General features: G+C 58.4%; 106 protein-coding genes, 7 tRNA genes and 1 riboswitch (1 of these 114 running past the window's edge). Of the genes, 65 read left to right on the top strand and 48 right to left on the bottom strand.

The window, feature by feature from the left end; genetic code table 11:
* Both gap and ACN0RV_RS04175 read right to left on the bottom strand, forming a co-directional pair.
* A partial coding sequence (gap, locus tag ACN0RV_RS04170; RefSeq protein ID WP_417345855.1) for a type I glyceraldehyde-3-phosphate dehydrogenase occupies positions 1-1002 on the bottom strand: 1002 nt, incomplete at its 3' end.
* A 235-nt stretch (positions 1003-1237) separates the two neighbouring features.
* Positions 1238-2026, bottom strand: coding sequence for a DUF2989 domain-containing protein (locus ACN0RV_RS04175; protein ID WP_417345857.1), 789 nt, complete (start codon positions 2024-2026; stop codon positions 1238-1240).
* A gap of 222 nt (positions 2027-2248) precedes the next feature.
* Between ACN0RV_RS04175 and ACN0RV_RS04180 the strand changes: the two genes are divergently transcribed.
* On the top strand, positions 2249-3676 hold the full coding sequence (locus tag ACN0RV_RS04180; RefSeq protein WP_417345859.1) for a glyceraldehyde-3-phosphate dehydrogenase: 1428 nt from the start codon (positions 2249-2251) through the stop codon (positions 3674-3676).
* A gap of 73 nt (positions 3677-3749) precedes the next feature.
* Here the strand turns inward: ACN0RV_RS04180 and ACN0RV_RS04185 are convergent, their stop codons facing one another.
* The 5 genes from ACN0RV_RS04185 to ACN0RV_RS04205 all read right to left on the bottom strand — a co-directional run bounded on the left by ACN0RV_RS04185 (position 3750) and on the right by ACN0RV_RS04205 (position 5832).
* Positions 3750-4079 carry a TusE/DsrC/DsvC family sulfur relay protein gene (locus ACN0RV_RS04185; RefSeq protein WP_417346282.1) on the bottom strand — a complete coding sequence of 110 codons (330 nt, stop codon included), beginning with the start codon at positions 4077-4079 and terminating at the stop codon, positions 3750-3752.
* A gap of 2 nt (positions 4080-4081) precedes the next feature.
* Positions 4082-4369 carry a sulfurtransferase complex subunit TusB gene (gene tusB, locus ACN0RV_RS04190; protein ID WP_417345861.1) on the bottom strand — a complete coding sequence of 96 codons (288 nt, stop codon included), beginning with the start codon at positions 4367-4369 and terminating at the stop codon, positions 4082-4084.
* Positions 4366-4722 (bottom strand): sulfurtransferase complex subunit TusC, encoded by a 357-nt coding sequence (tusC, locus tag ACN0RV_RS04195; protein ID WP_417345863.1) that lies wholly within the window; start codon positions 4720-4722, stop codon positions 4366-4368. The genes tusB and tusC overlap by 4 nt, the downstream gene beginning before the upstream one ends.
* A complete protein-coding gene (tusD, locus tag ACN0RV_RS04200; protein WP_417345865.1) occupies positions 4722-5111 on the bottom strand; it encodes a sulfurtransferase complex subunit TusD in 390 nt (129 codons plus the stop codon). Before tusD ends, tusC begins: the two co-directional genes overlap by 1 nt.
* A gap of 64 nt (positions 5112-5175) precedes the next feature.
* The gene (locus ACN0RV_RS04205; RefSeq protein ID WP_417345866.1) at positions 5176-5832 is read right to left on the bottom strand and encodes a Bax inhibitor-1/YccA family protein; all 657 of its coding nucleotides are present in this window, start codon (positions 5830-5832) and stop codon (positions 5176-5178) included.
* A gap of 406 nt (positions 5833-6238) precedes the next feature.
* Between ACN0RV_RS04205 and ACN0RV_RS04210 the strand changes: the two genes are divergently transcribed.
* The 6 genes from ACN0RV_RS04210 to ACN0RV_RS04235 all read left to right on the top strand — a co-directional run bounded on the left by ACN0RV_RS04210 (position 6239) and on the right by ACN0RV_RS04235 (position 10614).
* On the top strand, positions 6239-6619 hold the full coding sequence (locus ACN0RV_RS04210) for a DUF4440 domain-containing protein (protein WP_417345868.1): 381 nt from the start codon (positions 6239-6241) through the stop codon (positions 6617-6619).
* Positions 6620-6623: 4 nt separating this feature from the next.
* Positions 6624-6782 carry a hypothetical protein gene (locus ACN0RV_RS04215; RefSeq protein WP_417345870.1) on the top strand — a complete coding sequence of 53 codons (159 nt, stop codon included), beginning with the start codon at positions 6624-6626 and terminating at the stop codon, positions 6780-6782.
* Positions 6783-6806: 24 nt separating this feature from the next.
* Complete coding sequence (locus tag ACN0RV_RS04220; protein ID WP_417345871.1) at positions 6807-7094, top strand: GNAT family N-acetyltransferase; 288 nt, start codon at positions 6807-6809, stop codon at positions 7092-7094.
* Positions 7095-7187: 93 nt separating this feature from the next.
* Positions 7188-7278: transfer RNA gene (locus ACN0RV_RS04225), tRNA-Ser, on the top strand.
* Positions 7279-7710: 432 nt separating this feature from the next.
* On the top strand, positions 7711-9798 hold the full coding sequence (gene fusA, locus ACN0RV_RS04230; protein WP_417345873.1) for an elongation factor G: 2088 nt from the start codon (positions 7711-7713) through the stop codon (positions 9796-9798).
* A 138-nt stretch (positions 9799-9936) separates the two neighbouring features.
* Positions 9937-10614: a nitroreductase family protein gene (locus ACN0RV_RS04235; protein WP_417345875.1), complete on the top strand. Its 678-nt coding sequence runs from the start codon at positions 9937-9939 to the stop codon at positions 10612-10614.
* Here ACN0RV_RS04235 and ACN0RV_RS04240 read toward each other — a convergent pair whose 3' ends face one another.
* Together ACN0RV_RS04240 and ACN0RV_RS04245 are read right to left on the bottom strand one after the other, a co-directional pair.
* Complete coding sequence (locus tag ACN0RV_RS04240; protein WP_417345877.1) at positions 10615-11532, bottom strand: LysR family transcriptional regulator; 918 nt, start codon at positions 11530-11532, stop codon at positions 10615-10617.
* 146 nt (positions 11533-11678) lie between these two features.
* Positions 11679-12893: an OmpP1/FadL family transporter gene (locus tag ACN0RV_RS04245; protein ID WP_417345879.1), complete on the bottom strand. Its 1215-nt coding sequence runs from the start codon at positions 12891-12893 to the stop codon at positions 11679-11681.
* A gap of 659 nt (positions 12894-13552) precedes the next feature.
* Here ACN0RV_RS04245 and ACN0RV_RS04250 point away from each other — a divergent pair.
* From ACN0RV_RS04250 to ACN0RV_RS04310, 13 genes are all read left to right on the top strand, one after another.
* Positions 13553-15073: a reductive dehalogenase gene (locus tag ACN0RV_RS04250; protein ID WP_417345881.1), complete on the top strand. Its 1521-nt coding sequence runs from the start codon at positions 13553-13555 to the stop codon at positions 15071-15073.
* A gap of 10 nt (positions 15074-15083) precedes the next feature.
* Positions 15084-15362: a hypothetical protein gene (locus ACN0RV_RS04255; RefSeq protein WP_417345883.1), complete on the top strand. Its 279-nt coding sequence runs from the start codon at positions 15084-15086 to the stop codon at positions 15360-15362.
* A gap of 64 nt (positions 15363-15426) precedes the next feature.
* Positions 15427-16650: an FMN-binding protein gene (locus ACN0RV_RS04260; protein WP_417345884.1), complete on the top strand. Its 1224-nt coding sequence runs from the start codon at positions 15427-15429 to the stop codon at positions 16648-16650.
* Positions 16651-16652: 2 nt separating this feature from the next.
* Positions 16653-16826: a hypothetical protein gene (locus ACN0RV_RS04265; RefSeq protein ID WP_417345886.1), complete on the top strand. Its 174-nt coding sequence runs from the start codon at positions 16653-16655 to the stop codon at positions 16824-16826.
* Entirely contained in the window at positions 16823-17446 is a 624-nt protein-coding gene (locus ACN0RV_RS04270) for a hypothetical protein (protein ID WP_417345888.1), read from the top strand. Before ACN0RV_RS04265 ends, ACN0RV_RS04270 begins: the two co-directional genes overlap by 4 nt.
* Positions 17430-18176, top strand: a complete 747-nt coding sequence (locus tag ACN0RV_RS04275; protein ID WP_417345890.1) for a LuxR C-terminal-related transcriptional regulator — start codon at positions 17430-17432, stop codon at positions 18174-18176. The genes ACN0RV_RS04270 and ACN0RV_RS04275 overlap by 17 nt, the downstream gene beginning before the upstream one ends.
* Positions 18177-18243: 67 nt before the next feature.
* On the top strand, positions 18244-19899 hold the full coding sequence (locus tag ACN0RV_RS04280; protein ID WP_417345892.1) for an isovaleryl-CoA dehydrogenase: 1656 nt from the start codon (positions 18244-18246) through the stop codon (positions 19897-19899).
* Positions 19900-20085: 186 nt separating this feature from the next.
* Positions 20086-21993, top strand: a complete 1908-nt coding sequence (locus ACN0RV_RS04285; RefSeq protein WP_417345894.1) for a methyl-accepting chemotaxis protein — start codon at positions 20086-20088, stop codon at positions 21991-21993.
* Between the two features lie 225 nt (positions 21994-22218).
* Positions 22219-23919 (top strand): hypothetical protein, encoded by a 1701-nt coding sequence (locus ACN0RV_RS04290; protein ID WP_417345896.1) that lies wholly within the window; start codon positions 22219-22221, stop codon positions 23917-23919.
* Between the two features lie 152 nt (positions 23920-24071).
* On the top strand, positions 24072-24446 hold the full coding sequence (locus ACN0RV_RS04295) for a hypothetical protein (RefSeq protein ID WP_417345897.1): 375 nt from the start codon (positions 24072-24074) through the stop codon (positions 24444-24446).
* A gap of 59 nt (positions 24447-24505) precedes the next feature.
* Positions 24506-25462: a LysR family transcriptional regulator gene (locus ACN0RV_RS04300; protein WP_417345899.1), complete on the top strand. Its 957-nt coding sequence runs from the start codon at positions 24506-24508 to the stop codon at positions 25460-25462.
* A gap of 80 nt (positions 25463-25542) precedes the next feature.
* Positions 25543-26154, top strand: a complete 612-nt coding sequence (locus tag ACN0RV_RS04305) for a LysE family translocator (protein WP_417345901.1) — start codon at positions 25543-25545, stop codon at positions 26152-26154.
* Between the two features lie 124 nt (positions 26155-26278).
* Positions 26279-26368, top strand: a complete 90-nt coding sequence (locus ACN0RV_RS04310) for a YnhF family membrane protein (RefSeq protein WP_136853662.1) — start codon at positions 26279-26281, stop codon at positions 26366-26368.
* A 60-nt stretch (positions 26369-26428) separates the two neighbouring features.
* Here ACN0RV_RS04310 and ACN0RV_RS04315 read toward each other — a convergent pair whose 3' ends face one another.
* From ACN0RV_RS04315 to ACN0RV_RS04335, 5 genes are all read right to left on the bottom strand, one after another.
* Complete coding sequence (locus ACN0RV_RS04315) at positions 26429-26971, bottom strand: PIN domain-containing protein (protein WP_417345904.1); 543 nt, start codon at positions 26969-26971, stop codon at positions 26429-26431.
* A 193-nt stretch (positions 26972-27164) separates the two neighbouring features.
* A complete protein-coding gene (locus ACN0RV_RS04320; RefSeq protein ID WP_417345906.1) occupies positions 27165-28331 on the bottom strand; it encodes a glutathionylspermidine synthase family protein in 1167 nt (388 codons plus the stop codon).
* Positions 28331-28993, bottom strand: coding sequence for a DUF1190 domain-containing protein (locus ACN0RV_RS04325; protein WP_417345908.1), 663 nt, complete (start codon positions 28991-28993; stop codon positions 28331-28333). The genes ACN0RV_RS04320 and ACN0RV_RS04325 overlap by 1 nt, the downstream gene beginning before the upstream one ends.
* Positions 28994-29002: 9 nt before the next feature.
* Positions 29003-29419 (bottom strand): DUF350 domain-containing protein, encoded by a 417-nt coding sequence (locus ACN0RV_RS04330; protein WP_417345910.1) that lies wholly within the window; start codon positions 29417-29419, stop codon positions 29003-29005.
* Positions 29420-29473: 54 nt separating this feature from the next.
* A complete protein-coding gene (locus tag ACN0RV_RS04335) occupies positions 29474-29953 on the bottom strand; it encodes a DUF2919 domain-containing protein (RefSeq protein WP_417345912.1) in 480 nt (159 codons plus the stop codon).
* A gap of 142 nt (positions 29954-30095) precedes the next feature.
* On the opposite strand from ACN0RV_RS04335, the gene ACN0RV_RS04340 reads away from it, so the two are divergent.
* Entirely contained in the window at positions 30096-30476 is a 381-nt protein-coding gene (locus ACN0RV_RS04340) for a hypothetical protein (protein ID WP_417345914.1), read from the top strand.
* Between the two features lie 38 nt (positions 30477-30514).
* Here ACN0RV_RS04340 and nth read toward each other — a convergent pair whose 3' ends face one another.
* The 7 genes from nth to rsxA are packed head-to-tail and all read right to left on the bottom strand — an operon-like array spanning position 30515 to position 37278.
* Positions 30515-31156, bottom strand: coding sequence for an endonuclease III (nth, locus tag ACN0RV_RS04345; RefSeq protein ID WP_417345916.1), 642 nt, complete (start codon positions 31154-31156; stop codon positions 30515-30517).
* Positions 31157-31201: 45 nt separating this feature from the next.
* The gene (locus ACN0RV_RS04350) at positions 31202-31894 is read right to left on the bottom strand and encodes an electron transport complex subunit E (protein WP_028110570.1); all 693 of its coding nucleotides are present in this window, start codon (positions 31892-31894) and stop codon (positions 31202-31204) included.
* The gene (rsxG, locus tag ACN0RV_RS04355) at positions 31891-32523 is read right to left on the bottom strand and encodes an electron transport complex subunit RsxG (protein ID WP_417345918.1); all 633 of its coding nucleotides are present in this window, start codon (positions 32521-32523) and stop codon (positions 31891-31893) included. Before rsxG ends, ACN0RV_RS04350 begins: the two co-directional genes overlap by 4 nt.
* Positions 32523-33578: an electron transport complex subunit RsxD gene (gene rsxD / locus ACN0RV_RS04360; protein WP_417345920.1), complete on the bottom strand. Its 1056-nt coding sequence runs from the start codon at positions 33576-33578 to the stop codon at positions 32523-32525. Before rsxD ends, rsxG begins: the two co-directional genes overlap by 1 nt.
* A 3-nt stretch (positions 33579-33581) precedes the next feature.
* Positions 33582-36137, bottom strand: a complete 2556-nt coding sequence (gene rsxC / locus ACN0RV_RS04365) for an electron transport complex subunit RsxC (protein WP_417345921.1) — start codon at positions 36135-36137, stop codon at positions 33582-33584.
* A gap of 7 nt (positions 36138-36144) precedes the next feature.
* Complete coding sequence (gene rsxB / locus ACN0RV_RS04370) at positions 36145-36696, bottom strand: electron transport complex subunit RsxB (protein WP_417345923.1); 552 nt, start codon at positions 36694-36696, stop codon at positions 36145-36147.
* Positions 36697-36699: 3 nt separating this feature from the next.
* The gene (gene rsxA, locus ACN0RV_RS04375; RefSeq protein WP_028110565.1) at positions 36700-37278 is read right to left on the bottom strand and encodes an electron transport complex subunit RsxA; all 579 of its coding nucleotides are present in this window, start codon (positions 37276-37278) and stop codon (positions 36700-36702) included.
* Between the two features lie 534 nt (positions 37279-37812).
* On the opposite strand from rsxA, the gene ACN0RV_RS04380 reads away from it, so the two are divergent.
* Entirely contained in the window at positions 37813-38712 is a 900-nt protein-coding gene (locus ACN0RV_RS04380; RefSeq protein ID WP_417345925.1) for a DMT family transporter, read from the top strand.
* A gap of 41 nt (positions 38713-38753) precedes the next feature.
* Here the strand turns inward: ACN0RV_RS04380 and ACN0RV_RS04385 are convergent, their stop codons facing one another.
* The gene (locus tag ACN0RV_RS04385) at positions 38754-41702 is read right to left on the bottom strand and encodes an EAL domain-containing protein (protein ID WP_417345927.1); all 2949 of its coding nucleotides are present in this window, start codon (positions 41700-41702) and stop codon (positions 38754-38756) included.
* A gap of 300 nt (positions 41703-42002) precedes the next feature.
* Here ACN0RV_RS04385 and amrA point away from each other — a divergent pair, with 300 nt between their 5' ends.
* The gene (gene amrA / locus ACN0RV_RS04390; RefSeq protein WP_417345931.1) at positions 42003-42575 is read left to right on the top strand and encodes an AmmeMemoRadiSam system protein A; all 573 of its coding nucleotides are present in this window, start codon (positions 42003-42005) and stop codon (positions 42573-42575) included.
* Here amrA and amrS read toward each other — a convergent pair.
* Positions 42567-43667 (bottom strand): AmmeMemoRadiSam system radical SAM enzyme, encoded by a 1101-nt coding sequence (amrS, locus tag ACN0RV_RS04395; protein ID WP_417345934.1) that lies wholly within the window; start codon positions 43665-43667, stop codon positions 42567-42569. The genes amrA and amrS overlap by 9 nt on opposite strands.
* Before the next feature lie 65 nt (positions 43668-43732).
* Between amrS and amrB the strand changes: the two genes are divergently transcribed.
* From amrB to ACN0RV_RS04505, 22 genes are all read left to right on the top strand, one after another.
* Complete coding sequence (gene amrB / locus ACN0RV_RS04400; protein ID WP_417345936.1) at positions 43733-44515, top strand: AmmeMemoRadiSam system protein B; 783 nt, start codon at positions 43733-43735, stop codon at positions 44513-44515.
* Positions 44516-44782: 267 nt separating this feature from the next.
* Positions 44783-44859: transfer RNA gene (locus ACN0RV_RS04405), tRNA-Met, on the top strand.
* A 50-nt stretch (positions 44860-44909) separates the two neighbouring features.
* Positions 44910-44986: transfer RNA gene (locus ACN0RV_RS04410), tRNA-Met, on the top strand.
* Positions 44987-45124: 138 nt separating this feature from the next.
* Positions 45125-45201: transfer RNA gene (locus ACN0RV_RS04415), tRNA-Met, on the top strand.
* A 147-nt stretch (positions 45202-45348) separates the two neighbouring features.
* Positions 45349-45424 (top strand) — tRNA-Asn (locus tag ACN0RV_RS04420).
* Between the two features lie 48 nt (positions 45425-45472).
* Positions 45473-45549: transfer RNA gene (locus ACN0RV_RS04425), tRNA-Met, on the top strand.
* 37 nt (positions 45550-45586) lie between these two features.
* Positions 45587-45662 (top strand) — tRNA-Asn (locus ACN0RV_RS04430).
* 449 nt (positions 45663-46111) lie between these two features.
* Complete coding sequence (locus ACN0RV_RS04435) at positions 46112-47068, top strand: AAA family ATPase (protein ID WP_417345938.1); 957 nt, start codon at positions 46112-46114, stop codon at positions 47066-47068.
* On the top strand, positions 47068-47988 hold the full coding sequence (locus tag ACN0RV_RS04440; RefSeq protein WP_417345940.1) for a DUF58 domain-containing protein: 921 nt from the start codon (positions 47068-47070) through the stop codon (positions 47986-47988). The genes ACN0RV_RS04435 and ACN0RV_RS04440 overlap by 1 nt, the downstream gene beginning before the upstream one ends.
* Positions 47970-48428, top strand: coding sequence for a DUF4381 domain-containing protein (locus tag ACN0RV_RS04445; RefSeq protein ID WP_417345942.1), 459 nt, complete (start codon positions 47970-47972; stop codon positions 48426-48428). Before ACN0RV_RS04440 ends, ACN0RV_RS04445 begins: the two co-directional genes overlap by 19 nt.
* Positions 48422-49402, top strand: coding sequence for a vWA domain-containing protein (locus ACN0RV_RS04450; protein WP_417345944.1), 981 nt, complete (start codon positions 48422-48424; stop codon positions 49400-49402). The genes ACN0RV_RS04445 and ACN0RV_RS04450 overlap by 7 nt, the downstream gene beginning before the upstream one ends.
* A complete protein-coding gene (locus ACN0RV_RS04455; RefSeq protein WP_417345946.1) occupies positions 49395-51269 on the top strand; it encodes a VWA domain-containing protein in 1875 nt (624 codons plus the stop codon). Before ACN0RV_RS04450 ends, ACN0RV_RS04455 begins: the two co-directional genes overlap by 8 nt.
* On the top strand, positions 51263-52882 hold the full coding sequence (locus ACN0RV_RS04460) for a BatD family protein (RefSeq protein WP_417345948.1): 1620 nt from the start codon (positions 51263-51265) through the stop codon (positions 52880-52882). Before ACN0RV_RS04455 ends, ACN0RV_RS04460 begins: the two co-directional genes overlap by 7 nt.
* 72 nt (positions 52883-52954) lie before the next feature.
* A complete protein-coding gene (locus tag ACN0RV_RS04465) occupies positions 52955-53521 on the top strand; it encodes a sigma-70 family RNA polymerase sigma factor (RefSeq protein ID WP_417345950.1) in 567 nt (188 codons plus the stop codon).
* Complete coding sequence (locus ACN0RV_RS04470; protein WP_417345951.1) at positions 53514-54212, top strand: DUF3379 family protein; 699 nt, start codon at positions 53514-53516, stop codon at positions 54210-54212. The genes ACN0RV_RS04465 and ACN0RV_RS04470 overlap by 8 nt, the downstream gene beginning before the upstream one ends.
* A 360-nt stretch (positions 54213-54572) precedes the next feature.
* Positions 54573-56012 carry a sodium/proline symporter PutP gene (gene putP / locus ACN0RV_RS04475; RefSeq protein ID WP_417345953.1) on the top strand — a complete coding sequence of 480 codons (1440 nt, stop codon included), beginning with the start codon at positions 54573-54575 and terminating at the stop codon, positions 56010-56012.
* A 344-nt stretch (positions 56013-56356) separates the two neighbouring features.
* Positions 56357-57730, top strand: a complete 1374-nt coding sequence (locus tag ACN0RV_RS04480; RefSeq protein WP_417345955.1) for an outer membrane protein transport protein — start codon at positions 56357-56359, stop codon at positions 57728-57730.
* A 155-nt stretch (positions 57731-57885) separates the two neighbouring features.
* Positions 57886-60414, top strand: coding sequence for an efflux RND transporter permease subunit (locus ACN0RV_RS04485; protein WP_417345957.1), 2529 nt, complete (start codon positions 57886-57888; stop codon positions 60412-60414).
* Positions 60415-60425: 11 nt separating this feature from the next.
* Positions 60426-61202 (top strand): outer membrane lipoprotein-sorting protein, encoded by a 777-nt coding sequence (locus ACN0RV_RS04490; RefSeq protein WP_417345958.1) that lies wholly within the window; start codon positions 60426-60428, stop codon positions 61200-61202.
* Between the two features lie 4 nt (positions 61203-61206).
* A complete protein-coding gene (locus ACN0RV_RS04495) occupies positions 61207-62490 on the top strand; it encodes a hypothetical protein (protein ID WP_417345960.1) in 1284 nt (427 codons plus the stop codon).
* 15 nt (positions 62491-62505) lie between these two features.
* The gene (locus ACN0RV_RS04500; RefSeq protein ID WP_417345962.1) at positions 62506-62727 is read left to right on the top strand and encodes a DUF2892 domain-containing protein; all 222 of its coding nucleotides are present in this window, start codon (positions 62506-62508) and stop codon (positions 62725-62727) included.
* A 5-nt stretch (positions 62728-62732) separates the two neighbouring features.
* Entirely contained in the window at positions 62733-63083 is a 351-nt protein-coding gene (locus ACN0RV_RS04505) for a rhodanese-like domain-containing protein (RefSeq protein ID WP_417345964.1), read from the top strand.
* A 44-nt stretch (positions 63084-63127) separates the two neighbouring features.
* On the opposite strand, the gene rssA is transcribed toward ACN0RV_RS04505, so the two are convergent.
* The 3 genes from rssA to ACN0RV_RS04520 all read right to left on the bottom strand — a co-directional run bounded on the left by rssA (position 63128) and on the right by ACN0RV_RS04520 (position 66240).
* Positions 63128-64069 carry a patatin-like phospholipase RssA gene (gene rssA, locus ACN0RV_RS04510; protein WP_417345966.1) on the bottom strand — a complete coding sequence of 314 codons (942 nt, stop codon included), beginning with the start codon at positions 64067-64069 and terminating at the stop codon, positions 63128-63130.
* 106 nt (positions 64070-64175) lie between these two features.
* Positions 64176-65312, bottom strand: coding sequence for a helix-turn-helix transcriptional regulator (locus tag ACN0RV_RS04515; RefSeq protein ID WP_417345968.1), 1137 nt, complete (start codon positions 65310-65312; stop codon positions 64176-64178).
* Positions 65299-66240 carry a helix-turn-helix transcriptional regulator gene (locus tag ACN0RV_RS04520; RefSeq protein WP_417345970.1) on the bottom strand — a complete coding sequence of 314 codons (942 nt, stop codon included), beginning with the start codon at positions 66238-66240 and terminating at the stop codon, positions 65299-65301. Before ACN0RV_RS04520 ends, ACN0RV_RS04515 begins: the two co-directional genes overlap by 14 nt.
* A gap of 374 nt (positions 66241-66614) precedes the next feature.
* On the opposite strand from ACN0RV_RS04520, the gene ACN0RV_RS04525 reads away from it, so the two are divergent.
* Positions 66615-68174 (top strand): SulP family inorganic anion transporter, encoded by a 1560-nt coding sequence (locus tag ACN0RV_RS04525; protein ID WP_417345972.1) that lies wholly within the window; start codon positions 66615-66617, stop codon positions 68172-68174.
* Between the two features lie 179 nt (positions 68175-68353).
* Positions 68354-69289 carry a pyrimidine-specific ribonucleoside hydrolase RihA gene (rihA, locus tag ACN0RV_RS04530; RefSeq protein WP_417345974.1) on the top strand — a complete coding sequence of 312 codons (936 nt, stop codon included), beginning with the start codon at positions 68354-68356 and terminating at the stop codon, positions 69287-69289.
* A gap of 80 nt (positions 69290-69369) precedes the next feature.
* On the opposite strand, the gene ACN0RV_RS04535 is transcribed toward rihA, so the two are convergent.
* From ACN0RV_RS04535 to ACN0RV_RS04545, 3 genes are all read right to left on the bottom strand, one after another.
* Positions 69370-70302, bottom strand: a complete 933-nt coding sequence (locus ACN0RV_RS04535; protein WP_417345976.1) for a DUF2167 domain-containing protein — start codon at positions 70300-70302, stop codon at positions 69370-69372.
* 184 nt (positions 70303-70486) lie between these two features.
* Positions 70487-71071: an MliC family protein gene (locus ACN0RV_RS04540; protein ID WP_417345978.1), complete on the bottom strand. Its 585-nt coding sequence runs from the start codon at positions 71069-71071 to the stop codon at positions 70487-70489.
* Positions 71072-71136: 65 nt separating this feature from the next.
* Positions 71137-71676 carry an outer membrane beta-barrel protein gene (locus ACN0RV_RS04545; protein ID WP_417345980.1) on the bottom strand — a complete coding sequence of 180 codons (540 nt, stop codon included), beginning with the start codon at positions 71674-71676 and terminating at the stop codon, positions 71137-71139.
* Positions 71677-71923: 247 nt separating this feature from the next.
* Here ACN0RV_RS04545 and ACN0RV_RS04550 point away from each other — a divergent pair, with 247 nt between their 5' ends.
* Positions 71924-72529, top strand: coding sequence for an outer membrane protein (locus tag ACN0RV_RS04550; protein ID WP_417345981.1), 606 nt, complete (start codon positions 71924-71926; stop codon positions 72527-72529).
* Here the strand turns inward: ACN0RV_RS04550 and ACN0RV_RS04555 are convergent.
* The 8 genes from ACN0RV_RS04555 to ACN0RV_RS04590 form a co-directional block, all read right to left on the bottom strand.
* Positions 72521-72868 (bottom strand): hypothetical protein, encoded by a 348-nt coding sequence (locus tag ACN0RV_RS04555; protein WP_417345983.1) that lies wholly within the window; start codon positions 72866-72868, stop codon positions 72521-72523. The two genes, ACN0RV_RS04550 and ACN0RV_RS04555, sit on opposite strands and share 9 nt — an antisense overlap.
* Before the next feature lie 145 nt (positions 72869-73013).
* The gene (locus ACN0RV_RS04560) at positions 73014-73775 is read right to left on the bottom strand and encodes an SDR family oxidoreductase (protein WP_417345985.1); all 762 of its coding nucleotides are present in this window, start codon (positions 73773-73775) and stop codon (positions 73014-73016) included.
* 3 nt (positions 73776-73778) lie between these two features.
* The gene (mmsB, locus tag ACN0RV_RS04565; protein ID WP_417345987.1) at positions 73779-74675 is read right to left on the bottom strand and encodes a 3-hydroxyisobutyrate dehydrogenase; all 897 of its coding nucleotides are present in this window, start codon (positions 74673-74675) and stop codon (positions 73779-73781) included.
* Positions 74676-74677: 2 nt separating this feature from the next.
* Positions 74678-75793, bottom strand: a complete 1116-nt coding sequence (locus ACN0RV_RS04570; protein WP_417345989.1) for an enoyl-CoA hydratase/isomerase family protein — start codon at positions 75791-75793, stop codon at positions 74678-74680.
* The gene (locus ACN0RV_RS04575) at positions 75793-76566 is read right to left on the bottom strand and encodes an enoyl-CoA hydratase (RefSeq protein WP_417345991.1); all 774 of its coding nucleotides are present in this window, start codon (positions 76564-76566) and stop codon (positions 75793-75795) included. The genes ACN0RV_RS04570 and ACN0RV_RS04575 overlap by 1 nt, the downstream gene beginning before the upstream one ends.
* Positions 76567-76590: 24 nt before the next feature.
* On the bottom strand, positions 76591-77748 hold the full coding sequence (locus tag ACN0RV_RS04580) for an acyl-CoA dehydrogenase family protein (RefSeq protein ID WP_417345993.1): 1158 nt from the start codon (positions 77746-77748) through the stop codon (positions 76591-76593).
* A 12-nt stretch (positions 77749-77760) separates the two neighbouring features.
* Positions 77761-79254, bottom strand: coding sequence for a CoA-acylating methylmalonate-semialdehyde dehydrogenase (locus ACN0RV_RS04585; protein WP_417345995.1), 1494 nt, complete (start codon positions 79252-79254; stop codon positions 77761-77763).
* A 90-nt stretch (positions 79255-79344) separates the two neighbouring features.
* Positions 79345-80529: a thiolase family protein gene (locus ACN0RV_RS04590; RefSeq protein WP_417345996.1), complete on the bottom strand. Its 1185-nt coding sequence runs from the start codon at positions 80527-80529 to the stop codon at positions 79345-79347.
* Between the two features lie 188 nt (positions 80530-80717).
* Between ACN0RV_RS04590 and ACN0RV_RS04595 the strand changes: the two genes are divergently transcribed.
* The 5 genes from ACN0RV_RS04595 to ACN0RV_RS04615 all read left to right on the top strand — a co-directional run bounded on the left by ACN0RV_RS04595 (position 80718) and on the right by ACN0RV_RS04615 (position 87814).
* Complete coding sequence (locus tag ACN0RV_RS04595; RefSeq protein ID WP_417345998.1) at positions 80718-82199, top strand: FMN-binding glutamate synthase family protein; 1482 nt, start codon at positions 80718-80720, stop codon at positions 82197-82199.
* A gap of 348 nt (positions 82200-82547) precedes the next feature.
* Entirely contained in the window at positions 82548-82874 is a 327-nt protein-coding gene (locus ACN0RV_RS04600) for a c-type cytochrome (protein WP_417346000.1), read from the top strand.
* A 29-nt stretch (positions 82875-82903) separates the two neighbouring features.
* Positions 82904-84481 (top strand): DUF3373 domain-containing protein, encoded by a 1578-nt coding sequence (locus tag ACN0RV_RS04605; protein ID WP_417346002.1) that lies wholly within the window; start codon positions 82904-82906, stop codon positions 84479-84481.
* 65 nt (positions 84482-84546) lie between these two features.
* Positions 84547-85923, top strand: coding sequence for a tetrathionate reductase family octaheme c-type cytochrome (locus tag ACN0RV_RS04610; protein ID WP_417346004.1), 1377 nt, complete (start codon positions 84547-84549; stop codon positions 85921-85923).
* A 184-nt stretch (positions 85924-86107) separates the two neighbouring features.
* Complete coding sequence (locus ACN0RV_RS04615) at positions 86108-87814, top strand: phospho-sugar mutase (RefSeq protein WP_417346005.1); 1707 nt, start codon at positions 86108-86110, stop codon at positions 87812-87814.
* A 108-nt stretch (positions 87815-87922) separates the two neighbouring features.
* Here ACN0RV_RS04615 and ACN0RV_RS04620 read toward each other — a convergent pair whose 3' ends face one another.
* Positions 87923-88810: a multiheme cytochrome-associated LysR family transcriptional regulator gene (locus tag ACN0RV_RS04620; RefSeq protein WP_417346007.1), complete on the bottom strand. Its 888-nt coding sequence runs from the start codon at positions 88808-88810 to the stop codon at positions 87923-87925.
* A gap of 151 nt (positions 88811-88961) precedes the next feature.
* Here ACN0RV_RS04620 and ACN0RV_RS04625 point away from each other — a divergent pair, with 151 nt between their 5' ends.
* Positions 88962-89510, top strand: coding sequence for an NADPH-dependent FMN reductase (locus ACN0RV_RS04625; RefSeq protein ID WP_417346009.1), 549 nt, complete (start codon positions 88962-88964; stop codon positions 89508-89510).
* Between the two features lie 34 nt (positions 89511-89544).
* On the opposite strand, the gene ACN0RV_RS04630 is transcribed toward ACN0RV_RS04625, so the two are convergent.
* Positions 89545-91095: a methyl-accepting chemotaxis protein gene (locus ACN0RV_RS04630; RefSeq protein ID WP_417346011.1), complete on the bottom strand. Its 1551-nt coding sequence runs from the start codon at positions 91093-91095 to the stop codon at positions 89545-89547.
* 142 nt (positions 91096-91237) lie between these two features.
* On the bottom strand, positions 91238-92161 hold the full coding sequence (gene metA, locus ACN0RV_RS04635) for a homoserine O-succinyltransferase MetA (protein WP_417346013.1): 924 nt from the start codon (positions 92159-92161) through the stop codon (positions 91238-91240).
* Between the two features lie 191 nt (positions 92162-92352).
* Between metA and ACN0RV_RS04640 the strand changes: the two genes are divergently transcribed.
* The gene (locus ACN0RV_RS04640) at positions 92353-93078 is read left to right on the top strand and encodes an SDR family NAD(P)-dependent oxidoreductase (protein ID WP_417346014.1); all 726 of its coding nucleotides are present in this window, start codon (positions 92353-92355) and stop codon (positions 93076-93078) included.
* 63 nt (positions 93079-93141) lie between these two features.
* On the opposite strand, the gene ompW is transcribed toward ACN0RV_RS04640, so the two are convergent.
* From ompW to ACN0RV_RS04665, 5 genes are all read right to left on the bottom strand, one after another.
* A complete protein-coding gene (gene ompW, locus ACN0RV_RS04645; protein ID WP_417346016.1) occupies positions 93142-93771 on the bottom strand; it encodes an outer membrane protein OmpW in 630 nt (209 codons plus the stop codon).
* Positions 93772-94027: 256 nt separating this feature from the next.
* Positions 94028-94417, bottom strand: coding sequence for a YbaY family lipoprotein (locus ACN0RV_RS04650; RefSeq protein WP_417346018.1), 390 nt, complete (start codon positions 94415-94417; stop codon positions 94028-94030).
* A 56-nt stretch (positions 94418-94473) separates the two neighbouring features.
* Entirely contained in the window at positions 94474-95835 is a 1362-nt protein-coding gene (locus tag ACN0RV_RS04655; protein ID WP_417346020.1) for an alanine/glycine:cation symporter family protein, read from the bottom strand.
* A gap of 98 nt (positions 95836-95933) precedes the next feature.
* Positions 95934-96041: riboswitch (glycine riboswitch) on the bottom strand.
* 167 nt (positions 96042-96208) lie between these two features.
* The gene (locus ACN0RV_RS04660) at positions 96209-97072 is read right to left on the bottom strand and encodes an acyl-CoA thioesterase domain-containing protein (protein WP_417346021.1); all 864 of its coding nucleotides are present in this window, start codon (positions 97070-97072) and stop codon (positions 96209-96211) included.
* Positions 97073-97130: 58 nt separating this feature from the next.
* The gene (locus ACN0RV_RS04665) at positions 97131-98027 is read right to left on the bottom strand and encodes an SDR family NAD(P)-dependent oxidoreductase (protein ID WP_417346023.1); all 897 of its coding nucleotides are present in this window, start codon (positions 98025-98027) and stop codon (positions 97131-97133) included.
* Positions 98028-98219: 192 nt separating this feature from the next.
* Here ACN0RV_RS04665 and ACN0RV_RS04670 point away from each other — a divergent pair, with 192 nt between their 5' ends.
* Both ACN0RV_RS04670 and ACN0RV_RS04675 read left to right on the top strand, forming a co-directional pair.
* Positions 98220-99095 (top strand): 1,4-dihydroxy-2-naphthoate polyprenyltransferase, encoded by an 876-nt coding sequence (locus ACN0RV_RS04670; protein WP_417346284.1) that lies wholly within the window; start codon positions 98220-98222, stop codon positions 99093-99095.
* A 149-nt stretch (positions 99096-99244) separates the two neighbouring features.
* The gene (locus tag ACN0RV_RS04675) at positions 99245-100933 is read left to right on the top strand and encodes an NAD-dependent malic enzyme (protein WP_417346025.1); all 1689 of its coding nucleotides are present in this window, start codon (positions 99245-99247) and stop codon (positions 100931-100933) included.
* 64 nt (positions 100934-100997) lie between these two features.
* On the opposite strand, the gene ACN0RV_RS04680 is transcribed toward ACN0RV_RS04675, so the two are convergent.
* Positions 100998-102947, bottom strand: coding sequence for a propionyl-CoA synthetase (locus ACN0RV_RS04680; RefSeq protein WP_417346027.1), 1950 nt, complete (start codon positions 102945-102947; stop codon positions 100998-101000).
* 132 nt (positions 102948-103079) lie between these two features.
* Between ACN0RV_RS04680 and ACN0RV_RS04685 the strand changes: the two genes are divergently transcribed.
* From ACN0RV_RS04685 to ACN0RV_RS04720, 8 genes are all read left to right on the top strand, one after another.
* Positions 103080-103487, top strand: a complete 408-nt coding sequence (locus tag ACN0RV_RS04685) for a MerR family transcriptional regulator (RefSeq protein WP_417346029.1) — start codon at positions 103080-103082, stop codon at positions 103485-103487.
* 85 nt (positions 103488-103572) lie between these two features.
* On the top strand, positions 103573-104742 hold the full coding sequence (locus tag ACN0RV_RS04690) for an isovaleryl-CoA dehydrogenase (protein WP_417346030.1): 1170 nt from the start codon (positions 103573-103575) through the stop codon (positions 104740-104742).
* A 48-nt stretch (positions 104743-104790) separates the two neighbouring features.
* Positions 104791-106398, top strand: coding sequence for a carboxyl transferase domain-containing protein (locus ACN0RV_RS04695; protein WP_417346032.1), 1608 nt, complete (start codon positions 104791-104793; stop codon positions 106396-106398).
* Between the two features lie 9 nt (positions 106399-106407).
* Positions 106408-107190 (top strand): enoyl-CoA hydratase-related protein, encoded by a 783-nt coding sequence (locus ACN0RV_RS04700; protein WP_417346034.1) that lies wholly within the window; start codon positions 106408-106410, stop codon positions 107188-107190.
* Positions 107190-109142, top strand: a complete 1953-nt coding sequence (locus tag ACN0RV_RS04705) for an acetyl/propionyl/methylcrotonyl-CoA carboxylase subunit alpha (RefSeq protein ID WP_417346036.1) — start codon at positions 107190-107192, stop codon at positions 109140-109142. Before ACN0RV_RS04700 ends, ACN0RV_RS04705 begins: the two co-directional genes overlap by 1 nt.
* Positions 109142-110047, top strand: coding sequence for a hydroxymethylglutaryl-CoA lyase (locus tag ACN0RV_RS04710; RefSeq protein WP_417346038.1), 906 nt, complete (start codon positions 109142-109144; stop codon positions 110045-110047). The genes ACN0RV_RS04705 and ACN0RV_RS04710 overlap by 1 nt, the downstream gene beginning before the upstream one ends.
* Positions 110044-111990, top strand: a complete 1947-nt coding sequence (locus tag ACN0RV_RS04715) for an acetoacetate--CoA ligase (RefSeq protein ID WP_417346040.1) — start codon at positions 110044-110046, stop codon at positions 111988-111990. The genes ACN0RV_RS04710 and ACN0RV_RS04715 overlap by 4 nt, the downstream gene beginning before the upstream one ends.
* Before the next feature lie 332 nt (positions 111991-112322).
* Positions 112323-113252 (top strand): LysR family transcriptional regulator, encoded by a 930-nt coding sequence (locus ACN0RV_RS04720; RefSeq protein ID WP_417346042.1) that lies wholly within the window; start codon positions 112323-112325, stop codon positions 113250-113252.
* A gap of 121 nt (positions 113253-113373) precedes the next feature.
* Here the strand turns inward: ACN0RV_RS04720 and ACN0RV_RS04725 are convergent, their stop codons facing one another.
* Entirely contained in the window at positions 113374-113952 is a 579-nt protein-coding gene (locus ACN0RV_RS04725) for a thymidine kinase (RefSeq protein ID WP_417346044.1), read from the bottom strand.
* 135 nt (positions 113953-114087) lie between these two features.
* Positions 114088-115343, bottom strand: partial view of a Na+/H+ antiporter NhaC family protein gene (locus ACN0RV_RS04730; RefSeq protein ID WP_417346046.1) — the 3' portion only. 328 nt of this gene lie beyond the right edge of the window; the window shows 1256 of its 1584 coding nt (coding positions 329-1584); its start codon lies beyond the right edge, outside the window — the gene reads right to left on this strand; the stop codon is at positions 114088-114090.

Genomic DNA, 115343 nt, shown 5'->3' on the forward strand with positions numbered 1-115343 from the left:
GGCGTTCATCAGGACAACGGCGTTGTCCAACATACGGTTGGAGAAGCCCCACTCGTTGTCGTACCAGGCCATTACTTTCACCAGGCGACCGTTCACTCGGGTTTGAGTGGCGTCGAAGGTGGAGGAGTAAGGGCTGTGGTTGAAGTCGATGGATACCAGAGGCTCATGGTTTACAGCCAGAACTTCGCTCATGGCACCAGACGCGCACGCTTTCTCGATGATGGCGTTCACTTCCTCGATGGTAGTGTCACGGCTGGCCACGAAGGACAGGTCAACCAGAGAAACGTTTACGGTAGGTACACGAACCGCACCGCCGTCGAACTTACCAGCCAGCTCAGGCACAACCAGGCCAACAGCGGCAGCAGCACCAGTCTTGGTGGGGATCATGTTGACGGCAGCAGCACGGGCGCGACGCAGGTCGGAGTGGTATACATCAGACAGACGCTGGTCGTTGGTGTAAGCGTGAACGGTGGTCATCAGGCCGGACTCGATACCCAACTCGTCGTTCAGCGGCTTAGCAAAAGGCGCCAAGCAGTTGGTGGTACAAGAAGCGTTAGAGATAACGGTCATGTCTGGGGTGATAACGTCGTGGTTAACACCGTAAACAACAGTTGCGTCTACTTCTTTACCTGGAGCGGAGATGATCACTTTCTTGGCGCCAGCTTCGATGTGCTTAGAAGCGGTCGGCTTGGTAGTGAAGATACCGGTACACTCGAACACTACGTCTACGTCCAGTTCTGCCCAAGGCAGCTTGGAGGGGTCGCGCTCGGAGAAGGTCAGAATTTTGTCACCGTTGATGGTGATGGCATCTTCGCTGTGTTCAACTTTTGCGTTGAAGCGACCGTGTACGGAATCGTACTTGGTCAGGTGAGCGTTGATGGATGCGTCACCCAGGTCGTTAATGGCAACGATTTGGATGGGGTAGTCTTTTTCGCTCTCATACAGTGCACGGACGACATTGCGGCCGATACGGCCATATCCATTGATGGCAACTTTGATCATAGCGATACCTGTCTCATAACTTTAATAACTGTGGTTAATTTACAACAATGAAGCCGGTGGTCAAGGGTGACGACGCAATAATTTGCTGTATTTGGGTAAATGTTACGACACATCAAGTTTTGACAGCTTAAAGCCTAGTACACAAAGGGCTAAACCGTGGTGAAGATCACGCTAATCCACGTGGCTCTGTGAGCAAGAAATCATCATTCGGCCTGAAAGGGCAAAAGAAATTTAATTACAGATTTAGACTCTCTGGCTTAAATTTTCCCTCTTCCAGCAGTTCGTCGATCTGCTCCGCTTTCTGGTCCAGCTTGCTCCTCTTCACTCCGGCTGAGTTGGCCAGCAGCCTCAGTCGCTGCTCGTTTACCAGCTTAGGTTGGTGGCGTGATATCAGCTTAGCAAACAGGTAGGCCTGGGCAGGCTGGTCCAGGTTCATGTACTCCTGAGACAACTCCAGGTAGGTATCGATGGCGGGGTAGGGCAACTCATTCAGAGTATCCAGCAGATAATCTACGGCTTTCTGAGGGTTAGTCCTGGAGTAGTAGGAGGCGGCGAACTGCTTCAGCTCCACGGTATCGAGCTCACCATTGCGCTCGGACTGCAGGAACTGGCCCAGGGCCTGGGTGTCGTTCAAGCGGGTCCAGCGGTAGAAGGTGATGTAGGGCGAGGTGTCGCCGCTGGTGCTATTTTGTAGTTTGGTCAGAGACTTCTGTGAAGAGATGTAGCTTTCGATACGAGCGGTTTCCCTCTCCTTGGCCACGATACGGTTCTCGATCATGGTGGCCTTCTCCATGCACTTAACGTAATTCTCCAGTGCAATGAGCTCGTTATACAGGGTATGCCTGTCTGAGTCCTTATGCTCGTAGCGGGTCCAAATCACCTGTGAACGCTCCTTGACACACCACCCGGTGAGGGCGACGTCGGCGCACATTTGAGGGTGGCTTTCGCAGACCTCCTGCAGGGTGAGCCGTGTGTCACAGGCGGTGAGGGGCAGCAGCAGCGCCGCTAAAGCAATTACTCGCATTGTGTAAACTTACCAAAAATTTTCTTAATAACAGCGGTAAACCGCCGATTTGTCTAATTAAATTACGGGTTTAGCTGGCTGGAATCAACCGGATGATCTTCTGTAGAATACCGCCAGCTGGCCAACGTAGCCACGTAATCTGTACCCATTTCATGGTCTTTTGACTTAGTCGACATTATAGGTCCTAAGCTGCAGATCATGCCTAGAAAGGATTTGTCCCAAATGACCGCTGACAAGCATCTGAAAAGCTGGCAAGAACGTTTTGAAATGGCGGAAGCGATGCAGCCCCTGATCGGCAAGCTGTACCGCAACCAGGGCATCGAAGTGCTGGTGTATGGCAAGAGCCTGCTCAACGCCTCCACCATCGACATCATCAAGATGCACCGCCTGGTTCGCAAGCACGAGGGCGACAAGCTGCGCCTGCGTGAAAGCTTCCCCTTCCTGGAAGCCCTGAGCAAGCTGGACGTTAAGTATGCTCGTGTCGACCTGGGCAAAATGGCCATCAACTACTGGCGCAACCACAGCGACGGTAGCGAGATCGAAGCCTATGTTGCCGAAGAGATGGCGCCAGCTTCCAACCAGGAAGTTGAGCAGCGCGACGTTGTGCTGTATGGCTTTGGCCGTATCGGCCGACTGCTGGCTCGCCTGATGATTGAACGCACCGGTGTAGCCAACAACATGCGTCTGCGTGCCATCGTGGTTCGTGGCGGTCGTGAGGGTGACCTGGAGAAGCGCGCCAGCCTGTTGCGTCGTGATTCCATTCATGGTCCTTTCAACGGTTCCATTGAAGTGGATGCCGAGAACAACGCCATCATCGCCAACGGTACCTACATCCAGGTGATCTACGCCAACAGCCCTGATCAGGTGGATTACACCGCTTACGGCATTGACAACGCCCTGGTGGTGGACAACACCGGCATCTGGAAGGATGAAGAGGGCCTGGGTCTGCACCTGAAGTCCAAGGGGACTGCCAAGGTGCTGCTGACCGCGCCTGCCAAGGGCGATATCAAGAACGTGGTGTATGGCGTAAACCAGGCGGACATCCTGGACGAAGACCTGATTGTGTCCGCAGCTTCCTGCACCACCAACGCCATCACCCCAGTGCTGAAGGCGATCAACGACGAGTACGGCATTCGCAACGGCCACGTTGAAACCGTTCACTCCTACACCAACGATCAGAACCTGATCGACAACTACCACAAGGGTGACCGTCGTGGTCGCAGTGCGCCGCTGAACATGGTGCTGACCACCACAGGTGCTGCCAAGGCCGTGGCCAAGGCTCTGCCTGAACTGAAGGGCAAGCTGACCGGCAACGCCATCCGCGTTCCTACTCCTAACGTGTCCATGGCCATCATGAACCTGAACCTGGCCAAGGAAACTGACCGCGACACTCTGAACGAGTACCTGCGTGAAGTTGCCCTGCACTCCAACCTGCAGAGCCAGGTGGACTTTACCGAGTCCACAGAGATTGTGTCTACCGACCTGGTGGGTTCTCGCTACGCCGGTGTGGTGGACTCTCAGGCCACCATCGTGGACGGTGACCGTGCGGTACTGTACGTATGGTACGACAACGAGTTCGGTTACAGCCGTCAGGTGATTCGCGTCATGAAGAAGATGCTGAACCTGACCACTCACGTTATCCCTGCCTAAGAGATAACCGAGATGAAAAAACCGGCGCATGGCGCCGGTTTTTTTGTGTCTGACAAGGTTGTTATTAATGAAGTCAGATGCAACGTGCGGGCTTGGGTAAGCCGGCGATCTTGGTGGCCTGTTTGGCCGGGCCTTTGGGGAACAGCTTGTAGAGGTACTTGGAGTTGCCCTTGTCCTCACCCAGCTTTTGTCCAATCGCTTTAACCAGCACCCGGATGGCGGGGCTGGTATTAAACTCCTCATAGAAGTCGCGCACAAAGTTAACCACTTCCCAGTGAGCGTCGGAGAGTTCGATCCCCTCCTGCTCGGCCAGAATCGGCGCCAGCTCCGGCTGCCACTGACTGGAATCGAGCAGGTAGCCCTGCTTGTCGGTGGCGATCTCCTGGCCATTAAAATTCAACATCATTACCACGCCTGTACTTTCTCAAACTCCAGCGTCAGCTGGACAAATCTATCGTAGTCGACCACTTCAATGGGGGCATTCACCCGTGACATCAAGCCCCGGGCTTCAAGATCTTCCTTGAGTGCATAGCAGGGATGACCAGATAACGGTTGTTGCCACTGAGGCAGTGTGGCAGCGATGACGGCGTCCTGCATCAGCAGAATACCGTCTCCCGGGGTCAGGGCGCGCAGCATCAGGCTGAGCCCATCGGAATCCGAGGGAGAGCGGGATTGGGTATGGAGTACGTTCAAAATGTCAGTACCTGTTCTGTCCGGTTCAATTCCTGGGCGAAATGCGTCTCATCGGCCACATCAACGGCCATCAGCAGATCATCGCGGCTCAAACCCCGTTCTGTCAGAGAGGCGGCGCAGACCCAGATCTCCTCCACGTCATAGAGGGGCAGAGCCTTGAAGGTGGCGATGTAGTCCCGGCCCTCAATGCTGCCAGGTGTCTGCCCCTTAAGCAGCTGATAGACCCCGTCGCCACAGAAGAAGAGTCGGGTCGGGATGTCGTAACTGGCACTGAGCAGTGCCAGGTCCAGCGCCTCACGCCCCCTGGGGGTGCCGTGTGGGGCCCGGGTAAATAGGATTCCTAGCTGTTTCATCAGAATTGCACCGTCCTGTCCACCTGCTGCATGGTAGTCACCAGCTCGCCCAGGCCCCCCAGAATAAAGGGTGAGGCCAGGTTGGCACTGTCCAGGCCGCCATCTTCGGCGGCTTCCGCATCGAGGATACCCCGACGCAGTCCGGCTGAGACGCAGCTGATCAGGGGCACCTTATGCTGCTGGTGAAGGGTATGCCAGCGTTGGGCGAGGTCCAGCTCATCACTGGCGGGCATCAGCATACGGCTGGCATTGAGGACGCCGTGCTGATAGAAGAACACCTGTTCCAGGGTGTGCCCCTGAGCCAACAAGGTTTCACAGAATTTCAGGGCAGACCAGGCGGACTGGCTGCCGTAGGGTTCGCCGTTAACGACGACTAGAAAAGAACTCATTTCGGATTCGTAACCAAAGAAAAAGGCCCCGACTTGGGGCCTTAGTGTATCTCAAACAGGGCGCTTAGTCGTCGCTCATCCCCAACAGGCTCAGCAGGCTGACGAAGATGTTGTACAGCGAGACGAACAGGGTCACAGTGGCGTTGATGTAGTTGCGCTCGCCGCCGTGGATGATGGCACTGGTCTGCATCAGGATGGCTCCGGAAGAGAACAGGATGAACAGGCAGCTCAGGGCCATGCTCAGCGCAGGAATCGCCAGGAAGATGTTGGCGATAAAGGCGGCGATGATCACCCAGAAGCCAGCCATCATCATGCCACCCAGGAAGGACATGTCCTTACCGGTGACCAGCACGTAAGCGGAGAGGCCAAAGAAGGTGAGGGCGGTGCCGCCCAGAGCCATCATGACGATGTCGCCCATGCCTGCGCCCAGATACATGCCCAGGATGGGGCCCAGGGTGTATCCCATGAAGCCGGTCAGGGCGAACACGGACACCAGGCCCATGGCGCTGTTGGCGGTGCGGCTAACCAGGAACAGCAGACCGTAGAAACCCACCAGGGTGATAATGATGCCTGGATGGGGCAATTGCAGTGCCATGGTGACACCGGCGACTGCAGCTGAGAAAGCCAGGGTCATGGCCAGCAGCATATAGGTGTTGCGTAGAACTTTGTTGACCTCGACGCCGGTGGAGCTGGCGACGGTTTCAAAACGTTGGGTCTGCATGTGGACTCCTTTATTGTGGCCCGTTTCTGACAGGTTAGAGCCACCGATTCCTGAAAAGTTTAACTCTACAAGCTGATGTGGGAACGGGGCAACGGTTTTTCAACCAATTTAGTAACAAAACCACAGCTGTGGCCGGTGTTTTCGGGGTGGTTTCGGAAAAACCGTTGCGCGACTTTGGCTTACTCGACCATTTCAGTCTCGTTGACGATTTATGACAAAACTTCTACCTTAGGCGGGTTAGCCTTCCTGAGTCGAAGGCGGCCGCTAGGCAAACAGGTCCGTCAGAGATCGCCAGGTGCCATGACACCTGAAACGTACGGTTTCATACCAAGTGCATGAAGTGTTCGGTCATTGGCTGAATTTTCTGAGATTGGTGTTTTACAGGTTAAGGATTAACTCACTCACTATGGATACTCTAAGCATTGCCCTGGAGCTTGAGCCCCACCTGATTGCCCTGGAAAAAAGGCTGTTTGTTCCCTCCACCCGGCGCAGCCGCGAACTGCTCGCCTTTCTGATTCACAAGGATTTTATCGAAGTGGGGGCGTCTGGCCGCGAGTTTGGTCTGGATGAAGTGCTTAAGCGCCTGCCGGAAGAGGAGGGGTTTGGTGTGGAAGCCCAGAGCTTCAGGGTCAGGCAGTTGGCCCCCAACCTATGCCAGGTGCTCTACAACGCTAAGTTGACCCGGGGCACCGTGGTCAGCCATTCACGCCGAAGCTCGTTGTGGACATTGGAGGATCATCGCTGGCAGATGATTCATCACCAGGGTACGCCCTGTCAGCCTTTTTAGCCTGATGACTGACCTGATTGTTCGTCCGTACCGGACAGAGGACGCTCGGGTTCTGACCGATATCTTCTACGACACCATTCACCACGTTGGTCCTGCTCATTACACCCAGGCACAGGTAAATGCCTGGACACCATTGCCGAAAGAGTATGGCCTTTGGCAGTAGAGGCTCGCCCAATGGCCTCCTGAGGTGGCGGAACTCGATGGCACTGTGGTGGGTTTCATCACCCTGACATCGTCAGGCCATATTGAGTGGACCTATATACACCGTAACCATCAACGCCGGGGCATCGCCTCCCGGCTGTACCTGCACCTGGAGCAGCAGGCTCGTCAACAAGAATTGCGCCGATTGACTGTGGATGCTTCCCGCTTTGCCCGCCCCTTTTTTGAGGCAAAGGGGTTTGTGGTTGTTCGGGAGAACCAAAGCGTTCGCCAAGGTGAAAAACTGCAGAATTGGCGTATGGAAAAGCGCCTTTAGGAAGTCAAACCATCTGTAGGGCAGATCTTTTGTCAATCCCGCTGGATTCAGGGGTTTACACCGGCCGATCCTTTCACTATTATTGCCGCCACTGGAGAGATGGCTGAGTGGTTGAAAGCACCGGTCTTGAAAACCGGCAAGGGTTAATAGCCCTTCTAGGGTTCAAATCCCTATCTCTCCGCCATATTTCGTTCAACCCGCCTTTGAGGCGGGTTTTTTCGTACAACTCGCACTCTGCGAGAGAGTCATGGTCTGAAGTCGCAGCAGCGAACTGACGATTTAGGATTGTCACAAGGGTGTGCGAGACTCAGTCAACGGCAGCAAAAGCGGAGCTCGGCTCCCTGTGATGCCGGGGAGAGGCAACTTGGCGTTGCTTACCCTGGTGAAGAGGCTAAAGATTCCGGTCCCGAATCCCCGTTGGCATTGATGAAGTGGGCTATAATTCGGTCGGCTAAGTCAGGCTTCCCAAACGACGTCGGACGTGAGTATTCCTACCAGCAGCTTGTGATAGGCGATAACTGGCGAAATCATTTCGCTAAGTGCGTATCTTTTGGTTGCAAAAGTGGTATACTCCCCCGCCGAAAAGTGACAACGATTGTTTTTTCAGAGTAAAGCAATGACTGATTTATCAAAATACAGAAATATCGGTATCTTCGCGCACGTTGATGCCGGTAAGACCACCAGTACCGAGCGTATCCTGAAGCTGACCGGTAAGATCCACAAGACCGGTGAAGTGCATGACGGCGCCGCCACCACTGACTTCATGGAGCAGGAAGCTGAGCGTGGTATTACCATTCAGTCTGCTGCTACTACCTGTTTCTGGAACGATCACCGCCTGAACATCATCGACACCCCTGGACACGTTGACTTCACCGTTGAAGTTTACCGTTCCCTGAAGGTTCTCGATGGTGGTGTTGGTGTATTCTGTGGTTCCGGTGGTGTTGAGCCCCAGTCTGAAACCAACTGGCGTTACGCTAACGAATCCGAAGTAGCCCGTCTGATCTTCGTGAACAAGCTGGACCGTATGGGTGCAGACTTCTACCGCGTAGTAGACCAGGTGAAGAACGTACTGGGTGCTCGTCCCCTGGTTATGACCCTGCCTATCGGTATCGAAGATGACTTCAAGGGTGTTGTAGACATCCTGAGCCAGAAGGCTTTCATCTGGGATGACTCCGGTCTGCCTGAGAACTACGAAGTAGTTGAGATCCCTGCCGAGCTGCAGGAGAAGGCTGCCGAGTACCGCGAAGAGCTGATGGAAACCGCTCTGGAGATGGACGAAGACCTGCTGATGGAGTACCTGGAAGAGGGTACTGAGCCTTCCATGGAGCAGATCAAAGCCTGCATCCGTAAGGGTACCCGTGACCTGGCGTTCTTCCCCACCTACTGTGGTTCCGCCTTCAAGAACAAAGGTATCCAGCTGGTACTGGACGCGGTAGTTGACTACCTGCCTGCTCCTACCGAAGTAGACGCTCAGCCTCTGACCGATCCAGAGACTGGTGAGCCTACCGGTGAAGTAGCCACCGTATCCGCTGACGAGCCTCTGCGTGCTCTGGCGTTTAAGATCATGGACGACCGTTTCGGCGCCCTGACCTTTGTCCGCATCTACTCCGGTGTTCTGGAAAAGGGTATGACCATCCTGAACTCCGCCACCGGCAAGACCGAGCGTATCGGTCGTATGGTAGAGATGCACGCCGACGAGCGTACTGAACTGACCCGCGCTCAAGCTGGTGACATCATCGCCGTAGTTGGCATGAAGAACGTGCAGACCGGTCACACCCTGTGTGATCCTAAGCACGAGTGCACCCTGGAGCCCATGATCTTCCCTGAGCCTGTAATCTCCATCGCTGTTGAGCCGAAGGATAAGGGTTCCGTTGAGAAGATGGGTATCGCCATCGGTAAGATGGTTGCTGAAGATCCATCCTTCCAGGTTGAGACCGACGAAGAGTCCGGTCAGACCATCCTGAAGGGTATGGGTGAACTGCACCTGGATATTAAAGTAGACATCCTGAAGCGTACCTACGGCGTTGAGCTGGAAGTTGGTCAGCCTCAGGTTGCTTACCGTGAGACCATCACTTCCGCCATTGAAGACAGCTACACTCACAAGAAGCAGTCTGGTGGTTCCGGTCAGTTCGGTAAGATCGACTACCGCATCAAGCCTGGCGAGCAGGGCTCCGGCTTCACCTTTGCCTCCACTGTTGTGGGCGGTAACGTGCCTAAGGAATTCTGGCCTGCCATTGAGAAGGGCTTCCGTGACATGATGGATACCGGTCCTCTGGCTGGCTTCCCTGTTCTGGACGTTGAAGTTGAGCTGTTCGACGGTGGCTTCCACGCGGTTGACTCCTCTGCAGTGGCCTTCGAAATCGCCGCTAAGGGCGCTTTCCGTCAGTCCATGCCTAAGTCCGGTCCTCAGCTGCTGGAACCCATCATGAAGGTGGACGTGTTCACTCCAGAAGATCACGTTGGTGATGTTATCGGTGACCTGAACCGTCGTCGCGGCATGATCAAGGACCAGGAAGCTGGTGCTACCGGCGTACGCATCAAGGCAGACGTACCTCTGTCCGAGATGTTCGGTTACATCGGTCACCTGCGTACCATGACTTCCGGTCGTGGCCAGTTCTCCATGGAGTTCAGCCACTACGCACCTTGTCCTGCTAACGTTGCCGAAGAGGTAATTGCAGAGACCAAGGCTAAGAACGCCAAGTAATTCTTGAGTTCTTCCCTAAAGCCCCGGCCCAGTGCCGGGGCTTTTGTTTTTCTGATACATAAACCTTGTGCACGAAACTTGTTCATTCCGATCCAGGTGTTAGCATTAGTCTATTGAGCTTTCACAAGGAGTGAGTGCATGCAGCCCCACGACCGTATTCCCCTCGATGACTTTGTCGAATATGACGCTGATGAGATGGTTCAGCGTTCCTCCGAGCATCTGGCACACCTGCGCAGACGCCACTCCATTCGCAGCTTTTCGAATCGTCCTGTTCCCCAGGAGGTGATTGAGAATTGTCTGCTGGCCGCCGGCAGTGCCCCCAGCGGCGCCAACCACCAGCCCTGGCACTTTGTGGCCATCAGATCTGACGAGGTCAAGAAGCAGATTCGAGAGCATGCAGAGCTTCAGGAGCGGGGGTTCTATGACGAGAAGCGAGCGGGGGAGGAGTGGCTCAAAGCTTTAAAACCTCTGGGCACAGATGCCAACAAACCCTATCTGGAGATCGCTCCCTGGCTGATTGCGGTATTCAGTAAGAAGAAGGGCGGGATGCACGACGATGGGGAGACCACCAACTACTATGTGCACGAGTCGGTGGGCATCGCCACCGGATTTCTGCTCAATGCGCTGCACAGCAGCGGCCTGGCGACCCTGACCCACACCCCCAAGCCGATGAGCTTCCTCTCCAAGGTGTGTGGTCGTGGTGACAATGAGCGCCCCTATATGCTGATTGTGGCGGGCTACCCGGCAGAGGGTGCCACCATCCCCCTTCATGCGACTCACAAGAAGTCTCTTGAGGAGATCTCCAGCTTCCTGTGATCAGACTTGGGCCGGGGCAGGCTTGCCCAGCAGTTGACTGTCCCTGGCCATCTCGATAAACAGCCTCAGACGCTGATTTTCAAAGGGGGTTCTGGGGTAGATGGCCCACAGGGGCCCCGGGGTCGCATGGCGGCCCTCAAACAGGCGCACCATCTCGCCGCTTTCCAGGTACTTCTCGCAGCAGAAATCCGGTAACCAGCAGATGCCGTGACCCAGCAGGGTCATCTGCAGGGCGGCTTCCGCCTCATCCAGCATCAAGTTGCTTTTCACCTGCAGGGTCTTTTGCTGCTCTCCATCCTGCCACAACCAGTCACCATCTTTGAAGTCGGTGTAGTTGAGTACCACCAGATCGTGGTTGGCCAACTCGGTGATGCTGTCAGGGACCCCTTTTCGCTCCAGGTAGTCGCGACTGGCGTAGAAGTCCCTCTGGGTCAGGGAGAGGGGCTCATTGATGAAGCTCTTGTCCTCCAGGGGCTTGGTGTTGAACATCAGATCCACATCGAACTTGGTGGCATCTGGCGGCGACCAGGTGGACTTGAGCTCCAGATCGATGCCTGGGTAGGTTTTGACGAACCGGGACAGCACCGGGCCGGCTATGACCCGGTTGAACAGGCCCAGGGCACTGACCCTTAGCCGGCCCACAGGCTCGCCGCTGGCACTCTTCATCTGCTCGGTGGCAGTTTGCCAGTGCTGCTCAATGTTGAGGCTGTGTTCCAGGAAGGCTTCCCCCTCCTGAGTCAGGGACAACTGACGGGTGGAGCGCTGGAACAGGGTGACGCCCAGGTGGGCTTCCAGCTGTTTCACCCGGCGGGTAACGCTGGGGCGGGGCAGGGACAGGGAGTCGGCGGCCCGGGCAAAGCTGCCCAGGCGGGCAATCTGGTTAACCAGGCGAATGTCATCGAGAGTCACTTGATGCATAGAGGGACAACCCAGAAGTAGTTGGCGAATGACACAAAGGGTATCAGTGGATGAAACGCTGCCCAAGGGTTGGCGGGGATTTCTCGGGCCTTTATTGCAGTTTCCCCCAGCATCCATTCGGTACTGGGGGAATCTGTCTCCTGGTATTAGAAGTGGTGTGCCAGTCCCAGGCTCAGGATATGTACATGGGCTTCTGAGTGACCGGATACTGTCTGGCTGAAGGGTTGACCAGCAATCGGGTCAAATCCTTCGATGGTCTGATTTACCTCGATGTCACCCAGATCCAGATACTGATAGCTGAGGTCCAACTGAGTGCTGGGGCTCAGGGTCCAGCTCAGGCCGGCGGCATAGGCGATCTGCCGGTCCACCGGTGGATCCAGCTTATGGTTGACCTTGGACACGGCGGACTCGTCGTAGGCGATGCCCGCTTTCAGGGTCAGCGCGGAGGAGACCTGATAGTGCACGCCCAGCGCACCGCTCCAGGCGTCCTGCCAGTTGCGGGGCACCAGGATGGTGGGACCATTGTCGTGTTCAATCAGGCTTCGGTCCATATCAGACCACTGGGCCCACTCGATGTCTGCCAGCAGGCTGAGAGCCGGTGTGAGTTGGTGTTGTACACTGAAGGTCACCAGGTCCGCCAGATTAAATTGCTGGGTGGCCTGATCGTGCACCGGGCCCATGGGAGTGGACATGGCGGTATCGCCCCGAAGCTGATGCTCGACGCCGGCTACATAGCGCAGTCCCAGGCTGGTGTGTTGCCAGGGGCGGTAGAGCAGGCCCAGGGCCCAGGCCAGCTCGGTGTCGTCCAGCGTTAGGGTTTCTTCGGCGCCGGGGAAGGGATCCAGGGTCAGCTCCCAACTCATGTAACTGACACCCAGGCTGGCCCCCACTGACCATTGATCATTGATGCGGTAGCCCAAGGAGGCTTGAGCGACGCCGATCATCACCTCCACCGATTCGATGAAGTTGGACCCGGCCCAGTTGTCACCAAAGTCAGTGGCTCCGCCGGCTGGTGAGGCCAGTGCCAGGCCAAATCCCCAGTCCTCACCCAAAGGCTGGCCATAGAACAGGGAACCGCCGCCGCTGAGCCCTACGCCATAGTCGGTGCTCTTGCGTCTCTGTTCGTAGTCCGGGTTGGTGCCGGTTGAGCCCTGGTCATGGAAGGTGAAGCTGTCCTCAATCAGCAGCAGTGTGCCCTGAACCTCTCGCTGCTGCAGATACGCCAGGCCAGCCGGGTTGTTGAAGGCGGCGCCGGCGCTGGTGTCGGTCGCTCGTCCGGCACCGGCGCTGCCAAGATAGGCTGATGCAGTGTCGTCACGCAGGATGCCACTGGCTTGTGCAGACAGTGAAGTGGTTGCCATTATCATTACCGCAATAGTGCTGCGCCGATAATTCATATATCCCCCTTATATATTTAAGGTTTAGTGTTTTTGTTGGTGTAATTATTTGCAGCGGACTATATCTCTGCCGGAATTAATAGTGGTATGACTTTTCAGCAATTTCGTGAGAGTGAACAAATTAATTTCAAATTGTTGATCTCACTATTTTTCGGCAGGTAAAACACTATTTCAGATCTGATAACTCTGTTTGCTCTTTCCTGGCGGGTTATCGGTTGCCGTATGCCATTTTAAGTGACCTCAATGGTCTGTGGTGCGGCTTTGCTCCCTTGTGCAAACTGTTGTTGGTATTGGGTTTTATAGCAAAGTGTTAGCCGTATCCCAGAATTGACAACTCATTGGCCTGGCAAGGGAGGCGAGCAGGAGTGACTAACCCCTTTTATTAAAAGGGTTTTTATCCATTTCACAGTGATACGATTATCAATAATGAAATACTGAGTTGTTTGATTTGGTCTATTTGAGCCGGATTGTCTTCACTATTATTAGCTTGAAGCTGACACGTCCGGAATAATTTTCTTAACTTTTTGTTGAGCAGGTTTATTTCGGCCTGGAATATGAGAAAAACCATGACTGAAAATAGAAACCAGGCAAATTCCCGGTCCTCTAAGGATCATGAGGGTTTGTTGGAAAACCCCGAACGACGCAAGTTATTTAAACGTGCCGCCATTGGTGGTGGTGCTGTACTCGCCGCGGGCCTGGGCGCCTATGGTGCCGGGCGCGCATCCATCGAAGGCAAGATAAACGATCAGTGGCCCATTCTGGCCGATGACTTTAAGCCCTTCCCGGGCGAAAGTCATATGTGGTCCTATGCCGGCAGTCCCTTCCTGATGATGCGTCATCCCGAGCGTAACGAGCAGTTCGGTCGACTGGTCAAGGGCAACCCCAACTACAACTTTCAGTTGCAGGTGCCGCGCTTCGAACAGAAGGGGCATGATAACTCCCGCCCAGGCTTTACCCAATTGGATCGTGCTTTAGGGCATGCTGGCTGGTGCCCTCCCCACAAGTGGGACTTGCGCCTGGGGGCCATGGGGGTGCCGGACACCACCTGGTTCTCCTGGGATCAGTCGGATATGGAGCATGAGCAGTATGAGTTCGCCTCCAAGCAGCAGGCGGCCAATGCCATTCGCAGTGCCGCCCGTGTGTTTGGCGCCGCCCGCTGTGGTATTGCCAAGCGGGATAAGCGTTGGGATTACGATCCCATCTACCACGCCGGCCCCACAGTGGATATGTTTGCCGAGATGGAGCGCCGCGGTGTCAGCAAGATCACCGACCCACAAGAGATGGCCAAGGCGTTGATGGGGGCCCTGGAGGAGTTCAAACCGGTCGAGAAGCAGCTCTCCTGGGAGAAAGACTTCCCGTTCACCCCTAAGACGGTGATCGTGATGGCGGTGCCCATGGATTACGACAACCTGGCGACCGCACCCACCTATACCTCCGGTGCAACCGTCGGCGATGGTTACACCAAGATGGCCACTCTGGCATCTCAGATGGCCAAGTTTATCCGTGGACTGGGTTATCACGCGGTTGCGTCAGGCAACGATCTGGGTAACTCCGTCGCTTACGGCATCGCCGCGGGCATGGGTGAGGGCGCTCGTAACGGCCAGTTGATCGTGCCTGGCTACGGCCCCCGAATCCGCCTGTGCAAGGTATACACCGACTTCGAGTTTGTTGACTACGACCAGCCGCGCACCTGGGGCATCGAGGACTTCTGTAAAACCTGTAAGAAGTGCGCCGAAGCCTGCCCCTCCAAGGCTCTGCCCATGGATGAGGACACCACCTTTACCTTTGTGGGTGAGCACTCGGAACAGCCCGGATACAACTGGAACAACCATGAGGGGATCAAGAAGTTCCACGTCGATTCCAAACGTTGCTTCGATTACTGGATGGAGAGCGACGGCGACTGTGCCGCCTGTAATGCGGCCTGTACCTTCAATGAGCCGGACTTCTGGCATCACTGGATGATCGTGGCAGCCAACCCCTTCGTGCCCTCCACCCTCCATGGGGTGATGTCAGAGATGCACCCCGCCTTCGGCTATGGCGCCACTCAGGACCCCACCAAGGTGGCCAAGTTCTGGAACACAGGTGAAGGGATGAGGGTGAACCCCACCAACCGTAACGTATTTGGCGCCGTTGGCCGCTCATAAGGAGGAGATCATGGAATTAATTGAATTTTTCATCATGGGGATCCTGTTCACCCTGGGTGTGCAGGGGATGGCTTATCTGTCGGTTAAGGCGCAGCTGCCGGTTACCGCCTGGATTGGGATGATCACCGGAGGCCTGATGTTCCTGTTTGGCATTGGTTGGGCAGGCAGCTCCTTCATTGAGAATGTCCCTCAGTCCGGCGCCCTGGGCCTGGCGGCCTTCTGTATGCCCGGACTGTTGCTGATGGCCTTCATCTGGCGCAAATACGCCCCCAAGGGCGCCCGCCTGTAAGCCTCAGCCAGTCAATGGCCGTGCCGATCATCCTCCGGCACGGCCCCATTTCTCAGAGCGTATTATGAGTAAGAGACAACAGATTCCCTCCTCCCTGATAAGCCTGGCTGCCTGGTTGAGCCTGGCCCTGGCGTTCGTGGTGGGCCAACTTGGCAATCAGCCCGACTACCCGGCACTTCTGGCCAAGAGCTTTCCCGGTGCCCAGTTGGTGGAGCAGGCGGACAACAACGGCGGCCCGGTCGTACTCGAGTGGGTCAACCGTCAACAGGATCAACCCCAGGTGGTGATCCTTGGAGAGGGGCAGGGCTACGGCGGCCCACTGCAGGTGGCGGTGACCGCCAGCCGCACCGAGGAGGGGGCCCGGGTTCACGGTGTCCACCTGATCGATCACCGGGAGACCCCACCCTATGTAGAGCGGCTGGTAAAGAAGCAGTTCTTCCGCCAATTCGCCGGTGCCAGCGTCACCGATGACTTTCTGCTCGACACGGATATCGATTCCTTTTCCGGCGCCACAGTCACTGCCCGGGGCATCAGTCAGGCGCTGCGAGGATCCCTGCATCTGGGCGCGGTAAAACATCTGGGGCTGGAACCCAGCTGGACTCTGGATCCTTGGGTCTTCGGATGGGAGGAAGCGGGCATGCTGCTGCTGGCTCTGGGGGCCGTGGCGGTCAGCGTCGGTGGGCGAAGCAAGCCGATGAGCTGGCTGAAAACGGCGCTTCCCCTGGTTTCCCTGCTGTTTGTGGGGTTCTACACCAACGCCTCCATCAGCATCGGCAGCCTGGGCAGCATACTGCTTGGCTACCTGCCCAGCATCAAGCAGCACCCCATCTGGTGGATTCTGATGGGCACCATAGTGCTGGGTGTGGTGTTTATGGGTCGAAACCTCTACTGCAACAAGCTGTGTCCCTATGCCGCGGTGCAATCGCTGCTGCATAAGATCACCGGCATCAATATGAAGGCGCCCAGGTGGCTGAACAAGCATGGTCGCGGTCTGGTTCTGGGGATGATCTGGGCCTCGTTGATGCTGATCTTCCTGTCGCGCCATCCTTCCATGGGGGCTTATGAGCCTTTCTCGATGATGTTTGCCCTCGAGGGGGTTGGCTTGCAGTGGTACATCCTGCCTCTCTCGCTGTTCGGTACCTGCTTTGTGCCGGATTTCTGGTGTCGCTACTTCTGCCCCGTGGGTCTGACCATCAATGAGTCGGTGAAACTGCGACGCAAGTGGGTCAATCGATTGAGCCAGCGTCGACAAGCGGGTCAATCCATCGTCGTGCAAACCAAGGAGTAACCATGTCCAGAGTGAAATCCCGGGGTGACGCTCACCCCATCACCCAGCTGCTCAGCGTGATCACTTTGGCGCTGGTGCTGCTGTTCTTTGTGGGGTCGGCCGATTCCATTGTCGCCGATGGCGTACTGAGCCGTTTTGCACAGCAGCTTGGTTGGGCTGAAGGGGGCGTGCAATGAGATACGGACCCGAGCGTTGGCTTGCCTGCAACCACTGTGGTGGTGCCCTGAGGTTTCGTGCGCTTCCCCAGGTGGATGCCCGGTTGGCCCAGCTGTGGAGTGACGGTTATGTGGACAGCCCCTCGGTACCGGAACAGCCTTTGGTGGTGGCCTGTGGTCACTGCCAGGCGGCGGTATGGCTGCCTGAGCTGGCAGACGCACCGTGCTGTGAAGGGGGGGATTACCGGGCCCTGACCGAGGCGGAGTTGTGGACCCAGGCAGAGGCCTATGGAGAGGAGCCTTCCGAGCATCAGTTGCATGTGAGGCTGAGGCTCTGGCAGCTGGCCAATCACCGCCATCGCGGCGGCGAGTCACAGGTGACCTGGAGTGAGCGTGAGCGAGGTAATCTGGAAAGGATCCTGGGGTTGCTGGACCTCTCTTCGGCCACCGAGGTGATGACGGCGGTTGAGGTGTCCAGGCAACTGGGGCTGTTCAATCAGGCGTTGGGGCTGCTGGTCCAGCTGGAGGCTGAGTTGCCTTCGGCCCTGGTGACAGAAGTTGAGCAGCGAATCAAGGCCCGGGACTCCAGAGTGTTTTGCTTTAAAGCCAATGGGGAGGCCAGGCATGATCGCTGCCGCTAAACAGCTTCAGGAGCCGGGCTGCGATCATCAGGGGCTGCAGCAGATGCTGGCCGCCCTTAATGAGCAGCTGGGATTGGCGGGAATATGGTATTGCTATGACATCGCTCATCCGGGGAAGTGGCGCAAAAGGGTCAAAAGCAGTGACCAGATGATACGCAGCTTCGTTCGTCGTCGCCGGCTGTTTGCCAGCAGCGGCACCGCGGCTGAGCTGTGGCAGCAGCAGATGACTCACTATCAAGGTCTGAGTCATGTTCTCGAAGGGATCTGGAATCAGCAGGTTTACTTCTGGCCCATGCGAGAGTTGCCGCATGCGATGAATCGCCGTCTGACCAAGGCTGGTGTGGAGGCGCTGGTGACCTTTACCGTCGATTGCCCGCTTTCCCCCGAATTTCGTGGGCGCTTCACCCTGTTGTTACCGGACAGCCAGTCTGTGGCTCAGATCATCGCCACCGCTGAGGTGGTACAGCGACAACTGCGGGAGCTGCAGGTCAAGATTGCCCTGGAATTCGGTAAGTCCATCAACCCTCTGGTGGATTACAACATCGTCAATCCGTTGTCGGCCTACATTCTTGGCTTGTTGGCCCAGGGGCAGGACAGGGAGCAGGTTTCCGCCCAGCTCAGGTTGACTCTGCGCGGAGTGGACTACCACGTCAGCGTGCTCAAAGAGCTGTTGGAGGCCAGGAACATTGCTCAGCTGGTGTATCGTGCGGGGCAGTGCCAACTGATTTGATTTGCTTTACCCAACGGAGTCTAAACGCTAGTTTAAATGTTCAGCAATTGAGCAGGGAGAGCCGTTGATGAACCATCCTACAGACCCGAGCACCGCAACCCATGAGGTGTTTAACCAGCCGCCCGCGCTGGAGAATTACAACCTGTTTGATGCTGATATCCCGCTTCAGGAACTGCTTGCCAGGGAAGGGGGCAGTTGGGGTGAGGAGCGGGTTCGTCACCTCGGTGCCACCCTGGGACAGAGTGAGTGGATTGCCCGGGGATTTCAGGCAAACGAGCAGATACCCAGATTCCACAGCCACGATCGCTTTGGTCATCGCATTGACCTGGTGGAGTTTCACCCCGCCTATCATGAGCTGATGGCATTGGCGGTGGACTCAGGATTGCCCACACTGCCCTGGACGCACCCTCAGCCTGGCGCCCACGTGACACGCATGGCACTGAGCTACCTCTACAGTCAGGTGGAGGCGGGCTCAGGCTGTCCCCTGACCATGACCTTTGCGGCGGTTCCCCCCTTACAAAAGCTCAGCCCCAAAGCCGGCCAGTGGCTGCAAAGACTGCTTCATGGTCGCTATGACCCGGCCAACGCTCCCATAGAGCAGAAGCACGGGGTCACCATAGGGATGGCGATGACCGAAAAGCAGGGTGGCACGGATGTGCGGGCCAACACCAGCCGTGCCGATGAGGTTGATGGCGAACTCTATCGCCTCACCGGCCACAAATGGTTCTGCTCGGCGCCCATGTGCGATGCCTTCCTGGTGCTGGCCCAGGCCCAAGGCGGGCTCACCTGTTTCCTGATGCCCAGGTGGTGTCCTGATGGCAGTAAAAATGCGCTGCAGATACAGCGCCTGAAAGAGAAGATGGGCAATCGTTCCAATGCCTCCTCCGAGATAGAGTTTCGCGATGCCCTGGCCTGGCGTCTGGGAGAGGAGGGACGTGGGGTGGCCACCATCATCGAGATGGTGGCATTGACCCGCTACGACTGCATGATTGGTTCCACGGCACTGATGCGCCAGGCGGTGGCCCAGGTGACTCACCACATTGCTCATCGCAGCGTTCTTGGCAAGCGCCTGATCGATCAACCCCTGATGCAGAATGTGGTGGCAGATCTCTGCCTGGAGGTGGAGGGCGCCCTGGCGATGACCGGTCGGGTGGCCCGGGCCCTGGACAACCAGGACAGTGAAGCACAGCGGCTGTTGGTGCGCATCACCACCGCCGTGGGTAAATACTGGATCTGCAAGAGGGCCACCAGCCAGATAGGGGAGGCCCAGGAGTGCCTGGGTGGCGTTGGTTATGTGGAGGAGAGCATTCTTCCCCGGCTCTACCGGGAAGCACCGGTCAACTCCATCTGGGAGGGCAGTGGCAATGTGCAGTGTCTGGACCTGATGCGGGCCATCTCAAAGACGCCAGCGGTGGCCGAGGTCTTCATGGAGGAGCTGGGGCAGGCCCGTGGGGGGCATCGTCTCTACGATGCTTATCTGGATAGGCTCGGGACCCTGGTGACGGATCTCGGGGATATGGAGTACCGCGGCCGCGCGGTGATGGAGCGTCTGGCCCTTGGGTTCCAGGCTGCCCAGCTGATTCGCGCCGGTAATGAAACTGTGGTGGATGCTTTTTGTCGCAGTCGGCTGGAGCAGAGCCACGGTTACTGTTTTGGCAATCTGCCCAGTGGCATCGATTGTCGGGCCATCATTGAGCGGGCCATACCCATATCCGAATACTAGGATAAGGAATTAGACTGCTGGCTGCCTAACCCTGGGATAAACATCACAGCAAAGCAATCTCGGATGAATTCACTGCATATGATGCATCGGTCTAACTGGCTGATAAACAAGGATTGAGCTACACTCCCGCTCCCTTTTTTTGGGGTTCAGATGAACCTCGTTGATGCAAAGAGCAAGAGTGTAAATGTGAAATCTTTGGGCTTTAAGCGTTCCATCATCCTGTCGGTTGTATTGTTGGTAACCCTGAGTCTGGTGGCCGCCAACTGGCTCTCCTACCTCAACTTGAAAGCAAGCGTAATTGACAGTGTCAATAAGCAATCCATGGCCACGGTTCACTATGAAGCCCTGAATATTGAGACCTGGTTTGCCAGTAAAAGGGACACCATCTCTGCCATGGCAAAACACTATCAAGCGGGGCATAGCCCCGAGCAGTACGTTTCTGATGTTCACAAGATGCGCAGCGCCAGCGGTATAGATCAGGTGGTGATCGGGCTGGAAGATGGCCGGGCGTTTTCCACCATCCAGGGAGGGTTCTGGAGCGAGGGAATCGCCAATACAGCCTCATATGACCCTCGCCAGCGGGCTTGGTATTCGCAGGCTAGGGCGTCCGGCGTCCTGGACATTACCGACCCCTATGTGGGTGCTACCAGTGGTAAGCTCCTGGTCGGTGTGGTGAAGAGTGTGGCCGATGGCGTGATTCTGGGTGATATTGAGCTGAGTGTTCTTCAGAGAACCGTGAAAAGAGTTGATTTCCCCGGAGCCGTTACTGCCATCATGGATGAGCATGGCAAGGCATTGGCATCCAACTCGCCAATGCTGACTGAGGGCACCTATTTCCGTGATGTGGGGATGGGTGCGGTGCATGAGGCCATGTTAGCCAAAGAGGAAAACAGCACCGCTTATACCCTTGATGGCGTAGAGAAACTGGCTTTTACCAAATCGATCTCACTGGTTAATGGCAAGAGGTGGTATCTGTTTGTTGGCGTGAATAAGTCGGTGGCTTACGCGTCACTGGACAAGGCGCTGTGGGATGCGCTGATCCTCTCTGCAGTCTTGCTGGCCATTGGTGTTGGCCTGGCTGTGGCCGTTCTCCATGTGCTGTTTCGGCCGATTCTCTCTCTGAACGAGATGGTCACCGATCTGGCCCAGGGCAATGGCGATCTGACTCGCAGGCTGCCAATCACCGGCAACGACAACCTGGCGCAAATCGCCGATGGCATTAATCGCTTCATCGGTAATCTGCAAACCATGATGCTGGAGGTGTCCGCAGCCTCGGATCACATCAGCCGCTCGGTTGAGTTGGTGCAAGCCCAGGCGGAGTCCAACAACGGGGTGCTCAAAACACATACCACAGAGACCGAGCAGATTGTGGCGGCCATTGAGGAGATGAGTGCCACCGCCAACGATGTGGCTCGTAATGCCGCCGAGGCATCGCGTTTCACCACCGAAACCAATGCTAAGGTTCACGACTCCAAGGCGATCGTTACCTCAGCCACCGAAACCGTCTCTCGGTTGGTCAGCGATGTGGACACCACTTCCGACAATATTACCAGCATCGGTAAGGACACCGACGACATTACCTCGGTGCTGAAGGTCATAGGGGAGATCGCTGACCAGACAAATCTGCTCGCCCTCAATGCCGCCATTGAGGCGGCTCGTGCCGGAGAGCAGGGCCGTGGCTTTGCGGTGGTGGCCGACGAAGTGCGCGCCCTGGCCGCCCGGACTCAAAGCAGTACCGCAGAGATTGAAGGTACCCTTGGTAAGTTACAACAAGGCACAGGGGCCGCCATCGAGGCGATGGGCGTGACCAAGAGCAGCTGTGAACAGACCGCTGCAGGCGCCAATGAGGTGTCCAGTGATCTGGATGACATCGTCCAATCGGTGGCTAAGATCAATGATCTCAATACCCATATTGCTACCGCTGCCGAAGAACAGAGCTCGGTGGCGACGGAGATCAGCCGAAACATCTCCACCATTCGGGAGATCGTGGGAGAGCTGTCTGCCAACGGTCATGCAACGGAGGCTGAGACCACCAATTTGTCAGCGGCTAACAGCCAGTTGAAGTCCATCGTCGGTCAATTCAAACTGCGCTAAATCCACTTTCCCGGAGTCAACAGGGCCGCTTGTGCGGCCCTTTTTTATGGGTTCAAGAGGCCGATGCCCCCTGGGATGCCGGATTTGTTCTGGAATACCCAATCTTTGGGGGCCACCGAGATCAAGGAGCCGTATCTAATTGGTGACAACAGGTTAAGGTGTTGTTTTAATTGATACCCACAAGCTGGCTTGCCAGCCTTTATTCGAACAGCAAGGAAGATGATGATGAAAAAACTGGGTTTGTCCGTAATCGCCGCAGCGGTGATCGCAGGAGGGGTCTACATCAATCAGACCCAAACCAGTGGCACAGGCATGCTGGAGCAGGTTCCTGCCGACACGGTTTTTTTCGCGGCACAGGTGACGCCCTTTCCATTGCGGGCCCAGCTGGAGCAGTACTCGGCTCCGGTGATGAGTGAGCAGGAGCTGGCGATGATGAAGCAGGAGCTGGAGGAGATGACTCAACCTTCAGCCCGTTTCCTGATGACCTGGTTTATCCATTATGCAGAGGCTTTGACCAGTCCGGACCGGTTCATCGAGGATTACGGCCTGGCGGATGAGGTGACGGGTTATACCTATTCGCTGGGAATGATCCCCGTGCTGAAGTCCAGCCTGGCCCATCCCGACAAGCTGTTTGCCACCCTGGATCGTTTTGAGCAGCAAAGTGGCCAGACCCATGAGATGCGTACCCTAGGTGAGCAACAGGCTCGGGTCTATCCTCTGGATCTGGATGATACCGGCGAGGTGATCGAGCTGTGGGTGGCTTACCATCAGGGCGAGGCGACTCTGACCCTGGGCGCCCCTTTTCTCGGGGAGGAGCAGATCAAACAGGCCCTGGGCGTGACCCTGCCAGCCAACTCCCTGGCGGACAGTGGCGAGGTGGCCCAACTCAAGACGCGCAATAGCTTCTCCAGTGACAACCTGGGCTTCATCAACCATAAGCAACTGGTGACCGGACTGTTCAGCCAGGATGGTAATGAGTTTGCTCGTCAGATGACCAAGCTTATCGACAACCCCTCGGAGGTGGTGTCATTCCGCAACCCGGAATGTCTGAGTGAGTGGTCGGCCATTGCCGAGAATTGGCCCCGTACCTCCTTTGAAAATGACTATCGTCTGGAGAGCGGCAAACTGGTTGTGGAAGGGCAGATGGTGGTCGAATCCTACAATGGCGTGATTGTCGATGCTCTGACAAAGATGCGGGGTTTCCTGCCTGATCTCGGCAAAGGCATCGAAGGCCCGTTGCTCAGCGCGGCCCTGGGCATCAACGCGGATAACCTGCAGTCGAGCCTGACGACCATCCGCAATCAGTGGCTGGAGCAGGAGTACCAGTGTCAGGCCCTGGGCGAGATCCAGGACGAGCTGAAGATGATGCCGCCGGAAACTCTGGGCCTGTTTGCCGGATTCACCGATGGGGTGCAGGGCATGAGCCTGAGCATCTTTGACTACGCCCTGGATCAGCAGGGACTCAGCAGCGAGATGATTAAGCGTGTGGATATGCTGATGAGCTTCTCCGCTAAGGACCCTGGCAAGATTGTCGCTACCGGTGCGGCCGCTTTCCCTCCTTTGGCCGAAATCAAGGTTGCGCCGGGAGAGAAGAAGCAGATGGACCAGGTGATGGGGCAGCCATTGCCTCAGACCATGACCGTCGAACAGGCAGGTGAGCACCTGTTGATCTACTCCGGCGCTAAATCAGAAGCCGCGGCCCAAAAGCTGGGCACTCAGCCAGCGAATCCCAACGGCCTGTTCTCCATGGTGTTGGACTACCGGCGCGCCCTTGAGCCCATGATGCAGCTACTCAGTGCCATTGAGCCAGAAGCGGCCGCAGAACTGGCGACCTACAGCGACATGGATGCGCGCCTGATGATGGAGATGGATGTGGACAGCCGTGGGCTGGTGCTGAGTTACGATCAGAAACCGACACAGCGTTAGTTCCAGCCTCAGGCTCTGTGGCCTGATGTCTATAAAGTCGACATCAGGCCATAAATTTTTCCACTTTTCTGTCGAAAAACCATAGGTAAGATCGGGGGAACTGATGGCCACAGCCCACTGTGGTCTCTCCTTCGGAAAATGTGGAGCCAATGATGACCAGTAAACAATTTCTCACCTTTCACAGCACTGTCTACGGCTTCTTTGCCCTGGCGCTACTGCTGATTCCCCTCCAGCTTTGGCCGCTGTATGGGCTGGAGATCGCCGACGGCGATGCCCTGTTTCTGTCGCAACACAACAGCATCTTTCTTGGCGGCCTCGCGGCGTTGACCTGGTTGTTGCGGGATCTGACCCAGCCCGACACCCTTAAGCGGGTGCTGACCGGTATCTTGATCACCAACCTGTTCGGAGTCGCCATCACCCTGTATGCCTGTGTCTTGGGTGTGTTTTCCGGTTTCGGTTGGAGCGATCCCGCATTTTTCACCTTACTGGCTTTGATGAGCCTAACGCAGTTAAAGAGGCTGGATTAGCCCCGTCACCTACCTGGTGGTTTGTCGTTGAAGGTTTTTGGGGTATATAGGGGGTTTGGATGTCGGTATCGGACCCTTTCATGCGCCATAATCTCAACCAGCTCAGGGTGCTTAGTGCGCTGCTTCATACCCCTAATCTGACCCGGGTGGGAGAGGCGTTGCACATGACCCAGTCGGCGGTCAGCAAGACCCTGGCCCAGCTTCGCGACGACTTTCAGGACCCCTTGCTGATTCGTGATGGCCAGCGTTATCTGCTGACCCCAAGGGCTGACGAACTGAAGCAGGTTCTTCCCGAGATGATGAAGCAGCTGGAGGGGCTCTATCAGCCACCCGCATTCGACCCAGCCCAGTGTCAGCGCACTTTTGTGTTTGCCTCCTCCGATTACGTTGCCCAGTTCATCTACCCCCTGATTGCCGCCGAGGTGGCTCGTCAGGCCCCCGGTGTGACCTTGAAGTACCGGTTGTGGCAGCGAGAACAGGTGCATCAGCTGGCGGACCTGCCCATTGACCTGGTCTCTACCATTCTGGAGGAGGATGAAGTGCCCGAGAGCCTGTGCCATTGGCCCGGCGGGGAAGATGGGCTGGCGGTGGTATTGCGCCAGGATCACCCTCTGGCGACAGGGGAACTCAACCTCCACAGCTACCTGGCCAGTCGCCACCTGTTGGTGAGCGGGGGAGGGGATAAGGACACCCCGGTGGACCGCCATCTGGCAACCCTGGGCCATCGGCGGCAGATCTGGGCTGAAGTGCCCTTCTTTCAGGCGGCGGTGGGCATTCTGTGTCACTCAGACGCCCTGTTGACCACCCCGCTTCACATCGGGGTTCAGCTTGCCGAAAACGCCCCTCTGACCATTCGCCGCCTGCCCTTCATCCTGGCCAAGCAGGGCTACCGCATGTTGTGGCACCACAGGCTTGATCATGATCCGGCACATCGCTGGTTTCGAGAGCTTGCCCAGCCGCTGCTCGAAGGGCATCTGCGCAGCTATGTGGCCAAAGGGCATGAGCATTTGGAATGACTGTGATGACTAGATATCTCTTTGTGGCATCTTCCCGGGGGATTATGCTGGAGACATTGAAGTACAGATAGGAAAGAGCAATGAGTTTTACCACCTGGCTGCCCTTGGCCACCATCTGCATACTGGGCGCCATCAGCCCCGGGCCAAGCCTGGCCCTGGTGATCAACAACACCGTGCAAAGGGGCACGGCGACAGGCCTGAATACCGCCATTGGTCATGGCCTGGGTGTGGCCCTGTATGCGCTGATCACCGCCATGGGGCTGGGGCTGATGATCAGCCAGACGCCCTGGTTGTTTCAGGGGCTGCAGTATGCCGGCGCCGCCTTCCTGCTCTATATGGCGTTTAACATCCTGAGGGCCAAGCCTGCTGCTGACACCGATGAGCCCAAGCCCCATAAAAGCCGGTTTGTTGGCTTTGGCGGTGGTTTTATGGTGGCCTTCCTCAACCCCAAGCTGGCGATCTTCTTCCTGGCCCTGTTCAGCCAGTTTGTTCGCGAAGACCTGACTATTGGGAATCAGCTGGTGATGATGGCCACCGCCGGCGGCATCGATGCCCTGTGGTATGCCGCCGTCGCCTTGGGGATCGGCCGCACTGGCCTGCTGGGTTGGCTTAAATCCAACGCCCTTTGGGTGGATCTGGCCAGCGCCCTGATTTTCATCGCCCTGGCCACAGCCGTGGTGCTGCGAAGCTGAAGATTTTTTCGATTAAAGTGAACAAGATTATCAGTGTGATCCAGATAACAGATGTGATTGAGCTCACTTGAGTCACCCATCACAGGGCGTAAGCTGGTGTCAACCGTTGTTGAGCTAAGGAGTGATGTTGATGGACACTAACCTGAAATTCGCGCTGGGCGCCGTTGTCGGCTCTCTGGGCATGATCGTGGTGCTGGCTTCCTTTATCTTCTAAGGAAGGCCAAAGCCGAACAAAGCCGCCTCTAGGGCGGCTTTGTTGTGTCTGGCGTAGGACTCAGTTGTATTGAATGCTATCGCCGGAGAGACGAATAATTTTGTCGGCAATCAGCTGCTGGAACTGGTTCTGAATGGCGACATCGTTCCCCTGAATCTTCATATGGGCGGCAATATGGTTCTTCAGAGTAGCTATGGTTTTCGGCCGCTTGTTCTTGGGGATTGAGATCAGCAGTTGCAGCATCTTGTCTGGATTAAGCGGGGCAGTGCTTACGCGGACCTGGTTGCATTGGCGTCCATTGCTGCGGATATGGACAACCAGAGGGGTAAAGCCGTTGTCATTACTGATCACGTCAAAGGCGATATCCGGTGACTCCAGTGCATCAAACTTGCCCAGATAATAGCTCAGGTGAAAATCCAGATTATTGGATTGAATCTCTTGTACCTGGACAAGCGTCAGTTCTATGGGGGAGTGATACCGCTGGGTACCCAGGTCCACTTTGGGCTGTTTGGCGCCAACAAGCAGCACCACCTTGTCGTAGGCGCCGAGATCAACTTTATCCAGGCTGCCGATATTCTCATAATCGATGAATGCCCACTTCATGCTCACCTCCCTGTGGCCCATAGTCTCTAGCCAGTAAGCATGGTACAAAGCTGGTAATTCAACAAAGTCCGCCTGATCGGCAAGGCTATTGAATTCCTTTCAGCCTATTGCGTCCTAAGGTTTGATTGGAATGGCTCAGTCAGAGCGATTAATGACAAAAAAGCCCCTGAGAGTGGCTCCCAGGGGCTGTTATTCAGGGCAGGATGATGTGGGGCACGAAGCGGGAGAGGTCCTGGGTGATCAGGCTCGAATCCTCCCGAACCGAGATGCCGGCGGCTTCATCTCCCACCAGCCAGGAGCCGATCAGGGCGTAGTCTTCGCCAAAGCGGGCGAGGGGATGGAACGCCTGGTAGATGACCCCCTCCTCACCATAAGGCCCGTCACTGTCTGCCACCGCCTGGCCTCCCTCGAGAATGCGCACATTGGCCCCCTCTCGGGAGTAGATGGGTTTCTCCACCAACTTGCTCTCACCGGCCAGGTGCAGCTCATCTGCGAAGTAGGCGGGCAGCAGGTTGGGGTGGTTGGGGAACAGCTTCCACAGCATCGGCAGCAGCGCCTTGTTGGAGAGCACCGATTTCCAGCTGGGCTCCAGCCAGCGGGTCTGACTCTTGTCCAGGTGCTGGCCGAACTCTTCTCTGAGCATAAACTCCCATGGGTAGAGCTTGAAGGCGGCATGCATGGGGCGATCCTGACCATCCACGAAGCCGCCCTGGGGAGTCAGGCCGATCTCCTCGATAAAGGTGAAGCAGGCGTTAAAACCCGCCTCTTCGGCGCAGTCCTGCAGGTACTGCACTGTGCCTCTGTCCTCGTCTGTGTCCTGACAGCAGGCGAAGTGCAGCGGCACCGGCGGCCAGCTCTTCTTTAGCTGGGCGAAGCGCTCAATCAACTTATCCTGGATGCTGTTGTACTGGTCACTGCCGATGGGCAGGGTGCCATCCTTGAGGCGGTCCTCCAGCCACAGCCACTGGAAAAAGGCGGACTCATACAGGCTGGTGGGGGTGTCGGCGTTGTTCTCCAGCATCTTGGCCGGACCGGTGCCGTCGTAGGCCAGATCCATACGGGCATAGAGAGAGGGATCCTTCAGGCGCCAGGAGCGAGCGATCATCTCCCAGTGCTCCCTGGGAATGGCGAATCTGGTCAGCAGCTCCTCGCTGGCCATCACCTTGTCCACCACCTCCAGGCACATCTGGTTGAGCTCTGTGGTCGGGTCTTCCAGATCCCGCTCTATCTGCTCCAGGGTAAAGGCGTAGTAGCGACTTTCATCCCAGTAGGGTTCGCCATACATGGTATGAAAATTAAAGCCATAGCTTTGGGCCTGGCTCTGCCAGTGGGCCCTGGGGGTTATGAGTTCACGACGCATCAGCCGCCCCAGCCCCTTGAACTGCTTTTGGTGCTGCGGGCCTGGGTGGATTTTACCCGGGCAATCTTGCCAAAGCCGCCGCGCTGAGTCACCGTGGTGGCCTTCTTGGGGGTGAAGTTGTTGGGGGAGGTGCGCACCACCCGGTCGTTGGCCCGGCCTACGGTGTCTCCGGCGCCGGTCACCAGCTTGCCGTACATGGGCGAACGGGCGTTCTTGGAGCTGTAGAGCGGGGCTGAGCGGTATTTGCGGGAGGATCCACTCAGCATGCTGCCCATCATGTAGCCGTACATCATTGGCATAAACCAGCCACCACCGCCGCTGCTTTCGGCGTACTGGTCGCCGTCGGCCAGGGAGCCGGCAAACTCGCCGCCACCCATGCATTGATCGGCGCCGAACTCCAGCTCGCAGTCGTCCAGAGAGTTGAAGCGAGGGGCGGTTTCCTCGGCCAGGGCCATGGCTTCACCGAAGACATCCCGGCACAGCTGCTCCTGATCCGGGTTGACCAGGATGCACTCCTCCGCAGTTTTGTAGACCTGGGCAGTTTCCTGCTTGGGGGCAGGGCTGCAGCCGGACAGCATCAGGGAGACACTGACCGCGGCGGCCGTCGGTGCCGTGGCCTGTTTCTTAAATCTTGGGGAGAGGACAGAACGACTTCGTTTCACAATCTGCTCCTAGTAGCTCATGCAGGCCGCATTGAGAAGGCCTACACAGATGTTAATGGCAGCCAGCACGATGGCGGCGGCGATGTTGTTTTGCTCGATCTTTTCCACCAGGCCGGGAAGGATCACCAGCCTTACTACGGTGAAGGCCAGCAGTTGGGCCACCAGGGCAACGCCAGCCCAGAGGACGTAATCCACCAGGGAGACTGAGTTGGCCGCCGCAGCAGCCAGGGCCAGGGTAAAGCCAATCAGGGCACCACCAATGCCGATACCCGCCGCCTGGTTCTGTTCCTGTTTCACCAAGCCCCACTCATCATAGGGAGTCAGAGCAGAGTAGATCACCTTGAACAGGGCGATCAGGCCCAGGCCGATCACCAGGTAGGTAAAGAAGGGGCCAATTCCGGCCAGAGAGTCAGTCAGCATATCCATATGTGTATCCAGTTGGTCGAAACGATTATTGTAAACAAAAGGTTGGGGTGGGCGCTAACCCCGGGTAACCCCGTGGCTCAGGACATGAGCGCCATCAAAATAATCCCCGATTCTGCGGCTCTTCAAAAGGTACCAGCCAAACCAGAAACTGGCTAACAGGGGCAGGCTTTGATAAAGACCGATCTCCCCCCGAAGGTGCAGGACCCCGGAAAGTTGCAGGGCCAGGTCAACCAGCCAGTTGGCCAGCAGCAACCAGCGGCCATAACGCCAGAGTGTTGCCAGGGCAGGGCGTTCGTCGCTCTTGAACCGGCCGCAGACCATCAGAACCACCACAGGTAATCCCGAGGCCAGACCAAGGTAAAAGTGGTGGGTATCAGGGTAAAACAGCGCCAGAATATCCGATCCCGTCGTCCGGCTGGCGGCGGCGATGGCGAGGAGCAGCCAGGTACGGGCGAAGAATGCCAACAAAAGATAGAGCCATACCGGTGCCTTGAGGCTGCCGTGTTGGTCGTATGCGTGTATTGGGTAATTCAATGGGGTATCTCTTTGCTGGCTCTTGAATAAGGAGTGGGGGCGCTAGTAAGGTTTTTCAATAGTAAGAATATAAGTGAATGGAATATGAACAAGGGATGACAACGGACTATGATTGGTTCGACCTGTTTGGCAAGGATGCACTATGAAACCCAGATTCGAAGGGGGCAGCACTCTGTTGGTGCGGATCCCTCCCCACGAATTCCCCCAGACCCTGAGCTTCTATCGGGATATCCTCCAGCTCGAGGAGGACGTCAGTTTCAGCAAGCCCTCTCTTGGTGCCCATGCATTCTGCTTTGGTGCTTTGCGCTTGGTCCTGTGTGAAGTGGATTGCATCAGCCGTACAGAGATATGGTTGCACCTGGCCACCGCAGATGAGGCCGATGCCGCTTTCTACCTGGCTCAGCATGGTGTGGTACGCCGGGACGAGATTGCGCCTTTGCCCGAAGGGGACAAGGGGTTCTGGATAAGCGCTCCGGGTGGCCTGATTCACCTGGTCAGCAACCTGGGCCATCCTTTAAGCTGACCGGGCATAAAAAAGCCGGACACTGTCCGGCTTTGCTGTTATTCGTCTGGGTAGATCTTCTCTTTAAACTCGCACAGATCTTCGATGATGCAGCTTCCGCACCTGGGTTTTCGTGCCAGGCAGGTGTAGCGTCCGTGCAGAATCAGCCAGTGATGCACGTCCACCTTGAACTCGGCAGGCACCACCTTCAGCAGCTTCTGTTCCACCTGGTCCACATTTTTACCCATGGCAAACTTGGTGCGGTTGGACACCCGGTAGATGTGGGTGTCTACGGCGATGGTGGGCCAGCCAAAGGCGGTGTTCAGCACAACGTTGGCCGTTTTGCGACCCACCCCGGGCAGTGCTTCCAGTGCCCCCCTGTCTTCGGGGACTTCACCGCCGTGCTTATCCACCAGGATCTGCGCCGCCTTGATGACGTTCTCCGCCTTGGTGTTATACAGGCCTATGGTTTTGATGTACTCCTTCACACCCTCAGCCCCCAGATCCAGCATCGCCTGGGGCGTGTTGGCGGCGGGGAAGAGGTTGCGGGTGGCCTTGTTGACGCTCACATCGGTAGCCTGGGCGGACAGAGCCACCGCCACCAGCAACTCATAAGGATTCGAGAACTCCAGTTCCGTGGTGGGGTGAGGATTGTTGTCCCTGAGCCGGGTCAGGATCTCCAGCCGTTTCTCTTTATTCATTATGTGTTTGCGTTCCCTGTTCAGAGCCTGTTCTTTTTCTCCGGATCAATTGGTGACCCGGGCACGCTCAATCTTAACGGCTTCCTTTTTCTGGGCAAAGGCCGATTCGACCTTGTCATTCAGGGCGTTTTTAGCTGCGATGAGCAGACCCATGGCGATAAAGGCGCCAGGTGGCAGCAGCGCCAGCAGGAAGGGACTTTGCACCTGCCACAGTTCAATGCGAAGTGCGGTGGCCCAGTCCCCCAGCAACAGCTCGGCGCCATCGAACAGGGTGCCCTGACCCAGGAGTTCACGCACCCCGCCCAGCAGGCACAGCACCAGCAGGAAGCCCAGGGACATCATCAGGCCATCGAAGGCGGCGTGAGCCACCGAGTTCTTGGAAGCGAAGGCTTCTGCACGGCCGATGATGACGCAGTTGGTCACAATCAGAGGCAGGAAGATCCCCAAAGACAGGTAGAGGCCATAGGCATAGGCGTTTACCAGCAACTGCACACAGGTCACCAGGGCAGCGATGATCATCACGTAGATGGGGATGCGCACCTCATCGGGAATCCCTTTGCGCAAACCGGCCACCAGCATGTTGGATGCGATCAGCACCACCATGGTGGCCAGTCCCAGGCCCAGGGCATTGGTCAGGGTGTTGCTCACCGCCAACAGGGGACAGAGTCCCAGCAATTGCACCAGGCCCGGGTTGTTCTTCCACAAGCCTTGCCAGGCGATCTCTTTGAGTTGACTCATCGTTTCTCTCCACACTGGGGGGCAGAGGGGATCTCTTCTTTAAAACGGCGCACGTAATTCAGGGTGTTACGAACCGCCTTGGTGTAGGCGCGAGGGGTAATGGTGGCCCCGGTAAACTGGTCAAACTCGCCCCCATCCTTCTTGACGCTGATGCGCTTGTCCTTCTCATCTTTTAGACGATAACCGACGAAACTCAGCACCCAGTCTGACTTGCGCAGCTCAATGCCATCGCCCAGGCCGGGGGTTTCCTTATGGCTGAGGGTGCGGACCCCCAGCAGGTTCTCGTTCCAGTCGATGCCCACGATCAGGTGGATATCGCCGTTGTAGCCGTCGGGAGCCGTGGTCTCCAGGGCCAGGCCGACAGGGCGGCCCTCCTTGAGAGCCACGAAGGCGCGCTGAGGCTCTTCACTGCCCAGGTACTGATGACTGGTGATCAGGTGGCAGCTTTGATGCAGGGGGATGTCATACTCCTCTGCGGGCAGAATCTGGTGCAGGGTTTTCAGCAGTTGCTTCTGCTGCTGCTCGTATATCCGGTCTTCGGTGAGCTGATGCGTCACCGCCACCAGGGCAGTAGCCGCCATGCCAAACAGCGCCAGCACCAGACCATTACGTTTCATGGAGTTCAGCATTACAGGCTCCCGTGTCCGTAGGTGCGTGGGCGGGTGTAGTGGTCAATCATCGGGGCGCACATGTTGGCCAGCAGCACAGCGAAAGCGAAAGCGTCGGGGTAACCACCAAAGCTGCGGATTACGAACACCAGCACACCTATGATGGCACCGAAGATCAGCCGGCCCTTGGGGCTGGTGGCGGCGGTGACCGGGTCGGTCGCAATGAAGAAGGCACCAAACATGGTAGCGCCGGAGAGCCAGTGGAACATCAGTCCGCCGGTGCCATCGGGGTGCAACATGGTGCCGAAAATGGCACTGATGCCCAGGGCGATCAGCACAGCAACCGGGATGTGCCAGCGAATCAGCTTCTGCTGGAGCATGATCAGGCCACCCAGGAGGAATGCGGCGTTCACCCAGACCCAACCTACGCCGAGATTATCGACGAAGATCGGCTTGGAGAAGCTCTCTCCGGCGGTCAGACCCAGGGTCAGATCGGTCTTGAGCGTGTCCAGTGGCGTGGCCATGGTGACACCATCCACACCGACCGCCAACTGGCTGATGGTCAGTTCCAGGCTGTTGCTGCCCAGGAAGATCATCTGCAGGGTGTCACCGAAACTCAGCACATTGGCGGCCAGGTCCTGAGGCGGCATCCAGGCGGTCATCTGCACAGGGAAGGAGATCAGCAGGGCCACATAGGCCACCATGGCGGGGTTGAACAGGTTTTGCCCAAGTCCGCCGTAAAGCTGTTTGGCCACGGCAATGGCAAACAGGCTGCCCAGTACCACAATCCACCAGGGAGCCAGAGAGGGCATACAGATCCCCAGCAGCAAACCAGTCAGCACCGCAGTGTAGTCGCCAATGGCGTTCATCACAGGGCGGCCGCGAGCCACCATGAACAGCGCTTCCACCAGCACCGCAACGGTAATGGCCAGAGCAATCTGTATCAGGTTGCCCCAACCGAAAAAGTACCACTGGGCAGCGATGCCGGGCAGGGTGCACAGTGCCACTCTCTGCATCACCTGGTGAGTCTTGGTATGCACTGTGGCATGGGGGGAGGAGGCGATCTTAAAAGCCATCGTTTACTGCTCGTCCGTTCTAGGGGCAGCATCTTGCTGCGCATGTTCTTTGGCTGCGGCCTGTTTGGCCTTCGCTTTGGCAATGGCCCGGGCTACTGCGGCCTTTCTGGCATCGTCGGTGTTGGCTCCGGAGCCCTGTGGCTGGGGCTCAGCCTGCTCGTCCTGAGCTTGCTGCTCAGCGGCCTTTTTGGCTTTGGCCTTGGTGATGGCAGCGGCCACGGCTGCTTTACGTTTGTCCTCGGCAGAGGCGGGCTCGCTGTGCTCACTCTGCTCAGCGGCCTGCTTGGCTTTGGCCTTGGCGATGGCGGCGGCCACGGCGGCCTTGCGCTTGCCCTCGGCAGAGGCGGGCTCGCTGTGCTCACTCTGCTCGGCGGCCTGCTTGGCTTTAGCCTTGGCAATGGCGGCGGCCACGGCGGCCTTGCGCTTGTCCTCGGCAGGGGCAGGCTCGGCTTGCTCCCGCTGAGCCGCGGCCTGTTTGGCTTTAGCCTTGGCGATGGCGGCGGCCACGGCGGCCTTGCGCTTGTCCTCGGCAGGGGCAGGCTCGGCTTGCTCCTCTTGAGCCGCGGCCTGCTTGGCTTTAGCCTTGGCAATTGCGGCGGCCACGGCGGCCTGGCGCTTGTCCTCGGCAGGGGCAGGCTCGGCCTGCTCCCCCTGAGCCGCGGCCTGCTTGGCTTTGGCCTTGGCGATGGCGGCGGCCACGGCGGCCTGGCGCTTGTCCTCTGCTGGCGCTGATGAAGGCTCTGCAGTTTGAGCCGCGGCCTGTTTGGCTTTGGCCCTGGCAACGGCGGCGGCAACAGCGGCTTTCTTCGGGTCCTCGGCCTGAGGTGCCTGGGCGTCGCGTTTGGCCTTTGCTCTGGCGACTGCCGCGGCGACGGCGTCCTGGCGGGAATCGGGTGAGGCTGCTGTCTCGCCAGTTTCCGCTTTCTGAGCCTTGGCGGCTCGGGCCTGGGCTTTTCGTTGGGCGCGCAGTGCTGCCATATCCTGGTCGCCTTTTTCCTGCTCTTCTATGGCGTCAGGCTTGGCTTTTTTGATACGTGCCAGTGCGGCCTGGACCGCATCACTTTCTGGAGCCGGCGCGGACCCCCTGCGACGGGCGGAAGCAGCCTTGTGGCGATTCTCACGCTCCTGTTTCTCTGCCTCAAGACGGGCTTGTCGGGCTTCGAAACGGATCTTGGCGGCTTCTGCTTTCTGCTGTTTCTGCTCTTCGTGACGGATGGCAGCCTTGGCTACGCGGTAGTATTGCACCAGCGGAATGTCAGACGGGCAGACGTAAGCGCAGGCGCCGCATTCAATGCAGTCACGCAGGTTCAGCGCCTGAGCCTTATCCAGCTCATTGGCACGCGCGTGCCAGTACAGCTGTTGTGGTAGAAGTTGCGCCGGGCAGGCTTTGGCACACTCACCACAACGGATACAGGCCAGCTCTCTGGCATTGCCCGGCAGCTCTTTTCGGCTTGGTACCAGAATGCAGTTGGTGGACTTGATCACCGGAGCCTTGAGGCTTGGTAGGGTAAAGCCCATCATAGGGCCTCCCATGATCGCTTTCTGGCCAAACAGCTGAGGCTTAAACCTGGTTTGCTCCAGTAGCCAGTCGATGGGAGTACCCAGACGAACCCAGTAGTTACCCGGTTGCTTGCTGCGCTCGCCGGTAACGGTCACCACCCGCTCAATCAGGGGTTCGCCATTGAAGATGGCGCGCTTGATGGCGAACACCGAACCGACGTTCTGCATCACCATACCCATCTCGGCAGGGATGGTGCCACTGGGCACCTCGCGACCGGTGAGCACCTGAATTAGCTGTTTTTCACTGCCAGAGGGATACTTGGTGGGGATTACCCGCACCAGCAGTCGCTCCGGGTCGAATTGACTGTTTTTGATCGCCTGCTCGATGGCAGCAATGGCTTGAGGTTTGTTGTCCTCGATGCCAAACAGGATGCGTTTTGGACTCAGAACCTTGTCCAGAATCCGCAGTCCTTGAACAATCTCGGCGGCAAATTCGCGCATCAGAGTGTCATCGGCGGTGATGTAGGGCTCGCACTCTGCGGCGTTGATCAGCAGCACTTCAATGGGGTTACGGGGAGCCAGTTTGATGTGGCTGGGGAAGGTGGCGCCGCCCAATCCGGCAATGCCGGCCTGACGGATCTTCTCCAGGATCGCTTCCTGACTCAGTTCATCCAGGGACTTGATTGGGTGGCGTTCAAACCATTCATCTTGACCATCGGCACGCAGAGTGACGGTCAGTTCCTTCAGGCCGGAGGGGTGAGCAGCATCCCACTCCCCGATGGCCTCGATGATGCCTGAGGTGGGGGCGTGTACGGGCAGGCTCATGGGGCCTTCTGCCTGTGTCAGGGGCTGGCCACGCTTGACCGCATCGCCCTCTTTAACCAACAGGTTGCCCGGTTGGCCAATGTGCTGGCTGACCGGAATGTGGAACAGCTCCGGCAGGGGCAGCAGGTCGATGGGCGTCTGGTTGGACTGCTCCTTGTTCTCCGGCGGGTGGATGCCACCGGGGAAACTCCAGAGTTTGCCGCTGTCGATCTCTTCAATCAGGGTCTGAATCATTCTTTACTCACTCCACCTCGGTGACCGCGATGCGGTTCAGATCCCAGTTCCAGTTCTGTTTGGTGGTCTTCACTGGAATCATGTCGATGCAGTCGACGGGGCAGGGGGCTACGCACAGGTCGCAGCCGGTACAATCTTTGGCAATGACGGTGTGCATCTGCTTGCCGGTGCCGACGATGGCGTCCACCGGGCAGGCCTGAATGCACTTGGTGCAGCCAATGCACTCCTCTTCGCGAATATAGGCTACCCGCTCAACCTGTTCTCCGCCTTCCAGAGGTTCGGGGTCGACACCCATCAGGTCTGCGAGTTTCTGGATGACGGCGTCACCACCCGGAGGGCAGAGGTTGATGGGAGCCTGGCCAGAGGCTATCGCTTCGGCATAGGGGCGACAGCCAGGATAGCCACACTGGCCGCATTGAGTTTGCGGCAGCGTGTTGTCAATCTGTTCCACCACGGGATCCGATTCCACTTTAAAGCGGATGGCGGCATACCCGAGGGCCACACCAAACACCAGGGCTAGCCCGGCGAGTACAAAAATGGCGATTAAAATACTGCTCATCGTCTATTTCACCAGCCCGGTAAAGCCCATGAAGGCCAGGGACATCAGACCGGCTGTAATCATTGCAATGGAAGCGCCCTTGAAGGGAGCAGGGACATCGGCGGCGGCCAATCGCTCTCGCATGGCGGAGAACAACACCAACACCACAGAAAAACCTACGGCAGCACCGAAGCCGTAGATCAGTGAGCCAAACAGGTCGTGCTGTTCCTGGACATTCAACAGAGCCACGCCCAGTACCGCACAGTTGGTGGTGATCAGGGGCAGGTAGATACCCAGTACCCGATAGAGCGACGCGCTGGTCTTACGCACCACCATCTCGGTGAACTGAACCACCACGGCGATCACCAGAATAAACGCCAGAGTCCGCAGATACACCAGGTCGAAGGGGATCAGCAGGTACTGGTTGATCAGATAGCTGCACAATGAAGCCAGGGTCAGGACGAAGGTGGTGGCCATGGACATGCCGATGGCGGACTCCACCTTGCCCGATACCCCCATAAAGGGGCACAGACCTAGGAATTTCACCAGAACGAAGTTGTTCACCAAGATGGTGCCAACCAGTAGCAGCAGATACTCTGACATGGAAATGAGGCTCGGATTACATTTAGCCCCCTATTATCGGTAATTGATTGGTCATAAACAACTGAGGAGCAATGGGGTTATTCACAGAAGATCGTCCAATAGCGACCCCGGTGGAAATATTGAGCAGCTTCGCTTCATTTTCAGTAGCTTGCATTGCCCTTTTTCTGGACACTTCGACCAAAAAGGCGCCGGTGAGTTTGGCGAGGCGCACTTGAATGGGGGCGCAGAGAGGGAATGTGACCACGAGGTAAGGGGTTTGCTGTTGGGGAGTGAGCCTGGGTGAGGTGAACTGTTAAGCGGGTCACGTATTTGAGTTTTCACAGAAAAATGATGGTTATGAGTGAACAGTCGTCGAAACAGCGCTCTTTTTCGATTTTCAGTGATTTCTGCCTCCTAGTTATGCGTCCGGGCCGAATGGCTAACATCTTGAGGTGGTAACTGACTATTCTCTGACGTGCAAATGTCATCGGGAATCTCTAAGATGTGCGCGAATTTGGGCCTAAGTTCAAACCTTGTTGTGACTGTGGAGAGGATGTGAAAGGAAGAGTCGCCGAATGTGCACTGGTTTTTGCCATGGTGCTGTGGGCCAGCAGTTTTATTGCCTTGAAGCTGGCGTTTGTGAGTTATGACCCCTGGACGGTGATTGCCGGCCGCATGTGGGTGGCAACCCTTTGTTTCCTGGTGATGTGGAAGCGGGTGATGCGCTTCGAGTATCGCAGTGGTGACTGGAAAGTACTGTTGATTCTGGTGCTGGCCGAACCCTGCCTTTACTTTATACTCGAGGCCATGGCGCTTCAGTACACCAGTGCCGGTCAAGCGGGCATGGTGACCTCTCTTGCTCCGCTGCTCACTGCCGTGGTGGCCTTTATCTTCCTGAAAGAGAGACTCAGTCGTATCGCGGTGTTTGGTCTGAGCATCGCCATTGGCGGGGTGTTGATGCTGGGCACCGACGGGCATGGCTCAGAGGCAGCGCCCAACCCCATGCTGGGTAACGCCCTGGAGTTTGGTGCCATGCTCTGCGCCGCCATCTGCAGCGTCTGCCTTAAGCACCTGAGCAGTCGCTACTCCGCGCTGACGCTGACGGCGTTGATGTCATTCGCTGGCCTGATCTTCTTTACGCCGCTGGCAATGACTCTGGGAAATCCCTGGCACTGGGATGATCAGGGGGTTGCCGCCATCGTTTTCCTCGGGGCCTTTGTGACCCTGGGAGCCTATCTGCTCTATAACTACGCCATTGCTCATATGCCGGTGACCCGAGCGGCCAGTTTCGTCAATCTGATTCCGGTGTTTACCTTGGTGCTGGCTTATCTCATCCTCGATGAGCGCATGACCATGGTGCAACTGGGTGCCTGTGGACTGGTGATGATAGGCGTGGGTGTCAGCCAGATGCGCAGCCGCAAGGGGGCAACTCAGACTGCCGAGCAGCTGGGATAGCGGTGAGTGTGGGAAAAGGGGAAGCCGGTGGTTTCCCTTTTTTACGCGTGAACCTTGGAAGGCGCGTCCGCCATCCACTGCTGCAGTTTCTTTGCGGACATGGGGCGCCCGTACAGGAATCCCTGGAAGATGTGACAGCCCATCTGCTCCAGTTGAACGCGTTGCTGCTCGGTTTCAATCCCTTCGGCGATAACCCCAAGGTGCATGTGTTGGCCAATGGCGATCATCGATTCCAGCAGCGGCTGGCTGGTGCCCCGGGTCAGTTCGTCCACAAATGACTTATCGATCTTGAGTTCGTCCAGAGGCAGATCTTTGAGATAGGCGAGGGAGGAGTAACCGGTACCGAAGTCATCCAGGGAGACCAGGAACCCCGCCTGACGAATCAACTGAAGCTTGCTGATGGTTTCCGGCACATCCTGAAGCAGGGCGGATTCCGTCAGCTCCAGAACAAAGCGGCCGGGGTCGATGGCGGTCTGCTCCAGTTGCTCCATCAACTGCTCAACAAAGTCACTCTGAGCAAATTGCCAGGCAGAGACGTTGATGGAAATCCGCTTTGGGCAACAACCCAGGCTTTGCCACTGAGCTGCTTGCTTGAACGCGGCGGTAAACACCCAGGCGCCCAGCTTAAGAATCAGCCCTGTCTCTTCGGCAATGGGGATAAATATGGCCGGTGAGATGGGACGGCCATCCGCTCTATTCCAACGCAGCAGGGCTTCAACACCCACCAGTTCACCGTTACTGCGAATCTGGGGCTGGAAGTGCAGTTCGAAGCCGTCATTTTCCAGGGCGTCTCGCAGGCCCCTCTCTATCTGAATCCGGTCGTTGATCTTGTCTTGAAGCTCGGAGCGGAACACCACGTACTGATGGCGGCCATTGTTTTTGGCCTGGTACAGGGCGATGTCCGCGAACCTCAGCAGATCCAGTTCCGTGGGCTTGTGGGTAGGCAGCTCATCGGGGTAGAGCACCACACCTATACTGCAACCGGCATTGAGTAGCCTGTCGCCCACTTGCAGTGGCTTGGTCATCAGGGCAATTAACCTGTCCGCCATCTCCCTGGCCTGAGTCTCCTCCTGATCTGGCTCGCAGCAGTGAACCACCACAAATTCGTCGCCACCCATTCGGGCAACAAAGATCGATTCATCCAGGTGTTCTCTGAGCCTGCGCCCCACGCCCCGAATGACTTCGTCGCCAACATCATGGCCCAGGGTGTCATTGATGGTTTTGAAGTGGTCCAGATCCAGCAGATACATGGCGGCACCTTTGCCTTGGGTGCGGCAGTGTTCCAGGTTGTTTCTCAGGTGTTCGTGGAGCAGTGCCCGGTTGGGCAAGCGAGTCAGGTAGTCCTGATAGGCCATCTGTCTCATGTTGGACTCGGCACTCTGCCTTTGCAGCTCGGCGCCGGCTCTGGCGGCAAAGATCTCCAGAATCTCCTGCACCTGATTCACCTGCGTCAAGGGCTTGGTATCCACCACCACCATGATGCCTATGGGCTGATTGTTGGGGTCATGGATGGGCGTGCCTATGTAGGACTCAATGCCGAGGTCCTGGAGAATCAGGTCTTCAGGGAACAGCTGCTGAACATTGCTTTCGTAGACACAGGTTTGACGACCCGCCACATTCTCACAAGGGGTGTCAGCAAGGTCATAGGTGAAGTTCTCAATGATCTGGCCATCGGAACAGATGGAGTAGGTGGTGATCTGGTCCCAACTGCCCCTATTGGTCTGCATCCCGAGAAAGGCCATCTTGGCGTTGAACAGTTTGGCCAGCGTCAATACCAGGTTGTCGAAAAACTGATTGCCATAACTGTCGGCCAGGCCTCGGGCGATCTCTTTAATGGCGGTTTCGGCGTTGTATTCACTGGTCACATCGGTGTGATAGATCACCACACCCAGGGTGGCACCATTATCAGAGCGAAGCGGATAGGCCCTGAACTTCAGCCATCGTGTCCTTTCAGGCACTAGACCTCCATACTCCTGACCCTGTTCCAGTGCCATGGTGGCGAACTCCCGATGTTCCCCTTCCGGGAGATCAGCAAAATAGATTTCCAGATCCAGGTCGCCAAGTTCCAGTAGATTCAGGAGAAAGTCCTGGTCGTCATCGCACAGGTCTCGTTTCCAGTACCGACGGCTCGCCTGGTTGGTTTTGACCACACGGCCATCCAGGTTCAGTACCTGGATGCAGGCGGGGGCCTGGTCCAGCACAATCTCCCATCTGGGGCTCTCTGGCTGCGGTTCCATGTGTGAAGGAAGCGCAGTGCCCCGAGCGCCAACTGTGGGCTGAACCTGCTCCCTGACTATCGCCTGTGACATCATCAGTGCCATCACGAAAAGGCTCAGGCCAGACGCATCCAGCCAGTACAGGAGGGGGGAGTCCAGCAGCCACTCGCCGACGAGAGTCAGAGTCGGGCATGCCAGAGCAATGGCCAACAGCAGCGCCGTCCGGGAGCGCCCGTTTCGGTGCATAACAGAGCAGCGACCCCAGCCCCAGGCGACCAGGGCCAACCCGAGAACCAGGGCGACCAGAGCCGAACTGCCCGGATCGCCTCTGAGCATATAGACGGTTTGCCCCCAAGGGAGTAAGGCTGGTTCATAGGAGACCTGAGAGGCGATGCGCATGGGCAGAGGACCCTGCATATTGGCCAGAAACAATCCTATGCAGGCGATGCCTAAGCCAATGGTCCAGGGGTGAATTCGTTTTTGGCGGCTGTAGTAGGCGATAAACAGAAACAGGCTGATAAAGAGAAAGGGAAGGAGAGCGGTCTGACATTTCATCACTGTGCTGTGAAGAGTCAGATCTGAGCTGGGCATGATGTAGGCGTAACAGAGCTGCTGACCCGCTATGCAAAGAGTCATGACAACAAAGGCCAGCCGCTCCCGCCAGACCAGCACTCGTGAATTTAGAGTGAGGATCTGCCAGGCAATATAGAGGGATACTCCGAACGACCCAATACTCAACAGCTCGGCCAGGGGATGGCTGCTCGTTTCTACCATGGTTCGTGGTCTGCCTTGCGCATTTTCGAATACGATTCCGGCCCAGTGTAACAACAAGACAACATTATCGGTAGGGCAGATTTTGTTATCTGACGCCCCAAGTCAGGGTAAAAACACCAGTGGTAGCAGCTCAGTCATCAGGTGAAGTTCTGACGGAGTGTTGCATTGAGGTTAACGGCTGATTGTTGGTGGGTAGTACCATAGCCGGTTGAACACGCAGAGAATTATGAGGGGGCGGCAGAACACGGGTAATGGCCGGGAGAGGGTATTAGCGCCATACTGACAGTTAAGGAGGAGAAAATGGATGCGTTAACCCACCAACAGAAAGACACTTTATTAACTCTGGCCCGCAACGCTATAGGACGTCGTTTGGGTCTTTCCGAGCGTGAGGTGAAAGGTGGGACGCAGAGCTTGAGTCAGTCGCTGGCATGCTTTGTGACACTGAAGGTAGAAGGGGAACTCCGGGGATGTGTTGGAACTCTGGAACCCCGCTACCCTCTGTGGCAGGGCGTGCAACGCATGGCGGTTGCGGCAGCCTTTGAAGACGGTCGTTTTGCCCCACTGAGCCTCGATGAGTGGTCTCAGGTGAAAGTGAGCATCTCCATATTGACCCCGTCTGAGCCTCTGGCGGTGTCCAGCGAGGCTGAACTATTGCAGAACCTGAGACCAGGAGAGGACGGGTTGACCCTGGATTTCGGACGCAACCACGCGACCTTTCTGCCTGCGGTCTGGGAAACTCTTCCGAAGCCAAAGGCTTTTGTCACCCAACTCAAGCGCAAGGCGGGGTTGGACTCGGAGTTCTGGAGTGACGAAATTCAATGGTTCAGGTATCACTCCATCAGCTTCAGTGAACCCCTCCCTGGATCACTCTAGCGTTTGCGAAATTCTTACGGGAATGCGCTGGCGGCCAAAGTGACCAGGTTTGTCTTGAAAGACACCCGGTATCTTATGATGGCAATCTGGACAGGCCCCCTTGTGAAGGTTCCACTGTTCCAACAGATACCAATTGCGCCCGATAAGCAGCTTGCCGCACTGGGGACACCAGGTGGTGTCTCCGGCTTGGTTGTGGACATTCCCCGTATAGACATAATTCAGGCCCACCTCTAGAGCGATCTTTCTTGCCTGTATCAGGGTGGCTTTTGGGGTCGGGGACTTTTCCAGCATATGGAAGTCTGGATGGAAGGCGGAAAAGTGGATAGGCACATCCGGTCCCAGGTTGTCGGCTATCCACTGGCACATCGCTTCAACCTCTTTCGGAGAGTCATTCTCATCAGGGATGAGGAGGGTGGTCAGCTCCAGCCAAACCTGTGTCTCCTGCTTCAGATAGATCAAGGTATCCAGAACAGGTTGAAGTTCACCATGACACAGTTTTCGATAGAAGCGCTCTGTGAACCCTTTCAGGTCCACGTTGGCGGCATCCATATGCTGGAAAAATGCCTCCCTGGGTCGTTCATCGATATACCCAGCGGTCACAGCAACCGCCTTAACCCCCAACTCGTGACAGGCAATGGCCGTGTCGACGGCGTACTCCATGAAGATCACCGGGTCATTGTAGGTAAAGGCCACGCTGGCACAGTGGTGACTCTTGGCCGTGTGCGCAAGTTGAGAAGGGGAGGCTTCATCTGCCAGGGTATCCCACTGGCGGGATTTGCTGATGTGCCAGTTCTGACAAAATTCGCAGCTCAAGTTGCATCCTGCGGTTCCAAAGGAGAGGACTGAAGTGCCGGGTAGGAAGTGATTAAGCGGTTTCTTCTCGATGGGGTCGATGCAAAATCCACTGGAGCGTCCATAGCTGGTTAGCACTATGGCTCCGCCGCTATTGGCTCTGACATAACAGGCACCGCGCTTGCCTTCGCGCAACTGGCAATGTCTCGGGCAAAGGTCGCACTGAACCCGGCCATCTTCCAGGCGATGCCAGTAGAGGGTAGGGTGTGCTCCATTAAAGGAGGAGTTTGGCTTATCCATAGGGAAACTTCGCCGTTTTGACGTACTCTTAAAAAGTATACCTCTAAGGCTGTGAGGAGGGAGTTATGAATGTACGTCCTGCTGCCGTCTCTGGCAGTTTCTATCCTGCCGATGCAATGGTGTTGGATCAGCAGCTCAACGATCTGGTCCAGCCAACATTTGCTCTTGGTGTCCCCAAGGCGATCATCGCCCCCCATGCCGGTCTGCAGTATTCGGGCGCCGTTGCCGGTCATCTGTACGGTTCAATGGAAGCCGTGGCCTCCAGAATCACCAGGGTTATTTTACTGGGGCCTAGCCACCGGGTTGCCTTCGATGGCTTGGCACTGCCGGAGTCCGATGCCTTTGCCACCCCTCTGGGGGACCTTGAACTCGATGCTGCATGTTGTGAACACCTGGCTGAGATGGAAGGAGTGGAGATTCGACAAGACGCTCATGCTCGGGAGCACTCTTTGGAGCTGCAGCTGCCTTTTATTCAACACTGCTTTAAAAAAGCCAAATTGGTGCCTCTGGTGGTGGGTGATGCGTCCGCATCCTTGGTGGCTAAGGTGTTGAAGCGAGTTTGGGGGGGGGACGAAACCTTGATAGTTGTCAGTTCAGACCTCAGCCATTTCCTCGATTACGATCAGGCCAAGAATAAAGATGGCCTTACATGTCGTCAGATTGAAACCTTGCATGGCGGGCTTCATGGTGATCAGGCTTGTGGTTGTCGTGCGATCAATGGCTTGGTACTTCTGGCTAAAGAGAGAGGTATGCAGATTCGTAGGGTCGAGTACCTGAACTCCGGTGATACCGCAGGTGACAGAGAGCGAGTGGTGGGTTACGGCTCCTTTGCAATCTATGAAGCCTGATGGGGTAATCTGATTCGGGTGCTATTGGTCAGTTTAGCCGGGCGTCGACAGGCGTCCGCTTTCTTAGGGCAGAATAGGTTGATTAGTTTTAAGCCTATGATTCTTAAATTCTGTTTCTAAAAAATCCCTCTTGGCTACTTGCTACTCAAACAGTTGCTGAAACCTAAAATTTTGGCGCGCTTTGGTTGACTCCGGCCGCGGTGGGTTTTATTATGCGCCCCGCTTTCAGGGAACGGCAAACACCGGTAACTGAAAATGAAAATCGGACGCGGGGTGGAGCAGCCTGGTAGCTCGTCGGGCTCATAACCCGAAGGTCGTCGGTTCAAATCCGGCCCCCGCAACCAACTTCTCTCTTAGGAGAAGTCGTCTTGGCGACGAGACACAACAATTCGGACGCGGGGTGGAGCAGCCTGGTAGCTCGTCGGGCTCATAACCCGAAGGTCGTCGGTTCAAATCCGGCCCCCGCAACCAATTTCATAGGAAGTGAGGAGTAGGGTTCTGTCATAACCCTCAGGCCGTCGCAGGACGCCTGCCGGTATAAATCCGGCCCCCGCAACCAACTTCTCTCTTAGGAGAAGTCGTCTTGGCGACGAGGCACAACAAATCGGACGCGGGGTGGAGCAGCCTGGTAGCTCGTCGGGCTCATAACCCGAAGGTCGTCGGTTCAAATCCGGCCCCCGCAACCAATTTCTCTCTTTAAGAGAAGCCTCAGAGGTGAGGATAAACACCGATACAATCTGTTTCCCCTTAGTTCAGTCGGCTTGAAACCATGTGGACTGTTTCTAACAGGGATGACAACCTCAGTGGTGAGGCTAAACACCGAAAAACTCGATTCCCCCTTAGTTCAGTCGGTAGAACGGTGGACTGTTAATCCATATGTCGCTGGTTCAAGTCCAGCAGGGGGAGCCACTTTATAGCCTTAACGAAACGACGAGTCGTTAACGCTGACAATTCGGACGCGGGGTGGAGCAGCCTGGTAGCTCGTCGGGCTCATAACCCGAAGGTCGTCGGTTCAAATCCGGCCCCCGCAACCAATTTCTCTGGAGAGAGGGTAAACACTCTACAATTTGTTCCCCCTTAGTTCAGTCGGTAGAACGGTGGACTGTTAATCCATATGTCGCTGGTTCAAGTCCAGCAGGGGGAGCCACACACAGAAGCCCTGCTCATTTGAGCGGGGCTTTTTTGTTTTTTCAACCGCTGCGCGCTTGTGTCGCTGCCCTGGGCGGGCCCGTCACTCCAGCAGGGGGAGCCACTTTAGAAAGCCCAGTTCTCGCGAACTGGGCTTTTCTTTTTGTTGCCACTTTGCGCCAAATGTCGCTGAGCTGGGCCTCCACCTGACCAATCAAACCTGCTCACCAGTCGAGTTAACCAGCTAATCCAAGGCATCTCGCTCCCCCAACGCCTGCCTCTTCGTCAGCCTCAGGCCTTAAAGAAACTTTTTCCTTTCTGTACACTCATACCCTCAACGATAAAATCGGGACTTGGTGAGAAACGAACCGACCTATCTCCTTCCTATCCTCAGCGCAATGCTCTCTGGAAGGGACATACTGATTTTTATACGATAGTAAACCTACATTTTTGTCGACGGACCCTTCAATGCTGCTGGAAAGATTTGAACAGGCGAAGATCTACCTGAACCAGATGGTGATCGGACAACAGGAACTGGTGGATGGACTGCTTATCGCCCTGATTGCAGATGGTCACTTGTTGGTGGAGGGACCTCCGGGATTGGCTAAGACCCGTGCAGTAAAAGCACTGGCAGACAGCATTGAGGGTGACTTCCACCGGGTGCAGTTCACTCCAGACCTGCTGCCCGCCGATCTCACCGGCACAGACATCTTCAGACAGGAGACGGGTCAGTTCGAATTTCAGGCAGGCCCTCTGTTCCATAACCTGTTACTCGCCGATGAGATCAACCGGGCACCGGCAAAAGTACAATCGGCGCTGCTGGAGGCCATGGCTGAAAATCAGATCACCGTAGGGAAAACCAGCTATCCCCTGCCCCAGCTGTTTCTGGTACTGGCCACCCAGAACCCCATTGAGAACGAAGGCACCTACCCCTTGCCCGAGGCCCAGTTGGACCGTTTCCTGCTGCACCTCTCTTTGGATTATCCCGGCCCTGAGGTGGAACGTCAGATTCTGGCCCTGAGTCGTCAGGAGGCCCTGTCTGAGCCGCCCAAGCCTCCTCAACCCTTGACCCAGCAAGAGATCTTCAATGCACGTACACAGGCATTGGAGCTCTATCTTGCGCCACAGTTGGAGGGGTACATGGTGCAGCTCATCGACGCCACCCGCTCACCGCAGAAATACGATGATGAGCTGGCTCGCTACCTGGAATGGGGAGTCAGCCCGCGAGCCACCATCTCACTGGAGCGCTGCGCCCGGGCCCGGGCTTGGCTCTCCGGCCGAGATTATGTGTCTCCGGAAGATATCCAGGCTGTGTTGCCCAACGTGTTGCGACATCGACTGCTGCTCAGCTATCAGGCCGAGGCTGAGGGCGTCACTCCAGACGCCATCATCTCGCGCATCATCAAACAGGTGGCTCTGGCCTGATGCACACACTCCCGACCCACGCCAATGGCGTCGACCTGACTCTGGAAGAGCTGCTGGTGTACCGAGGACCGGCCTCTCGTCACAACCCCTTCCTGGGCCTGCCCAGAACGGGGCAACGTGCCGGACAGAACCTCAGTGCCATCAAGGGGCGGGGAATGGAGTTTGATGAGGTACGCCGCTATCAGAGTGGGGACGATGTGCGCACCATCGACTGGCGGGTGACGGCTCGTACCGGTCATGCCCACACCAAGCTGTTTCGTGAAGAACGCGAGCGCCCTGTGATGCTGTTTGTCGACCTGGGCCAGCGATTGCACCTTGGCTCAGCCCTGCTGCTGCAATCGGTCCAGGCCGCGCACCTGGCTGCCCTGTTAGGCTGGCAGAGCATTGCTGCCGGTGAGCGGCTGGGCGGCATCATCTGTTGTGAAACCGCCCACCGTGAACATAAACCGAGGGCAAGGCGCCAGGGGATCGCCCCCCTGCTCGACTCTCTGGTCTCAATTCATAAGGAGGGCGACGTCGGTGATGAGGGCTACCTGGACCAGGGAATCAGACGCCTCCATCACCTGGCTCATCCGGGTGGCGTGATTCTGGTGATCTCCGACGGCACCGGGCTGACCCCGGCTCATCTGGATATTCTTGCTGATCTGGGTCGACACAGCGACATCAGGCTGTTTCAGGTCACCGATCCACTGGCAAACCGGCTTTGCGACCTGCCAAAACAGATCTCAGTTCCGGTATGGCATCGGGGCAGGCTGGCCCGCATGGACCACCGGGATCGTCAGCTGTGGCAGCAACAGATGGAACAACAGCTGGGCCAGTTTGAACAAGGCTGTCGGCAACGTGGATTGACGCTCTGTCGGGTAGAAGCCGCAACCCCTCTGACTGAACAACTGGACAGCATATGGAAACCAATCCATTAGCCAAACTCAACGACATCCTCACTACGCCGCTGTCAGGCTTCTGGCCACTGTCCACAGCGGCGACCCTGCTGGTTATGGCGTTCATTGCATGTGTGTTTGCCCTGGTGTTTGTCAGCATCAGGGGGTGGCGCCGTCGTGCACCCGTTCGCGCAGCCCAGTCTGAGTTGCTGGCGCTGCCAGACCAGGTTGAGATCACCGAGCTCAGCTCCCTCATCAAACGTTGTGCACTGGCTTACTACCCGAGAAGCGACATCGCGTCCCTTGCGGGCAACGAGTGGGATCTGTGGTTGTCCCACCACCAGAATCGAGAGCAACAGCTATCCTGGCAAGGGCTCTCTGCACGTCAATACAGTCCCGACAGCACAGTAAGCAAAGAGGAGTACCTCTCCCTGATCCGTGACACACTCACCAGTCTTGGCAAGGGGAAGGCACCATGCTAACCCTGGCCTGGCCGATGATGCTGGCCGCCCTTCTGTTGCCCCTGCTGATTCCAGTCAAGAGGCAAAAAGCGCGGCCTGTCACCGCCTTGAAGCTGCCAGGCACCCTGGCGATCGGCGCTTCCACCCTAGAGCACTCTCCCCGTTCCATCGGCAAATGGCTGGCGCTTGTGGCCTGGGCTCTTCTGGTTATTGCCAGCGCCCGCCCGCAGTGGTTGGGTGACCCGGTGCCGCTTCAGAAGGAGGGGCGCGACCTGATGATCGCCGCAGATCTGTCCGGCAGCATGCAGATTGAAGACATGGAGTATCAGGGCAAGCTGGTGGACAGGTTTACCATGATGCAGCACCTGTTGGGCGACTTCATTCGTCGTCGCGACGGAGACAGGCTGGGGCTGATTCTCTTTGCCGACGGCGCCTACCTTCAGGCCCCACTGACCTTCGACCGCTACACGGTAAAACGTTATCTGGATGAATCCGTCCTCGGATTGGTGGGGCAACAGACCGCCATCGGAGACGCCATCGCCCTGTCGGTCAAACGCTTTGCCGGATTGGAGCAGAGCAACCGGGTCCTGCTGCTTCTCACCGATGGCAGCAACAACGCCGGACAGTTCGATGTTACCCAAGCCAGAGATCTCGCTCGTCAGGCGGGGGTGCGCATCTACACCATCGGCATTGGCGCCGAGTCGATGACCCGCTCTGGCTGGCTGGGTGTGCAGAGCCGCCAGGTCAACCCCAGCCGGGATCTCAACGAAGAGGTGCTTCGTGATTTGGCCGACGCCACCGGTGGCCGCTACTTCCGTGCCCGCAGTGGTGATGAAATGGCACAGATCTACCAAGCCCTGGACCAACTGGAACCCGTCAGCCGCGGAGAAGCCCTCTGGCGCCCAAGAACCGAACTCTACCACTGGCCACTGGCCTCGGCTCTGGGGTTGCTGACACTGACTCTGCTGCTGAACAGGAGGCAGCGCCATGTCTGAACTCCACTTCATTCGCCCTCTGTGGCTGCTGGCACTGTTGGCCATTCCTGTCCTGGGGCTGCTCCTGAAACAACTGCGCCAAACAAGGGAGAACTGGTCTCAATTGATGCCCGCACACCTGCATAGGGCAATGCTGATCTCCCCCGATGGCCAAAGCCACAAACCGGCCAGATGGCCATGGGTGGCAGCCGTCCTGGCACTGTTCACCCTGGCGGGTCCAAGCTGGCAAAAACAGGAAGTGCCTGTGTTTCAGCTCAACCATGGACGAGTGCTGGTGATGGACATGAGCTACTCCATGTATGCCACCGATCTGCCCCCCAACAGGCTGACTCAATCCCGATACAAAGCCATCGATCTGATCCGCCGCTTTGATGAGGGAGAAACCGCACTGATTGCCTACGCGGGCGATGCCTTTGCCCTTGCGCCGCTCACCGACGACAAGGAGACCCTGCTCAATCTGGTCCCCAACCTTTCTCCTGAGATCATGCCGGTACCCGGCTCTGATCTGCCCAGTGCCCTCGAACTGGCCAACCAATTGCTCAAGGATGCCGGCTATCACAAAGGGGAGATCCTGCTCTTTATCGACGGAATCAACCCTGAGCATGCCGATCAGTCGCTCAAACTTGCCGAGTCCTACCCGTGGACACTCAAAGTGTATGCCCTTGGCAGCGAGGCGGGCGCCCCAATGAGAGCCTCCAGTGGCGAACTGGTGAAGAGCCGCAGTGGTGAAGTGGTGGTCGCTCAGACGAACCTTCAACTGCTGCGCAAGCTGGCTGATGCAGGAAATGGCCCACTCATTTCCTACAGAGGCGACGACGCCGATGTCGAGCAGTTGGCCAGAACTGACACCAATGAGGAGAGGGGCAGTGAAGAGACTCAGAAACAAACCACACAGTGGCAAGATATGGGGATCTACCTTCTGCCGCTGCTGTTGCTGCCAGCCGCCATCGCCCTGAGACGCCAGTGGGCCATGGTGCTGGTGCCCCTGCTGCTGCTGCCACCTTCCCCCGGTCAGGCTGCCTGGTGGCAGTCCAATGAAGCCGAGGTTCAGCAGTTGCTGCAAGATAAAGAGTATGCCGAGGCAGCCCGGCGTCTGCCGGCAGGCGCCCCAAAGGCCGATGCTCTTTATCGCGCAGGGGACTATCAAGGGGCACTGGAGACTTATCAGCAACTGTCCGAGTCGGCGGAGTCTCTCTACAACCAGGGCAATGCACTGGCTCAAATGCAGCAGTTTGAGCAGGCAAAGCGAGCCTACCAGCAAGCCCTTGAGAGAAAGCCCGACATGGCTCAGGCCCGGGAGAATCTGGAGCTGGTTGAGCAGTTGCAGCAGCAGCAGCAGCAGCAGCAGCAGCAGCAGCAGCAGCAGCAGCAGGGCGAAGGTCAACAACAGGACGAAGATCCGCAACAGGAAGAGGGACAAGACTCACCTCAGAACCCGGAGTCTGATCAGCAGCCCCCCAACAAGGGGCAGGACAGCCACAACCAACAACAGGATAGCCGTCAGGCGGACTCTTCACAGTCGCAACAGCCGCCCCCTGGCCAATCCGACCAATCGGAGCCCAAGCCCCCCAACCCTGCCCCCCAGACGGCATCAGAGGCCGAGGCTGAACAGAGTGATCAAGCTGGCGCCGAGGCTCAGCCCGACGTTACCCAAGAGCAACAACCAGAGGACAAGGGGGGCGCTGAGCCAACGCCTGTCGCAGCGGAGTCATCATCAGCGTCAGATGAACAGACACAAGATTTGGATCCCCAGATTCTGGAGCGGATACCTGATGACCCCAGTATCCTGTTAAGAAACAAAATGAAATTAGAATATGAGCGACGCCGTCGAGCCGGCAAAATCAACGAGGAGCGCACCCAGTGGTAATTCGACTCACCCTGTTGCTGGCCCTGCTGACGTCCCCCATAGCCTGGGCCTACACCAGCCTGACCGCCAGTGTCGACAACAACACCGTACGTCTTGGCCACTCCTTTGTTTTGAACGTCGTGGCCGATGACGAGTTATCCTCCAACGCCCTGGACACCTCTCCCCTGCTTGAGGCGTTCACTGTAGTCCGCAACAACGTCAGTCGCTCCACCCAGATCATCAATTTCAACGCCCGCAAAGAGACCCGTTGGCAACTGCTGCTGATCCCCAAGCATACCGGTACCCTGTTGATCCCCTCTCTGGACGCCGAGGGGCTCACAACACAGGCCATTACCCTTACCGTGCTGGAGGAAAATGCCGAGGTCGCCCAAAGTGCTCCGGTATTCCTTCGCGCCACTTTGGCTGAGGAGGAGGTATGGCTTGGGCAGCCGGTAGACTACCGGGTCAAACTTTACCTGGCTGCGGAGCTGCAGCGCGGCAGCCTTTCCGAGCCCAAGCTGGACGGTGCCTCAATTGTCCAGTTGGGCCAGGACAGCAACACCACAGAGATGGTTGATGGACGAAGATACCGAGTAATCGAGCGTCACTATCTGATCACACCTCAGCAAAGTGGCGAGTTTGTGATCCAGGGCTCCGACTTCAGCGGAGACATCCTTCGTGCAGGACGCAGTAATGACCTGTTCAGCAGGTCACTGTCCACCCCGGTACAATTGGTCGGTAAGGCTCAACCCATAACGGTCAAGGCCCCCCCAGCCTCCTTCAGCGGCCCCTGGCTGGTCGCAAACGCCGTCGCCCTGACCGAGCAGTGGAGTCCACAGCAATCTCAGCTGAGAGTGGGAGAACCTCTCACCCGCGTCATCACCCTTACCGCCGCTGGTGCCACCGAAGCGGCCCTTCCGACCCTCAGGCCTGACTACCCTCAGGGCCTGAAGAGCTATCCTGACAAGGATGCTCGCAGCGACCAGGTACGCAACAAGGAGGTGGTAGCAAAACTGGAGCAGAGCACGGCCCTTGTAGCCTCCCGCCCTGGCACCTATATCCTGCCGGAGCTGAAGATTGCCTGGTGGAACGCCAAGTTAAACCGCCAGCAGTGGGCGACTCTTCCTGCTCGCACACTCACCGTGCTCCCGACCGAAAACCAGGCGGCGCTGCCACCTCCAGAACAGAACAAAACGGCCCCCTCCCCGCCCCAGACTGAGCATAATCCCTGGTTCTACAGCACCTGGGCATTGCTCCTCGCCCTGTTCGCCTCGCTGTACTGGGGCTATCGCCGTACCGGAGTGATCGCCGCGCCTCAACAGGTTCGAACCGAGCCCAAGCAGACGTCAGAGCCGGTTTCAGCCTTTGAGCAGGCGATTAACGCCGGGGATCTCAACGCCGCATTGCAGGCGTTGCCTGGCAGGCTCAGCGGACTGCGAGGCCCCACGGCGGACTTAGCCCAGGTTCGCCGGCAGTTTCCCGAACTGGTCCCTGAACTGGACCAGCTTATGCGCCAGACCTACGGGCCTCAGACCTCATCGCCGGACTTGGGGAGCTTGGCCAGACAAGTCGCACTAATAAAACAAAAAAAAGAGAAAAAACAAGGAGAACTCCCAGATCTTAATCCCATGTGACTGAAAAACCGATACACTCATAAAGGCCTCGAGTATCACATGGCGATGTCGCCCGGGACTGGCAACAAAAGAATGTTGAAACTATTACGAAAGAAAAAGCAGGCTTCACCGGTCTTAGATGACATGGTGAGTAAACAAAGACGTTACGAAAGCCTGGTCAGGGCTTTGAACACAGAGATATACCGCTACGCCTACTGGCTGTGTGGCAACCCCACCGTGGCGGAAGATCTGGTTCAGGAGACCTTTCTCAGGGCCTGGAAAGCCTTGGACTCCCTTAAGGATGACAAGGCAGCGAAGGCGTGGCTGATCACCATCCTGAGGCGAGAAAATGCCCGTCGATTTGAACGCAAGCAGTTTGACCTGACAGACATCGACGACCATCAGGTGGCCGATAACCACTCCCTCTCTAACGAGCAGGCGGTTGACAACGCGCTGCTGCGCAAGCATATCGCGTCGCTGGCCGAAGAGTATCGTGAACCGCTGGTGCTGCAGGTATTGCATGGATTCAACGGCGACGAGATCGCCGACATCATGGGATTAAACAGAAACACAGTGATGACCCGTTTATTCAGAGCCCGTAATCAGCTTCGTGACAGACTCGAAGATAAGCCTCAATCTCGGGAGTTGAACAATGGATGAACTAGAGTTCCGCCGACGAGCCTACGCTGACCCCCAGGATCAGGACAAGGCTTTCCTTGATGCCCTGAATGAAGAGGAGGGGCGTAAAGGCTTTGTTGATGAGCTTCAGGCTCTCGACGAGCGGCTCAGCAGCACAATGAAGATCGCCCCGCCGGACGATCTGGCCAACCGCATCCTGTTGCAGCAGAACCTGAGCCAATTCCAGCAGCAGCGAAAACGGCAGAGATTCCATCTGGCTGCTGCGGCTTCTGTCGCCTTTGTTATCGGTCTGTCCCTGACTCTGATCCGTCAACCCGCGACTCTCGGGGACCACGCTCTGGCTCACGTTGCCCATGAGGCGGGCTTCGCCGACCGTGTAGACGAAGAGGTCAGCTTGACGGCACTGAATACCAAGTTGGCCAGTTTTGGCGGAAGAATGGACGATCCTCAAGGGCACATCTACTACGCCAACTACTGCGATTTCGACGGTGTGCGCAGCTTACACCTGGTGATGGACACCCCCGAGGGCAAGATGACCGTATTCTTCGTCCCGAAAGAGCAGAATAAGGAGATGTCTCCAGCCTTCAGCAACGACAGATATGACGGCGCGGCCTTCGATATGGGGCCCTTCCAGGTGGCTATCGTTGGTGGTAAGAACCAGCAGCTGGCGCCGACGGTGACTCTGCTGAAAAACACCGTACACAGCATCTGAACGGTCGAAAAAACAGGCCGCCCCTGAGCGGCCTGAGCCCTCCCTCAACTGCATAAATAGTCACAACAATCACTCATTTGCAGTAACATCCACCAGACAAACACAAACACCCAACAGCTTTCGCCAATCTTTTAACCTCAACGCCACACTTCATTCTGTATACAAAGCGGCATTCGTGACACTGGTCACGCTACCTGCTCTTTGTTAGCATGAAAATATCTCTGGATAATTCATTCAGATCATATGCTTAATTATTGACCTCCCCATGGCGCTCAAAGAAGCCCTGGGGATCCCGCCCCGCAGCGGCCAAACCGCGCCTGCCGGGACCCGACAGACCCTTAACCCGAATAAACTAAAACGATGATCTCGACCCCTGCATTAATCACATTCTTCGGTTACCTGATCCTGCTTCTGGTGATCGGAACCCTGGCTTATCGAGCCACCAGCACCTCCAGCGACTACATCCTTGGAGGGCGAAAGATGGGGCCCGCAGTCACGGCGCTGAGTGTTGGCGCATCCGACATGTCGGGCTGGCTGCTGCTGGGTCTGCCTGGTTCGGTCTACCTTTCCGGCCTCGGGGAGATGTGGATAGGCATAGGATTGGTGGTCGGTGCCTGGCTCAACTGGCTGATTGTCGCCAAGCGGCTGCGCGTCTACACCTACTTTACCGATGACGCCCTGACCATGCCGGACTTTTTGGAGAAACGCTTCCACGATACCGGTGTGTTGAGGCTGGTGGCCGCCAGCATTACCCTGCTCTTTTTTGTCTTCTACACCTCTTCCGGCATGGTAGGCGGCGCCATCCTGTTCGAAAAGGTGTTTGGCCTGGATTACACCACGGCCCTGATGATCGGCAGTGCCATCATCGTCTCCTACACCTTCGTCGGCGGCTTCTTCGCCGTGAGCTGGACAGACTTCCTCCAGGGGTTGTTGATGCTGTTTGCCCTGTTGCTGGTGCCCGCCATGGTATTCGGTGCCCACGAAGTCACTCTGGACACACTGCCTGCCACCATGACCCAGGTGGTGTCCGACAACACTACGGCCATAGGGATGATCTCTCTGCTTGCCTGGGGCCTGGGCTACTTTGGTCAGCCTCATATTCTGAGTCGCTTTATGGCCATCGGTGACGTTAAACACCTGCCTCTCTCGCGTCGCATCGCCATGGGCTGGATGCTGCTCTCTCTGGTGGGTGCCCTGGCGACCGGCCTGGCCGGTGCGGCCTTTTTCCATGACAAGCCGCTCCCCAATGCGGAGACCGTGTTCATTGAGCTGAGCCGGGTGCTGTTCAACCCCTGGATGGCAGGCATCCTGATTGCGGCGATTCTCTCCGCCATCATGAGCACCATCGACTCCCAGTTGCTGGTGTGCTCCTCAGTGGTCACCGAAGACTTCTATAAGAAGTGGCTCAGACCAGAGGCCAGCGAGCGAGAAAAGGTGATGGTCGGTCGACTCACCGTGCTGAGTGTTGCCGTCATCGCCACCCTGATCGCCCTCAACCCGGAGAGCACAGTACTTGAACTGGTCAGCTATGCCTGGGCAGGGTTTGGCGCCTCATTTGGCCCGGTGATTCTGCTGGCTCTTTACTGGAAAGGGTACAGCCGCTTCGGTGCCATTGCTACCATCCTGGTCGGTGCGGCAACCGTGGTCCTCTGGAAGCAGGCAGAAGGCGGTATTTTCGATCTTTACGAAATACTCCCCGGCTTCCTCCTGGCCACCCTGGCCGGTGTACTGGTCAGCCTGATGTTACCAGCCGATAACAAAACCCTGGTCCTTCACGACTCCTTTGAGCAAAAACTCTAGCCTTTCCCATTGCGGGGAGCCAGCTCCCCGCACATTTCTCCAATTCCCCACCCTGCATTAGAGCTTTTACCCTGAACTCGCCCGGATTAGGGCTTTTACTCTAAATAAAGTCCCGAAGAAACAAACTCTTAACAGAATGTCATTTCGCTTCACATTCGCAGATTTTCATGGCAAATTTGCCTCAATTACCGTGGTGGTCGGAGCTCCAATGAGGAAGCTAACCCTCTACAATGGCCCCGGACGACACAACCGGCATTTGAGGCGAACATGCTTCTATCGTCGGGAATAATGATGAAAAAATGGCCAACAAGGCCGATAACAAGACCCCATATCCAGAGAGAGTTATGAAAACCTTCAATAAGACCCTTATCGCCACGGCTCTGATGGCCGTCAGTGCCGGCTCCTCCGCTGCCGGATTCCTGCTGAACGAAACCTCCGTTTCCGGACTCGGCCGCGCATTTGCCGGTGAAGGCGCTGCCGCTGACGATGCAGCCGTGCTCGCCCGCAACCCTGCCGCCATGGCTCTGTTTGACCAGACCGCCCTCTCTCTGGCCGGCACCTACATCGATCCAGGTGTAGACATGCGTGGTGTCTCCAGCCCCCTGGGCTCAGACCCAAGCGCCCTCAACATTGATGGCGCCGCCCCTCAGGCTTTCGTTCCCGCTGCCTACCTGATCATGCCACTGAACGAAAAGGTCGCCATCGGCTTTGCCGGTTACTCCAACTTTGGCCTGGGCACCGACTTCGGTGAGAACTACCCTGCGGGCACCATCGCCGGCAGCACCGACCTGCTCACCATGAACCTGAACACCAGCGTTTCCTACCGTGTTAACGACCAGCTGAGCCTGGGCCTGGGTCTGAACGCCGTCTACGGTGACGCCGAGCTGATTCGTCACTTTGGCGAAACCGCGCCCCTGATCAACGGTATGGTCGACGCCAACCTGGGCCCTGCCGCCGGCTTGGCTCCGGATCTGGAACCCAGCAGCATCTCCGGCAAGATGGCCGGTGACGGCTGGGGCTTTGGCTTCAATGTCGGTGTGCTCTACGAACTGAATGACGATCACCGCATCGCCCTGACCTACAAGTCCAAGACCACCATCGAGCTGGAAGGCCACTACACCAATGACCTGGCCGCCGGCATCGCCACCGACTCCTTAGTGGGCATGGGCAGCAGCAAGGTTGACGGCACCCTGGATCTGGACCTGCCAGACATCCTGGAGTTCTCCGGCTACCACAAGGTCAGCGACAAGGTGATCCTGCACACCACAGTGATGTGGACCGGCTGGAGCGTGTTTGAAGAGCTGCGCGGCGTAGCCGATGGTGATGCCACCCTGGAAGGCCCTCTGTGTGCCAACGGCAACCCAGCCTGTCAGATCTCCGATGGTCAGACTCTGCTGCTGAAGGAAGAGAACTTTGAAAATGCCTGGCGCTTTGGCCTGGGTATGACCTACCTGATGAGCGACGTGGTCACCCTGCGTGCCGGTATCGCCTACGACGAGACTCCCATCCCAGAGACTCACCGTACCGTTTCCATCCCCGACTCTGACCGCATGTGGTACAGCTTCGGCGCCAACTACCAGCTGTCCGACAGCTCCGACATCGACCTGGCCTTTACCTTCATCGATGGCAAAGAGGTTCGCGTTGAAGAGGATGGCTATGTGCTGAACTCCGAAGGTAACGCCTTCCTGGTGGGTGCCCAGTACAACTACCGCTTCTGATAGCCCTCTCTCCGAAAAGCCGCGACATAATGTCGCGGCTTTTTTATGTTCACTTTCTTTCCACTGCGTCGCCTTTAATGTAAAGAGTGTGCTCACAAGTTGAATATTAGACTTTTCTAATTTATAGTGTGCACATTGAATTAGGGAGTTCTAATATGAAAGAGAGGCTGATCCAGTTTGCCACCGGCTACCCCAAGCGGGTTTATGCCCTGGTGCTGGCGCTGACCCTGGCCGCAGCGGCCATGATTCCGATGATCCAGATCGATACCGATCCTGAGAACATGTTGCCCGAGCAAGATGTGGCCCGAGTGTTCCACAATGCCACCAAAGCTGAATTTGCCCTCTACGACAGCATAGTGGTCGGCGCGGTCGCCGATGGCCCCGAAGGCATCTTCACTCCCTCTTCACTGGCGCAGATGAAACGGATCACCGATGCCACCTTGGCCATCGACGGCGTCGTCAAAGCCGACCTGATGGCACTCTCCACCGTAGATAACATCACCCAGGAGGGACCTGGCACCATACGTTTTGAGTATATGATGCAGGCCGCTCCAGACGTTCAGGCCGGCGCCGATGCCATCGCCGAAGCGGTCGCCCGCCTCCCCCTGCTGAACAACACTCTGGTGTCCGGGGACAAACAGGCCGCCGCCATCTACGTTCCGCTGAAGGACAAAGACCAAAGCTTCGAGGTTGCCGAACAGATACGCGCCATCATCCAGCAGGTGCAGCCCGACGCCGACTACCACATCACCGGCCTGCCCGTGGCAGAGAATCAGTTTGGCCACGAGATGTTCGTCCAGATGGGCGTTTCCGCTCCCCTGGCCGGCGTAATGATCTTCCTGATGATGCTCTATTTCTTCCGTTCAATGCCCCTGGTTGTCGCCCCCATGTTGGTGGCCATGGCCACGGTGATCATCATCGTCGGCAGCCTCATCGGAATGGGCTTCACCGTGCACATCATGTCCTCCATGATCGCCATCTTCCTGATGCCCATTGCCGTGGTGGACTCCATTCATATCATGAGCGAATTCGCCGATCACTATCAGCCAGGAAAGCAGGCTCGTAAGGTGACCGAGAAGGTGGTGCGCGACCTGTTTACCCCCATGCTGTTCACCTCGGTAACCTCAGCCGTGGGCTTCTTCTCTCTGATGATCACCCCGATTCCGCCAGTGCAGATCTTCGGCGCCTTTGTGGGCAGCGGCATCCTGTTGGCCTTTCTGCTGACCATCACCCTGTTGCCCGCCTACATAGTACGCATGTCTCCACAAGCCCTGGAAAAGATGCAGCAGAAGCTGCACGCTCCCAAAGGCCCGGGCCTGCTCAGTCGTCTGCTGGAGCGCACAGGTCAGCGCAGTGTCACCCTGGCCAAGCCCATCGTCGCTATTAGCCTGGCAGTGCTGGCCCTGAGCCTGTGGGGAATCAGCAAGATTCAGATCAACGACAACCCGGTTCGCTGGTTCAAGCAGGACCATGAGATCCGCGTGGCCGATCGGGCACTGAACCATCATTTTGCCGGCACCTATGACGCCTACCTGGTGCTCAGCGCCCAACCCTCTGATGCCATCTCTCAGGCGCAGCTGCAGCAGCTCACCGATATCCTGGGAGAGCCCCAGCGGGCGTTGGCCATCAAGGCCAAACAGGGCAGTGCCGAAGCCCTCTCTGAGTTGCTTCTGGCCCTGGAGGATGCCAGCTTTGACACCGGTGACCCACGCATCGACCCCCTGCTAGCCAGCCTGGAACAGCAGGCCGAAGCCCAGCGGCGCTTCCTGGATCCCACTCTGCTTGGCTGGATGGCCAATCTGCAAGCCTACCTGGACAGCACCGGTCTGGTGGGAAAAAGCAACGGACTGCCCGACATCGTCAAAACGGTCAACCGGGAGCTGCGCAGTGGCGAGGACAGGGACCTGGCCCTGCCGGACAGCGCCGCCGGCGTCGCTCAGACTCTGCTTCAGTATCAGTCCAGTCACCGCCCCAACGACCTGTGGCACTTCGTTACCCCGGACTACCGCAAAGGACTGTTGTGGCTGCAACTGACTTCAGGGGATAACCAGCACATGAGCCAGGTGATCGATGCCGTCGATGGTTATCTGGCTCAGCACCCTGTGCCCAAGGGAATCGATCTCAACTGGGCCGGCAAAGCCTACATCAACGTGGTGTGGCAGGACGCCATGGTCAGCGGCATGCGGGACAGCCTGCTTTGGGCCTTTGTCATCGTACTGGGGATGATGGTGCTGCTGTTCCGATCCCCACTCTATGGGCTGCTGGCGATGTTACCCCTGACCCTGACCATCAGTTTCATCTATGGCCTTATCGGGTGGTTGGGCAAAGACTACGACATGCCCATTGCGGTGCTCTCTGCACTGACCCTGGGACTGTCGGTGGATTTTGCCATCCACTTCCTGGAACGATTCCGCGAGCAGCTCAAACTGGAGGGCGACGTGCGCCGGGCCCTGACCGCCATGTTCCAGGAGCCAGCCAGGGCCATCAGCCGAAACGCCATCGTTATCGCCATCGGTTTTACCCCCCTGCTGCTGGCGCCCCTGGTTCCCTACATCACCGTCGGAGTGCTGCTGGCCAGCATCATGGCGATCTCCGCCTTGACCACACTGCTGCTGTTGCCTGCCAGCCTGTGGTTGCTGGCGCCCCTGCTTAAGCGCACCCCGTCTTTGGCCACCCAACAATGAGGAGAAACGCCATGAGAACCCTGTTTACCCTGATTGCCACCTCACTCCTCAGCCTGCAGGCGATGGCCATCACCGCCGAAGAGGTGGTGGAACAAGCCAACCTGGCCTCCTTCTATGCCGGTGATGACGGCCGCAGCCAGGCCAGGATGACCATCGTCGATGCCCAGGGAAGAAAGCAGACCCGGCAATTCTCCCTGCTGCGCCGCACTGTGGAAAAAGGAGGCGATCAACAGATGCTGGTGTTCTTCTCCCGGCCGTCGGATGTCCGTGGCACGGTATTTCGGGTCGAGAAGAAGGTCGACTGTGACGATGACCGCTGGCTCTACCTTCCGGGACTGGATCTGCTCAAGCGGATCAGCGCCGGAGATAAGCGCACCTCCTTCGTCGGCAGCCACTTCTTCTACGAAGATGTCTCCGGGCGCAATCTCAAGGAGGACAGCTTTAACCTGGTTGAGGAGAGTGACAGCCACTATCTGATTGAAGCCAAGCCCAAGGCGGCCAACTCGGTGGAATTTTCCAGCTACCGGGTGTGGGTGGACAAGGGCAACTGGCTGCCCTCTAAAGTGGAGTACCAGGACAAGCAGGGAGAACTCTATCGCCGGGTAGAGACGGTTAAGATCGAGACCATTGGTGGCTACCCTACGGTGCTGCGGTCAAAAATCAGTGACCTAGCCTCCGGTGGTTACACCCTGATGGAGTTCCGTGGTGTTCAGTATGATCTCGGGCTGCCGGAATCGATCTTCTCTGAGCGCAGCATGCGCCAGCCTCCGGTCAAATACTTAAGGTAAGCCGATGATCCGGTTGCAGTCCCTGAGCCTGGCCTTAGGCCTTACCCTGTTCGCCCCTGTGACTCTGGCCTCCGACGAAGAGTGGGATGAGGCGTGGGAGGACGATCCCTGGGCAGAGCAGGTCGCCTCCCCCTGGCAGCCGCTGTCCGGTTATCTGGAACTGGGCTATGGCACCCGCCTGCAGTCCGATTCGGCGGGGCTCGATGGCCCCACCCTGTCTCAGGCCCTGGGACGGCTGGAGACCGGCTATCGCAGTGACCGCCTTCAGGGCAGTCTGCGGCTGGACCTGGGCTATGATGATGCCGTTGACCAGTGGATTTTTGATGTTCGCGAACTGACCCTGGGCACAGATGTCGGCACCGACGCCCACCTTAAAGTGGGTCGGCAGGTTCTCACCTGGGGGACAGGTGACTACCTGTTTCTCAATGACCTGTTTCCCAAGGATTGGCAGGCGTTCTTCTCCGGGCAGGACGATGAGTATCTCAAGGCACCGGTCAACGCCATCAAGGGCAGTTGGTATGGCCAAATCGTCAACCTGGATCTGGTGTATATGCCCAGGTTCGAGGCAGACAACTACCTTAACGGGGAGCGCTTTTCCTACTTTGACCCCATCAGTGGTCAGAAAGTCGCCCCCGACAAGCGTGCCGATGAGCCCAGCGACGATGCCGCCTCGGCCCGGCTCTACTGGACTCATCAGGGAACCGAATATGCTCTCTACGGTTATTGGGGCTACACCGGCCAGCCCTTGGGCGCGGATGCTCAGGGCAAGCCGCAACACGCCCGCCTCAACGCCTATGGCGCCAGTGTGCGCCTGCCAGCCATGGGTGGGTTGCTCAACGCCGAAACCGCCTACCATCTGAGCCCGGATGCAGACAATATCACCCTGTCTGCCCCTCAGGACAAAGTGCTTGCCCTACTGGGCTATGAAACCGAACTGGTCACCAACCTCACAGGCTCAGTGCAGTACTATCTGGAGCATATCCGCGACTACCAGGATTACCTGACCTCCCTGCCCAATCCCGAATATGGCGCCGACCAGAATCGCCAGTTATTCACCCTGAGACTCACCTACCGGGGGATGCAGGAGAAGCTGACTCTGAGCCTGTTCAGCTTCTACTCACCCACGGACCGGGATTTCTACCTGAAACCCCAGGTGAGCTACCGCCCCAACGATCAATGGCTGCTGAGCGGCGGCCTGAATCTGATGAATGGCCAGGAGCAACACACCTTCTTTGGCCAGTTGGATGACAACAGCAACGCCTGGGTAAGGCTGCGCTATTACTACTAAGACAAGGAGCTTTCCATGAGTCGATTTTCCACCGAGCGCGCCACCATGACTTTTGCCGGTACCATGGTGCTGGTATCCGTCGCCCTGACCCACTGGGTCCACCCGCTCTTCTTCTGGTTCACCGTTTTCATCGGTGTTAACCTAATCCAATCCTCCTTCACCGGGCTGTGCCCGGCCACCATGGTGATGAAGAAGCTGGGGATGCCGACAGAAAGAGAGTTAGCCACCAGAGAATAGGAAAGATGCTCAGACCCCTGATTGCCGTATTGTTGCTGCTGAGCAGCACCCTGACCGTCGCCAGTGAGCGCGCCCACCAAGCCTGGCAGCAGATTCGCCAGAACGAAGCCGTCATCATCGACGTACGCAGCCCGGGCGAATACGCCGAAGGACGCCTGAAGGGGGCAATCAACATCCCCTACGATGTGATTGGTAAAGAGATCACCCTGTTGGGTCTGGCCAAAGATCAGTCCATAGTGGTTTACTGCCGCAGTGGCCGCCGCTCCGGCATTGCCCAGGAAGTTTTACAGAATCAGGGGTTCAAAAGCGTGCACAACGGCGGTGGCCTTCAAGAGATGCTGAAGAGCGGACGCTGAGCACAGCCCCAATAAAAAAGAGGACCAGATGGTCCTCTTTTTTGTCAGCTCTGGCGAGCAAAGCGATCCAGCTCCGCCTCGATGAGGTGACGCACCCTCAGTACCGCCTCCTCCCCGGCAGCTATCGCTTCGCCGGCCCGCTGAAACTCCATGGTGTTGATGTCGCCGACCCTGGGCAGAATCAGTGCCTCCGGAGGATCCCCCATCAGCCGGGCTCGCTTATGCCGCTGCTCCAAAATCTCCATGGACTGGTGCATCACCGCCAGCATGTTGGGTTGTTGAATGGTGGTTGAGGTAAAGCGGTCGGCCAGATCATTAACCAGCTCCTTGCCACTGGCGAGCAAGTCCATAAATCCACTTTCTTTTTCCGGGGCCTCCTCGTCGGGCACATGGGCCACCTCGGTCATCCGAATCGGTTCCGATGAGCCATGGCGCCCATCTCCGTGCAGGTCCACCGCAATCACCAGATCCGCCCCCAAGGAACGACAAGCCGACACCGGCACCGGATTGACCACAGCACCATCCACCAGCCAGCGCTCACCGATGCGTTTGGGTTCCATTAATCCTGGAATGGAGCAACTGGCCCGGACGATGTCGGACAAGGAGCCCTTATCCAGCCACACCTCCTGACCGGAATAGAGATCCGTGGCCACGGCGATAAAGGGCTTCTCCAGTTCGGTGATCTCGCTGATCCCCATCGCCTCACTGGCCGCTTGAAACACCTTCTCCCCGGACACCAGTCCGCCCCGGCGCCAGGTGATGTCCAGCAGCCCCATCACATCCCAACTGGAAAACCCCCGCACCCACTGTTCCAGTTCGTCCAGTTTGCCCGCGGCATAGGCGGCGCCAACGAAGGCACCGATGGAGCACCCGGCCACATGGGTGGGCAGGATGCCGATGCGGGCCAATCCGCGCAATACTCCAATATGAGCCCATCCCTTAGCAGCACCGCTGCCCAGGGCAACACCAATCTTCACATCCGACATAAGCAGTTCCAGTTTGGAGCCATGACTTTAGAATTAGAATAACGACTTACCCACCAGAGCACCATAATGAGGATTAAACGGGTTCGGGCGAGGCTGAGCTGAGGATTCAGGGAAGAGTCAGCAGGGGATCGTGCAATCTTGCGATCAACTGCTGCTGACTGCGCACACCAAACTTACGCAGCAGAGCCTGGATATGGGTTCGCACCGTGGTCTCGGCCACAAAACACTCGTGGGCAATGGAGCGGGCATCCAGCCCCCTGGCCACCAACTGGGCAACCTCCACCTCACGCCCCGACAGCCCCAATTGACGCTGCAACAAATTGAGGTTCAGATGGTGAAGCCGATCGGAGTTTCGAAGCAGCACCAGGGCTTTGAGACTGGCGTCCTCAAAACTGTGAGAGGCGGCGCACCAGGGCCTGACCAGCAACTCAACCCCCTGAGGCTCCTCGCCGATGCGAATCGGGGCAACCTTGGGAATGCTGCGAATATCCAGTATGCCACAAGCCTGTCTCAATGCCTCCAGCAGCTTTTTCTGACCCTGCTCCCCCTTGAGTTGCAACTGCCCTGAGGAGAGCCGGGCCAGCCCGCTCTCCAGCAGCAGGGTTTCCGCCTCGCCATTGAGATAATGCACCCGCCCCTGACTGTCACACACCAGAGCCCCCACCCCAATTTCGTCCAGATGTCGGAACGGCGATCGGGAGGGCAGCCTGTGGTAGCGACTCAGTTCATCCATCTGCAGGCTCTGGGTCAGGTGAGGCATCAGCAGATCCAGCCGCCGAACATGCTCAGGGGCAAACAGGGCCTGGTCTCTGTCCCGGAAGAAGGAGAGCCTGAACACCTTATCGCTGCCCGGCAGAGAGGCGTACCCCCCACAGATATGAGCAATTCCATAGTGGCGGTTAAAATCGTTGTAAATCTCCGATTTGAGGTAGGTGCCGTAGTCCACGGCCTCCTGGGAGCAATAGAAGTGGCCCTCTTTGAGAGAGTCGGACTCCATCAGGGCTTCGGCCAGAATATCCTTTTCATGGAAATAGGCGTTGTAATCAAGAATCCCTTCAAACCCCAAGTCGGCCAGGCTGTCGGCCCGCAGGCTCTGGCGGTCGACCAGAGTCACCCATCCGGCATTGGAACCACTGCCCTCCAGCAACTGCTCCAGCCAGTAATCCCAGTGACCACCATGAATGACCCCCTGGTAGAGCGTTACGATCAGCTCATTGAGGTTCTGATCACTAAGCCTGGGCATCCAGCAACTCCCTTCGACGGTGCAGTCCGCTCCACTCAAGGCCATTGAGGCCACCATGCATCTTCACCATCAGTTGGTTCAGGCTGCGACTGCCACTTTTCAGGAGAATCTTACGAATGTGGGTTCTGACGGTACTCTCCCCCACATACAGCCTCTGGGCAATCTGTTGAGGCAGATGCCCCTGAGCCAGTTCCACCGCTACCAGGGCTTCCTTTCGGGACAGGTGATAGAGCGCCATAACGTACTCTGCAGAGAAGGCGCGCCCCTGTTTCATCGGACGCATCAGCACCAGCACCTCCTCATCCCGGGGAGGGTGCACCAGAACCTGAAGTTCCATGCCGCTCAACTGACTGGTGACCCAATGACTGTCTCCCCCGGCCATCACCCTTCGGAACAGTAAAGCCAGCGACTCTGGAAGAGTGTCCACATCGCCGAGTAGGCGCTCAGCGTCCGGGTTGCAGAAACGGACCTGCCCTTCGGGAGAACAGATCAGTGCGGCAGTGTCGGTAGGCATCAGCAGATATTGGCGCTCGCGACCATGACCATAAAGCACCTTGCTCCATTGACACAGGTGAGGCCAGAGCAGCGCAAGTTCGGGGGCGTGCCACAGCGTATCATCGGCCCATAACCACAGGCCATAGGGCGTCGACGGGTCATAAAACCACCCTCCCCGGTCTTGGCGTTCGGCACAGGCAAGCCCCTCATCCACCGTGTGAATAAAGGCACTGAGATTGGAACGGGCCGCAGACGGCAGGGCACCATGGCTGCACAGCAACAGGGGTAACTCTGATTCCTGTTCTACCACGGCCAGAGCCATGGACGAACAAGCCAGCAGTTCGGCCAGTTCCTTAAGCCACAGTTGCCACAGTTCCTCATTAAGCCCGGTGAGATAGAATTTCCTTATCAGGGGATTCAGCTTGGTGATCACCTAATCATTCCTCCATGAACTTCCCTTAAAATGTGCGCAATCGACTTAAAAATCAACCACCAACGCCAAATTACCGACCATCGCCAAAATCCAGTCACACCCTGAAAAACAGCAGATGCTTCGCATGACCCCTTCTAATCCAAGAATTAACCTGGGGATAACCGCCCGATATGCCTTAGATAATTTGTTTCCAGACACCAGAAATACGCCTGTAGCTCAGGCCTAAAGGTTAAAAACAGTGATATCCGGGCGTATTGACCGCGTTACCCCGCAAAGGCAACAAAAACGCAATTTTCTTTGACTATCCTCCCTCGAGCTGTCAGACTTCGCGGCTTTTTAATGTGCAATAGATCACCTGGGGGTAGTACCAATCGATGTTTGAGCTAAGAAGCAACCCGGATGCCTCGGCCAAGGCGGACATTCTCTCTGGCCTGACCGTGGCCCTGGCCCTGGTTCCTGAGGCCGTCGCCTTCGCCTTCGTGGCTGGTGTTGAGCCCATGGTTGGCCTCTACGCCGCCTTTATGGTTGGCCTGATCACCTCCATCATCGGTGGTCGCCCTGGCATGATCTCCGGTGCTACCGGTGCACTGGCGGTGGTCATGGTCAGCCTGGTGGCCCAGCACGGTGTCCAGTACCTGTTCGCCACCGTGGTGCTGATGGGTCTGATTCAGATCGGTGCCGGCGCCCTGAAGCTGGGTAAGTTCATTCGTCTGGTTCCCCACCCGGTAATGCTGGGCTTCGTCAACGGCCTGGCTATTGTGATCTTCCTGGCCCAGCTGGGTCAGTTTAAGGTGGCCGACGCCGCCGGAGACATGGTGTGGATGCGCGGAGAGCAGCTCTATATCATGCTCGGCCTGATTGTGCTCACCATGGCGATCATCCGCTTCCTGCCCAAGCTGACCACCGCCGTGCCCTCCTCTCTGGTGGCCATTGTGAGCGTGACCGCACTGGTTCATCTGACCGGCATCGAGACCGGCACCGTGGTGGACTTCGTGCGCAACATGACTGGCGATCCCCAGGCCAGTCTCTCCGGCAGCCTGCCAGAATTTGGCATCCCCATGGTGCCCTTCAACCTGGATACCCTGATCATCATCCTGCCCTACGCCCTGATTCTGGCGGCCATCGGCCTGATTGAATCTCTGCTGACCCTGACTCTGGTGGACGAACTGACCCAGACTCGCGGCCAGGGCAACCGGGAATGTGTCGGCCAGGGCGTGGCCAACGTGGTCACCGGTTTCTTCGGTGGCATGGGTGGCTGCGCCATGATTGGCCAGAGTATGATCAACATCAACTCCGGCGGCCGCACCCGCCTCTCCGGCTTTACCGCCGCCGTGGCCCTGCTGGCCTTTATCCTGTTCGCCAGTGACCTGATTGAGATGATCCCCCTCGCCGCCCTGGTGGGTGTGATGTTTATCGTGGTACTGGGTACCTTCGAGTGGTCCAGTTTCCGCATCATGCGCAAGGTGCCGCGCTCCGACGCCTTTGTGATTGTGCTGGTGTCTGCGGTCACCGTGGCGACGGACCTGGCCATTGCCGTTCTGGTGGGTGTGATTGTCGCCGCCCTGCGATTTGCCTGGGATCACGCCACCCACATGGTCATCAACAGCAAAGAGGACAACTTCGGTCGCAAGATCTACCTGGTGAATGGCCCGCTGTTTTTCGCCTCCACCACCAGCTTCCTCGAGCAGTTTGACGCCAATGATGACCCGGATGAGGTGATCGTCGACTTTGGTGGCTCCCGGGTCTGTGACCACTCCGCCCTGGAGGCGATCGACACCCTGGCCGAGCGCTACATGAAGCTGGGTAAGCACCTGCACCTGAGACATCTCTCCAACGAGTGCCGTACCCTGCTGCAGAAGGCCGGTAACCTGGTTGAAGTGAACGTCATAGAAGACCCTACCTACAAGGTGGCGGTGGACGATCTGGGCGGTTAATCCCGGCTTGACCTCCGAGTGCGCCGCAGCCTGTCTGCGGCGCACTGCGTTTAGGGCAAACGTGATTCACCCGTCAGTAGTGGTGTTCACCGACACTATCATGGTTCCTGCGCCATCCCCGTGATAGCGTGTCTCCTTCGACCATGCAGCCGCTGTGCGGCCCAACCTCAGGAGACCCCATGGGCAGACCCTTTATTCTCGACTGCGATCCCGGCCATGACGACGCCATCGCCCTGATCCTTGCCCTGGCCTGTGCCGAACTGGAACCCTTGGCAGTGACCACCAGTGCAGGCAACCAAACCCCGGATAAAACCCTCAATAACGCCCTGCGCCTGCTGACCCTGCTGGACCGTAAAGAGATTCCCGTCGCCGGTGGTGCCCAGAAACCCCTCTCACGGGAGCTGATCATCGCCGACAACGTTCATGGAGAGTCCGGCCTGGACGGGCCCAAGCTGCCAGATCCTGGCTTCGAACCTCTGGCCATCAACGCCGTCGAGCTGATGGCGGCAAAGATCGCCGCCAGCGATAAACCGGTGACCCTGGTGCCCACCGGCCCCCTGACCAACGTCGCCCTGTTGTTGGCCGGTCACCCTGAGCTGCACGCCAAGATCGACCGCATCGTGCTGATGGGCGGCGCCGCCACCCTGGGTAACTGGACGCCGGCGGCAGAGTTCAATATCTATGTGGACCCTGAAGCTGCAGACATGGTGTTCAAATCCGGCATCCCCATCACCATGTGTGGCCTTGAAGTCACTCACCAGGCACAGATCATGGACGAGGACATCGAGCGCATACGCGCCATCGACAACCCCATCGCCCAGGTGGTCGCCGAACTGCTGGACTTCTTTATGATCTACCACAGGGATCCCAAGTGGGGCTTTACCGGCGCGCCACTGCATGATCCCTGCACCATCGCCTGGCTGGTGGCCCCCGAGCTGTTTGAGAGCCGGGATTGCTGGGTCGGTATCGAGACCCGGGGGGAATACACCCAAGGGATGACCGTGGTGGATTACTATCAGCTCAGCGGCAAACCCGCCAACGCCACAGTGGTCACCGGTCTCAATCGTGAAGGCTTTGTGGACCTGCTGGCAGAGAAACTGAAGCACTACGACTAAGCCAAAGTAAGGTAAAGAACAAAGGGGCCCCAAGGCCCCTTTTTTAATTACCGCCAGGTGGTAGTGAACTTACCGGCTGATCACGCCTGCTTGTTTCTGCCAAACAGCTTTTTCCCCAGAGCCCCGAGACCTGCAAGAATGAAGATCCAGCCCTTTTTCAGAAACAGCATCAACACCGTCAGAAAGCCGGTTTTGGCCAGCACCTTGCCGGTAATCAGCGCACCAACACCGTAGGCCGCGACCTCGTCAATGTCCGGATTAAACTCATCATAGGTGTTGCCCGGATCAAACTTGGTCATGGCCATCACCGCATCCAGATTGGCATCGATTTCTGATTTCTGACTCATATCAGCGATGTAGTTGAGCACCAACACCCCCTGACGGCCCAGGGCGCGAATGTTGTAGTTGAGGATATTCTGCTCCGCCTCGCCAAATCGGATCTCCTTGGCCCAGTGCAGCTTATGGGTCTGCTGGTCGTAATAGGGCTCTGAGGCCCAGCCCACCAGCTCAATCGGGTCGTAGCCCTCCTTGACCCGATAGTCGCTCTCCTCCTTGGTGTCACGCTTCATCTGGGACAGCAGCTCACTGTAGTCGATCTTGGAGGCGTCCTCGTCGGACACATAACCATCGGCCTCATACTCGATGGTCACCGCCCAGGACTCGGCGTCAAACGGGGTCACCCCAGCAGGAAACAACATACCCAGGGGCTTCTGGCCTGGCGGGTTGCCCCACACATCCACCAACACCGTCTGCGCATCTTCAGGGCCCAGGAAGTAGAACTCGTCGCCCACTTCCAGAGTGGCGGGCGCCCCATCCAGCTTGATCTCCCCGGTGCGTTTGTCCAGAGACTCCCAGGTCTCTTTGGCCCAGGCCCAGTACTGCTCCTCCTCAGACAGCACCTGCTGCTGGGGCTGGGATTCGGCTTCGCTCTGCGGTTGTGGGTCTGCGGCCATGGCCGGCAGGGTCAGTGGCAACGCCAGGCCCAACAGGCCAGCGGCGATAAGCTGTTTCATGATGCGTCCTTGTCAAAAGGGAAAATTATCCGATCTCTAAGCGAAGCCCTGAAACTTACGCAGCCGGAGTCTGCACAGGCAAAGTCGCACGTGCATCTATGTTTGAGATGGCAATATACACAAAATCAATACCCTGGGCTGGCGTCAGGGTCACAGATCTGGTCTCAAAAAGACCAAGACAGGCTTAAGGTTGGGCCTGAACGCAAGTCAGTGGCTCGACGCCATAGCCCCACACCAGGCTTGCCTCGCCGTGATGTTCCCAGTAGCTCTCGTTCTGCCCCTGATAACGACTGCCACTGGCAGCCGGCTGCTGGAACATCAGGCTGCTCTGCTGGCGAAAGCGCACCTGGGCCGTAGGAATCAGGCTGGGATAAAAAGAGACAGACAGGGACTCACTTCCCCCACCACAGAGAAAGTCCGCACTGGCTGAAACAGGCAGCAATTGATACTGGGCTTGCAGCTCACTGATTCGGGTGCGGTAACTCTCCCTGACACAGCCTTGAGGATCGCCGCTTTTCCAGCACTGATTGCGCCCCTTTATCCAACCCCGTTGATACGCCGGCAAAATGTCAGACTCCTTTGACTCAGCCACTGCAGCGGCATACGCCCGGTCCAGCTGAGTATCCAGCTGTGCCAGCTCTGGTGTCTGACAAATCAGTGTCTCTATGCCGGAGAGCCCGGCGGCGTCACAGGAGAAACTGGGTGAGGAAGGGGCAGCACTGCAGGCGCACAAGGCCAGACAGAAAGAGGAGGTCAGCAGGTGTCTCATAGAACCTGGGATACAAAATGAAGGAGTGCTCTAAGCCTACCACAGAGAGGCACTCCTCCTTGTCATCAGAAGCGGTAGCTGAGGTTGTAACCGAAGCTGACCAGCTCGGTGTCACTGCCAAGTTTTCTGTAACTGGCGCTGACCCCGAGGCCCAGCCCCATGTCAAACTGGTAGCGCCAACCCAGGGTCATGCCCCCACCCAAGCCGCTGTCGTCCCACAGCCTGCGCCCTTCAGAGGTTTCTACATCGTAATCATACTGAATCGCCCTGAGGGTGGCATAGAGGGAGTTGCGCTGACTCACCCAGGCGGTGCCCCGCGCCGTCAGTTCCCAGGCCGAATAGTTAAAACTGCCATCATCGATGCCCACCAGCAGTTCGACGTCCATGCCATCTCCGGCAAGATAGTCGATGCCCAGGGCAAAGTTCTCATTCAACAGGTATTCGTAGCCAATGTACCCCTGAAAGGCCAGCTCCTCGTCCGGAGACTCTCCGCGAAGCTCCTGAATTCTGGCAAACTCCCCTTGTACTTCAAACTGATGGCTTGGCTCTGCCGCCTGTACCCAGAGTGGGCAACTCAACAACACTGCAGCGACAAGGTGCTTCATATCCATTTCCTTTTCTTGTTGATGTCAGTCTCTGTCGTCCGAAATTGCTACTGCCCGAACAACAAGCCCCATGAATACACCCGCGACTCGATTGCCTCAATGAGTTCTTTGATCAACAGCCAAAAGAAAAGTCAGGATCACGAACCTGACTCGATTCCCCATTTAAACCGGATTGAAAAACTGAAGTGTTTTAGGGAGAGAGTTTGGTCTAGAGTAAAAAAGTCCCTGAAGGAACAGGAGAACTCCCTTGAACAAGCCATCACTTATCACCCTGCTGGTACTAACCTCGACGCCAGCGCACGCCGATTACTTTATCGCCCCCTTTGCCGGCTACAGCTTTGGTACCAGCGACATCGAACTCAGCCGCAGTGACAACGCCGACGAATTCGATCTGGGCATCGATGAAGCCGGCCATGGCGGCATCATGCTGGGCACTCAAGTGGATGACACCGGCACCCTGTTCCTGCTGTACAGCCACCAGTCCACCCGGTTCAGCCAGTTGGTGCCCGGCCAGGGAACCGATGACCAGCTTGAGGTGGATTATCTGCACCTGGGCGGCAGCCGCTACTATCCCCTGAACGACTTCAGTCCCTATGTCACCGGCAGCCTGGGTCTGACCCAGTTTCGTCCCAAATCCGGCTCCAACGACACCCGCTTCTCACTGGGTATCGGGACCGGCCTGGAGTACCGATTGACGCCGACCCTGGCCCTGTTTGCCGAACTGCGGGGAATGGCCACCTTTACCGACTCCAGCGGCAGCCTGATCTGTCAGGATGAGGGGTGCGTGTGGCGGGTAAAGACCGATCTCTGGTGGCAGGGCCAGGCCAACATCGGCCTCAGCCTGTCATTCTGATGACACCCCCAGGCTCTGCGCCGCCTGCATCTTCAACCAAAACTGCTGCTGGCAGGGATTGGAGAAGCTCTTCTGATTGGGGCTGATGGCGAAACCTCTGTTGTTGAGCACTCGATAACTGATCCAGCACTCGGCACAGAGTTGATCAGCAGATTCCTGCTGCTCCTGTTCGCGGCGATACAGGAGCTCCACACCATTACTGAACCGGTACAGGCTCTCCTTGACCCTGACCTCGGCCAGCTCATCGCTATGATCAACCAAGCGGTCAATAGTATCCACCAGGCGCACCGGGCTGGCGCCCCCTTCGATGGCACTGATATAGGAAAAAAGTTGTTCCATAGACCCCTCTTCGCAGCAGAGAAACAGGAGCAGTCTAGAAACTTCAGGCTGAATTACAACCCATAAACTCTGGGGTTATCTTTCTGATAGATAAAGAAAAGCGCCAAAGATCTCACTTTGGCGCTTGAACTCGGAACAGCAAAGATCAGAGACGAATGCCGCCATCCACCTCGATGCAGCGCCCGGAGAAGTAATCATTGGCCACAATAAACTCCACCGCATGAGCCACCTCCTCTGCCAGCCCCAGGCGCCGGACAGGCACCATGTCCACCAGGCGCTGCAGCGCTTCCGGTTTCATGGCGTCGGTCATCTCGGTCTTGATCACTCCAGGCGCCACCACACCGGTGCGGATGCCGTAACGGGACAGCTCCCGAGACCAGCCCACGGCCATGGTGGCCACCGCCGCCTTGGAGGCGGAATAGTTGGTCTGGCCGATGTTGCCCGCCTTGGCCAGGGAGGAGATATTGATGATCACCCCGCGACTGCCGGTCTCCACCATCACTGCCGCCGCCTCACGGCCACAGAGGAAGGTACCGGTGAGGTTCACGTCAATCACCCGCTGGAACTGTTCCAGACTCATCTTGGCGGACACCTGACCGTCGCGGGCCTTGATCAGCATGCCGTCCATCAAAATGCCCGCATTGTTGACCAGCACATCCAGGGCACCAAAATCAGCTTTGATGGCGGCAAAGGTCTGCTCCACCTGGGCTTCATCGGTGATGTTCACCTGATAGCCCTTGGCGTCCATCCCCTTGGCGGCCAACTCCTGGCAGGTCTGGTCCAGGATCTGGGCCTGGATATCCAGCAGCACCAGCTTGGCCCCCTGGCTGCCAAGGCGTTCGGCCATGGCCAGACCCAGCCCACGGGCACCGCCGGTGATCACCACTACCTTGTCTTTGAGTTCCATCTGTTACTTCCCTTGTTGATGTTCAAACTGTTCAAAGATGCTGGAGAAATCCCGACCGCCATTGCCCTTGGCGGCGTGCAGGCGGAACAAACTGGTGGCCAGAGACCCCATGGGAGTAGAACTGTGACTGTCGGTGGCGGTCTGCATCGCCAGGCCGAGATCCTTGCACATGAGATCCACCATAAAGCCGCCCTGGTAGCCGTTGCTGGAGGGCACATTGGCCATCACATCCGGGCAGGGATTGTACTTCTCCAGGGTCCAGTTACCTCCGGAGCTCACCTTGATGATCTCCGACAGCACCTTGGGGTCCAGGCCGTTGTGAATGCCCAGCTGCAGCGCCTCACTGGTGCCGGCCATCAGCACCGCCAGCAGCATGTTGTTGCAGATCTTGGCCACCTGGCCGGCACCGGCGGCGCCGGCGTGGAAGATGTTGGCGCCCATGTTCTCCAGGATAGGGCGGGCCCGGCCAAAGCCGGCTTCGCTGCCCCCGCAGATGAAGGTCAGGGTGCCCGCTGCGGCACCCGCGGTGCCGCCGGAAACCGGGGCATCCACAAACTCGATGCCCCGCTTGGCAGCCGCCTCGGCCACCACCCGGGCACTCTCGGCATCGATGGTGGAGCTGTCAATCAGCAGGGTGTCCTGAGAAACGGTCTGAATCAGGCCGTCCTCACCCAGATAGAGGCCACGCACATGCTTGCCGGCAGGCAGCATGGTGATCACCACCTCGGCACCGGCAGCGGCACCGCAGCTTGAGTTACAGGGGATGGCGCCCTGCTCGGCGATGGCGTGCACCGCATCGTGATTCAAGTCGAACACCCGGACCGTGTGGCCCGCTTTAACCAGGTTGAGGGCCATGGGGCCGCCCATGTTGCCCAGTCCGATAAAGGCGATGGTAGCCATAACTACTCCTTGTTCCAGTTGCTCAATGGGTGCTCGCCCCAGGGGGGCGTCACCATGGCGTCAATGTGGGCCGCCGGTACCTCGGCAGCGCTGGTAAAGCGCCAGCTGGGCTGGCGATCCTTGTCAATCAGCAGGGCTCGTACCCCTTCGACAAAGTCGCCCATCTCGGCGCAGCGCACCGACAATACCAGCTCATGCTCAAACACCTGCTCCAGGGTCATATCCGCCCCCTGAGTCAGCTGGTGCCAAATCAGATGCATGGTGATGGGACTGCCTGTGGCAAAGGTTTTTACCGCCCTGTCGAGCCACTTTTCGTCACTCTCAAAGCCGCTCAGCCGCTCCACCACACTCTGCAGCTGATCACCGGCCATCAGATCATCGATATCTTTCTGGCGCGCCGATAACACGCTGGCCGGCAAGGCAGCTTCATCCTGCTGCTGATAGCCGCCGAGCAGGTCATCGATCAGTGCCTTGGCATCGTGGTTGTGCCACTCCAGGTGACACAGGTCAGTGAGCAGTTGCTTACGGCGGAAGTCCGCCACGGCAAAGTCCGCCAGCCCCACATAACGGGCGTCCAGGCCATTCATCTGGTAACCGGTCAGCCCCAGGAAACGGCCGCAGTGACCGGGCATCCGGTTGAGAAACCAGGTGCCGCCCACGTCAGGATAGAGGCCGATGGTGATCTCCGGCATGGCGATGCGGGAACTCTCGGTGACGATGCGGTGGCTGGCACCGGCCATCAGGCCCAGACCGCCGCCCATGACGATGCCGCCTCCCCAGAGAAGGATAGGCTTGTCATAAACATGGATCAGATGGTCGAGACGATACTCCCGGGTAAAAAAGGCTTCCACCTCGGGCACCCGCTGACCCGGGTGGGCCACGCAGGCGTCGTACATGGCGCGGATATCCCCGCCGGCACAAAACGCCTTGTCCCCGGCGCCATCGAGGATGACGCACTTGATCTCCTCCCGCTGCTGCCAGTCGAGCAGGGTCGCGTAGAGGCGATCCACCATCTCCAGGGAGAGGGCGTTGAGTGAGCGCTCACTGTTTAGGGTCAGGTGGCCAATCAGGGCGCCGCCGGCGCCCTGATGCTCCTGGATTCGAACCAGCTCACTCATCAGCAGTTCTTCCACTCGGGGGCACGCTTCTCAAGGAAGGCGTTCACCCCTTCGGCCTGATCTTCGCTGTCAAACAGGTCCAGGAACAGCTCCCGCTCCATCACCAGAGCCTGGCTGCGGGGCATGCTGCGCCCACTTTGCACCAGGGTCTTGCAGGCAGAGACCGCCACCGGGCTCTGCTTGCCCACCTTCTCCGCCAGAGTCAGGGCCGTGTCCAGGGCACACCCCGTATCCACCACCTCCTCCACCAGGCCGATGGAGAGGGCGCGATCCGCCTTGATGCGTTCGCCGCAGAGGATCATCCGCTTGGCCCAGCCCTCACCCACCAGAGCGGTGAGGTTCTGGGTTCCGCCGGCGCAGGGCAGCAGTCCCACTGTGGCTTCTGGCAGGGCCATCTGCGCCTGGGATTCTGCGATGCGAATGTCGCAAGCCAGCGCCACCTCCAGACCACCGCCCATGGCGTAGCCGTTGATGGCGGCGATGGAGACGCCGCGGAAGGCGGACAGGGCCTCAAAGGCACGGCCAAAGGCGCGGGCCATATCGGCGGCCACGCCCTTGTCACCCTCGGCAAACAATTTGAGATCGGCACCGGCGGAGAAGAACTTGTCCCCCTCTCCGGTGAGCACCAGGGCGTAGATATCGCGGTCGGTGTTCAGCTCGCCCACCAGTTGCTGCAATTCACCCAGGCTCTGCTGGGTCCAGGTGTTGGCGGGCGGATTGTTGATGGTCACCAGGACGGTGTGGCCCCGGCGCTCCAGTTTGAGAAATTCCATCTTCATGGCTCCTTGTGAGCGTGATTATTCGATTTGGCCAGCATTCTCATCCAGCAGACGACGGGCAACGATGAGGCGCATGATCTCGTTGGTGCCCTCCAGGATCTGGTGCACCCGCACATCGCGCACATGGCGCTCCAGTGGATACTCCTGGATATAGCCATAGCCGCCGTGGATCTGCAGCGCTTCATTGCAGACGGTAAAGCCCACGTCGGTGGCAAACCGCTTAGCCATGGCGCAGTAGGCGGTCTTTTCCGGATCGTTGCTGTCCAGTTTGAACGCCGCCAGGCGCACCATCTGCCGGGCGGCCACCAGCTCAGTGGCCATGTCCGCCAGTTTGAACTGCAGGCCCTGGAAGGCCGCCAGAGGCTTGCCGAACTGCTTACGCTCCGCCATATACTGCTGAGCCCGTTCCAGGGCCGCCTGGGCGGTGCCCAGGGAGCAGGCGGCGATGTTGATGCGGCCGCCATCCAGCCCCTTCATGGCGAAGGTAAAGCCCTGGCCCTCCTCCCCCAGCAGGTTCTCCGCCGGCACCCGCACATTGTCGAAGGTCACCAGGCGGGTGGGCTGGGCGTTCCAGCCCATCTTCTCCTCCGCCTTACCATAGACGATCCCCTCGGCATCGGCAGGCACGGCGATGGCGCTGATCCCCTTGGGGCCCTCGGCGCCGGTGCGACACATCACCACCAAAAGCTCGGTGCTGCCGGCACCGGAGATGAACATCTTGGAGCCATTAATCACATAATGATCACCGTCCCGTTCCGCCTTGGTGCGCAGGGAGGCGGCGTCACTGCCGGCCCCAGGCTCGGTCAGGCAGTAGGACGCCAGTTTCTCACCGGTCACCAACTGAGGGCACCAGGCATCCTTCAGGGCCTGGGTGCCCCAGGAGGCCACCATCCAGGTGGCCATATTGTGGATGGTGATCATGGCGGTGGTGGCGGTGCACCCCTTGGAGAGCGCCTCGAAGATCAGCGCCGAGTCCAGGCGGGACAACCCCATGCCCCCAGCCTCTTCCGGGGTGTAGAGGCTGCAGAAGCCCAGTTCACCGGCGCGCTGAATCACATCCTTGGGGAAGTGGTGGTCTTTGTCCCACTGCCCGGCATAGGGAGCCAGCTCCGCCTCGGCGAACTGCTTGGCCACCTCGATAAAGGCCTGCTGGTCTTCAGTCAGGTTGAAGTTCATATCGGCTCCCTCTTACTTCAGCGCAATGGTCAGGTTCTGACCGGCGACGATGCCGGACTCTGGCCAGCGGGCGGTAATGGTCTTGGTCTCGGTGTAGAAACGCACCGCCTGCTTGCCATAGGCATGCAGGTCGCCGTAGAAGCTGTTCTTCCAGCCAGTAAAAGAGAAGAACGGCAGTGGCACTGGGATGGGCACATTGATCCCCACCTGGCCCACTTCGATCTCATGCTGATACTTACGCGCCGCGGCGCCGGAGTTGGTGAAGATGGATGTGCCGTTACCGAAAGGGTTGGCGTTGATCAGCGCAATGGCGTCGGCCAGGGTGTCCACTTCTGTGGTGCACAGCACAGGACCGAAGATCTCCTCCTTGTAGATGCGCATCTGGGGAGTGACGCCGCTGAACAAGGTAGGCCCCACCCAGTTGCCGGACTCATGGCCCTCGACGGTGAAATCGGACCCATCCAGCAGACAGTTGGCGCCTTCCTCCTTACCGGCCTGAATCAGCTCCAGCACCCGAGCCTTGGCGGCAGGGTTGATCAGCGGGCCATAGCCGGCCCCCTCGTCGTCCCACAGGCCCGGGCGCACCTTGGCCAGGGCCTCCTTCAGTTCGGGGATCCACTGTTTGGATTCGCCCACAAACACCGCCACGGAGATCGCCATGCAGCGCTGACCGGCGGCGCCCACGGACGCCCCCACCAGCTGGTTAATCACGGTGTCCTTGTCCGCATCGGGCATCACCACCATGTGATTCTTGGCACCGGCGAAAGCCTGCACACGCTTGAGATGCTCAGTGCCGGTCTTGTAGATGTACTGACCCACAGGCACCGAGCCCACGAAGGAGATCGCCTTGATGTCCGGGTGGGTGAGGATGCCGTCCACCACCTCTTTAGCGCCATGGACCACGTTCAGCAGCCCCTTGGGTGCACCGGCCTCTTCAAACAGCTCGGCCAGCAGCATGGGGGTCATGGGGTCCTGCTCTGAGGGCTTGAGTACGAAACCGTTGCCACAGGCGATGGCCATGGGGAACATCCACAGGGGGATCATCGCCGGGAAGTTGAAGGGGGTGATGCCAGCGCACACACCCAGAGGCTGAATGTAGCTGTAGGTGTCGATACCACGGGCCACGTTCTCCACGGTCTCGCCCATCATCATGCTGGCAATGTTGGCCGCCTGCTCCGCCACCTCAATGCCACGCCATACATCCCCCTTGGCGTCGGCAAAGGTCTTACCGGTCTCCTGGGCCAGCACCTTGGCGATGCGGTCGTGATTCTCCTTCAGCAGGTGCTGATAGCGCAGCATCAACCGGGCACGATCGGACACCGGGGTCTCCCGCCACTGCTCCTGAGCCGCCTTGGCGCTGGCCACCGCCTGGTTCACTTCCGCTTCGGTAGCACAGTTCAGTTGGGCAATGGGGCCGTTATCGGCCGGGTTGGTCACCTGAATCTGCTGCTGACCGCAGCCATCGGTGTATTCACCGCCGATCAGGTGCTTCACTTGTGTGGTCATTGTTGCTTCTCCCGTTGATGGGGCCGTCCGCGTTTGGTGTGGAATAGTTGTCAGCGTCGGACGGCCGGTCCTTGTCTGTTATCGCGAAAATTAAACCAGTTCGATGGCCATTGCCGTGGCCTCGCCGCCGCCGATGCACAGGGAGGCGACCCCCTTGCTCAGGCCGCGACCTTTGAGGGCGTGCACCAGGGTCACCAGCAGGCGGGTGCCGGAGCAGCCGATGGGATGACCTAGGGCACAGGCACCGCCATTGACGTTCACCTTGGCGTGATCCAGCCCCAGCTCATCGATGGCCAGCATGGTCACCATGGCAAAGGCTTCATTGATCTCATACAGGTCCACCTCGTCACGCTGCCAACCGGCGCGCTCCAACAGGCCATTGATGGCACCGATGGGGGCAATGGTGAACTCCTCCGGCGCCTGAGAATGGGTGTGGTGCGCCGCAATACGGGCCAGGATGGGCAGACCGTTGGCGCGGGCATAACCGGCACTGGTCACCACCATGGCGGCGGCACCGTCGGAGATGGAGCTGGCGTTGGCGGCGGTGATGGTGCCCTGCTTACTGAAGGCGGGACGCAGGGTGGGGATCTTATCGGGACGTGCGTTACCGGGCTGCTCGTCCACGAAAACGGTCACCTCACCCTTGCGGGTCTTGATGGTCACAGGTGCGATCTCAGCCGAAAAGGTACCCGCTTCGATGGCGGCATTAGCCCGCTTGAGGCTTTCCAGCGCGTAATCATCCATCCGCTCCCGGGTCAGGCCATAAGCATCGGCAGTACCTTGAGCAAACACCCCCATCGCCTTGCCGGTATAAGCGTCTTCCAACCCGTCGAGGAACATGTGATCCAGTACCTTGCCGTGGCCCATGCGCATGCCATCGCGGGCCTTGTCCAGCAGGTAGGGAGCCTGTGACATGCTCTCCATGCCGCCAGCCACCACCACCTGAGCACTGCCTGCTCGCACCAGATCATGGGCCAGCATCACGGTTTTCATCCCGGAACCACACACCTTGTTCACTGTGGTGGCACCACAGGACTGTGGCAAGCCGGCCTTGAGAGTCGCCTGGCGGGCCGGAGCCTGGCCCTGGCCAGCCGGCAGAACACAGCCCATCAGCACTTCGTCCACCTGCTCGGGAGAGACACCACTCTGTGCCAGGGCGGCACCAATGGCGATGGCCCCCAACTCGGGAGCAGGGACACCGCTCAGGGCGCCCTGAAAACCACCCATGGCTGTGCGGCTCGCCGCAGCAATCACAACCTCAAGATCCTTGATCATTGTTAACTCCTTGTAATGCGATTCATCCTAGGTTACTCGATGCGTGACGTTTACGGCAACGTAAACTTTGGTTTAATGGATGGCCAAAGTTTGTCCAGCCGTAAGCCCACGCTGACGGAAACTCCACTATCCTTATGGAGATCCCATGACAAACAGATGGCAATTCAATGGATAACACGGGACAAATGATGGTTAGCTGGCTGACCCGCACCCTGGAGGTCAGCGCCGCACTGCTGATTTTCGTCATCGGAGTGGGGATATTGGTGGTCGCTTACCTCTACGTAAAGGATGTCACTCAGACCCAGCAGGCGATTCGACGTAATTACCCGGTGATCGGCCGTTTTCGCTACTGGTTCGAGCATATGGGGGAGTTTTTCAGGCAGTACTTCTTCGCCCTGGACCGGGATGAAATGCCCTTTAACCGGGCTCAGCGCAGCTGGGTCTACCGAGCCGCCAAGAATGTGGACAGCACCATCGCCTTCGGCTCCACCCGCCCCCTAAATCAACCCGGTGACATCATTTTCCTCAACTGCCTGTTTCCCACCTTGAAAGAGGACGCAGTGCCGCCAACCCCGGTCACCATCGGCGAAGGGGTCGCTCGCACCCCCTATACCACCGCCAGCTTCTTCAACATCTCCGGCATGAGCTTCGGCGCCCTCAGCGTTCCTGCGGTACGAGCGCTGTCCATCGGTGCCCATGAAGCCGGCATCTGGATGAATACCGGAGAGGGGGGCCTGTCCCCCTATCACCTGGAAGGCGGCTGCGACATCGTGTTTCAGATAGGCACCGCCAAGTACGGTGTCCGCGATACCGATGGCAAGCTGTGCGATGAGAAACTCAAGGAGGTAGCCCGGCACCAACAGGTGCGGATGTTCGAGATCAAGATGAGCCAGGGCGCCAAACCCGGCAAAGGTGGCATACTGCCCGGAGGCAAGGTCACCGCAGAGATCGCCAAGATCCGCGGCATCCCCGAAGGTGAGGATTCCATCAGTCCCAATGGCCACCCGGAGATCCGCAATGTGGACGACCTGCTGGATATGATTGTCCGGGTCCGAGAGGTCACCGGCAAGCCCTGCGGCTTCAAGGCGGTGATTGGTCACAGCGGCTGGGTGGAAGACCTGATTGCAGCCATCAAGGCAAGGGGCATGGAGAGCGCCCCGGATTTCATCACTGTGGACTCCGCCGATGGCGGCACCGGTGCCGCTCCCCAGTCGCTGATGGACTTTATGGGTCTACCGCTAAAACGCAGCCTGCCCTATATTGTCGATACCCTCGAGGCCCATGGCCTCAGGCAAAGAATCAAGGTGATGGCGTCCGGCAAGCTGGTGAACCCTTCCGATGTCGCCTGGGCCCTGTGTGTCGGCGCCGACTTCGTCAACTCTGCCCGGGGCTTCATGTTCTCCTTGGGCTGTATTCAGGCTTTGCAATGCAATAAGAACTCCTGCCCCACCGGCATCACCACCCATGATCCCAAATTGCAGAAGGGGCTGGTGGTGGAGGATAAGGCCAGACGTGTGGCTCACTACGCCAGGAACCTGATGCATGAAGTCGGGGTGATCGCCCACTCCTGTGGGGTGCGAGAGCCCAGGTTACTGCGACGGGATCATGCCCAGATCATCAATGATCATGGCCTGCCGGTCTCTCTGGACGCCGAAGATCAACGCATCTGAATAGACAACAGAGGGCAGTGTTGCGCTGCCCTTTACAGAGTAAAAAAGCTCCCCACATCCAAACACCCGATGATACTTAAATCACTTCCCCGCACACCCTGGTTAACAACAGGTTCACACTTCACATTTTCACACACTGAAACCCGCTATTTCGTTACCGGATCCGGCCACCTTTGCCGCCAATGACCATTGTGTCGTGATCCGGATCACTCCTTAACGCCAGCTGAACCAAAATCCTCTCTCGCTGAAAGTTTTGCTTATACCCCTGCAACTTTTCTTCGCTCCATAAAATTAGCAGCAACTAATAAAGTGGTAACTAAAGAAAAGTAAAGCACTCAGAGGTATCTTATGAAACGTCGCTCCTATCAAGCTCTTACCGCAGTTCTGCTGCTTACTGTCTCCGCTGGTCTGGCGGCTGCCGAAGGCGGCAACCCCAAGAAAGGCAAGCACCTCTATAAGAAACACTGCAAGGCCTGCCACAGCCAGAACAGTGAAGCGATGGAACTGACTCCCATGTCCAAGACCATGGCGCAGTGGGACCGCTTCTTCCAGCGCAACAAGCACAAGGCCAAGCCCGAAGTGTTCCAGGGACTCTCCGACCAGGCTCTGAAGGATGTCCAGCAGTTCCTGTATGACCACGCTGCGGACTCCGACCAGCCAGCCACCTGCGGTTAATCAAACAACAACAAGCCCTTAAGGAAATGATGATGAAACCCACACTCGTAGCATTAGTCGTCTCACAAGCGCTGATTCTGCCCCAGGCGATGGCCGCAGACAGCACCGAGAAATCCATCGACGATCTCAAGCGCCAGCTGGCCGAGGTCACCGAAGAGCTGGAGTACCTGTCTGAGCGCGTCGACAAGCCTGAGAGCCATGCCGCCACCGACCGTGTGCTGATCACCGGTGACTTCCGCACCAAGGCCCACAGCCTGCACTACCAGGACGTGGTCTGGAGCCCAGGCGTTACCGTTGCCACCCCAATGGGCAGAATGCCCATGTCCATGAATGGCCCAGGCTTCGTGCCCACCGCCCAGGACATCGACAACGACGTGTTCTACACCACCCGCCTGCGCCTCAACCTCAAGGCCAAGGTATGGGACAACGTCAGCTTCGCCGGCCGCCTGACCATGTTCAAGAACTGGGGTGACTCCACCGAAGTCAACGTGTTTGACTCCTGGAACTCCTTCACCATGGACGGCACCAGTAGCGGCCACCCCAATGGCGACACCGTTCGCGTTGAACGCGCCTACTTCGACTGGAAGAACATCGGCGGCACCGAGTTCTACCTGTCCGTCGGCCGTCGCCCCTCCAGCTACGGCTACCCCACCAACTTCCGTGAGAACGAGCTGCGTGGCGGCACCCCCTCAGGTCATCTGGTGAACTTCAACTTCGACGGCGCCACCGTGGGTTACCACACCGAGCACCTGACCGGCATGGAGGGCCAGGTGGTTCGCTTCTGTTACGGCCAGGGCTATGAGTCCCAGTGGGGCAACGGTGAGCTGTTCGGCAACACCTCGGTAGACGATGTCCACCTGGGTGGCTTCAACATCGACATCCTCAACGATGGCACCAACTTCCTGCAGTTCATCCTGTTTGGCGCCAAGGATGTGGCCGACGGTTTCAAGGGCACCATGTCCATGCCCGACGAGCTGCTGGCGATGTTTGGCCAGGACGGCATGGGTAACGTTACCCCTGTGGTTCGCTACCAGCCCAGCACCAACATCGGTGAGATCTACCTGAGCGGCCTGACCTTTGTCCGTGAAGAGGACAACGGCATCAAATGGTTCACCTCTCTGGGCTGGACCCGCACCGACCCCAACGGCAACTTCGGCATGTTTGGCGGCCTGAACAACGATCCACTGTACGGCATGAACGAAGACGGCTCCATGGCTGGCCCCATCGGCACCACTGACAACGAAGCGCACGACGGCTACTCCATCTACGCCGGTATCCAGATCCCCGTCGGCGATGGCAAGTTCGGCCTGGAGTACAACTACGGCTCCAAGTACTGGACCCCCTTCACCCAGGCTCAGGACGATCCCATCGGCAGCAAGCTGGCGACCCGTGGTCACGCCTACGAGGGTTACTACATCCATGACATCAATCCAAAGATGTTCGTGAAGTTTGCGGCCCTGTACTACGACTTCGAGTACACCGGTTCCGGCTCCCCGGTAGGCGCTCCACAGAACATTGATGAGGTTCTGGCTGGCCAGGCATTCAGCATGCTGCCTGCGATGGACACCGCATTCGACGTGAATGCCTCCATCACAGTGAAGTTCTAAGTTTCATCATCTCGGCGGCCCAACCTCAACACCAGAGGGGACGGCCGCCTCTCCAGGGAAAAGATATGCGCACATTACTGATTACGACTCTGCTGACCGGCCTGATGTTGCCGGTTGGCGCACATGCGGAGAATCCTCACAAGGAGTTTATCTCCGGCCCCATCAACAGCGGCAGCGAAGCCACCGCCCAATGCATCGAGTGTCACGAAGAGCACACCGAAGCCTTTATGAAGACCAGTCACTGGACTTGGGCCAAGGAGCAAACCGTCAACGGCAAGACCGTGAAACTGGGTAAAAAGAACGCCATCAACAACTACTGCGTTTCCGTCTCCAGCAACGAACCTCGCTGCACCAAGTGTCATGCCGGTTACGGCTATGAAGACGCCAAGTTCGACTTCCAGGACGCCACCAAGGTGGACTGCCTGGTCTGTCACGACACCACGGGTACCTACAAGAAGGACCTCAGTGGCTACGCCTTCAAGAGCGTCGATCTGGTGAGAGTCTCCCAGAACGTGGGTGCCCCGGTTCGTGACAATTGCGGCAGCTGCCACTTCTTTGGCGGCGGCGGCGACGGCGTGAAGCACGGTGACATGGACTCCAGCATGGCCTATCCGGACAAGGCTCTGGATGTGCACATGGATGCCGACGGCATGGATTTCCAGTGCCAGGACTGCCACAAGGGTGAATCCCACACCATCAAAGGCCAGGCGATGAGCGTCTCTCCAGGCGCCACCGATCACCTGGAGTGCACCAGCTGCCACGAAAACGACGTCCATAAAAACGCCAAACTTAACCGCCACACTGAGAAGGTGGCTTGTCAGACCTGCCACATCCCTGAGTTCGCCAAGGTTGAGCCCACCAAGATGTGGTGGGACTGGTCTGAAGCGGGCCAGGATCGCGAAGAGACTAAGAACCAGTGGGGCCGCAAGGACTACATGAAGAAGAAGGGCAGCTTCGTCTGGGGCCAGAAAGTTCAGCCCGAGTACGCCTGGTACAACGGTACTGCTGACGCCTACCTGTTTGGCGACAAGATGGACCCGGCCAAGGTGACCCCTCTGAGCAAGCCTGCCGGCACCAAAGATGACGGCGAGTCCAAGATTTACCCCTTCAAGGTGCACCGTGGCAAGCAGCTGTACGATGCCAAGCACATGGTATTTGTTCCTACCAAGGTGTTTGGCAAGGACGGCTACTGGAAGACCTTCGACTGGGACAAGTCCGCCACCGCAGGCATGAATACCCATCCGTCCATGCAGGCCAAGGGGCTGACCTACAGTGGCCAGAAAGGGTTTGCCGAAACCGAGATGTGGTGGCGTATCAACCACATGGTTTCTCCAAAGACCGAAGCTCTGAAGTGCAGCGCCTGCCACAGCAAGAAGGGCCGTCTGGATTGGGAAGCCCTGGGCTATGACCAGGACCCCATGAAAGCTAAGAAGAAGAAGTAACCTAGGGGCGTAACCCGGGGCTCCTCCCGGGACCAAGGTTGGCCCGCCGTTTGGCGGGCCTTTTTTGTGCCTGCCTGTCTCGGCTGAGCAATCGCTAAAAAGGCACAGATTCTCTCTGGACAACCAGGAGTCTGGTGATAATAATTCTCATTAATGAAAGTGATAGCAAACAAGGAGTCGCCCCATGACCTCGGAGATCCATCGCTGGTTACGACGAGACCCTGACCCCGAGACCCGCAGCGAACTTCAGCGACTGCTGGAGTGCAACGACCAGAAAGAGCTCGAGCAGCGATTCTCCGGTCGCCTCGCATTTGGCACAGCCGGCCTTCGGGGCGTTGTCGGCGCAGGTCCCAACCGGATGAACCGGCTGGTGATCCAGGAAACCGCCACCGGTCTGGCTCAATATCTGCTTGCCCAACAGGTCAATGCCCACAGTCGCGGGGTGGTCATAGGTTACGATGGCCGCCCCGACTCCCGTCAGTTTGCCGAGGACACCGCAGCGGTACTTACTGCGCACGGTATTCCTGTCTACCTCACCGTCCGGGTCGCCCCCACTCCCCTAGTCGCCTTTGGGGTCAGGCACCTGAATGCCGCCGCCGGCGTGGTGGTCACTGCCAGCCACAACCCGCCGCAGTACAACGGTTTTAAGGTCTACTGGGGCAATGGCGCTCAAATTATCCCTCCTCATGACAAAGGCATCGCCAGTCAGATAGACGCTGCGGCTCGCTCCGAGCTGTCGATGATGGCATTGGACCTGGCCCAAGAGAGCGGCCTGCTGACCATGCTGGACTCCACCTTCTATCAGGACTATCGCCAGGCCCTGGGCCGCAGCCCTCTGCTATCCAATCACACCACCCCGGAAGCCATCAGCCTGGCGTACACCGCCATGCACGGTGTGGGCGCAGAGATGGCAGAGGCCTTACTCAAGGATGCAGGCTTTCATCAGGTCTACAGCGTGGCTGCCCAGCGGGAACCTGACGGCCGCTTTCCCACGGTACACTTCCCCAACCCGGAGGAGCCGGGCGCCATGGATTTGGTGATCGCCGAAGCCGCCAAATATCAGGCCACCCTGGCGGTGGCCAACGATCCCGATGCGGATCGACTGGCGGTGGCGGCGCGCACTGAAGACGGCCACTACCAGATGCTCACCGGTGATCAGGTGGGGGTGCTGCTGGGTCACTACCTGCTCAGTCGCACCACGCCCTCGCAATCGCTGGTAGGCACAACCGTGGTCTCCTCCTCGTTGCTTCAGCGTATTGCCCACAGTGCCGGGGCCCACTACTACCAGACCCTGACCGGGTTCAAGTGGCTCACCAATGTGGCCATGGAGAAACAGTCAGACGAACGCCGCTTCCTGTTCGCCTACGAAGAAGCCCTGGGCTACACCGTTGGCAACCTGGTGTGGGATAAGGATGGCCTCTCTGCCCTGGTCGCCTTTGCTCAGTTGACCGCCGAACTGGCCAGTAAGGGGCTGACCCTGTGGGACAGGCTGGAATCGCTCTATCGACAACATGGCCTTCATCTCAATGCCCAGCACAGCATTGCCCTGTCCCCGGGCGCACCTGCCATAGGCGATGCACTTAGGGCCGCCCCCCCTCAGCAGATTGCCGGCGAACCCATCACTGCCACCACCGACTTGAAGCGCGCCACCATTCAGTACAGCGACGGCCGCCAGGAGGCGGTCAACCTGCCCGGCAGCGACGTACTGATCTACCAGTTGGCCAGTGGCGACCGGGTCGTAGTGCGCCCCTCGGGCACAGAGCCCAAGATCAAGTGTTACTACGAGGTGGTGGAAACCGTGCAGGAGCAGGAGTCCCTGGAACAGGCCCAACAGCGGGCAACAGCGCGAATGTCAGAGTTGATCGCCGCCCACCAGTCCAGCCTCGGCTGACCTTGCTACCTGAATTTCAGCAAAAAAAGAGGACCCCAGGGTCCTCGAGTGCAGCCGACACAAACGGCTAATGGGAAGGCTTCTGAGACGAAACCTTCTGAGATGAAACTAGTGAATAAAGGCGTGCTCGATGCTGGTCACCAGGGGGCGGAACCAGGGCTGCCCCTGACTCTCCCAGGAAGCCAGCAGGCTACGGTGACACAGATGGTCGAAGCCATCGAGCTCAAAGGCCACCAGATCACCACTGGCCAGGTGGGGCCTGATCAGGGCGGCGGAGATAAAGCCTATCCCCTCTCCCCGCAGCAGCGCCTCAACCATCAGGTGCAGATCCCCGCAGGATACCTGATAGCTGAAATCCTCCAGCTCCAGCTTCTTGTTGGCAAGGTTCTGTACCAGCAGATCCCGGGAACAACAGCCGGGTTTGGCCACATAGAGGGTGTGATCCATCAAAGCTTCCAGGCTCTGCTCATCAATACTGCTGAGCAGGGTCGGGTTGGCCACAAAGATCACCTTGTCCGGTGGCAAAGGGTGACGCCAGCAGTTGCTCAGACTCAGGGGTTGAATGTGTTCGGTGATGGCGATGTCGTAGCGCCCTTCATTGATGGCAGCAATCACCTGATCGCTGGCAAGGTAGTCAAACTCTACCGAGTGCTTCTTCTCACGATTAAATTCGCTCAATGCGACAGGAAAGTAGCTGGCACCGAATGCCGGTGTACAACAAAGCCTCAGAGCATCGCTGCCACTTTGTTGCAACCGGGAAAACAGCTGACGCTCCATCTCCAGCAGCCGCCGTCCATGATCCAGAACCAACTCCCCTGAAAGGGTCGGCCTGATGGGAGTCAGCTGTCGATTCAGCAGCACTGCACCACAGCGCTCCTCCAGCGCCTTGATCCTCTGAGAGGCGGCCGAGTGGGTGATGTTCAAGGAGGCCGCAGCTTTAGAGATGCTGCCCAGCTCCACTGACAACACCAGGGTTTTAAGGTCCTGGGTCTTCATACAAAGTCCTTACCTGAGGGCGCGTTGCACCAGAAACTGATCTCAGAGTAACAATTAGTTTTAGTATTTCCTAATATAAAAATAACCACCGTGATCCAACGCAGAATCCCATGGGTCTACACTGATTGAAATGGCCTATGAGGAGCGCACTATGAAATCTCTCAAGGTACTGGCCCTGTGTGGCAGCCTGAGGCAGGAATCACTGAACCGAAAGCTGATGCATCAGGCTATGGCTCTGACGCCCAAAGGGGTCGACGTGCAGGAGGGAAAGATCTGCGCCATCCCCCTCTACAGCCAGGACCTGCAACAGATGGGGTTTCCCGAACCGGTGGAGGCACTGCACAGGCAACTGATGGACTCCGATGCAATACTGCTGGTAACCCCGGAATACAACTACTCCATCCCCGGGGTACTGAAGAACGCCATCGACTGGCTGTCGAGATACTCTCCCCACGGGTTCAATAACAAACCAGTGGCCATCATGGGCGCAAGCCCCGGAAGAATGGGAACCTGTCGGTGCCAGTATCATCTTCGTCAGGTGATGGTGTTTCTCAACGCTTGGGTATTGAACAGGCCTGAAGTGATGGTGAGCGAAGCACACCTGGCCTTTGATGAGCAGGGTAATCTTAAGGAAAATAGACTCAGGGAGCTGGTGGAAAGCCAGATGCAGGCACTAAGCCAGATGATTCACGGCGAGTAAACCCGCAGCGGCGCCAAACGGCGCCGCTGCAGTTTCAGTGTCGACTGGCGAAGCTCAGATGCAGTGAACCGATGAGGCCCACCTGCTGCTGCAGTTCGCTGCTGCACTGCTCCACCTCCTGAGTGGAGGCCAGGTTGCCTTGAGTCAGCTCCTGAATCTCCGCCAGACTGCCGGCGATCTCATTCACAGCCTGCCTCTGCTGCACCGCAGCGGTCGCCGTCTGCCCGGCCATATCGTGGGCCAGTTCAATCTGACGGTTGATCTGCTCAATCTCGCTGGCGCTGGTTTGCGCGGCAACGGCACAGGCATCCGCCAGCTGATGATTGTGCTCCATCTTCTCGACCCAGAGCTTCAGCGTATGATGCATCCCTTCAATGCTGTTCTGGATCTCCGTGGTTGCCTGTTGAGTTCGATTGGACAGTGCACGCACCTCATCGGCCACCACGGCAAACCCCCGCCCCTGCTCTCCGGCCCGGGCAGCCTCGATGGCGGCATTGAGTGCCAGCAGGTTGGTCTGCTCGGCAATGCCATCGATCTCCTTCATCGCCAGGGCCACCTTATCCGCTTCCCCGTGAAGCTCTCCGGCGTGCTCTGCCGCCGCCTTGACCTCCTGGGCCAGGGTACGAATCTGATCACGACTGCCCAGCATATCCCTTTGGGCCCCGTGACAGGACTCTCTGGATTGCAGTGTGCTGTGGGCCGATTCCTCGGCGCAGTTGGCGATCTCGCCCACGGAAACATTGAGCTCCTCGACGGCCGTGGCGATCTGATCCAGGCGGGCATTCTCCTGACGCACTCCCTGCTTAGCCTGTTCACTGAGCCCCACCAGGGTAGAGGACATGGCATCCAGGTGCTGCGACGCGTCCCGGGTTCGCCCCAGCACGCCGGTCATCCTTGCCTGGGACATCTGCAACTGAAACTCAAGAATGCTGCTGCTGCCATGACCAGAAAATACATAACGGCTGACGCTGTCGTACTCCTGCTGCAGCTTCATCAGCATCGCCGGTACCCGAAACGCCTCATCGAAGAACAGCATCAGCATGGCGGCGACCATGGCCAGGCCACACAGCACCAGCCAGGGCTGGAACAACCACCCTACGGCGGCGAAACCCAGCGCCAGAATGACTCCGGACAACCAGCGGCGGCGAACCAGAGTCAGGGTTCGGCTCACTGGCCGCCCCTGATTCAGCCTCAAATAGACCTCACTGGCCCGCTCCTTCAGCTCTGGTGTGGTGGCCCGCCTGACCGACTGGTACCCCACCACCTGACCATGCTCGAAGATGGGGGTAACAAAGGCATCCACCCAGTAATATCGCCCATCCTTGGTGCGGTTCTTCACTATGCCACGCCAGGGTTTCTGATCTTTCAATGCATCCCAAAGCTCCTTGAAGGCAGCCTTGGGCATCTCAGGGTGACGCACCAGATTATGATTGTGACCGATCAGCTCAGACTCATCGAAGCCGCTGATCTCGATAAAGGCGGGATTTGCGTAGGTAATGATGCCACGCAGATCTGTAGTGGAAACCAGCTCCTCTCCCTGAGGAACCACAACCTCTTCGTTGACGATATGACGCTCTCGTCTCATGTGACCTACATCCTGTAGTTGGTTTGAGTAAATCAAGCTTAGGTCACATTTTACTTGTTGCTAAATAGCTTTACCACGTGGTAGGGCGGAAACTTTTTTCCGACTTATCTCAATTTAGCGCCATATTTCATCAGCTTGCGCATTATTCACCCGAAAGATCGTTCAGATCATAAGGGGTCTGCTGGTAGACGCAGTAGTTGAGCCAGTTGGAGAACAGCAGGGCACCATGGGCATGCCAGCGCGCATGGGGAGGCAGCGTCGGGTCGTCCTTGGGATAGTAATTTTTCGGCAATGCTGGTTCGGCACCCGCCGCCAGGTCGCGACGGTATTCATCCTGCAAGGTGGTACGGGTGTATTCCGGATGGCCGGTCACGAACAGGTTGCGATTGTCCCTGCTGGTCACCAGGTAGGCCCCGGCCTCGTCTGACTCAGCCAGTACCTGAAGCTCCGAGTGGGCTTTCAGCCGATCCAGGCTGACCTGAGCAAAGCGTGAATGGGGCACCCAGAACTCATCATCAAACCCTCTCAGTAGAGGAATATGACCATGGGCGCGGCGATGACGGAACACCCCTGAGATCTTATCGTCTCTCAGGTAGCGCTTCACCCCGTAGAGGTGGTAGAGCGCGGCATGGGCGGCCCAGCAGAGGAACAGCACCGAGGTGGCATGCTTTTGCGACCAGTTGATGATGTCACAGATCTCCGGCCAGTAGGTGACCTCCTCAAACTCGAAGTTACCCAGGGGCGCCCCGGTGATGATCAGGCCATCGTAGTTGTTGCCCTTCACCTGTTCGAAATCCCGGTAGAAAGCATCCATATGGTCGCTGGGCGTGTGCTTGGAGGCTTTGCGGTGAATTCTCAGCAGCTCCACGTTGACCTGGAGCGGCGAGTTACCCAATAACCTCAGCAACTGCGTCTCGGTCTCGATCTTATTGGGCATCAGATTAAGGATCAGCAAGCGCAAAGGACGGATGTCCTGAGACGCCGCCCGCTCCTCGGACATAACAAAAATGTTCTCGCTGCGCAGGATCTCCGACGCCGGCAACTGACTGGGTATTCTTACTGGCATAAACAACCTCCTAGAGTTCCATTTATAACAGGACATCTAGACGGCTACAACTCCAGAGCTCCAAGTTAACCACGGACGTGATCCTGACCCGGTTCTCTCCGGTAGGACGTGGATGGTGTTAACACTTTGGGAACAGATATTTACAGCCGGAACTGCTATGATCCCGCTACCAGACACATTATGAAGACATCATGAGCCAACTCTCTGCCATTATCATCGGCGCCAACGCGGGTCTGAGCCAAACCCTGGCCCAACAGCTGGCCGCCGAGGGGATCCGTCTAGGCCTGATGGCCGCGAACCTCTCCGCCCTGGACTCTCTGCTGCAACAGCTGCCCGACAACACCCTGTGCAGCGAGATCGATATTTTCGATCCCACTCAGTGCCGTCAGGCGCTGAACGACCTGTGGCAGCAGTTGGAGGGGGCTCAACTGGTGATCATCAATACCGCTGCCAACCACCAGGAGCTGGAGCTGCCCTGGGAGGCAGACAAGATGGTATTGGATGTGAATGTTACCGGCTTCACCGCACTGGCCAACGGCGCCTTTGCCCTGTTCAGGGATCAGAAATATGGTCAGTTGGCGGCCATCACCTCCATCGCCGGGGAGCGCGGCGGTGCCAGCAGTGCCTTCCACGCCAGCAAGGCGTTTCAGCAAAACTACCTGCAGGGGCTGAGACTCCACGCCCAGCGCCTGAAACTGCCCATCACCATCAGTGACCTGCGCCTGGGTTACATCGACAAGATGCAGGCCCGGGGCAGCAAGGCCTGGGGTGCCCCCCTGGAGGTCGTCTCCCGCCAGATTCTGGCGAATCTCAAGAAGGCCAAAGCCACCAGCTACGTCACCCGGCGTTGGCGCATCGTCTCCTGGATTGGCCGGCTGCTGCCGGAGTTTATCTACAACAAGCGCAAGTACCGCTGAAGGGACGCCAGAATGACAAACGCCGGCATAAGCCGGCGTTTTTTCTGCTTTGGCGCTAGCAAATCAGAACTTGTAACCCACGGACACCATGTAGACCCAGGGGTCAATGTCGGTTTCGATGCTGACGGAATCGCCACCCAGTTTGAAATCGACATCAGTCTGAATGTCGAGATACCAGATGGAGGCGTTGATCAACCAGTTGTCGTTCAGCTCATAATCGATGCCCACCTGAGCCGCCAGGCCCCAGGAGTCGGACAGTTCCAGATCGGTCAGGGCGCCGTCCAGGTCGTTTGTGAACTCCTCATCCCAGAAGTAGGTGTAGTTGATGCCGGCACCGATGTAGGGACGAATCTTGTCGCTGCCAAAGTAGTACTGGGCCATCACAGTCGGTGGCAGGTGAGTCACTTCGGCGATATTACCGATACCGGGCAGACCCACGTCGTGCTTGAAGGGGGTGGCGGCCAATACTTCCACCGCCCAGGCGTCGGTCAGCATGTAGGTAAAGTTCAGGCCCAACTGGCTGTTAGAGTCGACGGAAAACTCACCGTTACCGGCGACATCCTCAGAGGACTCGTCTGGAGACACCTGCGCCCAACCGGCACGAACGATAAAATCGCCCGCCTCACGAGCGGCAAAAGCGGGGGCAGAGAGGGAGGCCAGAACCAGGGCAGAGATCAGGGTTTGCTTCATCATTATGTTTCACTCCATGAATAGTCGGAAACCAAATTAAAACGTTTTTCCAACAAGTTGCGACGGACTGTACCAATTAAGGGGTAGTCATTTTTTGATCTACAACATGGTTTGACCAGCTATTTGCGCCCTATCACCTTTCAGCGAATCTGAAAAGCGACAATCATCACGCACAGCCAACAAAAAGGGCGCCGTGAGGCGCCCTGGTGCAAATCTTGCGGATAATAAGTTTCATTCCAAATGAAGGGTTTGACTCAAATCACCTCGGCCTTTCCATGGAAACGGTTACCACATTCTCGCCGTTATTGATCACCGGGAATCGCTCGTAACTTTGCAGCAACAACCGGTCCTCCAACTTCACCATGGCCACCACCAGGTAATCCGCATCCTCGTGTATCGCCTCGCGGGGCAGCTGGAACTTAAACAATACGGGCAGTTTGGCCACGGTAAAATGCTTCTGAGCAAGAATGGCCCCCCGCACCTTGGCGTCGATGATCGCCACGGTAAGTTCGGCGCCCTTGGGCAGCAGGGACACCCCTTCTGCGCCAGCCACGCCGGTCACAGTCACCAGTTCAGATTCGGTGTCTCCAACGGTGACACAGCCGCTTAGGGTTAGGGAAAACAGCAAGATACTGAGGATTCTCAACATAAAAAAGGCTCCTTGGTTCAGGAGCCTTTATATCAAATCCAGGTTGTCTAGGCCATTTAGCCCACCTGGGGTTGTACCGCCATCGGTTTGCGAGCCTCGAAGTAGGCCAGGGTGTCGCCCACCACCTCTTTGCGCAGCAACAGCAGAGCGATGAGGTTAGGCACCGCCATCAGGCCATTCACCACGTCCGCCAGCAACCAGATCATATCCAGTTGCAGCAGGCCGCCCACGGCCACCAGGGCGACGAAGGCCCAGCGATAAGGCAGACGAGCCCGCTCACCCCAGAGGAAGAGTACGGCACGCTCGCCGTAGTAGTTCCAGCCCAGGATAGTGGTAAAGGCAAAGAACAGCAGGGCCAGGGTGATCACCTGCTGCCCCACTGTGGCCGACAGGCCTGAGGTGAAGGCGGATGACGTCATGGCGGCCCCGGCCAGCTCCCCCTGCCAGGCGCCGGTCACCACCAGGGCCAGTCCGGTCAGGGTACAGATGATGATGGTATCGAAAAAGGTCCCCGTCATGGACACCAGCCCCTGCTCCACCGGAGAGTTGGTGCGCGCCGCTGCCGCCGCCATGGGCGCACTGCCCAAGCCGGATTCATTGGAGAACACCCCACGGGCGATACCGAACTGGATGGCCATCATCACCGTGGCACCGGCAAAACCACCACCGGCCGCCTGAGGCGTGAAGGCCGCTTCCACCACCAGGGCGGCAGCCGCAGGCACCGCCTGCCAGTTGGCGCCCAGCAGCATCACGCAAGCCACCACGTAGAACAGCGCCATGGAGGGTACCAGGGCGGTGGCGACCGCAGCGATTCGGCGTACTCCACCCAGAGTCACCATGGCCACCAGCACCGCCAGCAGACTCATGGACACCCAATCAGGCACCGAGAAGGCGATGCGGGCGCCATCGACAATGGCATTCACCTGGGGGAAGGTACCGATGCCGAAGAAAGCCACACCAAGGGTAAAGAAGGCAAACATCTTCGCCAGCCACGCCTTACCTGTACCGTGCAGGATATAGTACATGGGGCCGCCCACCTGCTGGCCGCGCTCATCTTGGCGGCGATATTTTACCGCCAGCATGCACTCGGCGTACTTGGTGGCCATGCCGGCAAAGCCAGCCATCCACATCCAGAACAGGGCACCTGGACCGCCCAGCTTGATGGCGGTCGCCACCCCGACGATGTTACCCGTACCTATGGTGGCGGCCAGAGCGGTGCACAAGGCGGAGAAGGAACTGATGTCGCCCTGGGCATCCCTGGGCTTGAGCATCAGGCCTATGGCCATGGGCAGGCGACGGACCTGCATCAGTTTGAGCTTCACGGTGAAGTAAACCCCGGTCCCCACCAACAGGATCAATAGCGGTGGACCCCACACCCAGCTGCTGAGGGTGGAAAGGGCAGTATGTAGTTCGTTCATTTGATGTCTTCCTCAGTGCGACAACTAAAATACACAGAGGAGAACCATGCTTGAGAAACGGATCGATGATCCGTCCTGAGAAAGGAGGTAAAGCGTCTATCTTGCACCCTGTCCTTTTGCCTGAGCGTTTGACCACCGTCTCCCAAGGGAGCGCGGGGCTTGCGCCTTCGGCGTCCAAGTCAATGGAACTCTCCAGAGGCCCGTCCAGTAACAGTCCATGCCGGCCAAGCCGACGCCTGAAAGATTTACTTCTTCGGCGGACGCAGAGCGTCTCTCTCCTATTACCTTCATCCGGGATTCCGCTTTCGCGGAACGACAAACTCTATCAAAAAGCGCGCCATTAAGGCGCGCTTTTTTGGTGAGATAACTCACACTATCGTGATTTCTGCCTAAGCAGCCCTTCCTGGGCAGTGGAAGCCACTAACTCCCCGGCCTGATTAAAGATCTGTCCCCGTACCAGTCCCCGGGAATTGATGGCGTTGGGGGAGTCCACGGTGTAGAGCAGCCACTGGTCAAACGCCACCGGGCGATGGAACCACATGGAGTGATCTATGGTGGCCATCTTGATGCCCGGTGTCAGGAAAGAGACGCCGTGGGGCTGGGCAGCGGTCACCAGGAAATTGAGATCCGAGGCGTAAGCCAGCAGGTGACTGTGCAACACCGGTGCCGCTGGCAGGGTACCGTTGGCCCGCATCCACATATGACGGACCGGTTCTCTTGGGGTCGGCTTCAACGGGTTGATGGGATCCACCGGGCGGATCTCTATGGAGGTGTTGTTCAGATAGATATCCAACACCGCATCCGGCACCTTGCCGCGCATTCCCTCAGCCAGCTGAAACTGGTTGGGCAAGGTCTCGGGCCCCGGCACCTGGGGCATCTGGGCCTGGTGATCGAAACCCGGCTCCAGGTGGTGGAAGGAACCGGTCAGGTGGAAAATGGGGCGGCCATGCTGAATGGCGCTGACCCGTCGGGTGCTGATAGAACCGCCGTCGCGCATATTCTCCACTTCGTAGATCACCGGACGGCTGAGGTCTCCGGCACGCAGGAAGTAGGAGTGGAAAGAGTGAATCTCCCGGGCCGAATCTACGGTGCGGGTGGCCGCCGCCAGTGCCTGGCCGAGCACCTGCCCGCCAAACAGGTGACCGAAGCCCAGATCTTCGCTCTGGCCCCGGTACAGCCCCTCTTCCAACTGCTCCAGGTCCATCACCTGAAGCAGGGTATCGAGAGAATTGGACATTGATGGGTCCCAATTTCAGTGACAAAGGCCACAGGGTACCCAAGGGCGCGACTCAGGGTCAACGCTGAAACAGGCGCCTGACCCTCTCTCTAAAGGAGGGGTAGGGGGTAACCACAGATTCCGAGTCCAGCTCGTCCCAGGCCAGGCATAACTCTTCCGGTCGCAGATTCTCCGGCTTCAGCCGGATGCCGTGTGTTTCCACGGTTCTGGCCAGGGTAAACTGCCCCGCTGCCGCCGTCAGTGTCGCCCCGTTTGGGGCATCCCGCGACAACAGATAGAGCAGGGCTGGGACCACGGCGCTGATCTGCAACTTCTGATGCTGGTCGGTGGTAAACAGTTTCTCCACCATCCGGGTGGAGGCCGATGGACACAGGGCGTTGCAGCGGATCCCCACCTCATCCATCCTCTGGGCCACCGACAGCATGAAACCACGATTGGCCATCATGCTGGCGCCGTAGCCGCCCAGGTCCCGATCGCCATAGAGGCCGGAAAAGCCGCTGCACACCACGATGTGTCCCTTGTTGGCCATAAGCTGTTCCATGGCCGCGTGCACCAGGTTCACCGTGCCAAAGTGGTTCACCTCCATCATCCGCCGGTACTCCTCCAGGTCGCAGGGCGCCTGTTGGGGAATGAGGATGCCGGCACAGGCCACCACAGAATTAATGCGACCAAAGTGGTCAATGCCAGCGGCAAGCGCACCGGAGAGCGCCTGATGGTCGGTGACATCCACACACATCGGCAGGGCTTCGCCATCCAGGTCCCGAATCAGGGTCGCCACCTCATGCACCAGGGTCGGGTCGCTGCCCTGTCCCCGGCTGTCACAGCCGTTATCCAGCAGCAGCAGCTTGGCACCACGCTCAGCCAATGCCAGAGAGAAGGCGCGTCCCAGCCCACGACCGGCGCCACTGATGGCAACCACCTGATCATCAAAGCGAATTGAGCCCGTATCCTTCATCCCTGTCCTCCTGACAAATTGGTGTAACCCCTTTTTAAAACAATGGGTTAATCCTTGTACAATTGCCAGGGTAAAACCGGCTCCGATACTGGATTCTCTACCGGGATCACACCGCCCTGCTGAAGACGATGAATCTCCTCGCTTTAGAGGTACAATAATGCGGTCATAACCAAATCAAGAGCCCCTATGAAACTGAGTTACTGGATGATGGCGATTCGCCCCCGCACCCTACCCGCGGCCATCGGGCCCATTCTGGTGGGCAATGTGCTGGCTTTCTATCATCAGGACTTTTCCGCCCTGGTTGCCTTTGCCTCCATGGTCTGCGCCGTGCTGCTGCAGATTGGGGTTAACCTGGCCAACGACTACTTCGATTTCAAATCCGGCGTGGACACCGATGAGCGCCTGGGTCCCACCCGAGTCACCCAGCAGGGCCTGCTCTCTGCCAGCGCCGTGCGCAATGGCATGATCCTCTCCCTCACCATTGCCACCCTGATTGGCCAATACCTGATCTTTGTGGGGGGCTGGCCCATCGCCTTCCTGGCACTGTTCGCCCTGGCCGGCGCCCTGTGCTACTCCGGCGGCCCCTATCCCCTGGCCTCCCATGGCCTGGGCGAGATCGCCGCCTACGTCTACTTCGGACTGGTGGCCGTCGTCGGCTGCTACTTCATCCAGACCGGCACCACGGACGCCAGTGCCTGGCTGCTGGCCAGTGCCGTGGGCCTGCTCAACGCCGCCATCATGCTGGTGAACAACACCCGGGATCGCACCACGGACATCAAGGCGGGCAAGAACACCCTGGCGGTACGCCTGGGTCTGGAGCGCTCCCAACTGCTCTACCAGATGCTGATCGCCGCCCCCTACCTGATGGTAACCCTGGGCTGGTTGATGGGGATGCTGCCCGGCGCCACTGTGGCCGCCTGTGCCGCCTCCATCCCCATGGCCAAGGCCCTGGCCATGGAGTTTGCCAGCACCGAGGGCGCCGCCCTCAACCCGCTGCTGGGCCGCACCGCCAAACTCACCATGATCTTCTCCGGACTGGCTTCCGGCGGATTGCTGCTGGCGCTCTGAGGCTTGAATACGGCACTCATCAGGGGCTCAATTGAGCCCCTTTTTTGTGGCGCAAAACTTATTTCCCCATAAGCAGTGATCTGGGTCACGGCGGGCCGTCAATTGAGGTACACTATGCAAGGTCTAAAACAACAAACAAAATCATGCCGATGGAAGACAATAAACGCCCCCTATATATCCCCTATGCCGGTCCCGTGCTACTGGAGACCTCCCTGCTGAACAAAGGCTCCGCCTTCAGTGAGGAGGAGCGGGAAGCCTTCAACCTCAACGGCCTGCTGCCCCACGCCATCGAAACCATCGAGGAACAGGCAGAGCGGGCTTACCAGCAGTTCCAGCACTTCACCAACAACATGGACAAGCACGTCTACCTGAGAAACATTCAGGACACCAACGAGACCCTGTTCTATCGTCTGGTGAACAATCACATCAGTGAGATGATGCCCATCATCTACACCCCCACCGTCGGCGAGGCCTGCGAGCAGTTCTCCAACATCTATCGCCGCGCCCGGGGCCTGATGCTCAGCTACCCAAACCGGGACAAGATCGACGATATCCTCAACAACGCCACCCGCCACAATGTCCGGGTGATTGTGATCACCGATGGTGAGCGGATTCTGGGTCTGGGGGATCAAGGCATTGGCGGCATGGGGATCCCCATCGGCAAACTCTCCCTCTACACCGCCTGTGGCGGCATCAGTCCCGCCTACACCCTGCCCATAGTGCTGGACGTCGGCACCGACAATCCGCAGCGGCTCAATGACCCCATCTACATGGGCTGGCGCAACAAGCGCATCTCCGGCGAGGAGTACGACGCCTTCGTCGAGGAGGTGCTCAGCGCCGTGCAACGACGCTGGCCCGACGCCCTGGTGCAGTTCGAAGACTTTGCCCAGAAGAACGCCATGCCCCTGCTGGAACGATACAAAGACCGGCTCTGCTGCTTCAACGACGACATCCAGGGCACCGCCGCGGTCACCGTCGGCTCGCTGCTGGCCGCCTGTAAGGCAGCCGGTACCCAGCTCAAAGAGCAGACCGTCACCTTCCTCGGCGCTGGCTCTGCCGGTTGCGGCATCGCTGAAGCGATCATCGCTCAGATGGTCTCCGAGGGCCTGGAGGATGCTGAAGCCCGGGCACGGGTGCATATGGTGGACCGCTGGGGCCTGCTGCAGGAGGGGATGCCCAATCTGCTGCCTTTCCAGCAGAAGCTGACCCAGAGCCTGGAGAAGACCCAGGGCTGGAGCGAAGAGGGCAGCGGCGTCTCCCTGCTGCAGGTGATGGAGCACGCCAGGCCCACCATCCTCATCGGCGTCAGCGGTGCCCCGGGGCTGTTCACCGAAGAGGTGATCCGCACCATGCACAAGCACTGCCCCCGCCCCATCGTCTTCCCCCTGTCCAACCCCACCCGCCGGGTGGAGGCGATGCCGGAAGACATATTGCGGTGGACCGAGGGTCAGGCCCTGGTGGCCACCGGCAGTCCCTTCGATCCGGTGATCCTGGATGACGCCAGCTACCCCATCGCCCAATGCAACAACAGCTACATCTTCCCCGGTGTCGGGCTGGGCGTGCTGGCCTGCAAGGCGGAGAGGGTCACCGACAACATGCTGATGGCCTCCAGCCGTGCCCTGGCGGAGTGCTCCCCCCTGGCCAACGACGGAGAGGGTGCCCTGCTGCCCCCCCTGGAGGAGATCCAGGAGGTCAGCAAGCAGATCGCCTTTGCCGTGGCCCAGGCGGCCATGCGCGATGGCGTCGCCAAACTGATGAAGAACGTCGACCTCAAGGACAAGATTGAGGGGATGTTCTGGCAGCCGGAATACCGCCGCTACAAGCGCACCAGCTTCTGATCCCCCAGCAAAAAGAAAGAGGTGCCTGATGGCACCTCTTTTTCTATGGGCTGCTGACGCAATCCTAGGAGAGGTCCAGCACCGGCTGCTCCGGCGTGTTCAGGCCCATCTGAGCCAGGGCCTGGCTGATCACCAACAACGCCTGAGGGTCCTCGATGGTGGCCGGAGTCTTCACCGCCTCACCATTGGCGATCTTGCGCATGGTCCCGCGCAGAATCTTACCCGAGCGGGTCTTGGGCAGCTTCTCCACCACCCCCACCAGCTTGAAGGCGCCCACCGCCCCCACCTCGGCGCGCACCAGGGCCACCAGCTCCTTTTTGATGGTCTCAAGATCCTTGTCCATCCCCTGCTTGAGCACCACCAGGCCCAGTGGCAGCTGCCCCTTGAGGCTGTCGTTGATGCCGATCACCGCCGCTTCCGCCACCGCGTTGTGGTGGGACAACACCTCCTCGAAGCGACCGGTGGAGAGTCGATGGCCTGCCACGTTGATGATGTCGTCCACCCGCCCCATCACATAGAGGTACCCCTCCTCATCCATATAGCCGGCATCACCGGTGAGGTAGTAGCCTGGATAGCGGGCCAGGTAGCCATCGCGGTAGCGATCGTCATTGTTCCACAGGGTCATCAGGGTCCCGGGAGGCAGAGGCAGTTTGATGGAGATGGCGCCGCTCTGATTGGGTGCCACCTGGGTACCCTCCTCATCCAGTACTTCCACCTGATAACCGGGGACCGCCAGCGCCGGGGAACCCGCCTTGATGGGCAAGGGGGCGATGCCCATGGGGTTGGCACAGATGGACCAGCCGGTCTCGGTCTGCCACCAGTGATCCACCACCGGCACCTTGAGCATGTCCGCTGCCCAATTCAGAGTATCCGGGTCACAGCGCTCTCCCGCCAGGAACAGCGCCTGCAGAGAGCTGATGTCCACTCCCTCCAGCAGGCTGGCACCGGCGTCGAGCCGTTTGATGGCGCGAATGGCGGTGGGCGCGGTAAAGAAGGACTTCACCTTGTACTTGTCGATGATCCGCCAGAAGGCGCCGGCGTCCGGTGTGCCCACAGGCTTGCCCTCGTAGAGGAGGGTGGTGGCCCGGGCCAGCAGCGGCCCATAGACTATGTAGGAATGCCCCACCACCCAGCCCACGTCGGACGCCGCCCAGAACACGTCACCGGGGTCGATGCTGTAGATCGCCTTCATCGACCAGGCCAGCGCCACCGCATGACCTCCATTATCACGCACCACCCCCTTGGGGCGGCCGGTGGTGCCTGAGGTGTAGAGAATGTAAAGGGGATCATCGGCCGCCACCTCCACACAGGCAGCCGGCTCGGCGCTGTCCACCAGCCCCTGCCAGTCGAAGTCCCGTCCTGTCTGCAACTCCGCCTGACACTGGGGGCGGGCAAAGATCACCGTACTGTCCACCTGGTGTTGAGATTGGGCCAGGGCGGCATCCAGCAGAGGCTTGTAGGGGATCACCCCGGACGGTTCGATGCCGCATGAGGCGGAGATCACCAGCTTGGGCTGGGCATCGTCGATGCGGCTGGCCAGCTCCGGCGGGGCGAAGCCGCCAAACACCACGGAATGGATCGCGCCCAACCGGGCACAGGCCAGCATCGCCACCGCGGTCTCCGGGATCATCGGCATGTAGATCACCACCCGATCCCCCTTACCAATGCCCAGCCCCTTGAGGGCCCCGGCAAAGCTGGCCACCTGCTGCTGAAGTTCGCCATAACTGACGGCGCGCTCGACGCCGGTGACCGGGCTGACATAGTGAATGGCAGTCTGCTCACCAAAACCCGCTTCCACGTGGCGATCCACCGCGTTGTAGCAGGTATTCAGGGTCGCGTCCGGAAACCAGCGGTAGAAGGGAGCCTGGCTGTCGTCCAGCACCCGATCCACCGGCTTCATCCATGTAATTGTCTGGGCAGCCTGGCTCCAGAACCCCTGAGGGTCCTGCCACGCCTGCGTCTGCATCTGTCTGACCTTATCCAACGGCATCTTTGCCTCCCTGGTCGAATTCACACTCTCTCTTGAATTTGTATCAAAAGGGAGAGCTGTGCCCCATTCGACCAAGGGCTAACACCCCCTTAACAACTTTACCTTTACGTAAACTTCCTATATGGTGAACGGAAGTGATTTTAGACCGGTACCACCATGACTCAGAACCAAGAAAAGAGCAGCGTGACCTACTCCATCAGCGATCTGGCCCGTGAGTTCGACATCACCACGCGCAGCATCCGCTTCTATGAGGACCAAGGCCTGCTCAGCCCCGGCCGCAGGGGGCAGACCCGCATCTACAGCCTGCAGGACAAGGTGCGCCTGAAACTGATCCTGAGGGGCAAACGCCTGGGCTTCTCCCTGGCGGAAACCGGTCGCCTGTTTGATCTCTACGACGCCGACAAGAGCAGCGGCACCCAGTTGCAAACAATGCTGGAATTGATCGAAACCAAGAAGGCCGATCTTCAGCAACAGATGGACGACATCAAGGTGGTGATGATGGAACTCAGCTCCGCCGAACAGCAATGTAAGCAGGCACTGGAAGAGCTAACCGCAGAAACCTAGTGTTTCACACATAACAAGCGGTCCCTCTTTTTGCGGCCGGAGTGCCGCCAGTCTTGCTGCCCACAAGGACCCAAGGGGAGAAGATATGAGCCTTTACCAAACCAATTTCAACTTTGGCTTGGACGATACGCTGGAGATGCTGCGAGACTCGGTACGGGATTTTGCCCAGGCCGAAATCGCACCTCTGGCCAGTGACATAGACCAGAGCAACACCTTTCCCAGCCACCTGTGGCAAAAGATGGGCGAGATGGGGCTGCTGGGGATCACCGTCTCCGAGGAGTACGGCGGCGTCAACATGGGCTACCTGGCCCACGTCATCGCCATGGAGGAGATCTCCCGGGCCAGCGCATCCGTCGGCCTCTCCTACGGTGCCCACTCCAACCTGTGCGTCAACCAGATCCACCGCAACGGCACCGAGGCACAGAAAGCCAAGTACCTGCCCAAGCTGGTCAGCGGCGAGCATGTGGGTGCCCTGGCCATGAGCGAACCCAATGCCGGTTCCGATGTGGTCTCCATGAAACTCACCGCCCGCCTCGAGGGTGACCACTATATTCTCAACGGCAACAAGATGTGGATCACCAACGGTCCAGACGCCGACACCTATGTCATCTACGCCAAAACCGACCTGAATGCCGGCCCCAAGGGGATCACCGCCTTTATCGTCGAGCGCGGCACCCCAGGCTTCACCCAGGCCCAGAAGCTGGACAAGCTGGGCATGCGCGGCTCCAACACCTGTGAACTGGTGTTCCAGGATGCCCCTGTTCCGGTGGAGAACGTCCTTGGGGGCGTGGGCAAAGGGGTCAACGTGCTGATGAGCGGCCTGGATTACGAGCGGGTCGTGCTTTCCGGCGGCCCCCTGGGGATCATGGCCGCCTGCCTGGATCAGGTGGTGCCCTACATCCACCAGCGTGAGCAGTTCGGCAAGGCGATCGGCCAGTTCCAGCTGGTCCAGGGCAAGGTGGCAGACATGTACACCCGCTCCAACGCTTCCCGCGCCTACGTCTACGCCGTGGCTCAAGCCTGCGATCGCAGGGAGACCACCCGCAAGGACGCCGCCGGAGCCATCCTCTACTCCGCCGAACTGGCCACCCAGCTGGCCCTGGATGCCATCCAACTGCTGGGGGGCAACGGCTACATCAATGAGTACGCCACCGGCCGCCTGCTGCGGGATGCCAAACTGTATGAGATCGGCGCCGGCACCTCTGAAATTCGCCGTTTCCTCATCGGCCGCGAACTGTTCAACGAAACCGACTGATCCCATGGAGCGGGGCCCCTGGGCCCCGCCAGTTAAGGACTGACTAACGTGACCATACTCCGTTCCAGCATCAATCGGCAGGATGCGGGCTTTGTGGCCCGTCACAATGCCATGGCGGATCTGGTGGCCGATCTCAAGGCCACTCTGGACGCCATTCTTCCCGGGGGCAACGAGCGTGCCCGCAGCAAACATCTGGGCCAGGGCAAGTTGCTGCCTCGCCAACGGGTCGAGCGACTGCTTGATCCCGGTGCCCCCTTCCTGGAGTTAAGCCAGTTGGCAGCCCATGGCTGCTACGAAGACAATGTCCCCGCCGCCGGGGTGATTGCCGGCATCGGCCGGGTCTGTGGGGTCGAGTGCATGATCGTCGCCAATGACGCCACAGTAAAAGGGGGGACCTACTACCCTCTCACCGTCAAGAAACACCTGCGGGCCCAGGAGATCGCCGAGAAGTGCCACCTGCCCTGCATCTATCTGGTGGAGTCCGGTGGCGCCTTCCTGCCCCGCCAGGATGAGGTGTTCCCGGACAAGGACCACTTCGGCCGCATCTTCTACAACCAGGCCAACATGTCCGCCAAGGGGATTCCGCAGATCGCCGTGGTGTTGGGCCTGTGTACCGCCGGGGGCGCCTACATGCCCGCCATGGCGGATGAATCGATCATCGTCCGGGAGCAGGGCACCATCTTCCTGGGGGGCCCGCCACTGGTGAAGGCGGCCACCGGCGAGGAGGTCACCGCCGAGGAGCTCGGCGGCGGCGCCGTGCACACCCAGATCTCCGGCGTGGCCGATCACCTGGCGGAGAACGACGAACACGCCTTGCAACTGGCCCGCCAGTCGGTGGCCCGTCTCAACCACAAACGTCAGCAGGCTCTGGCGGATGCCCCCATCCTGCCGCCCCGCTACCCCAGTGATGAGCTCTACGGCATCGTCGGCAGCAACCTCAAGCAGCCTTTCGAGGTGCGGGAGGTGATCGCCCGACTGGTGGATGACTCCGACTTCGACGAGTTCAAGGCCGGCTATGGCGCCACCCTGGTGTGTGGCTTCGCCAAACTCTACGGCCAGCCGGTGGGGATCCTGGCCAACAACGGCATCCTCTTCTCCGAATCGGCCCTCAAGGGCGCCCACTTCATCGAGCTGTGCTGCCAACGCAACATCCCCCTGCTGTTCCTTCAGAACATCACCGGGTTCATGGTGGGCAAGAAGTATGAGCACGAAGGGATCGCCAAGCACGGCGCCAAACTGGTGACCGCGGTCTCCTGTGCCCGGGTGCCCAAGTTCACCGTGGTGATTGGCGGCAGCTACGGCGCCGGCAACTACGGCATGTGTGGCCGCGCCTATGACCCCACCATGATGTGGATGTGGCCCAATGCCCGCATCTCGGTGATGGGCGGCGAGCAGGCCGCCAACGTGCTGGCCCAGGTGCGCACCGATGCTCTCGCCCGCAAGGGGGAGAGCTGGAGCGAGCAGGCCCAGACCGACTTTAAGCAACCCATAGTCGAGCAGTATGAGCGCCAGGGACACCCCTATTACGCCAGTGCTAGGCTGTGGGACGACGGCATCATCGACCCGGCCCAGACCCGAGAAGTGGTGGGGCTGGCCCTGACCGCCGCCATGAACGCCCCGGCCCAAGAGACCCGCTACGGCGTGTTCCGCATGTAAGGAGAGCCCATGGAGTTTCAGTATCTGACCCTGAGCCGCCAGGGCGGCGTCGCCCGACTGACCCTGAACCGGCCGGACAAACACAACGCCTTTGGCGACACCATGATCCAGGAGCTGAACCAGGTCCTGAACCATCTGGCCAAGGAGCCTCCCACGGTGCTGGTGCTGGCCGCCAACGGCAAGCACTTCTCCGCCGGCGCCGACCTGGCATGGATGAAGAGCCAGGTGAACCTGGATGAGCAGAGCAACATCCGCGACGCCAGGGAGCTGGCCAGGCTGATGCACACACTGGATCGCTTCCCCAGCCCCACCCTGGCGCTGGTGGACGGCGCCGCCTTCGGCGGGGCGTTGGGACTGATCGCCTGCTGCGACATCGCCCTGGCCTCCCCCCGGGCCCGCTTCTGCCTCTCCGAGGTGAAGCTGGGACTGATCCCCGCAGTGATCAGTCCCTTTGTCGCCCGCGCCATGGGCCAGCGTCAGGCCCGGCGCTTCATGCTCAGCGCCGAGCAATTCGACGCCGACACCGCCTTTCGTCTGGGGCTGGTGCACCAGGTGTGTGATGACCTGAGCCGCGACGGTGAGGCGATGATCACCACCCTGACCGGCAATGGCCCAAAAGCGATGCAGGCCTGCAAGGCGCTGTTGCACACCATAGAACAACACCCCTTCGATGAAGCCCTGGCGCAGCTGACCGCCGAGGCCATAGCCCGCATCCGGGTCTCCGCCGAAGGGCAGGAGGGCTTGGGCGCCTTCTTCGACAAGCGTCCCCCCAGTTGGCAAGGAGAGAATTGATGCTGACCAAAGTACTGATCGCCAACCGGGGCGAGATCGCCTGCCGGGTGATTCGCACCTGCAGGGAGATGGGCATCGCCACCGTGGCGGTCTATTCAGAAGCCGACCGCGGTGCCCAGCATGTGCTGATGGCCGACGAAGCCCTGCTGCTGGGGCCGGCTCCGGCCATCGAATCCTACCTGCGCGGCGACGCCATCATCGAGCTGGCCAAGGCCCACGGTGTGGACGGCATCCACCCCGGCTATGGCTTCCTCTCTGAGAACCCGGGGTTTGCCCGGGGCTGTGAGGCCGCCAGCATCCGCTTTATCGGCCCGGGCGCCGACGCCATCGACAAGATGGGCTCCAAGAGTGCCGCCAAGGTGATCATGGCGGACGCCGGCGTGCCCATGCTGCCCGGCTACCACGGCGAGGATCAGAGCGATGACTGCCTCACCAAGGAAGCCACCCAGATTGGCTATCCCCTGCTGGTCAAGGCCGCCTTCGGCGGCGGCGGCAAGGGGATGCGCATCGTCAATCAGGCCGGTGAGCTGGCCGAGGCCCTGGCCACCGCCCGCCGGGAAGCCGCCTCCGCCTTCGGCAACGATACCCTGTTGCTGGAGCGTTACCTGTCGGCCCCCCGCCATGTGGAGGTACAGGTCTTCGCCGACTCCCAGGGGAGCTGCGTCTACCTGTCTGATCGGGACTGCTCCATCCAGCGACGCCATCAGAAGGTGGTGGAAGAGGCACCGGCTCCCGGCCTGAGCGACGCCCTGCGCAAGGAGATGGGGGAGGCCGCCTGCCGTGCCGCCCTGGCCATCGATTACGTGGGCGCCGGTACCGTGGAGTTCCTGCTGGATGAGCAGGGACGCTTCTACTTTATGGAGATGAACACCCGATTGCAGGTGGAGCACCCGGTTACCGAGATGGTCACCGGCCAGGATCTGGTGGAGTGGCAGCTGCGGGTGGCCGCCGGCGAGCCACTGCCCCTGAGTCAGTCTCAGATCCAGGTGACCGGTCACAGCCTGGAGGTGCGCCTCTACGCCGAGGACCCCCAACGGGAGTTTCTGCCCGCCACCGGCACCCTGACCCGCTTCCAGGTGCCTGGCAGCCTCCGTCTGGACAGCGGCGTAGTCGCCGGGGACAGCATCAGCGCCCACTACGATCCGATGATCGCCAAGCTGATCACCTATGGTGACAACCGTAACCAGGCCATTGCCCAGATGGTCCGTGGCCTGCGCCAGGCGCAGCTGGCAGGAGTCACCAGCAATCTGGCGTTCCTGGCCCGCATCGTCGCCCACCAGGACTTCAGAAACGCGGTACTGGACACCGGCTTTATCGAGCGCCACTACGATGCCCTCACCCGGGCGGACGATCTGCGCCTGCGGGCGGCCATCGCCGCCGCCCTGGTGGCCAGCCGTCCTGATGTGGAGCACTCGCCCTGGCAGAGCGCCGTCGGCTTCCGCCTCAATCAGCGCGCCCATCTGGGCCACCAGCTGGAGGATGAACACGGCGAGCGTTACACCCTCAACCTGAAGGGCGAGTGGCCCGCCTTCACCCTGACTCTGGATGACCAGGAACATGGTGTGGTGGCCGCTCTGGATAACCAGCAGATCCGCATGGAACTGGATGGTCACCTGTGTCACTGGCCCTATGAACGCTGCCACGAAGCGATCACCCTGTTTCTGCCTGACGGTCCCCTGCGCTTTACCCAGGTCCGTCATGGCACCCAGGCCGACGACGAAAGCGGCGAAGACTCGCTGAAGGCACCGATGAACGGCACCATAGTGGCGCTGCTGTGCGACCTGGAGCAGCAGGTGGAAGCGGGGCAATCCCTGCTGGTGATGGAGGCGATGAAGATGGAGTACACCATCACCGCCCCCTACGCCGGCAAGATCACCGCCCTGCCCTTCTCCCCTGGCCAGCAGGTGAGCGACGGCGTCTCCCTGGTGGCCCTGGAAGCGGTGGAGGAGTGATGAGCCAAGCAAGAATCGTTGAAGTGGGGCCCAGAGACGGCCTGCAGAACGAAGCGGGCGTCACCCTGGCGCAGCGCATCGCCCTGGTGGATGCCCTGAGCCAGACCGGCCTCAAGGAGATAGAAGCGGGCAGTTTCGTCTCCCCCAAGTGGGTGCCGCAGATGGCGGACGCCGACCAGCTGTTCTCCCGCATCAACCGCCAACAGGGGGTGCGATACAGTGCCCTGACCCCCAACCTCCGCGGGCTGGAATCGGCCCTGAGCGCAGGGGTGGACGGTGTGGCCGTCTTCGGTGCCGCCTCGGAGAGTTTCAGCCAGCGCAACATCAACTGCTCGGTGGCCGAGTCCCTGGAGCGTTTCCAACCAGTGATGGCCGCCGCCCGGGAAGCCAATGTGCCGGTGCGCGGCTACGTCTCCTGTGCACTGGGTTGCCCCTATGAGGGCGAGATCCCGGTGGCCAAGGTAGTAGAAGTGGCACAAACCCTCTATCAGATGGGCTGTTATGAGATCTCCCTGGGAGACACCATCGGGGTTGGCACTCCGGCCAAGGCCAAAGCCATGGTAGCGGCGGTGGCGCAGCAGGTCCCGGTCTCGGCCCTGGCCCTGCACTTCCACGACACCTATGGCCAGGCCCTGGCCAATGTACTCGCCTGCCTGGATCTGGGCATCACCACCTTCGACAGTGCCGTGGCTGGCCTGGGTGGCTGCCCCTATGCCGCCGGCGCCTCCGGAAACCTGGCCAGCGAAGATCTGGTCTACATGTTGGAGGGGATGGGCATGGACACCGGGGTCGACCTGGATGCCCTGGTGCTGGCCGGGGAGCAGATCTGCCGCAGCCTGGACAAATCCCCCACCAGTCGGGTGGCCCAGGCCTGGCTGGCCAAACACAAGGAGAAACAGGGATGAGCACAAGTCCATTGTGGCAACCTTCACCAGCGCGGCGCGGTGCCACCCAGATGGAGCAGTTCCGTCAGGATCTGAACCGGGATCTGGGGCTGACACTGGCCGACTATGACGACCTGCATCGCTGGAGTGTCGACAATCCCGGCCCCTTCTGGCGGGAGATCTGGCAACGATTCGGTGTTCAGGGCGAGATGGGCGAGACCCTGCTGACCGATGCCGACAAGATGCCCGGGGCGCGCTTCTTCCCCCAGGCCAGGCTCAACTTTGCGGAGAACCTGTTGCGTTACCGGGATGACCGCATCGCCCTGGTCTACCGCGACGAAGCCACCAACCGGGTCGCCCTCTCCTACAACGAGCTCTATCATGAGGTGGCTAGGCTGGCCGCCCATCTGCGCAGCCTGGGCGTGGTGGCCGGTGACAGGGTGGCCGCCTTTATGCCCAACCGCATCGAGACCGTGGTGACCATGCTGGCAGCCGCCAGCCTGGGGGCCACCTTCAGCTCCTGCTCACCGGACTTCGGCTTCAACGGGGTACTGGACCGCTTCGGCCAGATCCGTCCCAAGGTCCTTATCGGTGCCAGTGGCTACCGCTACAACGGCAAGGTGATCGATTGCAGCGACAAGCTGACCCGGATCGCCGGGGCCATCGACTCCCTGGAGCAACTCATCGTCGTGCCCGCGTTCGACACCACCGCAGAGGTCGACTCTCCCCTGGTGCTCTCCTGGAGCCAGGCCCTGGCCAACGACGCCCGGACTCTGTCGTTTGAACCCCTGCCCTTCGACCACCCCCTGTATGTGCTCTACTCCTCCGGCACCACAGGCAAGCCCAAGTGCATCGTCCATGGTGGCGGCGGCACCCTGCTGCAGCACCTCAAGGAGCACCGGCTGCACACCGACCTTCGCCGGGAGGATGTGCTGTTCTACTTCACCACCTGTGGCTGGATGATGTGGAACTGGCTGGTCAGCGGCCTGGCGGTGGGCGCCACCCTGGTGCTCTACGATGGCAGCCCCTTCGCCCCAGGTCCCGAAGTGCTGTGGCAGCTGACGGAGCAGGAGGAGGTCAGTATCTTTGGCACCAGCGCCAAGTACATCGCCGCGCTGGAGAAGGCGGAGTACTTCCCCGCCCGTCACCACAGGCTGGACAACCTCAAGGCCCTGCTGTCTACCGGGTCGCCCCTGGCCCATGAAGGGTTCGACTTTATCTACAAAGAGATAAAGCGGGAGCTGTGCCTGAGCTCCATCTCAGGAGGCACCGACATCGTCTCCTGCTTTGCCCTGGGCAACCCGGCCAAGGCGGTCTACCGGGGACAACTGCAGTGCCTGGGGCTGGGCATGAAGGTCCAGGTGTTTGATGAGCAGGGGCAGGCGCTCCAGGGTGAGAAGGGCGAACTGGTGTGCACCGCCCCCTTCCCCTCCATGCCTGTGGGCTTCTGGGGAGATGAGGACGGCTCCCGCTATCACGACGCCTACTTCGCCCGCTTCGACAATATCTGGGCCCATGGCGACTACGCCGAGACCACTCCACAAGGGGGCCTCATCATCCACGGCCGCAGCGATGCGGTACTCAACCCCGGCGGAGTGCGCATCGGCACCGCAGAGATCTACCGTCAGGTGGAGAAGGTGGAGCAGGTTCAGGAGAGCCTGGCCATAGGCCAGCAGTGGCAGGATGACGTTCGGGTGGTGTTATTCGTGGTGCTTAAGAGTGGATTACAGTTGGACGATAGGCTGAAGCACACCATCTGCCGCACCATCCGCGCCAACACCACCCCTCGACATGTGCCGGCAAAGATCATTCAGGTGTCAGAACTGCCCAAAACTTTATCAGGCAAACTGGTGGAACTGGCGGTTCGAAAAGTGGTGCATGGCGAAGCGGTCAACAACACCGACGCCCTGGCCAACCCGGACTCACTGAAACAGTTCGTCAACATCCCAGATCTGACCAGTTAACACCAAAAACGCGGCCATTACCTGAACTTAACAGGGGTGGCCGCATTTTTCCTATTCCCATCAAAAACTTATACACTAAGTTAAGCTCAAAATGAGTAAAATTAGGGGGTAAAGCAATCATAACTTAAAATGCTTTTTTAATAAAAACATGTAATAAAGCCCCTCTTAAATCAACCGCTTAAAGTTGCAAATGAAAAGTGTGAACTGCCACCTAAGCTGATCTATTGCGCAAATTCGTTACCGCATGTTAGATTCCGCGCCCAGATAGTTATCAAAAATTGACTAAGATTCACTAACAAGACGAAATTAGTTTTATTAACTCGGAAGGTGCCATGCCAGTTTTAATGCGGGACTTTGATTCCATCGATATACGGCTGCTGATCGTCTTCCGCGCCGTGGTGTTCACCGGGAGTCTGAGCAAGGCTGCTCGCAAGCTCTCAGTGACCCCAAGCGCCGTCAGCCAGTCACTGTCCAAGCTGAGTAAGTACTTCAGCCACCCCCTGTTCACCCGTACCAGCAATGGTCTGGAGCCCACCGACTTTGCCATGGAGCTCTATGGTTACGTCAACTCCGCCCTGGATCTGCTGCAAGATGGCGTGGAGAGCCTGAGTGACTTCGACGCCGCCAACAGCAAACGTCGTTTTCGTATCGCCGCCAACCACATCCTGGACCTTATCGTGCTGCACCCGCTGGCACGCCGGGTAGAGTCCTTTAACAACCAGTTGAAGATTACCGTCAACAACCTGGTTGAAGAGGAATCCAAGATCATCGACAGCCTGCAGATCGACAACAACGATCTCTGCCTGGTGGCCCTTAAAGTGGACATGAAGTCCATCATTCAGGAGAAGCTGCTGGAGGAGGAGATGGTGGTGCTGGGCTGCAGAAACAACCCGCTCACCAAAGAGGTGATCGACATGGACACCTATCTGTCCCAGCGTCACGTTCGTTACGCCGTGGGCCAGATTGGCTACAAGATGGGCAACGCCCTCAACCTGGGCTATGTGGATGAGCGTGAGGTGTTCCTGGACACCAATAACCCCTTCAATGCCATGATGATGGCCCAGGAGAGCGACTCTCTGGTCACAGTGTCACGCTGGTTGTGGGAGAAGTATGGCCGTCAATTCGACCTGGCCGAGGTAAAGACCTCCTTCGACATTCCCAAGGTCCCCCTCTACCTGACCTACCTGAAGAAGATGGAAGACAGCAAGGCCAACCGCTGGCTGCGTGACCAGGTCAAAGAGACTCTCAGCAAGATTCGCTAATCTCTCCGCAGGAAAGGACTCCTGCCCTCCCCATCCAGTCCCATTCCCCCCACTCTCATTTCGAAAAGCAGCAGAAAAAGAAACAGCAGCCGAAGCTGCCGTGTCTCATTGTGTCTGAAGCTCAGTCCCAGGCCAGTTCCCTGTAGTGGGTACGGCACATGGAAACATAGCTGTCATTACCGCCGATATGCACCTGGTCGCCACTGCGAACCGGCTTGCCTTCCCCATCCATACGCACCACCATATTGGCTTTACGGCCGCAGTGACAGATGGTTTTCAGCTCCACCAATTTGTCGGCCCAGGCCAACAGATAGTGGGAGCCTTCAAACAGCTCTCCCTGGAAATCGGTACGCAGGCCGTAGCAGAGCACCGGGATATCCATCTTGTCCACCAGATAGGTCAGTTGACGCACCTGCTCCTTGGTCAGGAACTGGCACTCATCAACCAGCAGACAGTTGACCGGCTGCTGCTCATTGCGCTCCTGAACCATCGCCAGGAGGTCATCCTGACGGCGGTAGATCAGCGCATCCGAAGAGAGGCCGATACGGGAGGTCACTTTGCCAACCCCGTAGCGGTCATCCAGACCAGCGGTCATCACCAGTACCTCCATGCCGCGCTCGCGATAGTTGTACGCAGATTGCAGCAGAGAGGTGGATTTGCCGGCATTCATCGCCGAATAGTAGAAGTAGAGTTGAGCCAAAATTCTTCCCCCTGAAAAATTCTCGCACAGTCTAACCAAAAGGCCGGATCTGAACCAGAGTGGACTGCCGGAAACTGTGCGCCGGCTCGCCGCACACACAATGAAATGAGCCCCGCTTAGCGGGGCTCATCATCTTTACTGGGTTACTGCCGTGGCACGATTGGGCGCACACAGGCGTCGCAATACCAGCACCACCAGTAACAAACCCAGAGTCGCGGCGCCAAAGCCCAGGACAACCGAACCTGTGATGCCCAGCACCAGGTAGCCCGCCAGAGAGATCACCGCCGTCAGCACCGCATAGGGCAACTGAGTGGTCACGTGGTCAATGTGGTGACAGCCTGCACCTGTGGAGGAGAGGATGGTGGTGTCAGAGATGGGCGAGCAATGATCGCCAAACACCGCCCCGGCCAGCACAGAAGAGAGCATGGGCAGCATCAGCGCCAGATCAACCGCCTCCGCCATGTTGGCGGCGATGGGCAACATGATGGCGAAGGTGCCCCAGCTGGTGCCGGTGGCGAAAGCGGCAAAACCACTCAGGACAAACAGCAGTGCCGGCAGGGACCAGGCGGGCAGGTTGCCCTGGGCCAGAGACGCCATGTACTCACCGGTGTTGAGATCGCTGATGATGCCGGCAATGGTCCAAGCGAACAGCAAAATGTAGATGGCAGGCAGCATCGACTTGGTGCCGCTGATCACCGCCTTCACCATATACCCCACGGGCACGCCCTGCATCAGGCTGAACATCAGGGTAAAGATCACCCCGGCCAGGCCGGAGTAGAACAGGGACCAGGCCACATCGGTGTTTTCGAAAGCGCCGATCAGGCTGAAGGCTTTGCCATCGGCGGCCAGGGCCTGGTTGCCGGAGAACAGCATCAGAGCCACGGTGATGGCGATCAGGAAGCCGATGGGGGCCACCAGGCCGGCCACCCGGCCGTTGTCCGCTTCAGGCAGATCCAGCTCCTCACCTGGGGGCACGCCGCGTGACTCCTCCCACAGCTGACCGGCACGGGCACGTTGCTCGGCCCGAGCCAGGGCACCGAAGTCCAGGCCAAAGTAGACCACCGCCAGCAGCAGCAGGAAGGCGAAGATGGCGTAGAAGTTCATGGGAACCATCTGGATAAAAGCGCTCAGGTAACCGATTTCCGTCATGCCATGGGTGGTGAGCAGGCCACCAATCAGGGCGATGATGTACGCCCCCCAGGAGGAGATGGGGGAGATCACGCAGATGGGCGCCGAAGTGGAATCGATGCAATAGGCCAGCTTCTCCCGGGACACCTTATAGTGATCGGTCACCGGTCGGGCTACGGACCCCACCACCAGGGTGTTGAAGTAGTCATCGATGAAGATCACCACACCCAGCACCATGGTCATCAGCTTGGCATCACGTCCAG

Source organism: Ferrimonas sp. (assembly GCF_048263965.1).
Taxonomy (GTDB): Bacteria; Pseudomonadota; Gammaproteobacteria; order Enterobacterales; family Shewanellaceae; genus Ferrimonas.

Excerpts from the sequence above, each read along its gene's own strand:
- ACN0RV_RS04685 (WP_417346029.1), top strand. The coding sequence starts at position 103,080 with ATGACTCAGAACCAAGAAAAGAGCAGCGTGACCTACTCCATCAGCGAT.
- ACN0RV_RS04315 (WP_417345904.1), bottom strand. The coding sequence starts at position 26,971 with ATGAAGTGGGCATTCATCGATTATGAGAATATCGGCAGCCTGGATAAA.
- ACN0RV_RS04295 (WP_417345897.1), top strand. The coding sequence starts at position 24,072 with ATGACCAGTAAACAATTTCTCACCTTTCACAGCACTGTCTACGGCTTC.
- ACN0RV_RS04655 (WP_417346020.1), bottom strand. The coding sequence starts at position 95,835 with ATGAACGAACTACATACTGCCCTTTCCACCCTCAGCAGCTGGGTGTGG.
- tusD (WP_417345865.1), bottom strand. The coding sequence starts at position 5,111 with ATGAGTTCTTTTCTAGTCGTCGTTAACGGCGAACCCTACGGCAGCCAG.
- ACN0RV_RS04210 (WP_417345868.1), top strand. The coding sequence starts at position 6,239 with ATGGATACTCTAAGCATTGCCCTGGAGCTTGAGCCCCACCTGATTGCC.
- ACN0RV_RS04320 (WP_417345906.1), bottom strand. The coding sequence starts at position 28,331 with ATGCGTCGTGAACTCATAACCCCCAGGGCCCACTGGCAGAGCCAGGCC.
- ACN0RV_RS04260 (WP_417345884.1), top strand. The coding sequence starts at position 15,427 with ATGAGTAAGAGACAACAGATTCCCTCCTCCCTGATAAGCCTGGCTGCC.
- mmsB (WP_417345987.1), bottom strand. The coding sequence starts at position 74,675 with ATGGCTACCATCGCCTTTATCGGACTGGGCAACATGGGCGGCCCCATG.
- ACN0RV_RS04710 (WP_417346038.1), top strand. The coding sequence starts at position 109,142 with ATGAGCCAAGCAAGAATCGTTGAAGTGGGGCCCAGAGACGGCCTGCAG.
- ompW (WP_417346016.1), bottom strand. The coding sequence starts at position 93,771 with ATGATGAAGCAAACCCTGATCTCTGCCCTGGTTCTGGCCTCCCTCTCT.
- ACN0RV_RS04275 (WP_417345890.1), top strand. The coding sequence starts at position 17,430 with ATGATCGCTGCCGCTAAACAGCTTCAGGAGCCGGGCTGCGATCATCAG.
- ACN0RV_RS04535 (WP_417345976.1), bottom strand. The coding sequence starts at position 70,302 with ATGAAACAGCTTATCGCCGCTGGCCTGTTGGGCCTGGCGTTGCCACTG.
- ACN0RV_RS04560 (WP_417345985.1), bottom strand. The coding sequence starts at position 73,775 with ATGGAACTCAAAGACAAGGTAGTGGTGATCACCGGCGGTGCCCGTGGG.
- amrS (WP_417345934.1), bottom strand. The coding sequence starts at position 43,667 with ATGGATAAGCCAAACTCCTCCTTTAATGGAGCACACCCTACCCTCTAC.
- ACN0RV_RS04600 (WP_417346000.1), top strand. The coding sequence starts at position 82,548 with ATGAAACGTCGCTCCTATCAAGCTCTTACCGCAGTTCTGCTGCTTACT.
- ACN0RV_RS04245 (WP_417345879.1), bottom strand. The coding sequence starts at position 12,893 with ATGGCAACCACTTCACTGTCTGCACAAGCCAGTGGCATCCTGCGTGAC.
- ACN0RV_RS04435 (WP_417345938.1), top strand. The coding sequence starts at position 46,112 with ATGCTGCTGGAAAGATTTGAACAGGCGAAGATCTACCTGAACCAGATG.
- ACN0RV_RS04300 (WP_417345899.1), top strand. The coding sequence starts at position 24,506 with ATGTCGGTATCGGACCCTTTCATGCGCCATAATCTCAACCAGCTCAGG.
- ACN0RV_RS04455 (WP_417345946.1), top strand. The coding sequence starts at position 49,395 with ATGTCTGAACTCCACTTCATTCGCCCTCTGTGGCTGCTGGCACTGTTG.
- ACN0RV_RS04270 (WP_417345888.1), top strand. The coding sequence starts at position 16,823 with ATGAGATACGGACCCGAGCGTTGGCTTGCCTGCAACCACTGTGGTGGT.
- ACN0RV_RS04525 (WP_417345972.1), top strand. The coding sequence starts at position 66,615 with ATGTTTGAGCTAAGAAGCAACCCGGATGCCTCGGCCAAGGCGGACATT.
- ACN0RV_RS04595 (WP_417345998.1), top strand. The coding sequence starts at position 80,718 with ATGGTTAGCTGGCTGACCCGCACCCTGGAGGTCAGCGCCGCACTGCTG.
- ACN0RV_RS04590 (WP_417345996.1), bottom strand. The coding sequence starts at position 80,529 with ATGATCAAGGATCTTGAGGTTGTGATTGCTGCGGCGAGCCGCACAGCC.
- ACN0RV_RS04610 (WP_417346004.1), top strand. The coding sequence starts at position 84,547 with ATGCGCACATTACTGATTACGACTCTGCTGACCGGCCTGATGTTGCCG.
- ACN0RV_RS04495 (WP_417345960.1), top strand. The coding sequence starts at position 61,207 with ATGATCCGGTTGCAGTCCCTGAGCCTGGCCTTAGGCCTTACCCTGTTC.
- ACN0RV_RS04720 (WP_417346042.1), top strand. The coding sequence starts at position 112,323 with ATGCCAGTTTTAATGCGGGACTTTGATTCCATCGATATACGGCTGCTG.
- ACN0RV_RS04505 (WP_417345964.1), top strand. The coding sequence starts at position 62,733 with ATGCTCAGACCCCTGATTGCCGTATTGTTGCTGCTGAGCAGCACCCTG.
- ACN0RV_RS04640 (WP_417346014.1), top strand. The coding sequence starts at position 92,353 with ATGAGCCAACTCTCTGCCATTATCATCGGCGCCAACGCGGGTCTGAGC.
- ACN0RV_RS04575 (WP_417345991.1), bottom strand. The coding sequence starts at position 76,566 with ATGGAATTTCTCAAACTGGAGCGCCGGGGCCACACCGTCCTGGTGACC.
- ACN0RV_RS04570 (WP_417345989.1), bottom strand. The coding sequence starts at position 75,793 with ATGAGTGAGCTGGTTCGAATCCAGGAGCATCAGGGCGCCGGCGGCGCC.
- rsxC (WP_417345921.1), bottom strand. The coding sequence starts at position 36,137 with ATGATTCAGACCCTGATTGAAGAGATCGACAGCGGCAAACTCTGGAGT.
- ACN0RV_RS04605 (WP_417346002.1), top strand. The coding sequence starts at position 82,904 with ATGATGAAACCCACACTCGTAGCATTAGTCGTCTCACAAGCGCTGATT.
- ACN0RV_RS04515 (WP_417345968.1), bottom strand. The coding sequence starts at position 65,312 with ATGCCCAGGCTTAGTGATCAGAACCTCAATGAGCTGATCGTAACGCTC.
- ACN0RV_RS04340 (WP_417345914.1), top strand. The coding sequence starts at position 30,096 with ATGAAACCCAGATTCGAAGGGGGCAGCACTCTGTTGGTGCGGATCCCT.
- ACN0RV_RS04175 (WP_417345857.1), bottom strand. The coding sequence starts at position 2,026 with ATGCGAGTAATTGCTTTAGCGGCGCTGCTGCTGCCCCTCACCGCCTGT.
- ACN0RV_RS04485 (WP_417345957.1), top strand. The coding sequence starts at position 57,886 with ATGAAAGAGAGGCTGATCCAGTTTGCCACCGGCTACCCCAAGCGGGTT.
- ACN0RV_RS04625 (WP_417346009.1), top strand. The coding sequence starts at position 88,962 with ATGAAATCTCTCAAGGTACTGGCCCTGTGTGGCAGCCTGAGGCAGGAA.
- tusC (WP_417345863.1), bottom strand. The coding sequence starts at position 4,722 with ATGAAACAGCTAGGAATCCTATTTACCCGGGCCCCACACGGCACCCCC.
- ACN0RV_RS04330 (WP_417345910.1), bottom strand. The coding sequence starts at position 29,419 with ATGGATATGCTGACTGACTCTCTGGCCGGAATTGGCCCCTTCTTTACC.
- ACN0RV_RS04690 (WP_417346030.1), top strand. The coding sequence starts at position 103,573 with ATGAGCCTTTACCAAACCAATTTCAACTTTGGCTTGGACGATACGCTG.
- ACN0RV_RS04500 (WP_417345962.1), top strand. The coding sequence starts at position 62,506 with ATGAGTCGATTTTCCACCGAGCGCGCCACCATGACTTTTGCCGGTACC.
- ACN0RV_RS04255 (WP_417345883.1), top strand. The coding sequence starts at position 15,084 with ATGGAATTAATTGAATTTTTCATCATGGGGATCCTGTTCACCCTGGGT.
- ACN0RV_RS04465 (WP_417345950.1), top strand. The coding sequence starts at position 52,955 with ATGTTGAAACTATTACGAAAGAAAAAGCAGGCTTCACCGGTCTTAGAT.
- rssA (WP_417345966.1), bottom strand. The coding sequence starts at position 64,069 with ATGTCGGATGTGAAGATTGGTGTTGCCCTGGGCAGCGGTGCTGCTAAG.
- ACN0RV_RS04650 (WP_417346018.1), bottom strand. The coding sequence starts at position 94,417 with ATGTTGAGAATCCTCAGTATCTTGCTGTTTTCCCTAACCCTAAGCGGC.
- ACN0RV_RS04585 (WP_417345995.1), bottom strand. The coding sequence starts at position 79,254 with ATGACCACACAAGTGAAGCACCTGATCGGCGGTGAATACACCGATGGC.
- ACN0RV_RS04350 (WP_028110570.1), bottom strand. The coding sequence starts at position 31,894 with ATGAGTCAACTCAAAGAGATCGCCTGGCAAGGCTTGTGGAAGAACAAC.
- rihA (WP_417345974.1), top strand. The coding sequence starts at position 68,354 with ATGGGCAGACCCTTTATTCTCGACTGCGATCCCGGCCATGACGACGCC.
- nth (WP_417345916.1), bottom strand. The coding sequence starts at position 31,156 with ATGAATAAAGAGAAACGGCTGGAGATCCTGACCCGGCTCAGGGACAAC.
- ACN0RV_RS04445 (WP_417345942.1), top strand. The coding sequence starts at position 47,970 with ATGGAAACCAATCCATTAGCCAAACTCAACGACATCCTCACTACGCCG.
- ACN0RV_RS04235 (WP_417345875.1), top strand. The coding sequence starts at position 9,937 with ATGCAGCCCCACGACCGTATTCCCCTCGATGACTTTGTCGAATATGAC.
- putP (WP_417345953.1), top strand. The coding sequence starts at position 54,573 with ATGATCTCGACCCCTGCATTAATCACATTCTTCGGTTACCTGATCCTG.
- rsxG (WP_417345918.1), bottom strand. The coding sequence starts at position 32,523 with ATGCTGAACTCCATGAAACGTAATGGTCTGGTGCTGGCGCTGTTTGGC.
- ACN0RV_RS04580 (WP_417345993.1), bottom strand. The coding sequence starts at position 77,748 with ATGAACTTCAACCTGACTGAAGACCAGCAGGCCTTTATCGAGGTGGCC.
- rsxA (WP_028110565.1), bottom strand. The coding sequence starts at position 37,278 with ATGTCAGAGTATCTGCTGCTACTGGTTGGCACCATCTTGGTGAACAAC.
- ACN0RV_RS04555 (WP_417345983.1), bottom strand. The coding sequence starts at position 72,868 with ATGGAACAACTTTTTTCCTATATCAGTGCCATCGAAGGGGGCGCCAGC.
- amrA (WP_417345931.1), top strand. The coding sequence starts at position 42,003 with ATGGATGCGTTAACCCACCAACAGAAAGACACTTTATTAACTCTGGCC.
- amrB (WP_417345936.1), top strand. The coding sequence starts at position 43,733 with ATGAATGTACGTCCTGCTGCCGTCTCTGGCAGTTTCTATCCTGCCGAT.
- ACN0RV_RS04715 (WP_417346040.1), top strand. The coding sequence starts at position 110,044 with ATGAGCACAAGTCCATTGTGGCAACCTTCACCAGCGCGGCGCGGTGCC.
- metA (WP_417346013.1), bottom strand. The coding sequence starts at position 92,161 with ATGCCAGTAAGAATACCCAGTCAGTTGCCGGCGTCGGAGATCCTGCGC.
- ACN0RV_RS04540 (WP_417345978.1), bottom strand. The coding sequence starts at position 71,071 with ATGAGACACCTGCTGACCTCCTCTTTCTGTCTGGCCTTGTGCGCCTGC.
- ACN0RV_RS04440 (WP_417345940.1), top strand. The coding sequence starts at position 47,068 with ATGCACACACTCCCGACCCACGCCAATGGCGTCGACCTGACTCTGGAA.
- ACN0RV_RS04700 (WP_417346034.1), top strand. The coding sequence starts at position 106,408 with ATGGAGTTTCAGTATCTGACCCTGAGCCGCCAGGGCGGCGTCGCCCGA.
- ACN0RV_RS04545 (WP_417345980.1), bottom strand. The coding sequence starts at position 71,676 with ATGAAGCACCTTGTCGCTGCAGTGTTGTTGAGTTGCCCACTCTGGGTA.
- ACN0RV_RS04290 (WP_417345896.1), top strand. The coding sequence starts at position 22,219 with ATGAAAAAACTGGGTTTGTCCGTAATCGCCGCAGCGGTGATCGCAGGA.
- ACN0RV_RS04675 (WP_417346025.1), top strand. The coding sequence starts at position 99,245 with ATGGAAGACAATAAACGCCCCCTATATATCCCCTATGCCGGTCCCGTG.
- rsxB (WP_417345923.1), bottom strand. The coding sequence starts at position 36,696 with ATGAGCAGTATTTTAATCGCCATTTTTGTACTCGCCGGGCTAGCCCTG.
- rsxD (WP_417345920.1), bottom strand. The coding sequence starts at position 33,578 with ATGGCTTTTAAGATCGCCTCCTCCCCCCATGCCACAGTGCATACCAAG.
- ACN0RV_RS04265 (WP_417345886.1), top strand. The coding sequence starts at position 16,653 with ATGTCCAGAGTGAAATCCCGGGGTGACGCTCACCCCATCACCCAGCTG.
- ACN0RV_RS04620 (WP_417346007.1), bottom strand. The coding sequence starts at position 88,810 with ATGAAGACCCAGGACCTTAAAACCCTGGTGTTGTCAGTGGAGCTGGGC.
- ACN0RV_RS04240 (WP_417345877.1), bottom strand. The coding sequence starts at position 11,532 with ATGCATCAAGTGACTCTCGATGACATTCGCCTGGTTAACCAGATTGCC.
- ACN0RV_RS04630 (WP_417346011.1), bottom strand. The coding sequence starts at position 91,095 with ATGAGACGAGAGCGTCATATCGTCAACGAAGAGGTTGTGGTTCCTCAG.
- ACN0RV_RS04490 (WP_417345958.1), top strand. The coding sequence starts at position 60,426 with ATGAGAACCCTGTTTACCCTGATTGCCACCTCACTCCTCAGCCTGCAG.
- ACN0RV_RS04280 (WP_417345892.1), top strand. The coding sequence starts at position 18,244 with ATGAACCATCCTACAGACCCGAGCACCGCAACCCATGAGGTGTTTAAC.
- ACN0RV_RS04470 (WP_417345951.1), top strand. The coding sequence starts at position 53,514 with ATGGATGAACTAGAGTTCCGCCGACGAGCCTACGCTGACCCCCAGGAT.
- ACN0RV_RS04665 (WP_417346023.1), bottom strand. The coding sequence starts at position 98,027 with ATGAAGGATACGGGCTCAATTCGCTTTGATGATCAGGTGGTTGCCATC.
- ACN0RV_RS04185 (WP_417346282.1), bottom strand. The coding sequence starts at position 4,079 with ATGTTGAATTTTAATGGCCAGGAGATCGCCACCGACAAGCAGGGCTAC.
- ACN0RV_RS04450 (WP_417345944.1), top strand. The coding sequence starts at position 48,422 with ATGCTAACCCTGGCCTGGCCGATGATGCTGGCCGCCCTTCTGTTGCCC.
- ACN0RV_RS04310 (WP_136853662.1), top strand. The coding sequence starts at position 26,279 with ATGTTGATGGACACTAACCTGAAATTCGCGCTGGGCGCCGTTGTCGGC.
- ACN0RV_RS04205 (WP_417345866.1), bottom strand. The coding sequence starts at position 5,832 with ATGCAGACCCAACGTTTTGAAACCGTCGCCAGCTCCACCGGCGTCGAG.
- ACN0RV_RS04385 (WP_417345927.1), bottom strand. The coding sequence starts at position 41,702 with ATGGTAGAAACGAGCAGCCATCCCCTGGCCGAGCTGTTGAGTATTGGG.
- ACN0RV_RS04180 (WP_417345859.1), top strand. The coding sequence starts at position 2,249 with ATGACCGCTGACAAGCATCTGAAAAGCTGGCAAGAACGTTTTGAAATG.
- fusA (WP_417345873.1), top strand. The coding sequence starts at position 7,711 with ATGACTGATTTATCAAAATACAGAAATATCGGTATCTTCGCGCACGTT.
- ACN0RV_RS04660 (WP_417346021.1), bottom strand. The coding sequence starts at position 97,072 with ATGTCCAATTCTCTCGATACCCTGCTTCAGGTGATGGACCTGGAGCAG.
- ACN0RV_RS04215 (WP_417345870.1), top strand. The coding sequence starts at position 6,624 with ATGACTGACCTGATTGTTCGTCCGTACCGGACAGAGGACGCTCGGGTT.
- ACN0RV_RS04480 (WP_417345955.1), top strand. The coding sequence starts at position 56,357 with ATGAAAACCTTCAATAAGACCCTTATCGCCACGGCTCTGATGGCCGTC.
- ACN0RV_RS04615 (WP_417346005.1), top strand. The coding sequence starts at position 86,108 with ATGACCTCGGAGATCCATCGCTGGTTACGACGAGACCCTGACCCCGAG.
- ACN0RV_RS04705 (WP_417346036.1), top strand. The coding sequence starts at position 107,190 with ATGCTGACCAAAGTACTGATCGCCAACCGGGGCGAGATCGCCTGCCGG.
- ACN0RV_RS04305 (WP_417345901.1), top strand. The coding sequence starts at position 25,543 with ATGAGTTTTACCACCTGGCTGCCCTTGGCCACCATCTGCATACTGGGC.